This window comes from Noviherbaspirillum sp., from assembly GCF_036563305.1.
Classification (GTDB): Bacteria; Pseudomonadota; Gammaproteobacteria; order Burkholderiales; family Burkholderiaceae_D; genus Noviherbaspirillum.
Map to the genome: position 1 here is coordinate 111,951 of NZ_DATCMQ010000012.1, position 95,265 is coordinate 207,215.

The following is a 95,265-nucleotide window of genomic DNA, read 5'->3' on the forward strand; positions in this document are numbered from 1 at the left end:
CAGCGGAAACGGCATGTGCTGGCGAACAGGCACCTGGTCGCCGTCGGATGCCGTGACAGGCTGCGATGGCGCGCTACTGCCTCCGGTGGCGAACCCGATTGCCCCGCCAATCGTGGCCTCGAACCCGCCGGCGCTGGCGCCTGCGCCGGGGCAGGTTGCGCGCTGCGACTTCTCTGCGACGCTTGGCGGTGATGCATCCTTCGCCTTCGGTCGCGCTGCGCTTACGCCGGCAGCGCGGCAACAGCTGGACCGGGAGGTTGTTGCCCGCGTCAGCGAATGCAGCCAGGTCGAGAGCATCTTGATTACCGGGCACGCGGACAGGCTCGGCTCACAGCAAGCCAACCAGAAACTGTCGGAACAACGCGCCGGTGCGGTGGCGACTTACCTCAAGGGCAAAGGAATCGGCCCGCAGATCGATTTGCTCGGCGCAGGAAAATCGCAGCCCGTCAAAGCCTGCAGCGACAAGTTACCGCGCGCGCAGTTGCAGCGCTGCCTCGCGCCGAACCGCCGGGTCGTGATCGAAGTTCGAGGGCTAAAGAATTAACGGACAGGATTGTGCGCAAGAACAGCTTTTCTGTAAAAACACCAGTATTTTGTGACCGCACGTTGCAGAAAAACGACGAAGTATTAAAAACGCACGACGATTGATTCAGCAGTAATGGATGTAGCACAAGCGTATGGCAAAATGTAGTTAATCAAAAGATCATTGCAGGAGAACAACCTGCGGGAAAAATGATCTAATAAAATTGAAGTCATCTGTTGCGCAGTTTATCTGCGGATATCTCAACCAAGAGGAAAAATATGAATAAATTAGCAAAACTCGTCTTTGCTGCGTCCGCAGTTGCGTCGTTCTCGGCCTTTGCTCAGCAGGACATCCAGGCCCGGACGCCCAACAGCGCATACCTGCAGGATGCACGCGGCGTGATCGCCCGTGATCCGTTCGGCCTGTGCTGGCGTACCGGTACGTGGACCCCGGCTGATGCAGTCGGCGGCTGCGATGGCGAGATCGCCAAGCCTGTAGCCGCTCCGGTTGCTGCACCGGCACCGGCTCCGGCACCGGCACCGGCGCCGGCTCCGGCACCGACTTCAGAGAAAGTCACCTTCGCTGCTGACACCTTCTTCGACTTCGACAAGGCTGTCCTGAAGGCAGACGGCAAGGCAAAGCTGGACGACCTGGCATCCAAGCTGCAAGGCATGAACCTCGAAGTCGTGATCGCCGTTGGCCACACCGACTCGATCGGCGCCGACAGCTACAACCAGCGCCTCTCCGTGCGCCGTGCTGAAGCCGTCAAGGCCTACCTGGTGTCCAAGGGCGTTGAAGCCAACCGCGTCTACACCGAAGGCAAGGGCGAAAAGCAGCCGGTCGCCGACAACAAGACCGCCGCTGGCCGCGCGAAGAACCGTCGCGTCGAGATCGAAGTTGTGGGCACCCGCAACCGCTAATCGACCCGCACTGCACGAAAACCCCGCTTCGGCGGGGTTTTTTATTGGCTGGCCGGGATAGGCGGTCCGACGCGGCGCGCGTATTCACGTTATCATCACGACCATGAACGCCGATCCGATTGAACTGCAAAAATTCAGTGATCTCGCCCACCGCTGGTGGGATCCCACCTCCGAATTCCGTCCCCTGCATGAGATCAACCCGCTCCGCCTTGAGTGGATCAACGCGCGTGCACCCCTCGCCGGCAAGACCGTGGTAGATATCGGCTGCGGCGGCGGCATCCTTGCCGAATCGATGGCGAAGAAAGGCGCAAATGTCACCGGTATCGACCTTTCCGAGAAAGCGCTTAAGGTGGCTGACCTGCACAGCCTGGAGTCGGGCGTGCAGGTGCGATATGAACTGATTGCAGCGGAAGAACTGGCGGCCCGGGAGCCCGGGCGTTATGACATTGTGACCTGCATGGAGATGCTGGAGCATGTCCCTGATCCCGCGGCAGTGGTCGCGGCCTGCGCAAGGCTGGTGAAGCCGGGCGGCCACGTCTTCTTCTCGACCATCAACCGTAATCCCAAGGCTTACCTGTTTGCGGTCATCGGTGCGGAATACGTGCTTCGCCTGCTGCCGCGCGGTACACACGACTACACCAAGTTCATCACGCCATCGGAGCTCGCAGGATTTGCCCGCAATGCAGGACTGGAGGTTCGGGGGCTGAAGGGCATGACCTACAATCCGCTCACCAAGATCTATTCGCTGAACCAGGATACCGACGTCAACTACCTTGTCGCCTGTACCCGCCAGCGCTAATGGCTTTTGCCCCCTTGCAGCAAACCGTGATTCCATACCTGTGACCAGCTCCCTGCCCTTCCCTCGCGCCGTCCTCTTCGATCTCGACGGCACGCTCGCCGATACCGCCCCGGATCTGGGCGGCGCCATCAACCGCGTGCGCGCAGAGCGCGGCCTGCAGGAGACGCCATATGAACTGCTACGCCCGGTTGCCTCTGCCGGCGCCCGCGGACTGATCGGTGCAGCGTTTGGCCTGCGGCCGGACGACCAGGGGTATGAGGCCCTGCGGATCGAATTCCTCGCAGCCTATGAAGCGAACATCGCCGTGCAAACGCGATTGTTCGACGGGGTCGAGACGCTGCTCGCAGCGCTTGCCGAAAAGGGTATTGCCTGGGGTATCGTCACCAACAAGGCCGCCCGCCTGACCGACCGCCTGACCCCGCTGATCGGTCTTGGACACGCCGCCTGTACGATCTCCGGGGATACGACGCCCCACGCGAAGCCGCACCCGGCCCCGCTGCTGGAAGCCGCTCGCCGGATTCAGGTGCGGCCCGAAGATTGCTGGTACGTCGGTGACGATCTGCGTGATATCCAGGCCGGAAAGGCAGCGGGAATGGCGACCGTCGCTGCAGCGTGGGGCTATTGCGGTAACGTGGAGCCCTCGACATGGAACGCGGATGTCATTGCGCCAACGCCGGAATCCCTGCTTGAAATCATTCCGTCTTCCCCTTGAAACCGGACGCCGCCGCCCCATCTGGTGCGGTACAATGACATCTGTTTTGGGGACGACCTGGTTTCGACAGGGGTTGCAAAGCAGCGCAGGGCATACCGAGGACTGGCTACCTCGTTAATCCAACCGGAAATGCTTAAATGCAAACGATGAATCTTACGCTCTCGCAGCGTAAACCACTAGAAACCTAAGAACTTTCTAGCTCTACACCATCTCTTCCCTGGGGTGGGCTGGCAACAGCAGTAGAGTCATATACAGGGAATCGCGTTACGCCGGGTCACTTGGTGTAGCGTTAAACTTAGGTGACTCGCCTAGACGAAGCGTGTGCGTCCGCGTCGGCTGGGTTAAAACCAATAGGCAGCACTAAGTATGTAGAACTGTCTGTAGAGTGCTTCTGGACGCGGGTTCGATTCCCGCCGTCTCCACCATCAACACGCAAAACCGCTGACCCGTCAGCGGTTTTGTCGTTTTTGCGCTCGCCGCTGATCCGGCTTGCGTCCCGGCCCGGTACGCCGGGGAGGTTGGCCCAGGAAATATGTCCTCCGGAAGCTCGACCGATACGCACTTTCGAATCGCAATTCCTTGGCGCCTCTACCTGGGCAGCCAGCGCAGCCCTTCCACGGTGCCGGCTGCCGGGCGGTACTCGCAACCAATCCAGCCAACATAGCCAAGCTCGTCAAGCAGGCGGAAGAGGTAGGGATAGTTGAGCTCGCCTACATCCGGCTCATGACGGTCCGGCACGCCGGCGATCTGGATATGGCCAATATGGGGAAGGTACTGGCGTAGTTTCACTGCGATGTCCCCTTCCATGATCTGCGCATGGTAGAAGTCCATCTGCACCCGCAGGTTCGCCGCGCCGACCTCTTCCCGGATCCGGTGGGCCTCGGCCTGCCGGGTCAGAAAATACCCGGGCATGTCGCGGTTGTTGATCGGTTCGATCAGCAGGTTTATACCGAGTTGGGCGCATTCGGCGGCTGCGTACTTCAGATTCTCGATGAAGGTGCGTCGATATGCCTCCGTATCCGCCCCTGCGGGCACGATTCCCGCCATTGCGTGGAGGTATGGCGTGCCGAATTTCTTCGCGTACTGCAATGCCCTCGCCGTGGCCTCCCGGAACTCCTCTTCGCGTCCCGGCAGCGACGCGATCCCCCGCTCTCCTGCTTCCCAATCGCCCGGCGGCAAGTTGAAGAGGACGTTGTGCAGCTTGTATGTGCGTAGCCGCTCGGCGATGTCCTCGGGCGCGTACTGATACGGGAAGAGAAATTCGACCGCTTCAAAGCCCGATTTTCGCGCGGCTTCAAAACGGTCAATGAACGGCAGTTCATTGAACAGCATGGTCAGATTGGCGGCAAATTTGGGCATGGCGGTCCTGTGTGGCAGAAGGCTTGCGTTGGCATGGCGGCGGAATGCTTGCCAGTCTAAGTCAATACACGTTGATGTGCTCTGCAGTAAAGACCGGAAAAGAATGCGGTGGCCCGCCCGTGCAGTGCAGACGACATTGTCGGAAAAGACGGGAACGCCTCCAGGCCACCGGTCAATGCATGAAGGCGACGTCGTCCCCCTGCTGCGCAAGATCGCCTCTGCCCGAGTTTGCGCGCTCTCAACGGCCTTCGCCGCACCTTGCGGCCAAATACGAGGTAGGCAATTTATCAAGAAAAGGACGCGCCGTGACGGAAAGCGGGATCATGAAAATGATCAGGATGAGCGAGGTGAACATCGAGACATCCTGGTCCAGCGTTACACGGGAGCTGGCAAAGCGGCTTGCCGCCATCGGGGATCGCCTGACGGACGAGGAACTCGCTGCGGTGATCGACCTCGCTGCCCTGTCCTACCAGAAGGCCCGGGCCGAGTACCAGGCCAGCGTCGCCTACGACCTTCTCCTGCTGAGGATTCAGGGGAAGACGCCAAAGAAGGAATGAGTGTTTCAGGGCCAGGGCATCGGGGTCACGTCCCGGTACTGTCCGTCCTCGGGACTGCTACCGTCGTCCGGGCGACGCGTCTCGCCTGCCGCCAGTTTCGGCCCCAGGATGTCAGAGAGCTCCTGGCGCGACCGGTCGAAATCCGACGGCAACAGCGGAAACTCCTTGTTCGGCCAATTCGTCAACGCCCATTTCGTGTATTCCTCGAATCGCTGCGCGAGTTGCGCGGCAAAGTGGTCGCATTCTTCCTTGCTTGCCATTCTTTGCTCCAAAGTATGCCCCATGCGGTTTAGATGGACGGGGCTTCCCTTGGTTCGGACGCTGCCGCACCCCGCGAACTCCGGCAACCGCCATTCGTCATACGGCTATCACGCATTTGCCCTCGGCCGTCGAGGGACGAAAGGAGCATGGCATGACGCAACACGGAAACGCTTCGCAGGGAGATGCCCGCAGCACATCGCCGGGCGCAATCCCCATCGCAGCCATGGACGATCCGACTGCCGGCGGCCGGATGCTGCAGAGCGGAACGCACCTGGCGCGCATTCTTGCCGTCCGCCAGCCAGACGGCATCTTCGAGGCGCAGGTCTACGTGCGCCTTGCGCGTGAACCGCAGCGCGCGGAGACCTACATCCCGGCAGGGAATTTTGCTACCGAGGCGGAGGCATGGGAAGCCGCCGAGCAACGGGCAAAGCGGGCATTCGACGAACACGAGTTCTGATTGTCGGCGCAGGAAGTTATCGTTCTTCCATCCCCTACAATGCCGGTTGTTCTGGCCCACGTACTCCCTGACCCGGCATGGCAAAACTTCGTTCCCTCCTCAGTCCGCCCCGCGCGCTCCTGGTACTGCCCCTTGCCTGCGCATTGAGCGCGTGCGTTTCCGAGAGCGTGCAGCAGGAGGAAGTGAAGCGAACGGCACTGCTGAAGGGCAAGGGGGTCACCCTGTTTGCCGCCGGCGATATTGCGGACTGCCGCAGGGTGCCGGCGGCGGAGAGCGGCGCCGCGAAAACCGCCGCGCTCGTCGAGGCCCGGCTTGCCGCCGATCCCGCCGCCTTCGTCCTGACGCTCGGCGATCACACCTATCCTGTCGGCCTGCTCCAGGAATTCATCGATTGTTATGAACCGACATGGGGACGGTTCAAGTCCCGTACCTATCCGGTGCCCGGCAACCATGAGTACTACACGCCCCACGCCGTCGGCTACTACACCTACTTCGGCGCCCGCGCCGGGGAAGCCCGGCGCGGTTACTACAGCTTCCGCGCCGGAAGCTGGCACCTTATTGCACTGAACAGCTACCTGAAACCGGACGACCATGCGCAGCAGCTGGCATGGCTGAAGGCCGAACTGAAGACATCAGGCGCGCGCTGCACCCTGGCGTTCTGGCACCACCCCGTCTTCAGTTCGGGCGGGCACGGCAACAACAGCCGCATGCGGGATGCCTGGGACATCCTCCATGCGGCGGGGGCGGACGTGATCCTGGCGTCGCATGATCACGACTATGAACGCTTTGCGCCGCAGGACGGTTCGGGACAGCGCGACGACGCGCGCGGCATCCGTCAGTTCGTCGTCGGCACCGGCGGTGCCAAGCTCACGCCGTTCCGCTTCCGCAACTGGAATACCGAGCGCAGCGACAACCTGTCGCATGGCGTGCTGAAGCTGGCGTTGAAGGATGCCGGCTACGAATGGGAATTCCTGCCGGTCGACAAGGATGGCTTCACCGATGCCGGCAGCACGCTTTGTCACTGAAGGAAAATCTGCTGACGAACGTCATGCGTGCCCGCATGGGCGCATGCTAAGGTCAGCATGGAACCATGCCCGGCACGCTGGACGCCGGGCCACCAGGAATACCATGATGGCATCCCCCTCCGAGAACGTGCGGCTGTTCCTTGCGCTCTGGCCGGACGACACGACGCGCAATGCGCTGATGCAGCTGCAGGCACCGCTCCGCGGCAGGCTGGTGCCGTACCGGAACCTGCACCTGACGCTGGCTTTCCTTGGCTTGCAGCCAGTCGAGACCGTAAACGCCTGCAAGGACATCCTGATGCACCTCGGCTCCCCGGCGCCCGTGCTGAGGCTCGACAAGGTCGGGTACTTCGCCCGCAACCGGATTGCATGGGCCGGCGCACATGCGGCGCCGCCCGAACTGATGACGCTTTACGAGGAGCTTTCCGCATCCCTGACACACCACGGCATCGGCGGCGACCGACAGTCCTTCAAGCCGCATGTGACCTTGGCCCGCGATGCATCAATGCCGGTCGACATGACCTTCACGCCGATCGTGTGGCGCGCATCGCACGTGACGCTGGTGCAGTCGAAGACCGGCCCGGGCGGATCGGCATATGAAGTGATCGCGTCGCGCTCGCTCGATGAGAAGATTTGGATCCCGGATGAAGGCGGCCAGGACGCCGACCTGCGCGATTGAGTCCGCCTAGGCGGCCTCCTCCTTCGCCGCACCCTCGGCGGCGAGATTCTGCAGCACGCGGGCCGCAGCCGCCAGCCCAAAGCTTGCCGTGACCACCATGGAAGAACCGAACCCGGCGCAATTCAGGCCGCTGACGCCGGCCCCCACCGCACAATGCCCGGCCGCTTCCGGAAAGCGCAAGGGCTCGGTGGAGAAGACCGCGTCGATGCCGAAACGGCACTTCTCCCCGCGCGGGAATCCGTATTGCGAGCGCAGGCGCTTGCGCACCTTTGCCAGCAGGGGCTCCTGCTCGGTGCGGGCCAAGTCGCGGATTTCGATCCGGGTGGGATCCGTCTGCCCGCCGGCGCCGCCGATCGTCACCAGCCTGATCCCGTGATCGCGGCAATAGGCGATCAGGGCCGCCTTCGCCTTGACGCTGTCGATCGCGTCGATCACGTAGTCATAGCGGCCGGCGCCAATCGTCTGGTCCAGGTTGTCAGGCGAAATGAAATCCTCGATCTCCGTGACCAGGCAGTACGGGTTGATCTGTCGGATGCGCTCGGCCATTGCGCTGACCTTCGGCTTGCCCAGGGTGTCGCTCAGCGCATGAATCTGGCGATTCACGTTGGACTCGGCCACGTTGTCCAGATCGATCATGGTAATGCGCGCAATGGCGCTGCGCGCGAGCGCCTCGACGATCCACGAACCGACGCCGCCGACGCCGACGACACAGACGTGGGCAGCCTGGAAGCGCGCCAGTCCGGTCGCGCCGTAGAGGCGCGCCACGCCGCCGAAACGCCGTTCAAAGTCAATGTCGAATCCGACATCATGGTCGTCTTGACCAGGTCGGCCGGGGAAGTTCAGGATCGCGTTCATCCCGCCATTTTAACGGAGAGCAAGGACAAAGTTTTCCTCTAGAATCGTTTTGTAGGGCGATGGCGACGCTCTGACTGGGCAAGCCGCCGCACTCTTTTGAATTCATGCAACTTCTGCAGCTCATCCTCATTGCCCTGACCGCGCACACGGCCCTCGCCGGCGCCCGCGTCACTACTTCGCTGTACGCGCTGTCCTTGCACGCGTCGGAATTCACGGTCGGCATCCTGATCGCGCTGTTTGCGCTTTTCCCGATGCTGCTCGCGGTGAAGGCCGGGCGCCTGGTTGACCGGGCCGGTATCCGCGGACCGATGCTGGGGGGCGCGATTGCCGTTGCTGCGGGCTGCGCGCTGCCCGGCCTGGTGCCCGGGCTGTCAATGCTGCATGTGGCGGCACTGCTGGTCGGGACCGGATTCATGGTGATCCAGGTTGCAGCCCAGCACACGGTCGGCGCGATCAGCAGCGATGACCGGCGCGTGGCCAACTTCAGCTGGCTGGCGCTCGGCTTTTCGATTTCCGGTTTCTGCGGCCCCGTCATCGCCGGCTTCGTCATCGACCACGCCCGGTTCGCCAGCGCTTACCTTGTATTCGCTGTAGCCGGTGCCTGCGCGTTCATGCTGTGCGCGACGGCCGGCATCCGGGTCGGCAATGGTGCGCGCGGCAGCGGACCGACCTCGAAACAGCATGTCTTCCAGCTGCTTCGCGACCCGGAGCTGATGCGGGTCTACATTGTCGGCACGCTGCTGTCCTCCGCCTGGGAGTTGTTCACTTTCGTAATGCCGATCCATGGCACGCGCATCGGCTTTTCCGCCTCGACCATCGGCCTGATCCTCGGCTGCTTTTCCGTTGCGACGTTCGTCGTGCGCCTGGCAATGCCCTGGTTGTCGCGTCGCCATGGAGAATGGCGCATTCTTGCCGTTGCGCTGGCGATGGCCGCCGTCGCCTATGCGTTGATCCCGCTGATGCGGCAAGCCGCTACGCTTGCCGTAGTTGCGGCGGGACTCGGGCTGGCAGTGGGCGCCAGCCAACCCAACATGCTGGCCCTGCTGCACCGGCACGCGCCCGAAGGACGCGGCGCAGAAGCGGTTGGCCTGCGGGTCATGATCGGCAACGCGTGCCAGGTCTTCCTGCCGCTGGCATTCGGCGGCGCGGGCGCCGCCCTCGGCCTCGCCCCGGTGTTCTGGGGAATGAGCGCGCTCATCGGCGCCGGCGTCCCGCTCGCGCGCGCCCGGGAGCGCGCGACCCAGGGTACTGGCTGACCGCGGCTTGTCCTTGCTTGATCCAGGACAAGGTGTTCGTGCCGGTGGCCGGCGTATGTTCTATACTCGGGAAGGCGCCATGGCAGTACATCGACGCCGGACAAGACCAACACCAGACAAGGTACTCGAAGCAGGAATCAAGATGTCGATCGCGGATATACGCAAGGAATACAGCCGGGCCAGCCTGTCCGAGGAGGACGTTCATCCGGACCCGGTCGAACAGTTTGCGAAATGGTTCGGCGAGGCGGTCGCCGCACAGGTGCCCGAGGTCAATGCAATGAGCCTGTCGACGGTGAGCGCCGAAGGGCGTCCGTCGTCACGGATCGTGCTGGTCAAGGAATTCGACCAGCGCGGTTTTACCTTTTTCACGAATTACGACAGCCGGAAGGGCCAGGAATTGCGCGACCGGCCCCATGCCGCCCTGCTGTTCTTCTGGATCGAACTGGAACGCCAGGTGCGCATCGAGGGACGGGTGGCGCCGATCCCGGCGGCCGAAAGCGACACGTATTTCGACAGCCGCCCCCTCAACAGCAGGCTCGGTGCAATCGCATCCGACCAGAGCAGGCCCGCGGCAAGCCGTGATGCCCTCGAGGCACGTTTCGCCGAAGTCGCGAAGCAGCAGGGAGAACAGCCGAGCCGGCCCGCGCATTGGGGCGGCTACCGCCTGGAGCCGGACTATATCGAATTCTGGCAGGGACGACCGTCCCGTTTCCACGACCGGATCGCATACCAGCGGCAGCCCGACGGCAGCTGGACAAGACAAAGACTGCAACCGTAGTTCGTTTCTGCGTCACGCCGACATCGCATTACCGATCAATCCGTTTCATTTTGCGGAGGGTCTTATCGTGTTCTGGGAAAGGAAGCTGGGAAGCTGGGTCGACTCGATTCGCGGGCAATCGGCGCTGCCGCTGCGGCTCGAACTCTGGAATGGACAACGATATGACTTCGGCCAGCAGGCGAAGCCCGAAGTCACGATCAAGGTGCCGCATGTCTCGGCGCTCAGCTATTTGCTGACGCCCTCCCTGTCCAACCTCGGCCAGGCCTATGTCGAGGGCAAGATCGAGGTCGAGGGCAGGCTGAAGGAAATCATCCACGTCGGCAGCCAGCTGGCGGAACGTACCCTGAAACCCGAGGGGAGGTTCGCACGCATCGCCCGCAACGTCCGCCATACCCGCAAGCGCGACGAGGAGGCGATCCGCTATCACTACGACGTGTCCAACGCGTTCTACCAGGCCTGGCTGGACGAGAACATGGTCTACTCCTGCGCCTACTTCGAGAACGGGACCGAGGACCTGGGTGCCGCGCAACTCAGGAAGATCGACCACATCCTGACCAAGATCCGCCTTCAGCCGGGCCAGACGCTGCTCGATATCGGCTGCGGCTGGGGAGCCCTCGTGCTGCGCGCGGCGGAGAAGTTTGGGGCCCGCTGCACCGGCGTGACGCTGTCGGAAAACCAGCACGCGCTGGCGTGCGAACGGGTGCAGCGCGCCGGGCTGGCCGACCGGGTCGAGATCCGGCTCGAAGACTACCGGGACGTCAAGGGACGCTACGACCGCATCACCAGCGTCGGCATGTTCGAGCACGTGGGCGCAAAGCACCTGGTCGAGTACTTCCGCAAGATGCATGACCTGCTGGCGGACGGCGGCGTGGCGATGAACCACGGTATCACCAGCACCGATCCGAATGACGGCGAGACGCCATATGGCGGCGGCGAGTTCATCGGCCGCTACGTGTTCCCGCACGGCGAGCTGGAACATATCGGCACCGTGCTCAAGGCGATGCAGGAAGGCGGGCTGGAAGCGTATGACGTGGAGAACCTGCGCCGCCACTACGCGCGCACCTGCGGCATCTGGGCGGACAACTTCGAGGAGCGCGCGGACCGGATCAGGACACTGGTGGATGCCAGGCGCTTCCGCATCTGGCGGGTGTACCTCGCAGGCTGCGCCTATGCTTTCAATCACGACTGGGTGTCACTGTACCAGGTGGTCTGCGCCCGGGCAGGCGCCGACGCCTCGTCCCTGCCCTGGTCGCGCCGCTACATGTACGCCCAGCAGCCGGATCAGGTCCCCGCGCCGGCAGTATTGAGGCGGTCCGCGTAGACCTTGCGGAATTTTGCGACCTTCGGTGCGACCACGAACGCGCAGTACCCCTGGAAGGGATGCTGCCGGAAGTAGTTCTGGTGGTACTCCTCCGCCTTGTAGTACGGCTGCTCCGGCGAAACCTCGGTGACGATCGGAGCATCCCAGACGCTCGCCATGCAGGCGATCACCTGCTTCGCCGTCTCCTGCTGCTCGGGTGAATGCGTATAGATCACCGACCGGTACTGGGTACCAACGTCGTTGCCCTGCCGGTTCGGCGTCGTCGGATCGTGGATCGTGAAGAAAATCTCCAGGATCTCGCGATAGCTGATCACCTCCGTGTCGAACCGCAGCCGCACCACTTCGGCATGGCCGGTACTGCCTTCACAGACCTGTTCATAGCTCGGGTTGGGGACCGTTCCGCCGGTATAGCCCGATTCCACGCTCACCACGCCGCGCAGTTCCTGGTATACCGCCTCGGTGCACCAGAAACATCCGCCGCCCAGGGTTGCCGTTTCGATTGTCATGATCCACTCCATCCATGTTCGTGTATGACTTTAGCGTAAAGCATCACCCATGCCTATTGCCACCGGTTGCGTCTTCACAATCGCGTGTCCGGGGAACAGGAGCTTCCGCAAGGATGATGGCAAAGGCGCAGCGCCGCCGGCTGCGTGCTTTTTAGGCATAATGAACAAAATTTCGTGGGTTGCAGATGTCCAAACATTCCTCAAGCGCGGATCCGCCGGAGTTCGACGCGCGCCATTTCCGCAATGCGCTCTCGCAGTTCGCCACCGGTGTCACCGTCATCACCACGCGTCTCGCCGATGGAAGCTTCCTCGGCCTAACCGCCAGTTCATTCAATTCGGTCTCCCTCGATCCGCCGCTGGTCCTCTGGAGCCTGGCGCAGGGCGCGAGCAGCCTGCCGGTATTCACCGGCAATTCGCACTACGTGATCAATGTGCTCGGCGGGGACCAGGCGGCACTCGCCGAGCGGTTCGCGATGCGCATAGAGAATCGTTTCGAAGGGGTGGACTTCGTCCTTTCGCACACCGGCCTGCCCATCCTGAGAGGCGTGTCGGCCTGGTTCGAATGCCACAACCGCAGCCGTTATCCTGAGGGCGACCACGTGATATTCGTCGGCGAAGTGGAGCGCTGCGATGTCTCGCCGCGTCCCGCACTGGTGTTCCACGGCGGCAAATTCATGGCGACCGGTCTCTCCGGCGCCGAGCGAAGCTAGACGGGCGGGGGCAGCAGCCGGGCAAGGACGCCCGTGGAATCGTGGGCGGCGCGCCGCAACCGGTCGTTGACGCCCTGCCATCCTTCGTCGCTCGGCGGCGTTTCCACGAGGATGATATCGGCCCTGGCGGCGTCCATTTCCCGTAGCGCGGCATAAAGTCCGTGCGCGTAGCCGTTCGGGTCTGCCGGCAGCACCGCTTGCGCCACCGTCGGACCGGCATCCACCGTCCTGCGGATGAGCGCGCTGCGCCTTCCGCCGTCGGCAAGCTGCCGCAGCAGGCCGGGCAGCACAGGCGCCGCCGCCAGCGCCACCGGGGTCGCCGGTGCATAGTGCGACTCAAGGGTGCCCGAAGCGCGCGGCGCAGCGGCGTCCGGTGCGGATGGTGCAATGCCGATGACGCGGGCCAGGTCGGCAGCGCCGATACCGCCAGGACGCAGCAGCACCGGACCATGCGTATCGAGGCGGGACAGGTCGAGGATGGTCGACTCGATGCCGACTTCACTTTGGCCGCCGTCGAGCACATGCCGCACCGGTGAGCCGGGCCAGGTGCCGAATTCGTCCAGCACATGCTGCGCGGTGGTGGGGCTGACATGGCCGAACCGGTTCGCAGAGGGCGCCGCAAGGCCACCCTTTCCTTGCCTGAACTCCCGCAACAATGTCTGTGCGACCGGATGGGACGGGCAGCGCAACCCTATGGTGTCCTGCCCTCCCGACACCGCTGCCGGAACATGCGGCGCGCGCGTGAGTATCAACGTCAGCGGGCCAGGCCAGAACGAATCGATCAGGGCCCGAGCTTCAGGCGGCACCGCGGGCACCCAGTAGCCGGGGTCGGCTTCGGGGGCGAGGTGAACGATCACCGGGTGATTCTGTGGCCGGCCCTTGGCGGCATAGATGCGGGCCACCGCCGCGGGGTTCTCCGCGTCCGCCCCGAGGCCGTACACGGTCTCGGTCGGGAAGGCCACCAGTTCACCCTGCTCGAGGGCGCGTGCGGCGGCCTGTATGGCGGTATCGTTGATCGCGGAAGGCATGCCGGTACGGTCGCGTCAGGACGGGATGCCGAGCACGGCGCAGGCGCGCTGCATGCGGGCCTGCGCTTCGGCGAGCGTTGGCGCGACGAACGTCACGTGACCCATCTTGCGCCCCCGCCGCGGCGCATCCTTGCCGTACAAATGCAGGTTGGCGCCCGGCAGTGCCAGCACCTGGTCCCATGCCGGCTCGCGCGGCTGGTCGCTGCCGGCCGCGAACCAAATGTCGCCGAGGATGTTGAGCATGACCGCCGGCGAATGCTGGTGCACATCGCCCAGCGGCAGGCGGGCCATTGCCCTGGCCTGCTGGGCGAACTGGCTCGTGACGCAGGCGTCGATCGTGTAGTGGCCGCTGTTGTGCGGCCGTGGCGCCATCTCGTTGACGACGACGGCACCGTCCTCCAGCACGAAGAACTCGATGCAGAGCACGCCGACGTAGCCGAGCCTGGCGGCGATCGCGAGCGCGGCGGATTGCGCGCGCACGGCGGACTCCGGCGCCACGTTGGGTCCCGGTACCGTGGTGGTGAAGAGGATGCCGTCGCGATGCACGTTCTCGGCGATCGGATAGACCACGGCCCGGCCGTCGGCGCCGCGCGCGGTCAGTACCGAGACTTCGTAGGCCAGCGGAAGCATCTTCTCGAGTACGCAGACGACGCCATTCATGCCTGCCCAGGCTGTTCTCGCCTCTTCGCGGTCGCGCACCCTGACCTGCCCCTTGCCGTCGTAGCCGAGGCGGGCGGTCTTCAGGATGCCGGGGAACAGCGTGTCCGGCAGCGCTTCGATGTCCGCCGCCGCGGCAATCACCCCATACGGGGCCGGCATGACGCCGGATTCGGCCGCACACTCGGTGAAAAAGCGCTTCTCCTCCACGCGGTCCTGGGCCACGGAGACGCAGGCCGCCGCGGGCGAGACGAAGCTGCGCGTCGCAAGCAGTGCGAGGCTGGGCGCGGGCACGTTCTCGAATTCGGTGGTGACGGCAGCACAGCGTTCAGCCAGCGCCGCGAGGGCCTGCTGGTCGTCGTAGTGGGCGCGAATGAGCAGGTCCGCCGCGTGCCCCGCCGGACAGTCCTCGGCCGGTTCAAGAACAGCCACCTTGAATCCCATCTTCTGGGCCGCGTGGACGAACATGCGTCCCAGCTGGCCGCCGCCCATCACGCCCAGCCAGGTGGCGGGCGACGCCGCCGGCAGCAGGGGCGCGTCGTTACCGGTCACGTCGCTCATGACGGCAGCTTCATGTCGAACGCCGCCTGCGTCTGCCTGGCGCGGAACGCCTCGAGGCGTGCGGCAAGCTGATCGTCGGTGGTGGCAAGGATGGCGACGGCGGTCAGTGCGGCGTTGGCGGCGCCCGCCTCGCCGATGGCAAAGGTCGAGACCGGCACACCCTTCGGCATCTGCACGATGGACAGCAGCGAGTCTTCTCCGCGCAGATACTTGGACGGCACCGGTACGCCAAGCACCGGCACGATGGTCTTGGCGGCGACCATGCCCGGCAGGTGGGCCGCGCCGCCGGCGCCGGCGATGATCGCGCGCAGGCCGCGCTCGCGCGCGGTCCGGGCATAGTCGAACATCTGGTCCGGCATCCGGTGCGCGGAAATCACGCGGGCTTCGTGCGGCACGCCGAATTCCTTCAGCATGGCCACCGCGTGCTGCATCACCTCCCAGTCCGAGGAGGAACCCATGATGACGCCAACCAGGGGCGTTTCCGTCAACGCTGCGCTCATGTCAGTCCTTCAGGGTCTCGCCGGTCAGGCGCTGCAGCGCCTCGCGGTACTTGGCGCCGGTCTTCTCGATCACATCCGCCGGCAGCGGCGGCGCCGGAGGCGTCTTCTTCCAGTCGCGCAGCGTTTCCAGGTAGTCGCGCACGAACTGCTTGTCGAAGGACGGCGGCGACATGCCGGGCGCGTAGGAATCCGCCGGCCAGAAGCGCGAGGAGTCGGCGGTCAGCACTTCGTCCATCAGGTGCAGCGTGCCGTTGTCATCCAGGCCGAACTCGAACTTGGTGTCGGCGATGATGATGCCGCGCGTCGCGGCGTAGTCGGCGGCGGCCTGGTAAAGGCGGATGCTGATGTCGCGCATCTGGGCAGCGAGTTCCTTGCCGATCCGGTTCTCCATCTCCGCGAAGCTGATGTTCTCGTCATGCTCGCCGAGGTCGGCCTTGGCCGCAGGGGTGAAGAGCGGGGCGGCCAGCTTGTCGGCCTGGCGCAGGCCAGGCGGCAGGGCAATGCCGCACACGGCCCCGGACTCCTGGTAATCCTTCCAGCCGGAGCCGATGATGTAACCACGCACCACGGCCTCCACCAGGATGGGCTTGAGGCGCTTGGCGACAACGGCGCGACCGCGCACCTGGTCAGCCTCCTCCGGCCGCACCACGCTTTCCGGGGCGATGCCGGTAAGGTGGTTGGGCACGATCCCGCCCAGCTTGGCGAACCAGAAGTCCGACATCTGGTTGAGCACCTTGCCCTTGCCGGGGATAGGCTCGTTCATCACGACGTCGAAGGCGGACAGGCGGTCGGTGGTCACGATCAGGATCTTGTCGTCGCCGACCCCGTAGTTGTCGCGCACCTTGCCGCGCCCGAGCAGCGGCAGCGACTGGATGCTGGATTGGTAGAGGCTGTTCATAGGGTTTCCAAAAAAGCTAAAACCGGCGGGTGTCACCACACCGCCGGCCAATGGCTCAACGCCAGTTTTTGATGCGCGTAATTTTACTGCACGATCTGCGCGAGTTCGCCTTTCTTGTATTTTTCCGCCATCTTTTCGAGCGGGATCGCCTTGATCCTGTCGGCCTGGCCTTCGCAGCCGAAGGCGATGAAGCGCGACTTGACGACTTTCTTGGCGGCCTCGCGGGCCGGCTTCAGGTATTCGCGCGGGTCGAACTTGGACGGGTTTTCGACGAAGAAGCGGCGGATCGCGCCGGTCATCGCCAGGCGGATGTCGGTGTCGATGTTGATCTTGCGGACACCGTGCTTGATGCCTTCCTGGATTTCCTCGACCGGCACGCCGTAGGTTTCCTTCATGTCGCCGCCGAATTCGCGGATCTCGGCCAGCAGCTCCTGCGGCACGGAGGACGAGCCGTGCATCACCAGGTGGGTGTTGGGGATGCGCTGGTGAATTTCCTTGATGCGCTCGATCGCGAGAATGTCGCCGGTCGGCTTGCGCGAGAACTTGTAGGCGCCGTGGGAGGTGCCAATGGCGATGGCCAGCGCGTCGCACTGGGTCAGCTTGACGAAATCGGCGGCCTGGTTGACGTCGGTCAGCAGCTGCTCGCGGGTCATCGTGCCTTCCGCGCCGTGGCCGTCCTCCTTGTCGCCCTTCATGGTCTCGAGCGAACCGAGGACACCGAGCTCCGCCTCGACGGTGACGCCGATCGCATGGGAGAACTCGACCACCTTGCGCGAGACCTCGACGTTGTATTCATAGCTGGCCACCGACTTGCCGTCTTCCATCAGCGAGCCGTCCATCATCACGGAAGTGAAACCGGACTTGATCGCGGCCATGCAGACCGCCGGCGACTGGCCGTGGTCCTGGTGCATTACGACTGGAATGTGCGGATAGGCTTCGACCGCGGCTTCGATCAGGTGGCGCAGGAAAGCTTCACCGGCGTATTTGCGTGCGCCGGCGGAAGCCTGCATGATCACCGGCGAGCCGGTTTCGCTGGCGGCTTCCATGATCGCGGTGACCTGTTCCAGGTTATTCACGTTGAATGCGGGCAGACCGTAACCGTTTTCGGCGGCATGGTCGAGCAGTTGACGCATGGATACGAGAGGCATGATGTTCTCCAAACAATAAAATTAGTACTCGCCGATCTTCATGATCTTCAGGGCGTTGGTGCCGCCGACCTGCCCCATTGGTTCGCCCCAGGTGACGACAATCATGTCACCTTTCTGGACGACGCCTTTAGCGAGGAGCAAATCCTGCGCGCCTTTCAGCACCGCCTCGCGATCCGTCGAATGCGCCAGCTCGAAGCTGGTGACATTGCGGTAGAGCGCCGCCTTGCGCTGGGTGCCGAGTATCGGCGTGAGGGCAAAGATCGGGATGTCGATGTTGTGCCGGCTCATCCACAGCGCGGTGGAGCCGGACTCGGTCAGTGCGCAGATCGCCTTCACCCGCAGGTGATAGGCGGTGAACAGCGCGCCATAGGCGATCGACTGGTCGATGCGGGTGAAGGTGGCATTCAGGAAGTCCGCGTCCAGCTTGACCACGTCGGATTTCTCGGCTTCCATGCAGACCGCGGCCATGGTCTCGACGGTCTCGACGGGGTATTTGCCGGAGGCGGTCTCGGCGGACGCCATCACGGCATCCGTGCCATCCAGCACGGCGTTGGCGACGTCGGAGACTTCCGCGCGGGTCGGCACGGCGTTGACGATCATCGACTCCATCATCTGGGTCGCCGTGATGGTCAGCTTGTTGGACGCGCGCGCCATGCGGATCATGCGCTTCTGCAGCGCCGGCACGGCGGCGTTGCCCACTTCGACCGCGAGGTCGCCGCGGGCGACCATGATGCCATCGGAAGCGTCGAGGATCTCCTGCAGCAGCGGAATTGCCTCCGCGCGCTCGATCTTGGCGATCATCTGCGGCTTGTGGCGGGTGGACTCGCCGGCAATGGTGGCAAGCTGCCTGGCCATCATCATGTCGGTCGCGTTCTTCGGGAAAGACACCGCGATGTAGTCGGCCTTGAAACTCATGGCCGTCTTGATGTCTTCCATGTCCTTGGCGGTCAATGCAGGCGCGGACAGTCCGCCGCCGAGGCGGTTGATACCCTTGTTGTTCGACAGCTCGCCGCCGATGCGGACGGTGGTATGAATGGCATTGCCGACCACCTTGTCGACCACCAGCACGATCAGGCCGTCATTGAGCAGCAGCACGTCGGACTGCCGGATGTCGCGCGGCAGTTCCTTGTAGTCGAGGCCGACATGGGCCTGGTTGCCGAGCTCGCAGTCCGCATCGAGCACGAACTTGCTGCCGTTCTCGAGGAAGATCTTGCCGCTCTCGAACTTGCCGATGCGGATCTTCGGCCCCTGCAGATCGGCCATGATTGCGATCTCGCGTCCGCATTCGGCCGCTACCTTGCGCACCAGGTCGGCGCGTTCGATATGATCCTGCGCCTTCCCGTGCGAGAAATTGAAGCGGACGACGTTCACCCCGGCCTGCAACATGCGTTTCAGGACGTCCGGATCGCTGGAGGCGGGACCGATGGTGGCGACGATTTTGGTAGCTCTGATCATGAATGGACCTGGTTGTCTGCTGCGAAGGGCGGATGGGGCAGGCCGGCTGCGCGCATCCGGCACGCGCACTACTTGGCGCGCTGCAGCAGGATGTCGACCGCCGGCAGGGTTTTCCCCTCGAGGAATTCGAGGAAGGCGCCGCCGCCGGTGGAGATGTAGCCGACCTTGTCCGCGATGTTGTACTTGGCAATGGCCGCCAGCGTATCACCGCCGCCGGCAATCGAGAATCCCTTCGACCCGGCGATCGCCATCGCCAGCGTCTTCGTGCCCTCGCCGAACTGGTCGAACTCGAACACGCCGACCGGCCCGTTCCAGACCACCGTGCCGGCCTGTGCGATCTGCTGCGCGAGCTGCGCGGCGGTCTTCGGCCCGATGTCGAGAATCATGTCGTCGTCCGCCACGTCCTTGACATCCTTGACGGTGGCTGCGGCAGAGGCGGCAAACTCCTTGGCGCATACGACGTCGACCGGGATCGGCACCGAGGCGCCGCGCCGGGCCATCATGTCGATGATAGCCTTGGCTTCGCCGACCAGGTCCGCCTCGGCCAGCGATTTGCCGATCTTCAGTCCGGCCGCCAGCATGAAGGTGTTGGCGATGCCGCCGCCCACGATCAGGTTGTCGACCTTGTCGGCCAGCGTCTTGAGGATGGTGAGCTTGGTCGACACCTTGGAGCCGGCGACGATGGCGGCCAGCGGACGAGCCGGGCTGCCCAGCGCCTTGCCGAGCGCATCGAGCTCGGCCGCCAGCAGCGGGCCGGCGCAGGCGACCGGGGCAAATTTGGCGATGCCGTGCGTAGTGGCCTCGGCGCGGTGCGCGGTGCCGAAGGCGTCGTTCACGTAGACGTCGCACAGGCGCGCCATCTTCTGCGCCAGTTCGTCGCTGTTCTTCTTTTCACCCTTGTTGACGCGGCAGTTCTCGAGCAGCACCACTTCGCCCGGCGCGACGTCGACGCCATCCACCCAATCCTGCTTGAGCGCCACCGGCTTGCCGAGCAGTTCGGACAGGCGGGCCGCGATCGGCGCGAGCGAGTCCTCCGGCTTGAATTCTCCTTCCACCGGACGGCCGAGATGCGAGGTCACCATGACTGCGGCGCCGGCCTGCAGGGCATCGCGGATCGCGGGGACGGAAGCACGTATGCGGGTATCTTCGGTGATGTTGCCGGCATCGTCCTGCGGCACGTTGAGATCTGCGCGGATGAACACGCGCTTGCCCTGGAGTTCGTTGCGTGCGATGAGCGCGCTCAATCGGTTGAATTGCATGGCTGCCAGACAAGAATTGAAAGAATGGAAAAGCCGGTATTTTAACGCAGCGCCCTCCCCTCCACGCCGTTTTCAGGCTGATATTTCACAAGAGAACCGTTTGTCCGCGGCCAACATTACCGCATCGGTTACATACTGATCCGCAGCAGCGTGTACAGCGCCATGCCGGCGATGATGGTGCCGAGCAGATGCCGCGTCGCCAGGAAGAAGGCGGTGGCGCCCAGCCCGGCCATCAGCTTGGGATTCATCACACTGAGATGGAGTCCGCCGTCGACGAGCACCAGATCGGGCGCGACAATCGCGGCAAGCGCGGCTGCCGGCGCATAGCGCAGCGCATGCTGCACCCGCGGCGGCATTTTCACTGCATGGCCGAGCAGGAAGATCGTGCAGCGGGTGACGAGCGTGGCTGCGGTAAGCAGCAGTATCGTGAGCCAGGTATCCACGGCGCCCATCACTGTTCCTTCTTCTTGTCGAGCCATGCGTCGGCCAGCATCGCGCCGATCATGCCGACGATGACGGCCAGCAGCAGCCCGAGCCGGTACGGCAGTCCGACGGTGGCAACGGCGATCACGCTGGCGAGCACGACGCCGACGAACGCCGCCAGGTTGATGGTCAGCGGGATGGCGATCGCCAGCAGCGCGAGGGTGCCGGCGAAACCGATACCCCAGCTCTCCGGGATCTGGCCGGCGAGCAGGATGCCGACCACCGATCCACCCTGCCACGCGCACCAGTTGGGATAGCCGATGCCGTTGAAAAAGCCAACCTTGCCCGGCGTGTGCGGCGCGGTCTCGGCCGGAAAGCGCCGGGGGAACAGGCCCATCGTGATGTCGGCGTTGAAGTAGCCATGCCACACCCGCCGGTACCAGGGCAGGTGGGCAAAGTGCGGCGCGATGGCGGCGGCGAAGATCACGAAGCGCAGGTTGACCACCAGGGCGGTGACGAACACCACCCCGACCGGCGCACCCGCGGCCATCAGCGGCACCGCGGCCAGTTGCGCCGATCCGGCGAACACCAGGAAGGTCATGCCGAGGGCCTGCCAGAGCGTCAGTCCGCTCTTGACCATCGCCATGCCCGTGACCATGCCCCAGGCAAAGATGCCAGGCATGGTCGGCGCGCATGCCTTGAATCCTTCGCGGAAGGCGCTTCTCTCGATATCGTGGGAAGTGGGCTCGGTGATGCTTGCTTGCGAATTGCTCATCTTGGCGGTGTGATGGTCGCGCCGCCTGCAGTGCGGGGAGCCTGTCCGGTGACGGAGGAAGGGTCCGGGTGGCGCGTGCGGACCGCTGGAACAGGGGCCGGCAGTCCGCGAAAACAGCAAAGCCGCCATTCTACCGATGATTTTTTTTCCTCGTTCGGATCAGCTAGAATCTTCGTTTTGCATGACTCTGGAGAACGACATGTCCATGGCCGACCGTGACGGAAAGATCTGGAAAGACGGTGAACTGATCGAATGGCGCGACGCGACCATCCACGTGCTCACCCACACCCTGCACTACGGCATGGGCGTCTTCGAGGGCGTGCGCGCATACAAGACGGACGAAGGCACCGCGATCTTCCGCCTGCGCGAACATACGCAGCGGCTGTTCAACTCGGCCAAGATCTTCCAGCTGCAGATTCCCTTCGACATGGAGACCATCATGGAGGCGCAGTGCCAGGTGGTACGCGAGAACAAGCTGGAGTCCTGCTACCTGCGTCCTCTGGTCTGGATCGGGTCCGAGAAACTCGGCATCTCGGCCAAGGGCAACCAGATTCACGTCGCGATCGCGGCATGGCCGTGGGGTGCCTACCTCGGCGAGGACGGCCTCGCCAAGGGCATCCGCGTCAAGACCTCGTCGTTCACCCGGCATCATGTGAACGTGTCGCTGGTGCGGGCAAAGGCTTCCGGCTACTACATCAACTCCATCCTCGCCAACCAGGAAGCGCTCGCGGACGGCTACGACGAAGCGCTGCTGCTGGATACCGAAGGATATGTATCGGAGGGCTCCGGAGAAAACGTCTTCATTGTCAAGAACGGCAAGATCTATACGCCCGACCTCGCGTCCTGCCTCGACGGCATCACCCGCGACGCCGTGCTGACGATGGCGCGCGACCTCGGCATCGAGGTCATCGAGAAGCGCATCACCCGCGACGAGGTGTACTGCTGCGACGAGGCCTTCTTCACCGGCACGGCGGCGGAAGTGACGCCGATCCGGGAACTGGACAACCGGCAGATCGGCGAAGGCCGCCGCGGCCCGGTGACCGAGAAGCTGCAGAACCTGTTCTTCGATGTGGTGGCCGGCAAGGCACCGCAGTACAAGCACTGGCTGACCCTGGTTTAATCAATATCGGAACATCCCATGACCCAAGCACAACAACAGCAGCACATGAGTTACGTCGAACTGGACGGCAAGGACCTCCCGGCCTACTGCCCGAACCCGGCCATGCCGATCTGGTCTTCGCATCCGCGCGTCTACCTGCCGGTGGAAGCCAATGGCGAAGGCAAGTGCCCGTACTGCGGCACCGTCTACCGGGTCAAGCCCGGCACGCACGTCAAGGGCCACTGACCTCCGTCCCGGGCGCATCCGCTGCCCGGGTGCCCAGCCCGGTATGCGGCATTGCTCTATACTGGGCCTTCGACTTCATCCAACCAGCTGCCGCCTTTTTCCGCTGCGCCATGCCTCCCGGAAAAGGAGAACCAATCGCCATGCCACTGCCCACAATGCTCGAAACACCGGAACAGGCCGAGGCCGCATTCTATGAAGCGATCAGCCGTGCCGACGTGGAGGCGGTGATGGCCCTGTGGGCCGACGAGGAAGACATCGTCTGCATCCATCCGGGCGCGCCGCGCCTGGTCGGTCATGCCTCGATCCGCGCCGCCTGGGAATCGATCTTTGAACAGGGCGGCGTGCAGATCCGCCCGGTGCAAGTCCATGTCACGCAGAACACCATGACCGCCGTCCACAACATCATCGAAGAGGTCCATCGGACGGTTTCACGCCAGCAGGACATCCATATCCTGGCGACCAATGTCTACATGAAAACGTCCGCGGGCTGGCGCCTGGTGACGCACCATGCCTCGGTGGTGCCGGGCGAGGCGCCCGCCGACATCCCGGTATCCGCGCTGCTGCATTGAGGTCGACATGCACTACGCGGCCCCCTCCTGGCTGCCCGGCGGCCACCTCCAGACGATCTTCCCGGCGACCCTGATCCGCAAGCCGAGGCTCGACTTCCGGCGGGAACGCTGGAACAGCCCCGACGGCGACTTCATCGACGTCGACTTCGTCGACGGCCGGCCCGGCCAGCCCTTCCTGGTCCTGTTCCACGGACTCGAAGGGTCCTCCGCCAGCCATTACGCCCGGGCCCTGATGTCCCATATCGCCGCGCTCGGCTGGTCGGGCGCGGTCCCGCATTTCCGCGGCTGCTCTGGCGAACTCAATCACGCGCCGCGCTTCTACCATTCCGGCGATGCGGCCGAAGTCGACTGGATCGTCCGGCGGCTGGCGGCGGGACGCGAACGACCGTTCTACGCGGCAGGCGTCTCGCTCGGCGGCAATGCCCTGCTGCGCTGGCTCGGCGAGTCGGGACAGCAGGCCGGGATCGTCGATGCTGCCTGTGCCATCTCCGCGCCGCTCGACCTGGCCGGCGGCGGTGCGGCGCTCTCGCGCGGCTTCAACAAGATCTACACCCGGCTTTTCCTGCAGACGCTGAAGCCGAAATGCCTGCAAAAGCTGAAGCAGTTTCCGGGATTGTTCGATGCGGACCGGATGCTGAGGGCCCGCAACCTGTACGAGTTCGACAATGTGGTCACCGCGCCCCTCCACGGATACCGCGACACGGACGACTACTGGCACCGGGCCAGCGCGCGCCATGTGCTGAACGACATCGCGGTGCGGACCCTGGTGCTCAATGCGAAGAACGATCCGTTCCTGCCGGCGCACCACCTGCCCCAATCCGCCTCGTCACAGGTGACGCTCGACTACCCGGACCACGGCGGCCACGTGGGATTCGCCGCCGGCGGCATTCCCGGGCGCATCGACTGGCTGCCGTCGCGGATCGTGCGCTTCCTCACCGAAGGACATTGAACATGGACGACATCGTCAGGCAGGCAATGGCCAAATGGCCGAACGTGCCGCACTGCTACGGCTGGCTGGCGCTTGACGCGCGCGGCAACTGGCGGATGCGCGACGAGCGCGCCCAGGCGCTCAAGCTGCCAGGCGACCGCATCGGCAACGCCGCGCTGCTTGCCTTCATCAATCGCAACTACACGCGCGACGATCGGGGCCGCTGGTATTTCCAGAACGGTCCGCAACGGGTGTACGTGAACCTTGACGCGACGCCCTTCGTCGCCCGCACCGATCCGGCGCTCGGCTTCGTACTGCACACTGGGGAAGCGCTGCCTCCCGTGGACGAGGCGTGGCTTACCGAGCAGGGACAACTGTTGCTGAAGGCGGGAGAAGTGCTGGCGCTGGTCGACGACCGCGACATGGCGCAATGCCTGTCGCTATTGGTGATCGGCGGAAAACCGGTCGAGGACGAGCAGCTGCTGGCATGGATGGAGCAGGATGGTGGTGCAGGGCAGGCGTTGATGCTCGCCGCCGGCGGTCGACACCTGCCCGTCGGACGCATCCGCCGCGCAGAGCTGGCGGGACGTTTCGGTTTTGTCAGCGCACCGCAGGCGGACTGAGACAAGAGAAAGATTCGGGCGACGTGCGCGTGACACGTTCACCGCCCGCGTCCCCGCATGCGGTCCTGCACCGTCTAGCGGTCCTTCCCTTCCTTGACCTGCTCCAGCCAGCGCGCCTTGAATTCGCGTTCACGCGCATCGATCATTGCCTGGTCGTAGAAGCTGGCGTCAGGTGCACGGCGCGCGATGTTGAGCTGCTCGAGGGCGGCCGGCAGGCTGCCATTGAGCGCATACGATTCCGCCAGCGCCAGATGCTGCAGGGCCTGCTTGCCCTGCACCGCATAGGCCCGCGCAAGCTGGTCCTGCAGCTTCGGGTCCTCGCGGTAGAGCTGTGCCTGGTCGCGCAGGAAGTTGACGGCTTCATCCACGCGTCCCGATCCCACCAGGGCGTCCGCGTACTGCCTGGAGATGCTGCGGGACAGCGGGAATTTCGCGCGGGCGGCCTCCGCCTCCTTCAAGGCTTCCTCGTGTTCGTTGGCCGCCAGGCGGATATCAATGGCGAGACCGGCGAGCAGCGGCGTCTGTACCGGCGCCGAAGCGCCCTGCGCCGCCGCATACGCCTCCTGCAGCAATCCCTTTGCCTTTGCCGTCGCGCCCTGGCGCATCGCGACGAAGGCCAGGCCGTACTTTCCCGCCGCGATCTGCGTCCGGGTCTTCTGCTGCAACTGGCTGTCGAAGGCCGAGGCCGCTTCGCGCAGACCTTGTGCGGACAGGTCCTGCAGCACCCGCAGGCGAGCCCGCACCAGGTGGAAATCCAGCCCATCCGCTCGCTGCTTGTAGCGCTGTCCCCGCGTGCGCGCCTCGATGTCGGCCATCCGCTCCGTCGTCAGCGGGTGCGAGCGCAGGTAAGCCGGCGCGGTGTCATTGTAGGCCCGGCTCGCGTTCTGGACGCGGTTGAAGAAGGAGATCATCCCGCTCGTGTCGTAACCGGCGTTACGCAGGATCTCCAGTCCGATACGGTCCGCCTCGCGCTCGGCGTCACGGCTGAAGCCGAGCTGCCGCTGCAGCGCCACCCCCTGCCCACCCATGATCAGGGCGCCGGCGGCGTCCGGGCTGGAGCGGGCAGCCAGCGCCCCCAGCACCATCGCCGCCAGCGGAATCAGCGCGTCCTGACGCTGCCTGCCCAGCATGCGGGCAATATGGCGCTGCGACACGTGGCCGATTTCATGCGCGACCACCGAGGCCAGTTCCGATTCATTCTGCGCGGCCAGCACCAGTCCGGAATGGACACCGACGAAGCCGCCGGGCAGCGCGAAGGCGTTCAGCATGCTGTCGCGCACGGCAAAGAAGAAATAGTCGTAACCGGCTTCGCCGCGCGCCTCCGGCGCAGCCGCAAGAAGGGTGGCGCCGAAATTGTTCAGGTACTCCAGCACCGCCTCGTCGTCGAGATAGTCACGGTCGCGGCGGATGTCGCGCATGATCTGCTCACCGAGCTTGCGCTCCATGACCGGCGACAGCTCCTCGCGCTCGGTGTCGCCGAGGCTGGGAAGGTTCTGGGCCTGGACATGCGGGGCGATCGCCAGCACGGGCAGCGCCAGCGCCATGGCAGACAGGACGGTTGCAGCGATGCGCCGGCCGGCGCGCTGCCTCGAGGACCGGGATGGAGATTTCACGGTGCTATGATAACCGAGACCGAACATCATCAAGCGACACGGGGAATCTTTACGAATGAGCAACCAGGATCATGAATCGGCGGCCGCAGGGCTCACGCATTTCGATGCGGCGGGACAGGCGCACATGGTGGACGTGGGGGAGAAGAAGGAAACGCATCGGGTCGCCGTGGCGACGGGGCTGATCAGGATGCAGAAGGAAACGCTCGCCATCATCCAGGCCGGTACTGCCAAAAAAGGAGACGTGCTCGGGATCGCAAGGATCGCCGCGATCATGGCGGCGAAACGCACCAGCGACCTGATTCCGCTTTGTCATCCCCTTGCATTGACGAAGGTCGGGGTGGAGTTCGCCATCCTCGAAAGCAGTTGCGAAGTACGCTGCACGGCGCAGGTCGAGACCTATGGCAAGACCGGGGTCGAGATGGAAGCGCTTACCGCCGTACAGGTCGGGCTGCTGACCATTTATGACATGTGCAAGGCGGTGGATCGCGGGATGCTCATGACGGACATCGGACTTGTCAGCAAGCGTGGCGGCAAGTCAGGAGAATGGCAAGCGTAGCGATGCTAGAACAGCCCGGTCAGCCATATTCTTGGACGGAACATGCCCGGGAAGGCACGGGTGACCTCCTCATGATACCGCGCGAAATCCGCTACCTCGGGATACAGGCCGTTCCAGAACAGCACGGTAGCTGCCAACAAGATTAGCACGGCCAACATTCTTGCAATACCGCCCCTTAGTTCTTCGTTGCCGAGCAACGGCGTCGATCGCTGGCGGGAACGCACCCAGCCCAGCGCGCACCCGATATAGAAGGCAATCCAGAGCTGGCTGACGGGCATGACGATCAGGCCTGAAACCAGTCCGTCAATGAGGATGGCACCTCCGATCGTCAGCCACGCGCACGCCAGGTCCTGATTCAGCCTGTCTTTCGGAAGCAGGTTCCGAGACGCCCGCCACAGCCCTCGACATCCTGATGCCACGGCGACAAGAAGCGCCAGCAGCGCCGGCGCCCCCCACTCCGATGCGATCTGGAGCACCCAGTTGTGCGGGTGAGCGGCGTTCTTCAGGTGGACGGCATAGTGCGCGAAGTGCACCGGCCCCATCCCCAGCAACGGATGCTGGAGTATTGTGTCCCAGGCCAAACTCCAAAGCTCGAGTCGCCGCGAGGTGGGATCCGCCGCGGTGCGGCCAACGGTGGAAGACAAGAAGTCGAGCGGCTCAAATCCGATGGCGGTCGGCAGGTAGCGGAAGAAGACTACGTAAGCCACTAGTCCGGCGGTCGAAGTGGCAAGGAATAGCGCGCACCAACGCAGCGCAAAACGGCGCCTGAGAATGAGCGCAATCAGTAAACCGCCTGCGATGCCGACAAAGGTGCCGCGCGCCGATGTAAGAAATACGATGGACCACCACATCGTGGCCGTGCCGAACCAGAGCCAGAACTGTTTCCCATAGCGTTCGCTTCGGATCAGCAATAGACAGAGGATCGGCAGACTGACCGTCTGCATGTGGTTCATGAAGCGGAAATTGTCGAACCCATGAATAATGTCATTGTGCCGGGGCTGCACATCATTCAGTACGAAGGCAACGAAATTGATGGCCAGGTGATAGAGATAGAAAAGGCATCCAATGCCGCAAACGCAAAAAACCGCATTCAGGTATCGCTGTGACGCCGCCCGCACCTCAGAGGCAACGAGCAAGGCAAGAATAAGCAGGAGGAGGAATGTGGCGACCTCATGGAATGCGAGCCGCGGGGAGTAGGCAACGCTGCTCGACACGGCACCCAGCGAGAAAAAAATGACGAGCGCGACCAAAGCTGATCGCGAGGTCCACGCAACGGTGGCCGGCGCGGCGAGCAGTCGCCAGGCCGCAATGACAGACGCCAGGGTCAGGCAAACAGCTTCGCCGAATCGCTGACCGTCATGGTATCCGCCGCCGACAAAGGAAAAGGAGAAGTAAGGACTGGCGACCAGCACCAGTGCCACAAGCAATGCAAAGGGAACGCGGGCATGCGTCCGAAGGATTTGAGCAGGATGGAAGATGGAAGTCATTCTGCCGCTTGCAATGAATGGTTTTGACTTGCGGGACTTGCGGAGGCGAAAAAAAACGGGTGCATGAGCACCCGTTCTTCCGATGAGGCCGGAATGTTAGCTTGCGCTGCAACCGGTCGAACCGACGTACTTGCTGCCCGTTACGCCAGCACCGAACGTGGCGGCGCACGTCCATGCTCCGTCAGCAGCACGCGTCAGGGTGATCGAAGCCGTGCTAACGGAATTCGGACCGCCTTCGATGTTGCAGGACAGAGTGCCGCTGCCGTCGGCAAGCAGGCTTGCCGCGATCGGGTTGCAGTTCACGGTCGTTTGCTTCATGCCGATCAGTGCGAGGCCTGCTGCGTCGTTCGACACCAGCTTGCTGTCATTGGCTTGCATATCCATCGCCGTCTTGCCAGCAGCGATCTCAGCGTAAGCCGCGGAGAACTTGGCCTTGGCCGTGTAGTCCTGGTATGCCGGAATGGCGACCGCTGCCAAGATACCGATGATCGCGACAACGATCATCAGTTCGATCAGGGTAAAACCGCTTTGTGCGCGTTGCTTCATGACTTGCATCGATTTCATTCTCATCTCCCTAGTGAATGCAGGCAGCAGATCTGCCATGCTTTCCAATGTGCAAGCAGTATGCCAGCCAGAAAACGCAGGCTCCACCGGGTCAGCCAAGGAAAAAGCGACGCCTTTTGTTCATCAGCTGACAAAAATTGTCATTTCTTATTTGTTTCCAGCTGTTACTGACAATAAATGTCAGTTACGTTTCGCCGGCCAGGGATGCAAGAAACGCAACTCGTCGCCCCCAACGACAATGACGTCGCCATGATACAGACGGCGGTCGTTGATCTCGGGCGCGCACCGATCTGACGGCGGTTCAGCGCCGCCGTGCGCCGAGCGCAAGTACCAGTCCGCGCCGCGACGGACAATCATGAGCATCTGTCCCGCGGCACCCACGGTGGTTATTGTTTTTACAATAGGCGTGCGCAGTCCGGCGTTTGGTCCGGTCGACACCTCGAGTATCGGCACGTCGTCGGGCGCCAGCGCGGAAACCGCGGCCACAGCATGATAAACGAGACGGTGGGTTGCCAGTTCGACCACGTCGCCGTCCTGCAGGAAGTGCTTCTTGACGGGCTGGCCGTTGACCCTGGTGCCGTTGGTGCTGTCCAGGTCTTCCAGGACCACATCGGCACCGATGCGGACAATGGCGGCATGTTCGCCGCTGACCGCCGGATCGTCGATGCGGACGTCATTGTGCGACCGCCGCCCGATGCTGAGCCGCGGCTTGTCGAGCTGGACGTCACGAGGCGCTGCGCCGGATTGAAGGACCGTGATTTTCCCCATGGCCGAGAACCTCAGGACGAGCGGCGCATCTGGCGATAGAGCCTGCCAAGGAGGCTCTCATCGCCGGCTTCCGCCTCCGCGCTGCCAGCCCTGACGAGCAGAACCGAGACGTTGTCATGCCCTCCCCGGTCGTTTGCCGCCTGCACCAACATGCTCGCGGCCGTGTCCGGTGAACGCCCGTGGGCGACAAGCAGGTGCGCGATGTCGTCGTCGGCGAGCATGTCGGTCAGGCCATCGGAGCACAGCAGGTACAGGTCGTCCGGCTGGACGACATGCTCGGTCAGGTCGGCCAGCACCTGCTCGCCGACGCCGAGGGCGCGTGTGAGCAGGTGACGTTCAGGCGAATTCGCGGCGTCGCGGGCGTCGAGCAAGCCCAGTTCGATCTGTTCCTGGACCACGGAGTGATCAGCGGTCAGCCTGGCCAGGCCGCCATTCCGCAGGCGATACAGTCGGGAGTCCCCGACATGCGCCACGAGAATGCGGCCGCGCCGGAACAAGGCGGCAACCAGTGTCGTCCCCATGCCCCGGTAGTCTGGCCGGGACTGGGCTGCCTGGAAGACTTCGTGGTTCGCGGCCTGCACCGCTTCCGACAGCAGCGCATGCACCGGCCCGTCCAGTCCCGGCAGTTTCTCGTCGAGGAGGCCGACCACGACGGCGACCGCAATGCCGCTCGCAATCTCGCCGGCGTTGTATCCGCCCATGCCGTCGGCGAGCACCGCATAGCCGAACTCCGGGCTGAAGGCGAGCGCGTCTTCATTCTGCGCGCGGATCAGCCCGGGATCGGTCCTGGAGGCGAATTCGAGTCCGGATGTGCGTTCCATGCCGCCGATTATACGATCAGGGCAAGTGCCGCGGCGCGCGACGGCGCGGGCAAAAAAAACGGGGAGCAAACGCTCCCCGCTTCTGGCCGTTCAACAGCGACCGATTACAGCATTGCCTTGAGCAGGCGCGCCATCTCGGACGGGTTCTTGGTGACCTTGATACCGCAGGCTTCCATGATTTCCAGCTTGGCCTGCGCCGTATCGGCACCGCCGGAGATCAGTGCGCCGGCGTGACCCATGCGTTTGCCGGGCGGCGCGGTGACGCCGGCGATGAAGCCGACCACCGGTTTCTTCATGTTGTCCTTGATCCATTCTGCCGCGTTGGCCTCGTCCGGACCGCCGATCTCGCCGATCATGATGACGGCATCCGTATCCGGGTCATCGTTGAACATCTTCATGACGTCGATGTGCTTGAGACCGTTGATCGGGTCGCCGCCAATGCCGACTGCCGACGACTGGCCGAGACCGAGCGCGGTCAGCTGCGCCACGGCTTCATAGGTCAGGGTGCCGGAGCGCGACACGACACCGATGCGACCCTTGCGGTGGATATGGCCCGGCATGATACCGATCTTGATTTCGTCCGGGGTGATCAGGCCGGGGCAGTTCGGGCCGAGCAGCAGGGTCTTGCTTCCTGCCTTCTTCATGCGGTCCTTCACTTCCAGCATGTCGCGGACCGGGATGCCTTCGGTGATGCAGATGGCGAGGTCAAGATCCGCTTCGACCGCTTCCCAGATCGCCGCAGCGGCGCCCGCCGGCGGCACGTAGATCACGGAGACGGTCGCGCCGGTTGCCTGCTTGGCTTCCTTGACGTTGGCGTAGATGGGAATGCCTTCGAAGTCTTCGCCGGCCTTCTTCGGGTTCACGCCGGCGACGAAGCAGTTCTTGCCGTTGGCGTAGTCGCGGCAGGCACGGGTATGGAACTGGCCGGTCTTGCCGGTGATGCCCTGGGTGATGACTTTGGTGTCTTTATTGATCAGAATCGACATTGCTTTTCCCTCGATTATTTTCCGTTGGCCGCAGCGACGACCTTCTGCGCGGCTTCTTCCATCGTGTCGGCGGAGATGATCGGCAGGCCGGAGTCGGCCAGCATCTTCTTGCCCAGGTCTTCGTTGGTGCCCTTCATGCGGACCACGAGCGGCACGCCGAGCTGCACGGCCTTCGATGCAGCGATCACGCCTTCGGCGATGACGTCGCAGCGCATGATGCCGCCGAAGATGTTGACCAGGATGGCTTTCAGGTTGGGGTTCTTCAGCATCAGCTTGAAGGCCTCGGTCACCTTCTCGGTCGTGGCACCGCCGCCGACGTCGAGGAAGTTCGCCGGCTCGCCGCCGAACAGCTTGATGGTGTCCATGGTCGCCATCGCGAGGCCGGCGCCGTTGACCAGACAGCCGATATTGCCGTCGAGGGAAATGTAGGCGAGGTCGAACTTGGAGGCTTCGATCTCGGCCGGGTCTTCCTCGTCGAGGTCGCGCATCTCGACGATTTCAGGATGGCGGAACAGCGCGTTGGAATCGAAGTTGAACTTGGCGTCGAGGGCGATCACCTTGCCGTCGCCGGTCAGGATCAGCGGATTGATTTCAGCCAGGGAAGCGTCGGTTTCCCAGTATGCCTTGTACAGGCCCTGGAGTTGTTTGCGGGCGTCGGCGATGGAGCCGGAGGGCACGCCGATCTTCGCGGCGATGGCGTCGGCGTCGGCGTCAGTCAGGCCGGTGGCCGGATCGATCACTACCTTGTGGATCAGATCGGGGTGCTTCTCGGCGACTTCCTCGATATCCATGCCGCCTTCGCTCGATGCCATCAGCACCACGCGCTGGGACAGACGGTCGGTGACCATCGACACGTAGAGCTCCTTCTTGATGTCGGCGCCTTCCTCGATCAGCAGGCGGTTGACCTTCTGGCCTTCCGGGCCGGTCTGGTGGGTCACCAGCTGCATGCCCATGATGGCGTGCGCATATTCCTTGACCTGGTCGAGCGACTTGGCGACCTTGACGCCGCCGCCCTTGCCGCGGCCGCCGGCGTGGATCTGTGCCTTGACGACCCAGACCGGACCGCCCAGGGTCTCGGCTGCCTTGACCGCCTCTTCGACGGAAAAGCACGGGATACCGCGCGGAACCGTCACCCCGAACTTGCGGAGGATCTCTTTGCCCTGATACTCATGGATTTTCATGCGAGCTTCCCTTCAGACGCTTATTGAAAAAAACAAACTTGTTTAACACTCGGTGGATTCCCGCGACGCGGCCGGCACGACCGACCAGCGCGGGTAATATCGGGCGACAGCCGGGCCGTCGGTGCGCAACGCGTGGCATCGGTCAAGCTGGAACGGCTTCTGCCCCTGTCCGTCGGCATCGGGACCGTCGCGCGTATCCAGCACTTCGCCGGCAAACGCCTGGATGGCGGCTGTCGGCAGCACCTGGGCGAGCTCGGTCAGGTGCGTACAACCCTGGATGCCCGCCAGCCTCGTCCGCACGCCGTCACGAAAACCGCGCAGCAGGTTGAGGCCGATCAGCTTGCGATAGGCCGCGCCGTTGGTGTCGCAATAGCCCGGGTAGGGGACAGCATCCGAGACCGCCTCGGCGTCAACCACATTGAGTTCGGTGTCGATCGTCAGGCGCAGCCAGAGATCGTGGATCGGGGCGCCTGCGGGACGGGTGCCAGAGGCGAGCCGGTTGTCGCGGGTCTTGATGTCGGTGATATGCGCGTCAATGTCCCACAGCCCATCGTCGCGTGCGAACGCTTGGACTTCGATGGCGCGTGTGTGCTTTAGCGCACGGCGGGATGACGGCGGAGATAGGGGCATATACACCAATGCCTGTGAAGCGGCCAGAATGAATGCCGCAATTGCGTGTCGTCGCCGCAGCTTCTACGGCAACAGCCGCTCATGCGGCGCTGCAAAAACCACGGAAGTGTAGCACATGTCGCAAGACCCGAACCAAGTTGCACGTGTCCACTTTTCCAAGGAAAGTCGGGTGGCCTGGAGCCGTAATCAAAGGACGGATGCTGACGGAACGAGGCCCGCAAGAGGGACGTGAGGCTGCACGCGCCCCCCGCAACCTGGACAAGGAAGCAGTCAGGAAGGAGGAAGCGGATACAGTAGGAAGCCATGCGAAATGATGGCTGTTTTGGGGGGACGGCTCTGTCTCTATTCTTCCGTGTCAGGTCCACTGCGCAGTGCGGCGCGGATGGCAGCCTGGGAAAAACCGCGCTGTTGCAGGAAACGCATTTGCCGGGCTCGCTCTGTTGCATCCGCCGGCGGCACGCCAAACTTCCGCCGCCAGACTTCAGCCGCACGTGCAGCTTCGCTGCCGGCCAAGTCCGACTTGATCTCACTGAGCGCGTCGGCGTCAATGCCGTGCATCTGCAACTCGGAGAGGATGCGCTGGTTACCGAACCGGGAAGCCCGACGGTGCACCAGCGATTCGGAGAAGCGGGTCTCCGACAGGAATTTGGCGGCCTCGAGTGCATCAAGCAGCGCCTCGACATCGTCACCTTCCTGGGCGTGGCGGCTAAGCTTGCGCGCCAGCTCCATGCGACTGTGCTCGCGAGCGGACAGATACTTCAGAGCCCGCGCTTTCAGACTCATTTGCAGTTTTGCCATGGTGGTCCGGCAGCGCGGGCTCCCTCACGTGAAGTAAACGTTGAAGCTGGATCTACCCGTATCGGTCGATTATTCGGCTTCTGCCACGGCGGGGGGAAGCTCCGGCACACCGAGGGAAGCGCGCACCTTGTTTTCGATCTCGCGGGCAAGCTCCGGATGCTCTTTCAGGTAGTTGCGCGCATTGTCCTTGCCCTGGCCGATGCGCTCCCCGTTATAGCTGTACCAGGCGCCGGACTTCTCGACGATCTTTGCCTCCGAACCCAGGTCGAGGATTTCGCCTTCGCGGGAGGTGCCTTCCCCGTAGAGAATATCGAAATGCGCTTCGCGGAACGGCGGCGCGACCTTGTTCTTCACGACCTTCACCTTGGTCTCGTTGCCGATCACTTCGTCACCGGATTTGATAGACCCGGTACGGCGAATATCGAGACGCACTGACGCATAGAACTTCAGTGCATTGCCGCCGGTCGTCGTTTCCGGATTGCCGAACATGACACCGATCTTCATACGGATCTGGTTAATGAAAATCACCAACGTATTGGTGCGGTTGATGCTGCCGGTAAGCTTGCGCAGCGCCTGGGACATCAGGCGGGCTTGCAGGCCGGGCAGCGAATCGCCCATATCACCTTCGATTTCGGCGCGCGGCGTCAGTGCGGCAACCGAGTCCACGACCACGAGGTCGACGCTGCCGGAACGTACCAGCGCGTCGCAGATTTCCAGTGCCTGCTCGCCGGTATCCGGCTGGGAAATCAGGAGGTCTGACAGGTTGACGCCGAGTTTCTGGGCGTAGACGACGTCAAGTGCATGCTCGGCGTCGATAAAGGCGCAGGTGCCGCCGATCTTCTGCATTTCGGCGATTGCCTGCAGGGTCAGGGTGGTTTTGCCGGAGGATTCCGGGCCGTAGATTTCGACGACGCGGCCACGGGGCAGTCCGCCGACGCCGAGCGCAATATCCAGGCCGAGCGAACCGGTCGACACAACTTGCACTTCTTCAGCAACTGCGCCGTCGACCATGCGCATCACCGCGCCCTTGCCAAACTGCTTTTCGATTTGTGCCAATGCCGCAGCGAGCGCCTTGCTCTTTTCAGGATTCTGCGCGGATTTCTTGTCGTCCATGAGGTTTCTTTCGACGGTTGGATGGATGAATCGGATACCGATTGCCCTGCATTCAGGGGATGCTTCTCACGTCACAAGCAGTACTGTATAAAAAAACAGTGGCGGGCGCAAGTGGGATTTTCGCGTCGGGCGGGATTTTGATTCCCTGCGAGGACGTGCCCGGCGCTTGCCTTGCCGGTATAAAAAAAAGGCAATAGACTAGGTCCCCTTCCCCCGACCTGTTCGACCATGCGGATCCTGCTTGCTGAAGACGATAGTGTACTAGCCGACGGACTGACGCGCTCCCTGCGGCAGTCGGGGTATGCCACCGACTGCGTCAAGAACGGACTCGAGGCGGACAGCGCCCTTTCGACCCAGGACTTCGACCTGCTGATCCTGGATCTCGGCCTGCCGAAAATGCCCGGCCTGGAGGTACTGCGACGGCTGCGGGCCCGCAACTCCAGGCTGCCGGTGCTGATCCTGACCGCGAGCGATTCGGTGGAGGAACGCGTCAAGGGGCTCGACCTCGGAGCCGACGACTACATGGCCAAACCGTTCGCCCTGTCCGAACTGGAAGCGCGGGTGCGCGCCCTCACCCGGCGCGGGGTCGGTGGCGGGCCGACGGTGATCCGCCACGGGCCACTGTCGTACGACCAGGTCGGCCGCATTGCCTACATCAGCGAGCAGATGCTCGACCTGTCTGCGCGCGAACTCGGACTGCTTGAAGTGCTCCTGCAGCGCACCGGACGGCTGGTCTCCAAGGAACAGCTGGTTGACCACCTGTGCGAATGGGGCGAAGAAGTCAGCAACAACGCCATCGAGGTGTACGTGCATCGCCTGCGCAAGAAGATCGAAGCCAGCGGCGTGCGCATCGCGACGGTCCGCGGCCTCGGCTACTGTCTCGAGAAATTCCCCGACAGCGCCGTGCCGGGTGCGTCCTAGCGCGCACCCTGCCGCATGCACCCTGTCCAATGCCGGCATACCGGTCTCCCGACATGAACGATTCCCGCGATTTCGATGCCCGCGCCGGCATCGGCGATGACGCCGATGGCGAGCCGGACGAGTACGCGGAGCGCTTTGCGACCAAACCGGAAGAGCAGATACAACGATCGCTGTTCGGGGAGATCCTGGACTGGATGCTGGTCCCCCTGCTGCTGCTGTGGCCGATGAGCATTGCGATCACCTACCTGGTGGCGAAGTCCATCGCCAACCATCCCTTTGACCGGGCGCTCGATGACAACGTGATCGTCCTGGCCCAGCAGGTGCGCGAGGTCAACGGCAAGGTGGTGTCGCAACTGTCCGGTTCAGGGCGCGACATCCTGCGCGCGGATGACATCGACAACGTCTATTTCCAGGTGGTCGGTCCGCAAGGCGAACTGATCGACGGCGATCGCGACCTGCCGGCGCCGCCGCCGGCAGAAGACAAGGTGCTGGCCGGTTCGGTACAGTTTCGCAACGATACGATGCGCGGCGCAGATATCCGCATTGCCTACACCTATGTGGACCTGCGGCGCAATCGTGGCGCGCGCGGCGCGGCGCGGGAGCCGTACACGGTGCTGGTCCAGGTCGGCGAGACGCTGGACAAGCGCGCGCACCTGGCCAACGACATCATCAAGGGCGTGATCCTGCCGCAATTCATCATCCTGCCCATTGCGCTCGCGCTGGTCTGGTTCGCCCTGTCGCGCGGCCTGTCGCCGCTTGCCGAGCTGCAGCAGCGGATACGTGCGCGCCGTCCCGACGATCTCAGCCCGATCGACTCGGGCCAGGTGCCGGAGGAAATCTCGCCGCTGGTGCGTTCGCTCAACGACATGCTCGAGCGCCTCTCCCAGAGCATCGAGATGCAGAAGCGCTTCATCGCCGATGCCGCGCACCAGATGAAGACGCCCCTGGCGGGAATGCGGATGCAGTCGGAGCTGGCGCTGCGCCAGACCAATGAAGAGGAAATCCACCGCTCGCTCGAACAGCTCTCCAAAAGCTCCCAGACCGCCACCCGGCTCGTCAATCAGCTCCTCGCGCTGGCGCGCGCGGAAAACCAGACCCCGGCAACCAAGCCCTTCGTCCCGGTGGAGCTTTCCGAGCTGGCGCGCAATGCCGTACACGACTGGGTGCAGGCGTCGTTTGCCAATCGCATCGACCTCGGTTTCGAGCAGCCGGGGTATCCAATCATGGTCAGCGGCAATCCGGTGATGTTGCGCGAGATGCTGAGCAACCTGATCGACAACGCATTGCGCTACACGCCTGCGGAGGGCAGCGTCACGGTGCGGGTGCGCGCCAATGCGCCGGACGGGCTCGCGATCCTGGAGGTGGAGGACACCGGGCCCGGCATTCCGATGGCGGAACGCGGGCACGTCTTCGAGCGCTTCTACCGCATCCTGGGCAGCCACGCCGAAGGCAGCGGGCTCGGCCTGTCCATCGTGCGCGAGATCGCGCAACAGCATGACGCCACCATCGACATCTTCAGCAATCCGCACAGCCACGATCCAAAGCTGCCGGGCTGCCTGTTCCGGGTCACGCTGCGGATGGAGCAGCGCCCGGAATTCATCGAGGACATCGGCTGATGAACAAGCAGTCCCCGCTTACCCGGGCCGAGTACTGGCGGCGCGCGCGCCGCCTTACCGCCACCCTCGTGACGCTCTGGTTCATGCTCACGTTCGGCACCATGTTCTTTGCGCGGGAACTGTCCACGCTGACCCTGTTCGGCTGGCCCTTCTCGTTCTACATGGCCGGCCAGGGGCTCACGCTTTGCTATCTCGTCATCGTCGCCGTGTACATCAAGCGCATGCAGAGCCTCGACAAAAAACTGAAAAAAGAGCCGGCCAATGGCAGATAAGATATTTCGTCGCAAGCTGGTCACCTACTATGGCTGGTACACCGCCGGCTTCGGGGTCTTTCTGGCGGCGCTCGCGATCCTCGAGAAGGAAGGCATACCGCGCGCGTGGATCGGGTACATGTTCATGTTCTCGACCATCGTCCTCTACGCCGGCATCGGCGTGCTGAGCCGGACTTCCGACGTCTCCGAATACTACGTTGCCGGCCGCCGGGTGCCGGCATTGTTCAACGGTGCGGCGACCGCGGCGGACTGGATGTCGGCCGCCAGCTTCATCAGCCTGGCCGGCGGCCTGTACGTGATGGGCTTCGACGGTCTGGCTTACATCATCGGCTGGACCGGCGGCTACTGCCTGGTGGCGCTGCTCATCGCCCCCTACCTGAACAAGTTCGGCCAGTACACGATTCCCGATTTCCTCGCCGCCCGCTATGCCGGTCGCTATGGCGGCAATGTCGTACGCGTGCTGGGGGTTGCGGCGACCGTCCTCGTGTCTTTCACCTACGTGGTCGCGCAGATCTATGGCGTCGGCCTGATCACCTCGCGCTTTACCGGCGTGGATTTTTCAGTCGGCATCTTCCTCGGGCTGGCCAGCATCCTGGTCTGTTCCTTCCTCGGCGGCATGCGCGCCATCACCTGGACCCAGGTGGCGCAGTACATCATCATCATCATCGCCTACATGATCCCGGTGACGTGGCTGTCGGTAAAGCATACCAACATCCCGGTGCCGCAGCTTGCCTACGGCACCGCCCTGTCGAAACTGAGCGAGCGCGAGAAGGAGCTGAACAATGATCTGATGGAACAGCAGGTGCGCGCGATCTTCCGGCAGCGGGCGGACGAGTACGAAGCGAAGCTGCAGGCGCTGCCGAAATCCTGGGATGAGGGCCTGACCGAGATGCAGCGCGAGGTGGACGACCTCAAGCGGAGCAACGCAACCCTGATCGAGATCAAGGCGGCGAGCCGGGCGCTGGCGGCCTACCCGAAGGATGTCGCCGAGGCGCGGCGCAAGTGGGCGGAAGCGCGCAACTACAATCTCGCGCGGTCCGAGCCGGTGGTTGCGCACGAGGCCCCCTTCCCGGGCAAGACCCAGGAGGCATCGGATGCCAAGCGCAACAACTTTCTTGCGCTGGTGCTGTGCCTGATGATGGGCACCGCCGCGCTGCCGCACATCCTAGTCCGCTTCTATACGACACCCTCGGTGCGGGAAGCCCGGCGCTCGGTATTCTGGTCGCTGTTCTTCATCATGCTGCTGTACATCACGGTGCCGGCGCTGGCGGTACTCGTGAAATACGACATCTACACCTCGCTGGTCGGCACGTCGTTCTCAAAGCTGCCGTCCTGGGTGTCCTACTGGGCCAGCATCGACAAGCTCAACCCGCTGGTCGCCATCACCGACCTGAACAAGGACGGTATCGTGCAGCTCGCCGAGATCGTGATGGACGGCGACATCGTGGTGCTGGCAACGCCGGAGATCGCCGGCCTGCCCTACGTGATCTCCGGCCTGGTCGCGGCGGGCGGCCTGGCAGCAGCGCTGTCCACCGCCGACGGCCTGCTGCTCACGATCTCGAATGCGCTGTCGCACGACATCTACTACAAGACGGTCGACCCGAGCGCCTCGACCCAGAAGCGGGTGACAATCTCCAAGCTGCTGCTGCTGGTGGTGGCGCTGGTCGCCGCATACGCCGCATCCCTGAAACCGGGCGACATCCTGTCCATGGTCGGCGCGGCATTCTCGCTGGCCTCGTCCACCCTGTTCCCCGCCCTCGTTCTGGGCGTTTTCTGGAAACGGGCGAACCAGCAAGGTGCAATCGCCGGAATGCTTGTCGGCTTCGCCGTCTGCATCTACTACATGATGTGCACCTATCCGGCGCTCGGCGGATCGCCGCTCAACCAGTGGCTGGACATTGCCCCCATTTCGGCAGGCGTATTCGGGGTGCCAGCGGGCTTCCTCGCAATCGCCGTGGTCAGCCTGATGACCGCAGCGCCGGGCCGCCATACCGCCGCACTGGTCGATCACATACGGAGTCCGTGACAGATCAATGCTGACTGGCACGTTTCTTGTTACAAGATGGTGCACGGAGTCCGGCGCCTGCCGGGACCGAAGAACGATATCAAATCATGTCCAACTTCTTTGACGAGATGTATGCCGACGGCGACGGCGTGGTTCGCCCGCACTACCGGGAATTCGAAGCATGGCTGGCGGAACAGCCGCCCGAGCTGATCGCGCGCAAGCGGACGGAATCCGACCTGATCTTCCGTCGTGTAGGAATTACGTTCGCAGTCTATGGCAACGATGCCGGCACCGAGCGCCTGATCCCCTTCGACATCATTCCCCGCATCCTGCCGGCGCAGGAATGGGCGCAACTGGAAGCGGGACTGGTGCAGCGCGTCAAGGCACTGAACATGTTCATTCATGACATCTATCATGAGCAGAACATCGTCAAGGCGGGCGTGATACCGGCCGAGCAGATTTTCCGCAACGCGCAGTACCGGCCCGAGATGCAGGGTATCTCGGTCGCGTCGGACATCTATGCCCACATTGCCGGGGTCGACATCGTCCGGGCGGGAGAAGGCGAGTTCTACGTACTGGAAGACAACCTGCGGGTACCCTCCGGCGTGTCATACATGCTCGAGGACCGCAAGATGATGATGCGGCTGTTCCCGGAACTGTTCGCCCGGTACAAGGTGGCGCCGGTCGCCCACTATCCCGACATGTTGCTGGACAACCTGCGTTCGGTCGCGCCGGTCGGCGTGGACGACCCGACCGTCGTCGTGATGACCCCGGGCATGTACAACTCTGCCTATTTCGAACATGCGTTCCTCGCGCAGCAGATGGGCGTCGAACTGGTGGAGGGCCAGGATCTCTTTGTGAGTGACAACGCGGTCTTCATGCGCACCACGCGCGGCCCCAAGCGGGTGGACGTGATCTACCGCCGCATCGACGACGACTTCCTCGATCCGCTGGCATTCCGGCCGGACTCGTCGCTCGGCGTCCCGGGCCTGCTCTCGGTTTACCGGGCCGGCCGGGTGACGCTGGCCAACGCCATCGGCACCGGTGTCGCCGACGACAAGTCGATCTATCCGCACGTGCCGAACATGATCGAGTTCTACCTCTCGGAGCGTCCGATCCTGAATAATGTGCCCACCTACCAGTGCCGGCGCAAGGAAGACCTCGACTACACGCTGGCCAACCTGCCGCAGCTGGTGGTCAAGGAGGTGCACGGGGCCGGCGGCTACGGCATGCTGGTCGGCCCGGCGGCGACCGCCGCCGAAATCGCGTCCTTCCGCCAGCGCTTGCTAGCGCGGCCGGAAGGCTACATCGCGCAGCCGACGCTGGCGCTGTCGGCCTGCCCGACGTATGTCGAGTCGGGCATCGCGCCGCGGCACATCGACCTGCGTCCTTTCGTGCTGTCCGGGAAGACCATTTCCATGGTCAAGGGCGGATTGACGCGTGTCGCGCTCAAGGAAGGTTCGTTGGTCGTGAACTCCTCGCAGGGCGGCGGCACCAAGGACACCTGGGTACTGGAGAAATGACATGCTGAGCCGTACTGCCGATCACTTGTTCTGGATGGCGCGCTATACCGAGCGCGCGGAAAATACCGCCCGCATGCTGGACGTCAACGTGCAGACCGCGTTGCTGCCACAGTCGGCCCACGCCGCGGAGCAAGGCTGGCGCGCCATGCTGGGCATTTCGGAACTGCTGGAAGCGTTCGACCAGAAGTACGGCCTGATGACGGCCCGGGACGTGCTGGACTTCATGGTGCGCGATCCCCACAACCCGTCCTCGATCGCCTCCTGCCTGACCCAGGCGCGCGAAAACGCGCGGGCGGTGCGCGGCGCGCTCACGACGGAGGTCTGGGAAACCCAGAACCTGACCTGGCTCGACATGCAGGCCAAGTTGAAGGGCAACCTGCTGGAGCGCGATCCCAGCCAGTTCTTCGAATGGGTCAAGTACCGGTCGCACCTGTCGCGCGGCGTCACCATCGGCACCATGCTCAAGGACGAGGCCTTCCATTTCATCCGGCTCGGCACCTTCCTCGAGCGGGCCGACAACACCGCCCGCATCCTCGACGTAAAATTCCACGGCGCAAACGGCAACGAGGGGGCCGAGATCTACCCGGACGACGACGTGCAGCTCGATTTTTATTACTGGGCAGCGATTCTGCGCTCGGTGTCGGCGTTCGAAATCTATCGCAAGGTTTACCGCGACGTGATCACGCCGGAACGGGTCGCCGAGCTCCTGATCCTGCGATCGGACATGCCGCGCTCGCTGCTCGCCTGCATCGAGGAGGTGGTCGGCAACCTGCAGCAGGTGCGCAATGACGTGTCCGCCGACACCGAGCGTTTCGCCGGGCGCCTGCACGCGGAGCTGAAGTTTGCGAACATCGACGAGATTCTGCGGGACGGTCTGCACGATTACCTGACACAATTCCTGGAACGCATCTACGAACTCGGGAACCGGGTCAGTCGCGATTTCCTGGTCCCGCTGGCGGCATAGGCAAAGGCATCCCATGCGAATGACCATCACACACTCGACCGTGTACCGCTACACCGCACCGCTGACCTACACGATCCAGCAGCTGCGCCTGACGCCGCGCACCGAACCGTACCAGCGCGTCCTGTCCTGGCAGATCGTTTCACCCGGCCAGCGGCATGCCGTGCGTGACGCCTATTGCAATGACAGTCACATGATGACGCTCACTGGCTTGCACCAGGAGGTCCGCATCGTCGCTTCCGGCGTGGTCGAGGTGAATCCGCCGGACGACGGCCGCATCGCGGATCCCGGCCATCTTTCGCCACTTGTCTTCACGGTGCCGACCCGCCTCACCGAGCCTGACGACGCGGTGGCGGAGTTCGCGCGGCGTCACCTTCAGCCCGGGGCCGGCACCAGGCAGTTTCTTGCGCTGGCCGAGGCCCTGTCCGGCACCGTTGCCTACCAGTCGGGCGCAACTGCCGTGACGACCACCGCGGCCGATGCCCTGCGTCTCGGCCAGGGCGTCTGCCAGGACCATGCGCACCTGTTCCTGGCCTGCTGCCACGTCCTCGGCATGCCTGCCCGATATGTTTCCGGCTACATCGATTCCGGCGACACGCCGCATGCGGCCAGCCATGCCTGGGTTGACGCGTGGGTCGAGGAACCCGGCTTCAGCGGATGGGTCAGCATTGATGTCACCCACTCCCGCCTTGCCGACGACAGCCTGTGCCGCCTCGCGGTCGGTCGGGACTATGATTCGGCGGCGCCGATCCGCGGCGTACGGCGGGGCGGCGGGCAGGAATCGCTTGAAGTGAACGTTGATGTGACGCGGTGAACACACCGATCCTTCTTTCTCTTAAGAATCTGCGGCATCGGGTAGAATCGGCCTTTTATCCCCCTGTATCGCGAACATGACTTACTGTGTCGCCATGCGCGTCGACAGCGGCCTGGTGTTCCTGTCGGACTCCCGCACCAATGCCGGCGTGGACCAGGTGAGCACCTTCCGGAAAATGACGGTCTTCGAGAATCCCGGGGACCGCATGATGGTGCTGATGACAGCCGGCAACCTGGCGATCTCGCAGTCGGTCCGGCAGATCATCAGCGAGCGGGCCGGCGAAGACGGCCGCAGCATCTGGACCGTGCAGTCCATGTACGAGGCCGCCCAGATCGTGGGCGATGCCGTCCGCGCAGTGTACGAGCGCGATGCCAAGGCCTTGCGCGAGTTCGGCATCGATTTCAACGTCAGCATCATCTTTGGCGGCCAGATCGGCGGCGAGCGTTGCCGGCTGTTCCAGGTGTACGCGGCCGGCAATTTCATCGAATCGCACAACGAGAACATCTACTTCCAGATCGGCGAAGCCAAGTACGGCAAGCCAATCATCGACCGGGTCCTGACCTCCGCCACGCCGCTCAACGAAGCGGCAAAATGCGCGCTGGTGTCGATGGATTCAACCTTGCGCTCCAACATCTCCTGCGGATTCCCGCTCGACCTGCTCATCTATGAAACCGACAAGCTGGCGGTGAGCCGTTTTGTCAACATCGACGAGAAGAACCAGTATTTCCAGATGATCCGGAATACCTGGGGACAGCAGCTGAAGCGCATCTTCGAAGGCATTGCCGATCCGGTCTGGAACGCCGCTCCCGACGTCGAGGCCAGCGCCCAGGCCGTCTCCTCCGGCCGCGCCCAGCCTTTGCGGGTTGCGCCGCCGTCCGGCGTCGCCGCCCCGCAGGCCCAACCCGCACCGCTGCAGACACTGGCACAGCAGCACCCCGACCGCCAGCAGCACTAAAGAAAAACGGCTGCACATCGCAGCCGTTTTCCGAAGCGTGCGGCCCTGCCGCCCTGCGCGTCAGGGGTCAGAGGACGATCGTCTGGGCCTCGCCCGCCTGGCGTTCGCGGATCTCGCCGATGCGGCTGACGGTTTCGCCGGCAGCCTGCAGCTGCGCGACGGCGGCGTCGGCATGCTCCTTCGCGACGATCACCACCATGCCGATGCCGCAGTTGAACACGCGGTGCATCTCCGCGTCGGCAACGCCGCCGTGCTGCTGCAGCCAGGTGAACAGCGGCGGCATCCGCCATGCATCCCGGTGCAGTACCGCGGTCAGCTTGTCGCCGAGCACCCGCGGCACGTTCTCGACCAGTCCACCGCCGGTGATGTGGGCCATGCCCTTCACCTCCATCGCGTTCATCAGGGCCAGCAGCGGCTTGACATAGATATGGGTCGGTTCCATCAGGACGTCGGCCAGGCGGCGGCCGTGAAAATCGGCGTTCAGGTCAGGCCGCGCGACTGAAAGGATCTTGCGAACCAGCGAATAGCCGTTCGAGTGCGCGCCGGACGATGCGAGGCCAAGCACCGCGTCGCCCGGGACGATCTTGCTGCCGTCAATGATCTTCGACTTCTCCACGGCGCCGACTGCGAAGCCGGCCAGGTCGTACTCGCCATCGGGATACATGCCCGGCATCTCCGCCGTCTCGCCGCCGATCAGCGCGCATCCCGCCTGCTCGCAGCCGGCCGCAATCCCCTTGATCACGTCGGTGGCGGAAGCCACGTCGAGCTTGCCGCAGGCAAAATAATCGAGGAAGAACAGCGGCTCCGCGCCCTGCACCAGAATGTCGTTGACGCTCATCGCCACCAGGTCGATGCCGACCGTGTCATGCCGGTTCAGGTCGAATGCCAGTTTCAGCTTGGTGCCCACGCCGTCCGTGCCCGACACCAGAACCGGCTCCTTGTATTTTTTGCCAATCTCGAACAGGGCGCCGAAACCGCCGATGCCCCCCATGACGCCTTCGCGCATCGTGCGCTTGGCAAAGGGCTTGATCGCTTCGACCAGGGCGTCCCCGGCATCGATGTCGACACCGGCGTCACGGTAGGAAAGGGAAACGTTGGATGAGGAACTCATGATAAGAAATAGGGGCAGAGGCGGTAAAATAGGCGTTTGGAGCCAAAATCCGGCGGCCAAACCGCTATTTTAACAAACCGATCCGTTCCGCTTCCCGGCACATGCCATTTTCTTTTTCAAGCAAGCAAACCCAGGCCGCCGGCCGGCCGGGAACCTCCCGTGGCGAGCAGGCACGGTCGGAGCGCCGTCTTTCCGGTCACTCATGAGGCAACTTGTGCTCGACCTGGGCGCGGCCAAGCCGCGGACCCTGGCAAATTTCATCGTCGGACAGAACCGGGAGCTGCTGCAGCTGCTGCAAGCCTACCAGCCGCCGCCCCGTGCGCCACGCGAACCCTTCATCTACCTCTGGGGGGAAGGCGGCGCGGGCAAGTCCCATCTGCTCCACGCGCTGGCCGGCGAGCGCAGCCGATATGTGCCTGCCGGGTGCGGCGAGGATGCGTATCGCTACCGGGATGACACGCACCTTTACCTGGTGGACGACTGCCAGCGGCTGGCCCCCGCCGAACAGGTTGCCGTCTTCGCGCTGTTCAACCAGATCCGCGAGAACGGCGGCTGCATGATCAGCGCCGGCGACAGCGCACCGGCCGGACTCGCATTGCGGGAGGACTTGCGCACGCGCCTTGGATGGGGCCTGGTCTACCAGGTCCACGGCCTGAGCGACGACGAGAAGATCGCTGCGCTGACGCAGGCCGCGGAGGCGCGCGGAATCAGCCTCTCGCCCGGCGTGTTACCCTATCTGATCACCCATTTTCGCCGCGACATGCCCTCGCTGACCGCGATGCTGGACGCGCTCGACAAGTATTCGCTGGAGACGCAGCGGCCGATCACGCTGCCACTGCTGCGCAGCCTGCTGCAACTCGAAGGTGAACCGAAACCGCAATGAACCTGGCCCTATTCGACCTCGACCATACCCTGATACCGCTGGACTCCGACTATGAGTGGGGGCAGTTCCTGGTCCGCATCGGCGCGGTCGACGCGGAAGACTTCGCCCGCCGCAACGCCGCCTTCTATGCGCAATACGAGGCGGGCACCCTCGACCCGGTGGAATACCTGGAATTCGCCCTCGGCACGCTGGCCCGCTTCCCGCGCGCCCAACTGGATGCCTGGCATGCGCAGTTCATGGAGGAAGTGATCACGCCGGCACTGCGCCCCGCCGCGCTCGACCTGGTCAGGCGCCACCAGGACACCGACGACCTGGTGGCGATCATCACCGCCACCAATCGCTTCGTCACCGCGCCCATCGCAAAGGCGCTCGGCGTGGACCACCTGATCGCCGCCGAACCCGAACTCGACGAGCGGGGCGAGATTACCGGCAAGCTGCGCGGCCTGCCGACTTCCGGCGCGGGCAAGGTGGTCCATGCCGGCGCCTGGCTGAAGGCGCACGGCAAGACGTTGGGCGATTTCCAGCGCAGCACCTTCTACAGCGACTCCCAGAACGACATTCCGCTGCTCTCCGCGGTCACGCATCCCGTTGCAACCAACCCGAACGCCCTGCTCAAGGCGCACGCGCAAGCCCACGGCTGGCCCATCCTGAACCTGTTCGAATGATCAAGAAATTCATCAAGCGCATCTTCGGCGGCAAAGAAGCCGAAACCATCCCCGTCGGACCAGTCACGCTCGGTCCGCAAGAACATCGCATCAACCCGCAACTGGTGTCGCCGAACGCGGTGCGCGTGACGCAGACGCTGCAGGATGCGGGATTCAAGGCCTTCGTCGTCGGCGGCGCGGTGCGCGACCTGCTGCTCGGCGTAAAGCCCAAGGATTTCGACGTCGCCACCAATGCCACGCCCGAGCAGGTGAAACGCCTGTTCCGCCGCGCCTTCATCATCGGCCGCCGCTTCCAGATCGTGCACGTCGTGTTCGGCCAGGAGATCATCGAAGTGACCACCTTTCGCGGCGCCTCGGCCGAGAGCGCCCCCAAGGATGAGCACGGCCGTGTCCTGCGCGACAACACCTTCGGCGAGCAGCACGAGGATGCGGTACGCCGCGACTTCACCATCAACGCGATGTACTACGATCCTGCCTCGCAAGTGGTGCTCGACTACCACGACGGCATCGCCGACATCCGCAACAAGACCTTGCGCGTCATCGGCGTGCCGGAAGCACGCTACCGTGAAGACCCGGTCCGCCTGTTGCGCGTGGTGCGCTTCGCGGCAAAGCTCGGCTTCAGCATCGACCCGGCCACGCGCGAACCGATCCAGGTCATGGCGCCCCTGATCAACAACGTGCCGGCCGCCCGCGTATTCGACGAGATGCTCAAGCTGCTGATGAGCGGCCATGCACTGGCCTGCCTGCAGCAGTTGCGCAAGGAGGGACTGCACCACGGCCTGCTGCCCCTGCTCGACGTCGTGCTGGAGCAACCGCTGGGCGAGAAGTTCGTCACGCTGGCGCTTGCCGGCACCGATCAGCGCGTGCGCGAAGGCAAGGGCGTGTCGCCCGGCTTCCTGTTCGCCGCCCTGCTCTGGCACCAGGTACTGGAAAAATGGCATGCGTACCAGGCTGCGGGCGAATTCCCGATCCCCGCCCTGCACCTGGCCGCCGACGACGTGCTCAATACGCAGACCGAGAAGCTTGCCCTGCAGCGCAAGATCACCACCGACATGCGCGACATCTGGGCCATGCAGCCGCGCTTCGAACGCCGCAGCGGCAAATCCCCGTACAAGCTGATCGAGCATCCACGGATGCGCGCCGGCTACGACTTCCTGATGCTGCGCTGCGCCTCGGGAGAACTGGACCAGGAACTGGGTGACTGGTGGACCGATTTCATCGCCGCCGATGGCCCGGAACGCGAAGTGCTGCTGGCGCGCAAACCCAAGGGCGACGGCGATGCCGCGCCGGCGAAGAAGCGCCGGCGCCGTGCCGGCCGCAACAAGCGCAAGGGGCCGGCCGAGGAAGGCGCGCCGACCGAGAACCCGACATGACCGGCGCGCGGGTGACATGCCATATCGGCGTCGGCGCGAACCTGGGCAACCCAGCGGTAACGGTGAAGCAGGCTGTCGAACGTCTCGCCATCCTGCCCGATACCACCCTGTCTGCCAGCTCCAGCCTGTTCCGCACCGCGCCCGTCGATGCCGGCGGCGGTGACTACGTCAATGCGGTGGCAAGGATCGAGACCGGCCTTGCGCCCGCCGCCCTGCTCGCATCGCTGCAGCAGATCGAACGGGATTTCGGGCGTGAACGCAGCTTCCGCAACGCGCCCCGCACGCTCGATCTCGACATCCTGCTGTACGGCGGGCAGAAGCTGGCGGACGCCGACCTCACCGTGCCGCATCCGCGCATGCACGAGCGGGCCTTCGTGCTGATTCCGCTGCTGCAACTGGATCCGTTCATCGACATTCCCGGGCGCGGCCCGGCCCATGCCTTCGCCCCCGGCGTCGCCGGCCAGGCCATCCACAAGTTGTAATCCATGCAGATACCCGTCATTGCGCAGACCGTCGGCCTGCTGGTCATGTCGAACGTATTCATGACCATCGCCTGGTACGGCCACCTGAAGAACCTCGCCTCGAAGCCCTGGTGGATCGCCGCGTTCATCAGCTGGAGCATCGCGCTCTTCGAATACCTGCTGCAGGTGCCCGCCAACCGCATCGGCTACACCCAGCTCAGCCTGGCCCAGCTGAAGATCCTGCAGGAGGCGATCACGCTGACGGTCTTCGTTCCGTTTGCCATGCTGTACATGGACCAGCCGTTCAAGCTGGATTACGTCTGGGCCGCCCTGTGCCTCGTGGGCGCCGTCTACTTCATCTTCCGCGCATGAACCTGCACCGTTTCCGTTACGTCGTGGTGGAAGGGCCGATCGGGGCGGGCAAGACCACCCTCGCCCGGCGGCTGTCGGAGAGCCTGCAGGCCAGTCCGCTGTTCGAGCTTCCGCAGGAGAATCCCTTCCTCGAAAAGTTCTACCGGGACCCATCGCGCTACGCACTGCAGACCCAGATGTTCTTCCTGTTCCAGCGCATGGGACAGTTGCGCGACATGGCGCAGACGGACATGTTCAACACCCGCGTCGTGTCGGATTTCCTGATGGAGAAGGATCCGATCTTCGCCCGGGTCACGCTGGGAGACGAGGAATTCAAGTTGTACCAGCAGTTGTACGACCACCTGCGCCCGCAGGCGCCGGCACCGGATCTCGTGATCTACCTGCAGGCGCAGCCGGAGACGCTGGTGGACCGCGTCCGGAAGCGCGGCATCGCGATGGAAGCCGGCATCTCGGAGCAGTACCTCTACCGGCTGTCTGAAAGTTACAGCCGTTTCTTTTATCATTACGACGCCGCGCCGCTGCTGACGGTGAATACCGAACACCTGAATCCGGTCGACCGCGACGAGGATTTCCAACTGCTGCTCAAGCACATCGAGAACATGCGCGGCAAGCGGGAATATTTCAATCTGGGGGAATGAACATGGCGGGATATTTGCAGGATGCCGAGTCGCCGGTCCGCAGCAAGGCGGTGACCGTGCCCGCGCTGCAGGCAATGCGCACGAACGGCGAGAAGATCGCGATGCTGACCGCCTACGACTCCAGTTTCGCCGCATTGATGGATCGCTGCGGCGTGGACGTCCTGCTGGTCGGCGACTCCCTCGGCAATGTCTGCCAGGGTCATAGCTCGACGCTGCCCGTCACCCTGGCCGACATCGCCTATCACACCGCCTGCGTGGCGCGGGGCAACCAGACCGCCCTGCTGGTGGCGGACATGCCCTTCGGCACCTACGCGACGCCGGAGTCAGCCTTCGACAACGGCGTGAAGCTGATGCAGGCCGGGGCGCAAATGGTCAAGATCGAGGGCGGGGCATGGCTGGCCGACACGGTCCGCTTCCTCACCGAGCGCGCGGTCCCGGTGTGCGCTCACCTCGGCCTGACGCCGCAGTCGGTGCACCAGCTGGGCGGTTTCAAGGTCCAGGGCAAGACCACCGAAGCGGCAGACCGCCTCAAGGCCGATGCACTGGCGCTGCAGGCCGCCGGCGCGGCCATCCTGGTCCTGGAAGCCATCCCCAGTGCGCTCGGCAAGGAAGTCACCGACTTGCTCGCCATCCCGACCATCGGCATCGGCGCCGGCCCCGACTGCTCCGGCCAGGTGCTGGTCATGCACGACATGCTCGGCGTTTTCCCCGGCAGGAAGGCGCGTTTCGTGAAGAACTTCATGGAAGGCCAGACGAGCATCGAAGCCGCAGTGCGCGCCTACATCGGGGCGGTGAAGGACAAGTCCTTCCCGGCGGCGGAACACTGCTTCTGATCTCGCGGGCAGGAAGAAAAAAGGGGCGCATCGGCGCCCCTTTTCATTCGTAGGCGGCGAGGCTTAGCGGCAGCTTCTCGGCCAGTTCCTGCTGACTGCCGACGGTGAGGCCGAGATCCCGCAGGTGCCCGTCCTTCAAACCGTAGATCCAGCTATGAATCGTCAGCGATTGTCCCCGCTCCCAGGCATCCTGCACGATCGTCGTCTGGCACACATTCCCCACCTGTTCCAGCACATTGAGTTCGCACAGCCGATCCTGCCTTTCGGCGGTCGGCAAGGCCTCGCCGAGGTAGCGTTCATGCTTCTGGTGGACGTCCTGCACATGGCGCAGCCAGTTGTCGGCGAGGCCGACACGGCGCCGGGCCATCGCCGCATGGACGCCCGAGCAGCCGTAGTGACCGCAGACGATGACATGCTTGACGCCCAGGACATCAATGGCGAACTGCAGCACGGACAGGCAGTTCAGGTCGGTATGCACCACGACGTTGGCGATATTCCGGTGGACGAACAGCTCGCCTGGCTGCAGACCGACAATCTCGTTTGCCGGCACGCGGCTGTCGGCGCATCCTATCCACAGGTATTCGGGTGACTGCTGTCCCGCGAGGCGCTTGAAGAAGTCGGCGTCCTGCGAGACCCGGGCTTCTGCCCAGTTGCGGTTTTTCAAAAACAGGTGTTCCAGTTCGCGGCTATCGTTGCTGGCGTTGTTCATTCTCGGGGATTTGCTGTGAGGTCGTCACGCCCCGGCGCAGCCGTCGGCCACGCGCGGGGAGCGGCGCCGGCGGGTGCCGGGCAACCCGGATTATACCGTTGCCAAGAACGCCGCTCCACGTGCGGCAGCAGGTTCAGGAGTTGTTCCTGGCCCGCGCGTCTTCCACGGGTTCGCCTAGCATGGCCGGCTTGAGCTTGCTGTCGACCGGCTTCTCGCCCAGCCAGATCTTCAGGATGGCATTGTAGAACGCCGCGTCGGGAAGGACATCGGCCACCCTCTTGCCATTCAGGTGGATCACGGTGCCGGAGCCCGGTACCCAGTCCGTTGTCAGGACATCGCCCTTCTTCAGCTCCGGAATGGAAGCGAAGATTTCCCCGAACTTCTGCAACTGGGCGACCAGCTTCACGGTATCCGCGCGGTCGCTGTTCTGGGTGATGCCGCTCATGAAGCCACGCCCGAACTCCTCGTTGCTGACGTCGCGCAGCATCACGATGGTCACTCTCTTCGCGCCCGGCGCGGACAGTACGGCCGGCACCGTGGTCTTCTTTTCCGCCAGGTAGAGTCCCGCGACATACACCTTGAAAATCGCCTTGTAGCGGATGCCTGCGCCATTCAGCCTGAGCTCCTGGTTGGCAACGCGCACGCTGTCGTCGAGCTTGACGCCGGCCACTTCGGCTGCCTGCGCGTGGCCGCAAACCAGGGCGAAAGCAGCAGCAATCCCGGCGATGCGGCGGTATCCAGGAACGGTCGTTCTCATGCCCATGTCTCCTCCCGATGTTGTTATTGGAATAGTAAAAACGAGCGTTGAATTATCGACAAAAAAGCTAGAGCGACAAGTCTAAACGCGATGCCGCGTCGCAATAAAAAAGCCGCCGGCTGACGACCGGCGGCTTTCATGTCCAGGCGAATCCGCTTACTCGAAGAATTCCTTCACCTTGTCGCGCCATGACTTGCTCTGTGGGCTGTGCTTGGAGCCACCGGCGGTGGTGAGCTGTTCGAATTCCTGCAGCAGCTCCTTCTGCCGCTCGGTCAGCTTGACCGGCGTCTCGACGAGTACGTGGCAGAACAGGTCCCCGGCATAACCGGAGCGCACGCCCTTGATCCCCTTGCCACGCAGGCGGAAGGTCTTGCCGGACTGTGTCCCTTCCGGCAGCGTGAAGGACGCCTTGCCGTTCAGGGTCGGCACTTCGACTTCACCGCCAAGGGCGGCCTTGGCGAAGGACACCGGGATTTCACAGTGCAGGTCGTCGCCATCGCGCTGGAATACCGGATGCGGCTTGATCCGGATCTCGACATAAAGGTCGCCGGGGGGACCGCCATTCATGCCGGGTTCGCCATTGCCGGAGGAGCGGATGCGCATGCCGTCGTCGATGCCGGCCGGGATCTTCACTTCCAGCGTCTTGTTGCGCTTGAGGCGACCCGCACCGCTGCAGGTCGAGCACGGGGTCGGAATGATCTTCCCTGTCCCGTGGCATTTCGGGCAGGTCTGCTGGATGCTGAAGAAACCCTGCTGCATGCGCACCTGGCCCTGGCCCGCGCAAGTCGGGCAGGTGGTCGGCGATGTCCCCGGCTTCGCGCCCGAGCCATGGCAGGTATCGCACTCGTCCCAGGACGGGACGCGGATCGTGGTGTCGTATCCGTGCGCTGCCTGTTCCAGCGAGATCTCGAGGTTGTAGCGCAAGTCGGCGCCGCGGTACACCTGCGGGCCGCCGCTGCGGCCGCGGCCGCCCTGGCCGAAGATGTCGCCGAAGATATCGCCGAAGGCGTCGCCAAAGCCGCCGAATCCGGGGCCGCCGGCGCCCGCGCCCATGTTCGGGTCCACCCCGGCATGGCCGTAGCGGTCGTAGGCGTCACGCTTGCCCGGATCGGACAGCATCTCGTAAGCCTCCTTGGCTTCCTTGAAGCTCTCCTCGGCCGCCTTGCTGTCCGGATTGCGGTCCGGATGGTATTTCATCGCGAGCTTACGGTACGCCTTCTTGATCTCTTCATCGGAGGCGTTCTTCGCTACACCCAGCACTTCGTAGTAATCACGCTTTGCCATATTGTCGGCACCTTCTGTTGACACGAAAACGCCGAGCCGAGGATCGCAATACGATCGCTACGACTCGGCGGTGCATCGCGGCCGCGCCGCGATGTTGGATTTACTTGTCTTTGACTTCCTTGAAGTCGGCGTCGACCACGTCCTCTTCCGCCGGCTTCGACTCGCCGCCCGCGGCCCCGGCCGCACCGGCGGCGCCTGCCTGCTGCGCCTGGGCGTCGGCGTACATCTTCTCGCCGAGCTTTTGCGCGGAGGTCGACAGCGCGGCCACCTTGGCGTCGATCTCGTCCTTGTCGTTGCCCTTGAGGGCTTCTTCGAGGTCCTTGATCGCCGCTTCGATCTTCTCCTTCTCGCCGCCGTCGAGCTTGTCGCCGTACTCGCCGAGCGCCTTGCGGGACGAGTGTACCAGCGCGTCGCCCTGGTTGCGGGCGTCGGCCAGCTCCTTCAGCTTCTTGTCCTCATCCGCGTACAGCTCGGCGTCCTTCACCATCTTCTGGATTTCCTCCTCGGAGAGACCGGAGTTGGCCTTGATGGTGATCTTGTTCTCCTTGCCGGAGGCCTTGTCCTTGGCACTCACATGCAGGATGCCGTTGGCATCGATGTCGAACGTGACCTCGATCTGCGGTACGCCGCGCGGGGACGGCGGAATGCCCTCGAGGTTGAACTCGCCCAGCAGCTTGTTGCCGGAAGCCATCTCACGCTCGCCCTGATAGACCTTGATGGTGACTGCCGGCTGGTTGTCGTCGGCGGTCGAGAACACCTGGCTGAACTTGGTCGGAATCGTGGTGTTCTTCTGGATCATCTTGGTCATCACGCCGCCGAGCGTCTCGATACCGAGCGACAGCGGGGTCACGTCCAGCAGCAGCAGGTCCTTGCGCTCGCCGGACAGCACCGAGCCCTGGATCGCGGCACCAACGGCCACTGCCTCGTCGGGATTGACGTCCTTGCGCGGCTCCTTGCCGAAGAATTCCTTGACCTTGTCCTGCACCTTAGGCATGCGGGTCATGCCGCCGACCAGGATCACGTCCTGGATGTCGGAAACCTTGACACCTGCGTCCTTGATCGCGGTGCGGCACGGCTCGATGGTGCGCTCGATCAGTTCCTCAACCAGCGATTCCAGCTTGGCGCGGGTGATCTTCATGGTCAGGTGCACCGGGGCGCCGTTGGCCATGGCGATGTAGGGCTCGTTGATCTCGGTCTGCTGCGACGACGACAGTTCGATCTTCGCGCGCTCGGCGGATGCCTTGATCCGCTGCAGCGCAATGGCGTCCTTCGACAGGTCGAGGCCGTTGACCTTCTTGAACTCGTCGATGATGTAGTCGATCATGCGCTGGTCGAAGTCCTCGCCGCCGAGGAAGGTGTCGCCGTTGGTCGACAGCACTTCGAACTGCATTTCGCCGTCGACGTCCGCGATCTCGATGATCGAAATGTCGAAGGTGCCGCCGCCGAGGTCGTACACGGCGATCTTGCGGTCGCCCTTGCCGCTCTTGTCGAGGCCGAAAGCGAGTGCCGCAGCGGTCGGCTCGTTGATGATGCGCTTGACGTCGAGACCGGCGATGCGGCCGGCGTCCTTGGTTGCCTGGCGCTGCGCGTCGTTGAAGTAGGCCGGCACGGTGATCACGGCCTCGGTCACTTCCTCGCCCAGGTAATCCTCGGCGGTCTTCTTCATCTTGCGCAGCACTTCCGCGGACACCTGCGGCGGCGCCAGCTTCTTGTCGCGCACACCGACCCAGGCGTCGCCGTTGTCGGCCTTCGCGATCTGGTACGGCATCAGGTTGATGTCCTTCTGAACTTCCTTCTCGCCGAACTTGCGGCCAATCAGCCGCTTGACCGCGTACAGGGTGTTCTTCGGATTGGTCACGGCCTGGCGCTTGGCCGGCGCGCCGACGAGGATCTCGCCGTCTTCCTGGTAGGCGATGACGGAAGGCGTGGTACGCGAGCCCTCGGAGTTTTCAATCACCTTCGGCTGGCCACCCTCCATGATGGCGACGCAGGAATTGGTCGTGCCGAGGTCGATACCAATAATCTTGCCCATGATTTCGTTCCTTTAAAAAAGCTGGATTTTTAATGTGTTGTATATGTAGAACAGCGCGCCCGTTTCAAGCGCCCTGCCCGCGTTTTTTACTGAGCTACCGTCACCAGGGCGGGCCGCAGCAGGCGATCGGCGATCATGTAGCCTTTTTGCAAGACCGTCACGATCGTGTTGGCTTCCTGTTCTGCGGGGACCATGGAGATGGCCTGATGCTTCATCGGGTCGAGCTTCTCGCCGGGAAGCGGATTGATCTCGGCCAAGCGGTTGCGCTCGAATGCCGCCGACAACTGCTTGAGGGTCATCTCGACGCCTTCCTTGAGCGAGTCGACCGAGGGGGTCTCGACCTTGAGCGCCATTTCCAGGCTGTCCTTCACCGGCACAAGGGCTTCAGCGAAGCTCTCGATCGCGAACTTGTGTGCCTTGGCGATATCCTCCTGGGCACGGCGGCGGATGTTCTCGGCATCCGCCTTGGCACGCAGGAATGCATCGTGCATCTCGGCGGCCTTTGCCTCGGCGGCGGCCAGCTTCTCGTTCGCAACATCGCCGCCGGCATGAGCGCCGGGTGCTTCCGCGGACGGCTGCTGCTCAGTGGCCAGGGTTTCCTGGGGCTGGGTCATCTGTTCAGCCTGCTCTTGCATTTTCTCTTGATCTTGCATCACAAAAAGTCTCCAGCAATCAATGACTTAGCGGTTACTGCGCCTGTAAGTGGGGCTAAGCCGTAGTTTTTCAAGGGGAATTTTCGGCACTTGCCGTTGCCTGCCAAAAAGTGTCTCGTCTTGTTACATTTTCTCGTCCGCGCATCCCTGTCAATCGCGCCCACGCGTACTACCATGATAGTAATTGCACAACAGGACCGGCCCTCGCGCCTGGATCCGGAACATCATGAAACTGCCTTTGATTTCCCTGTCGGTGGTGGCGTACTCGCTGCTTGCAGCCGCCACCATCTGTTACGCAGAACTGGTAGCGCTGTATTAGAAAATCAAGTCGGCGTCGCCGTACTATCGACTGCTTATTTGTCGGCGCCCAACTGCAGCGCCCGCTGGCGGGCGTTTTCCGCCTCACGTTGCGCGTCTTCCCGGGAATGGGGAGTGGAAAGGGTTGGCCAACCCACGAGATGCTGCTCGGCGATTTCCGCGAGCGCGCCGATCCAGTCCGCCGACTCGTTGAGACAGGGGATGTAGTGGAATTCCTTGCCACCGGCGGCAAGGAAGTCGTGTCGCGCCTCGATCCCGATCTCCTCCAATGTTTCGAGGCAGTCGCCAATAAAGCCAGGACACATGACGTCGACGCGCGAAACCCCGTCCCTGGCCAGTTGCTGCAGGGTCGGCGCCGTATACGGTTGCAGCCATTCCGCCTTGCCGAAGCGGGACTGGAAGGTCACGAGGCACTGGTCGGCCGACAGTCGCAGCTGCTCAGCCAGGAGGCGCGCCGTCTTGTGGCATTCGCAGTGGTACGGGTCGCCAAGCGTCAGGGTCCGGCGCGGCACGCCGTGAAAACTGAGCACCAGCCGGTCAGGACGCCCATGCTGTTCCCAATGCCCAAGGACCGACTGCTTCAGTGCGTGGATATAACCGTCATCGTCGTGATAATGCTTGACCATCCGCAGTTCAGGCACATTGCGGACCCGCGCAAAATGCGCAAAGACCGCATCGAACACCGAGGCGGTCGTCGTGCCCGAGTACTGGGGATAGGCCGGCAGGACCAGGATGCGGTCGCAGCCCTTGGCGCGAAGCCGGTCCAGCACCTCGGGTACGGAAGGTTTGCCGTATCGCATCGCATGAACGACCTCAATGCCGTGGCCGCGCTTCCCGAGCGCGTCCTGCAGCAACGCAGCCTGCCTTTCGGTGTGCACCTTCAGCGGCGACCCTTCCTTGCTCCAGATCGACGCATATTTGGCCGCGGAACGGCTCGACCGGAACGGCAGGACCAGTCCGTGCAGGATCGGCCACCAGGCGAGCTTCGGAATTTCCACGACCCTTGGATCGGAAAGGAATTGCTTCAAGTAAGGCCGGACGGCGGCAGCCGTCGGCGCCTCGGGCGTGCCAAGGTTGACCAGCACCACCGCGGTGCCGGGGATCGTGCCATGGGTATACGGCGCTTCTTGTCTGGGTGCCATCAGGCTTCTTGTCGAGTGGATCAGGAGGCGAGCAGTTCGCGCGCGTGTTTGCGGGTAGTGGCCGTGATCTCGATTCCGCCGAGCATCCGTGCGATCTCTTCGACGCGCGCCTTGGTGTCGAGCGCATCGATGCTGGAAACGGTCTTGCCGCCGTCGCTGCGCTTGCTCACCTGGAAATGCTGGTTGGCCTGGCTTGCCACCTGCGGCAGGTGCGTGACGCACAGCACCTGGCTGGCCTGGCCGAGACGCTTCAGCAGACGTCCGACCACTTCCGCGACGCCGCCGCCGATTCCGCTGTCTACCTCATCGAAGATCAGAGTCGGCGTCGCCGTCGAGCTCGACGTGATGACGGAAATCGCCAGGGAGATCCGCGCGAGCTCGCCGCCGGACGCCACCTTTGCCAGCGGCCGCGGCGATGTGCCCGCATGAGCGGCAACCAGGAATTCGACCTGCTCGACACCGTAGCTGGCCGGCTCGCAGGGATGCAGGGCCACCTCGAAACGGCCGCCCGACATGCTCAGTTCCTGCATCGCGTCCGTGACCGCCGTACCCAGCGCCTTCGCGGCTGCCGCGCGCGCCTTCGACAGCTTGCCCGCCGCGGCAAGATAGGCCGCTTTCAGCTTCTGCTCCTGCCCGCGCAACGCGTCGAGATCGGTGGCGTCGGCCAGCTGCCGCAGCTGCGCAGACAGGCTTTCGTACTCCAGGTGCAGGTCTTCGGGGGCGACATGGAACTTGCGTGCGGTGGAATGGATCGCGTCCATGCGCGCTTCCACCTCGTGCAGCCGATCGGGATCCAGCTCGACACGGCCAAGGTAGTCGTTGAGCGAGTAGACCGCCTCCTGCAGCTGGATGCGGGCCGGCTCGAGCGCCTCGACCACCGGCTTCAGCGCAGCGTCGATGTCGGCCAGCTTGCCCAGCTTGAGGGTCATCGCCGTGAGTTGCGAAAGCATCGGGCCGGCGTCGGACTCGGACAGGGCGTCCAGCGCTTCCTGAGCACCTTCGATCAGGCTGGCCGCGTGGGCAAGCCGGCTGTGTTCGTTGCTGACTTCGCCCCACTCGCCCGGCTTGACGGCCAGCTTCTCCAGCTCGCCCACCTGCCACTCGAGCCGCTCGCGCTCGAGCAGCACGTTCTTGGCGTTCGCCTCGAATTCGTCCAGTTGCCGCGCCAGGGCGCGCCATGCCTTGTAAGCCGCGGCCACCGCCCGCGCTTCTTCCTGCAAGCCGGCCTGGCTGTCCAGCAGCACGCGCTGCGCGTCGGTCTTGAGCAGCGACTGATGCGCATGCTGCCCGTGGATGTCGACCAGCATTTCACCCAGCTCCCGCAACTGCGAGGCGGTGGCGCTGATGCCGTTGATGTAGGCCCGGGAGCGGCCGGCATTGTCGATCACCCGCCGCAGCAGCACCCCGCCGTCGTCGTTGACAAAAGCATGTTCCTCCAGCCAGGCGTCGGCCGCGGCGCCGGCGGCGAACTCGGCGGTGATGTCGGTGCGCTGCGCCCCTTCCCGCACCACGCTGGCGTCGCCGCGGCCGCCGAGCGCAAGGGCCAGGGCATCGATCAGGATCGACTTGCCGGCGCCGGTTTCGCCGGTGAAGACAGTAAAGCCCGGAGCGAACTCGAGTTCGATGGCATCGACGATGACGAAGTCGCGGATGGAAAGGGTGCGAAGCATGTTGGCGATCTAGTCCTGGGCAACGGCAAGCCGGCTATTTTAACTGCCCGGCGACCGACGGATATTCGTGCCAGTGCAACTTCTCGCGCAACGTGTCGTAGTAGCTCCAGCCCTGAGGATGGAGAAAGGTGATCGCGTGCGCGGAGCGGCGCACGAAAATCCTGTCGTGGTGGCGCAGGCTGGCGAGCGATTGCATGTCGAAATTGACGCTGATGTCCCGTCCGCCCATGATCTCGATCACGATGGTGCTGGCATCCGGCACCACGATCGGCCGGTTGGAAAGCGCATGCGGCGCAATCGGTACGAGCACGATGCCGGACAGGCTGGGATGGAGCAACGGACCGCCGGCCGACAATGCATAGGCGGTCGAGCCGGTGGGCGTCGACACGATCAGGCCGTCGGAACGCTGGTTGTACATGAAGTGTCCATCGACTTCGACCTTCAGTTCCGCCATGCCGGTCGTCGGCCCGCGGGACACCACCACATCGTTGAAGGCCAGCGCATGGAATATCTGCTGCCCCTCCCGCATGACCGTGCCTTCCAGTAGCGAACGCTGTTCGGACTCGCGTTTTCCCGCAAGCATATCGGCCAGGACGGGAATCATTCCTTCCTGGGAAATATCGGTCATGAAGCCGAGGCGGCCCTGGTTGATACCGATCAGCGGTATCCGGTAAGGGGCGAGCTGGCGGGCGATGCCGAGCATCGTACCGTCGCCGCCGACGACGATCGCGACATCGGCATGGGCGCCGATCTCCGCCGGGGTCATGGCCGTGGCTCCCGGAAGGGAAACATTGCGGGCGGTTTCGGCTTCCAGCGCAACGCGATACCCGGCCCCCGCCAGGAAGGCAGCTATTTCGGAAAGCGAATCCTGGATACCGGCGGCCATGTACTTGCCGACAATGGCGACCGTCTTGAACTGCGTGGCATCGGGAAGTGGCTGGGAAGGCAACATGGCGGAGATTAGAACATAATTTGGACATCCGTTACAGAACACCCATTGAAGCGCCCACGCGCATCCGCATATGAAAATCAAGGCAGTCCTGTTCGACCTCGACGATACCCTGTGGCCGATCCTGCCGGTCATCAAGCGCGCCGAAAGCCTGATGTACGACTGGCTGTGCCAGCACGCACCGCGCGTCGCGGCCCGGGTGTCGATTGACGCCATGCGGGAGCGGCGGCAGCAGTTGATGCACAGCGACCCGGTGTACCAGCTCGACCTTCGCGCCCTGCGCCACGCGGTGCTGACCGAGGCCTTCGCCGACGCCGGCGAAGATCCGGCGCTGGCGGGAAAGGCGATGGAAGTCTTTTCGCGGGCCCGGAACGAGGTGGAGCCGTATCACGATGTGCGTCCGGCACTGGAGCGCCTCGGCCGTCGCCATCTGCTGGGGACGATCTCGAATGGCGTTGCCGATCTCGACGCGATCGGCCTGGCACATTTCTTTGAAGTGTCGATCGCGGCATGGCAGTTCGGGCGCGCCAAACCGGATCCGGCCATCTTCCTTGCCGCCTGCAACAGCCTGAAGGTGGCGCCGGCAGAAGCCATCTACGTGGGGGACGACCCCATGCTCGATGTCCGGGGCGCGCAGCAGGCAGGACTGCGTGCGGCGTGGATACGGCGGCCCGGACGAGGCACGGTCGAGGCGCCGCCGGAAGGACTGCAGGCCGACCTGGTGTGCAATACCCTGGATGAACTGGATCAATGGCTTGCAGCGGAAAGGTAGGAAACTGACAACGCTCAAGCGGACGTCGCAACCTCTGTGCAACAGGAGGTGGCGGCCATGGAAAGGCCTCGCTAGAATACCGACATGCAACTCGATACCCGCGCCCAGACATTGCTGAAGGCACTTGTCGAAAGATACATCGCCGACGGTCAGCCGGTGGGGTCTCGCGCACTGTCGAAAATCTCGGGACTCGACCTGTCGCCCGCCACCATCCGCAACATCATGGCGGATCTGGAGGAAATGGGTTTCGTCGCCAGCCCGCATACCTCTGCCGGACGCGTGCCGACGCCGCGCGGCTACCGCCTCTTCGTCGACACCCTGCTGACCGTGCAGCCGATTGACGAAAGCGCGTTGGAATCCCGCCTGCAGTTGCAAAGCAAGACCCCCCAGAAAATCATCGCCAACGCCGCCCAGGTGCTGTCCTCGCTATCGCAATTCGCCGGCGTGGTGATGACGCCCAAGCATGACCTGACGTTCCAGCAGGTTGAATTCCTGCGGCTGTCCGAGAAACGCATCCTGCTGGTGATCGTGTCGCCAAGCGGCGACGTGCAGAACCGGTTGCTGCTGACGGATGCCGACTACTCCCCGTCACAGCTGGTCCAGGCCGCCAACTACATCAATCAGCATTATTCCGGCCAGAGCTTCGACCAGGTCCGCAACCGATTGCAGGGCGAGTTGCGCCAGCTGCGCGACGACATGACCGCCCTGATGCAGGCGGCGGTCGAGGCCGGCAGCGACGCGATGGCCGAGGATGACGGCGTCGTGATCTCCGGCGAACGCAACCTCCTCAGCGTCACCGATCTTGCATCAAACATGACGTCGCTGCGCAAGCTGTTCGATCTGTTCGAGCAGAAGACCGGACTGATGCAGTTGCTGGACGTGTCGAGCAAGGCGACCGGCGTGCAGATCTTCATCGGCGGGGAATCCCACCTGATGCCGGTAGAGGAAATGAGCCTGGTGACCGCGCCCTATGGCGCCAATGGCAAGGTGGTCGGCACGTTGGGCGTGATTGGCCCGACGCGCATGGCCTACGAACGGGTAATCCCGATCGTCGACATCACCGCCAAGCTGCTGTCGAACGCATTCAGTCACTCCTGAGGAGCGCGCGCCGGCGGTCAGCGGTTGCGATGCGGACAGTCGGTTTTCGTGCAGTGCCCGTAAAGGGCAAGCGCATGTTCGGCAATCGAAAAGCCACGGTCTGCGGCAATGGTCTGCTGGCGCTTCTCGATTTCCTCGTCGAAGAATTCCTCCACCCTGCCGCAATCCAGGCAGACCAGATGGTCATGGTGCGACCCCTGGTTCAGCTCGAACACGGCCTTGCCGGTTTCGAAATGATTGCGATGCAACAGCCCTGCCTGCTCGAACTGGGTCAGCACCCGGTACACCGTCGCCAGGCCCACGTCCAGGTTCTCGGTAAGCAGGATCTTGTAGACGTCCTCGGCGCTGAGATGCCGCACGGGGCTGTTCTGGAATATGTCGAGGATCTTCAGTCGCGGCAGGGTAGCCTTGAGGCCGCTGGCCTTCAGATCGGAGGAATTGCTGGGCATGTTGTTGGTCGGAACGCGGTTATCTGCTTTATCATATAGCGTTTTGCCCCAATTGCTCAACGAATTGAGAATTCAACATGCAAATGCCGTTCGTCCGCTCTGATCGCAAGACCGCCGCCGGCGTGGTCCTGCTTGCCGTTGCCGCCGCCCTCGCCGGGTGCGCATCGAAGAACCCGCTGATCGACGAACCGGCTCCGGCTGCAAAGGCACCGTCTGCGCCGGCACCGGCGACGGCCGCGCCCGTCGCCGCCACCGCCACCGCCACCGCCACCGCCACCGATTCTGCGCCTGCCGCGCCCGCAACCGCCAGCCGCGCGGAACCGCCCGCAAGCAGCAACAACGGCAACAATGGCGTGGTGACGACCGGACCGACCGGCATCCAGCGCTTCCTCGGTTTCCTGTCTCCCTACAAGATCGACATCCAGCAGGGCAACTTCGTATCGCGCGAAATGATCGCGCAGTTGAAGGAAGGCATACAGCGGCCGGGAGGGGTGACACCCGAGCAGGTACGTTTTGCCCTCGGGACGCCGCTGGTCACCGACATCTTCCACGACGAGCGCTGGGACTACGTCTTCCGCCTGAAGAAGCGGAACGGCGAGGTGATCTCCAGCCGGGTCACGGTCCACTTCAAGGACAATCGCCTGGCCGCCATCGACGGCGGCGACTCGCTGCCGACCGAGCAGGAATACCTTTCATACATCGCCGACAGAAAATAAGGGCGGAATCTCCATGACGACAATGAATATCGCGGTGGCCGGCGCGTCCGGTCGCATGGGCCGCATGCTGATCGAAACCATCGTTGCGGCGGAAGACGCCCGGCTGGCCGGGGCCCTTGACGTCGCCGCCGCGCCGGGGATCGGCAGCGATGCCGCCGCCTTCCTCGGCAAGCCCGCCGGCGTGGCGATCGAGAGCGACCTGGCCAAGGGCCTTGCGCACGCCGGCTTCCTGATCGACTTCACCCGGCCGGAAGGCACGTTGCAGCACCTGGAATACTGCGCGGCGCACGGGATCAAGATGATCATCGGCACCACCGGCTTCGATGAGGCGGGCAAGGCCGCGATCGCCGCGGCCGCAAAGAGGACCGCCATCGTCTTCGCGCCGAACATGAGCGTCGGCGTCAATGTCACGCTGAAGCTGCTCGAGATGGCGGCAAAGCGCTTTTCACAGGGCTATGACATCGAGATCATCGAAGCGCATCACCGGCACAAGGTCGATGCGCCGTCCGGCACCGCACTGAAGATGGGCGAAGTAATCGCCGACGCCCTCGGACGCGACCTGAAGGACTGCGCCGTCTATGCGCGCGAAGGCGTGACCGGGGAACGCGATCCGTCGTCGATCGGCTTCGCCACCATCCGCGGCGGGGACATCGTCGGCGACCACACGGTACTTTTCGCCGGCATCGGCGAGCGCATCGAGATCAGCCACAAGTCTTCCAGCCGTCTCAGTTATGCCCATGGCAGCCTGCGCGCCGCCCGCTTCCTCGCGGACAAGCCGCATGGCCTGTTCGACATGCAGGACGTGCTGAACCTGCGCTAGCAGCATGCCGCGCCAGCCGGGGCGGGCCGACAACGCCCGCCACGAGGCCGCAGGCCGCGCTTCCCCTTCTGTCCGGCGGCCCTGCCCCCTCTCTTTCGTCCGCTCCGGCCTCAAACGGCGCGTCAACCTTTGACCGGTGGTACCGGCCCTGCATTGCGTTTACACTCTGGATCGATCCATCACCTGACGACGCCATGAACGACACCACCGGATTCGCGCATTACTGGGCCCAGGGAGACGCGGTAAGCCACGCCGTGGCCTACCTGCTGCTGCTGATGTCGGTCGCAAGCTGGTACTACATCTTCTCCAAGTCCTGGAGTTCCTGGCGCATCCGCCGCAGCGCGGGCGCGCTGGAACGCTTCTGGAAGGCGCCCACGCTGCAGGACGCCGTCGCCATCATGCGCGACGCCGACCGCGAGCAGGTATATGCGCCGCTCGCCGCGCAGGGCGTGGAGGCCGCGAACATGCGGCGGCAGGCGGGGTCCCTTGATGCGACCAGCGATCCCGGCGAGCTGATCACGCGCACATTGCGGCAGGAGATCAATCGGGTGTCGGCCCGGTTGGAAAGTGGCCTGACGCTGCTGGCCTCGGTCGGGTCCACGGCCCCGTTCGTCGGCCTGTTCGGCACGGTCTGGGGGATCTATCATGCGCTGGGCGCGGTCTCCTCCAGCGGCACGATCCAGATCGACAAGGTCGCCGGACCGGTCGGCGAAGCGCTGGTCATGACCGCGCTCGGGCTGGTGGTCGCGATTCCGGCGGTGCTTGCCTATAACGCCTTCACCCGTGTGAACCGGCTTACACTGGCCGAACTGGACGGTTTCGCGCACGACCTGCATGCATACCTGACCACCGGCGCCCGCGTCGGCAAATAGGGAAACACAATGGCATTCGGCGGATTCAACGACAACCGGCAACCGGCTCCCATGGCGGAGATCAATGTCACGCCCATGGTCGACGTGATGCTGGTGCTGCTGGTCATCTTCATCATCGCGGCACCCTTGTTCACCCATGCGGTAAAACTGGAACTGCCGGCCGCGCAGGCCGCGCCCGCGCCCCAGCAGCCGGATGCGATTGCGTTGTCGGTCGACGCCGCCGGCCAGCCCTACTGGAACAATGAGGCGGTGGCAATGGACATGCTCGGGGCGCGCCTGGCGGAAGCGGCGAAGAGGGAGCCGCAGCCCGAACTGCTGCTGCGCGCGGACCGTGACACCCGCTATGAGACGATCGCGCAGGTGATGGCCGCCGCGCAACGCAGCGGCATGACGAAGATCGGTTTCGTCACCGAGAGCCGGGAGAAATAGGGATGGCGCATGCATTCCTCGACGGCGGGCGCATCGACGGCTGGGCCGCATTCCACGACGCATGCCGGACCGCGTTCGGCTTCCCCGATTACTACGGCCGCAACATGGACGCGTGGGTCGACTGCATGAGCGGCCTGCGCGACGATGACGACATGACAAGTTTTGTGCTCGCGGCCGACGAGATGCTCGAGATCGAGGTGGGCGCCGCCGACACGCTGCGCCGGCGCGCCCCGCACATTCTCCAGGCCTTGCAGGACTGCGTGGACGAAGTCAACACCCTTTGCGCCGAACACGGCGAAAAACCCGCTTTGCTGCTCGTTCTGCGCTGATCTTGCACTGAAATTCGCAGTTGCCCGGAGCGCAACGACGCGATTTGAACCAGTATAATCACGGGTTCAATTCCACTTTCAGCAAGCCCCGTCATGCAAGAGAAATACATTCCCGGCGAAGTCGAAAAGGCGGCGCAAGACCATTGGCAGGCGATCGACGCCTACCGCACCGTCGAGCACGCGAAGGACCGGAACGGCAAGGACAAGCCGAAGTTCTACGCCTGCTCGATGCTTCCCTACCCGTCGGGCAAGCTGCACATGGGCCATGTGCGCAACTACACCATCAACGACGTGATGTACCGCTACCTGCGGATGAACGGCTACAACGTGCTGATGCCGATGGGGTGGGATGCGTTCGGCATGCCGGCGGAGAACGCGGCGATGGCCAACGGCGTGCCGCCGGCGCAGTGGACCTACTCGAACATCGAGTACATGAAGAAGCAGATGCAGGCGATGGGCCTGGCGATCGACTGGTCGCGCGAGATGACCGCCTGCAAGCCGGACTACTACAAGTGGAACCAGTGGATGTTCCTGAAGATGCTCGAGAAGGGCGTCATCTACAAGAAGACCGGTACCGTGAACTGGGATCCGGTCGACCAGACCGTGCTGGCCAACGAGCAGGTCATCGACGGGCGCGGCTGGCGCTCGGGCGCGCTGATCGAGAAGCGCGAGATCCCGATGTACTACGCCCGCATCACCGCCTACGCCGAAGAGCTGCTGGAGCACGTCGAAAGCAGGCTCCCGGGCTGGCCCGAGCGCGTGCGCATCATGCAGGCGAACTGGATCGGCAAGTCGACCGGCGTGCGCTTCGCATTCACCCACCAGATCAAGGGCGCCGACGGCGGACCGATCAGCGACGGCAAGCTCTGGGTCTTCACCACGCGGGCCGACACGATCATGGGCGTGACGTTCTGCGCGGTCGCGCCCGAACATGCGCTCGCCACCCACGCCGCGCAGTCGAACCCCGCCCTTGCCGACTTCATCGCGGAATGCAAGAAGGGCAGCGTGATCGAGGCCGACATGGCGACGATGGAAAAGAAGGGCATGCCCACCGGCCTGTTCGTCACCCATCCGCTGACCGGCGAGCAGGTCGAGGTCTGGGTCGGCAACTACGTGCTGATCACCTACGGTGACGGCGCCGTCATGGGCGTGCCCGCGCACGACGAACGCGACTTCGCGTTCGCGCTGAAATACGATTTGCCGATCAAGCAGGTGGTGGCGGTCGAGGGCAAGACCTACTCGACGCAGGCCTGGCAGGAGTGGTATGCGGACAAGGAGAATGGCCGCAGCATCAATTCCGGCAAGTACGACGGACTGGACTACCAGGCGGCGGTCGATGCGGTTGCCGCGGACCTCGAGGCCAAGGGCATCGGCGAAAAGAAGGTGACCTACCGGCTGCGCGACTGGGGCATCTCGCGCCAGCGCTACTGGGGCACGCCGATCCCGATGATTCACTGCGGCACCTGCGGCGACGTGCCGGTGCCGGAGAAAGACCTGCCGGTGGTGCTGCCGGAAGACTGCGTGCCGGACGGCAGCGGCAACCCGCTCAACAAGCACGAGAAATTCCTGCACGTCGACTGCCCGCAATGCGGCAGGCCGGCGCGGCGCGAGACGGACACGATGGACACCTTCGTCGATTCGTCCTGGTACTACATGCGCTACTGCTCGCCTGGCAGTAACGAGGCGATGGTCGATGCGCGCAACGACTACTGGATGCCGATGGACCAGTACATCGGCGGCATCGAGCATGCGGTGCTGCACCTGCTGTACGCACGCTTCTGGACCAAGGTCATGCGCGATTTCGGCCTGCTGAAGTTCGACGAGCCCTTCGTCAACCTGCTCACCCAGGGCATGGTGCTCAACGAGACCTACTACCGTGAGGACGCATCGGGCAAGAAGACCTGGTTCAACCCGGCCGACGTCGAACTCAGCTTCGACGACAAGGGCCGTCCGGTCTCCGCGATGCTCAAGGCGGACGGCCGGCCGGTAGAGATCGGCGGTACCGAGAAGATGTCGAAATCGAAGAACAACGGCATCGATCCGCAGGCACAGATCGACCAGTACGGCGCCGATACCGCACGCCTTTTCACGATGTTCGCGTCACCGCCGGAACAGACGCTGGAGTGGTCGGGCGCCGGCGTCGAAGGGGCGAACCGCTTCCTGCGCCGCGTCTGGGCGTTCGGCGCCACGCAGGCGGAACGCATCGCTACAGCGGGCCAGCTGCCGGCGGAACTGCCGGAGCCGCACAAGACATTGCGGCGCGAGATCCACAAGATCCTGCAGCAGGCCGAACACGACTTCAAGCGCATCCAGTACAACACCGTGGTGTCTGCCTGCATGAAGATGCTGAACACCCTGGAAGCGGCAAAACTGGAAGACGGGCCCGCGACGGATGCGGTGATCGCCGAGGGCTTCTCGATCTTCCTGCGGGTGCTGAATCCGGTGGCGCCGCACATCACCCATGTGCTGTGGCGGCAGCTCGGCTACGCGCAGCGCTTCGGCGACATCCTCGACGCGGCCTGGCCGCAGGTCGATGCGGCCGCGCTGGAACAGGCCGAGATCGAGCTGATGGTGCAGGTCAACGGCAAGCTGCGCGGCAGCGTGAAGGTGGCCAAGGCTGCCGACAAGGCGGCCATTGAAGCGGCCGCGCTGGCGAACGAGAACGTGAAGAAATTTGTCGAGGGCACGCCGAAGAAGGTGATCGTGGTGCCTGGCAAGCTCGTCAACATCGTGGCCTGAGCAGGAGTTGCCCATGAAACGCCGTCGCTTCCTGCTGTCGTTCAGCGCCCTCACCCTCTCCGCCTGCGGCTTCCAGCTGCGGGGCACCGGCGGACGCGGCGTGCTGCCGTTCAAGTCGGTTCATCTCGGCGCCGGCACCACTGGCAGCCTGGGAGTGGAACTGCGGCGCTACATCCGCGCCAACGACGTCGAGCTTGCGCCCGACCCCAAAAGCGCGGAGGTGACGCTGGAAATCCTGTCGGAACGGCGCGATCGCGCGACCCTGTCGCTGAACTCCCAGGGCCGCGTGCGCGACTATTCGATCTACTACACGGTGCGCTTCAGGATGATCGACGCCAAGGGCGCCGAGGTGCTGGCGCCGGCGGACATGACGCTCAAGCGCGACATCACCTTCAACGAGTCGCAGGTGATCGCGAAGGAGAAGGAGGAAGAAATGCTCTACCGCGACATGCAGTCCGACGTCGTGCAGCAGATCCTGCGCCGGATGGCGGCGCTGAAACCGGCCTGACGGAACATTCATGCAACTGCGGCTGGATGCGCTGGATGCGCAATTGTCGAAGACGCTGTCGCCGCTGTACGTGATCAGCAGCGATGAGCACCTGCTTGCACTGGAGGCCGCTGACAAGATCCGCAAGGCCGCGCGCGCGCAAGGCTTCACCGAGCGTGAAGTGCTCGTCGTCGACCGCAGCTTCAAGTGGGGCGAGCTGCTCGCCGCCAACCAGTCGCAGTCGCTGTTCGGCGACCGCAAGCTGATCGAACTGCGCATCCCGACCGGCAAGCCGGGCAAGGATGGCGGCCAGGCGCTGCAGGACTACGCCGCCGCGCTCAACCCCGACAACCTGACCCTGGTCACGCTGCCCAGGCTCGACTGGCAGACCGCCAAGAGCGCCTGGGTGGCGGCGCTGCAGCGCGCCGCGGTCTACATCGACATTCCGCTGGTGGAGCGGGCGCACCTGCCTAACTGGATCGGCGCCCGGCTCGCGGCCCAGAAGCAGCGCGCCGACCGCCAGAGCATCGACTTCATTGCGGATCGCGTGGAAGGCAACCTGCTGGCCGCGCACCAGGAGATACAGAAGCTGGCGCTGCTTTATCCCGAGGGCAACCTCGATTTCGAACAGGTCCAGGACGCGGTGCTGAACGTCGCGCGCTACGATGTCTTCAAGCTGAACGAAGCGATGCTGGCAGGCGATTGCGCGCGACTGGTCCGCATGATCGAGGGGCTGAAGGGCGAAGGGGAAGCGCTGCCGCTGGTGCTGTGGGCGATGGCGGAGGAGATCCGCACCCTGCTCAAGCTGAAGGCCGGCGCGGCGCAGGGCAAGCCGGTCGGCGTGCTGTTGAAGGAGTACCGGATCTGGGGCCCGCGCGAGAAACTGATGGAGCCGGCGCTGCGCCGGCTGAGGCTGCCGCTGCTGGAGGCGGCACTGCAGGAAGCGGCGCAAATCGATAAGATGGTCAAGGGCCTGCGGGCGAAGGCGTTCGCGGGCGATGCCTGGGACGCCTTGCTGCAGCTTGGCCTGAAAGTCGCACGGGCCTGATACGAACGGAGATAACGGGGCGGAAGCATGGATATCAAGCACTACATGACGGAAGTCGGGCAGCGGGCGCGTGCCGCGTCGCGGGCGATGGCCAAGGCCGATACCAATGCCAGGAACCAGGCGCTCGCGCGCATCGCAGCGGCGATCCGGCGCGAAACCGATGCCTTGCGCGCCGCCAACCGGCGCGACCTCGACGCGGCCCGGGCGAACGGGCTGGCCGAGGCGATGCTGGACCGGCTGACGCTGTCCGACAAGGCGATCGCCACGATGGCCGAGGGCCTCGAGCAGATCGCGTCGTTGCCCGATCCTATCGGCGAGATCTCCAACATGAAATACCGGCCGACCGGCATACAGGTCGGACAGATGCGGGTACCGCTCGGCGTCATCGGCATCATCTATGAAGCCCGGCCGAACGTCACGGTCGATGCCGCCGGCCTCTGCATCAAGAGCGGCAATGCGACCATCCTGCGCGGCGGCTCGGAAGCCATCCACTGCAACCAGGCGCTTGCCGCCCTGGTGAAGGAAGGCCTGGCGGGCGCCGGCCTGCCGCAGGACGCGGTCCAGATCATCGAGACCACCGACCGGGCGGCGGTCGGCGAGCTGATCACCATGCCGCAGTTCGTGGACGTGATCGTGCCGCGCGGCGGCAAGGGGCTCATCGAGCGCCTGATGAAGGAATCCAAGGTGCCGATGATCAAGCACCTGGACGGCATCTGCCATGTGTACATCGACGACAAGGCCGACATCGACAAGGCGCTGAAGATCGCCTTCAACGCCAAGTGCCATCGCTACGGCACCTGCAACACGATGGAAACCCTGCTGGTGGCGCGCGCCATCGCGCCCGACGTCCTGCCGAAACTGGCCGAGCTGTACGGCAGCAAGGAAGTGGAACTGCGCGCCGATCCGGCGGCCATGAAAATACTGTCGGGCTATCCGCGCCTGGCCGCGGCGAGCGAAGAGGACTGGCGCACCGAATACCTCGCCCCCGTCCTCGCGATAAGGATCGTCGAGGACGCGGGCGAGGCGATCGAGCATATCAACACCTACTCCTCCCAGCATACCGACGCGATTGTCACCGAGGATTACACCCGCGCCATGCGTTTCCTGCGCGAGGTCGATTCCGCGTCGGTGATGGTGAACGCTTCCACGCGTTTCGCCGATGGTTTCGAGTACGGCCTCGGCGCGGAGATCGGCATCTCCAACGACAAGCTGCATGCGCGCGGACCGGTCGGGCTGGAAGGCCTGACGTCGCTGAAATACGTGGTGTTCGGCCACGGCGAAGTCCGGCAATAGGCGCGGCGCTCATGGGATACCTCTGGGTCAAGGCGCTGCACCTGTTCTTCGTCGCCTCCTGGTTCGCCGGCCTGTTCTACCTGCCGCGCATCTTCGTCAACCTGGCCATGGAGACCGAGCCGGCGGCGCATGCCCGCCTGCTGCTGATGGCGCGCAAGCTCTACCGTTTCATGGGCATGCTGGCGTTGCCGGCGCTGGTGCTTGGCCTTTGGTTGTGGCTGGGCTACGGCGTCGGCAAGGGGCCGGGCAACGGCTGGCTGCATGCCAAGCTGGCGCTGGTGGTGCTCCTGATCGGCTACCACCATGCCTGCGGCGCGCTGCTGAAGAAGTTCGAACGCGGGGCAAACACGCGCGGCCACACCTGGTTCCGCTGGTTCAATGAAGTCCCGGCCCTGGTGCTGCTGGCCATCGTCATCCTGGTCATCGTCAAGCCGTTCTGATAGCTGGAGAATCGCATGGGCAAGCTCTGCCAGTATTTCTTTTCCCCGCAGTCGCCGTGGACCTATCTCGGCCACGCCCGCCTGGGCGCGATCGCGCGGCAGCACGGTGCCCGGATCGAGATGAAACCCTGTGACCTCGGCAAGGTATTCGATGTGTCCGGCGGCGTGCCGCTGGCCAAGCGGCCGCCGCAGCGCCAGGCCTACCGCCTGGTCGAACTCCGGCGCTGGAGCGAATTCCTCGACATTCCGCTGACGCTGCAGCCGAAGTATTTTCCGGTGGCGGGAGAACCGGCCGCCCGCCTGATTATCGCGGCAGAGGCCGCATACGGGCATGACGCCGCCTTCGAACTGGCAGGCGCGGTGATGCGCGCGCTGTGGGCGGAAGAGCGCAATATCGCGGACGCGGCGACGCTCGCGGCGATCGCCGGCAACCAGGGACTGGACGGCCAGCGCCTGCTCGACGAGGCGGGCTCGCCGGCCGCCGGTACGACATACGAACGCAATACCACCGAGGCGGTTGCCGCCAACGTGTTCGGTTCGCCCTGGTATGTGCTCGACGGCGAGCCGTACTGGGGGCAGGACCGACTGGATTTCCTGGAGCGCGCGCTGTCGCGTTAGCAGGACACGAAGGACAACACCGGCCTGGCCGGTCAATCAACGGATAAAGGGTTCCCCATGGCATATTCCTATTTCTGCCCCTGCCCTCGCGGGCTCGAAGCCGCACTCGCGGAGGAGATCGGCGAGATCGCGCAGCACAGCCGCACGCTCAAGGTGCACAACCAGGTGCCGGGCGGCGTGCACTGTTCCGGGACGCTGGAGGACAGTTACCGGCTCAACCTGCACTCGCGCATCGCCTCGCGCATCCTGCTGCGCATTGCGCAGGGTGGCTACACGAACGAGAACGCCATCTACGACCTCACGCTGGCGCAGCCCTGGGAGGAATGGTTCGACGTGGACCGGACGATCCGCATCGACCTGAACGCCATCAAGTCGCCGCTGAAGAGCCTGGAGTTCACGACGCTGAAGATCAAGGACGCGGTGTGCGACCGCTTCCGCGACCTCTACGGCAAGCGGCCCTCCGTCAACACCCGCACGCCCGACATCCGGATCGCCGGCTTCCTCGACGCCCACAACTACACGATCTACCTGGATACCTCCGGCGAGGCGCTGTTCAAGCGCGGCTGGCGCCAGGAGACCGGCGACGCGCCGCTGCGCGAGAACCTGGCGGCGGGCCTGCTGCGGGCGGCGGGATGGAAGCCCGGCACCGTCCTGTTCGACCCGATGTGCGGTTCGGGCACCATCCTGATCGAGGCGGCGCAGATCCTGGCCGGCATACCGCCCGGCGCGAACCGCGCTTTCGCCTTCGAGAAATTCCAGGATTTCGACGCCGCCGCATGGCGCGCCATCAAGGGCGAGGTCAGGCCGCGCCCGCTGCCCGCCGAGCCGACGCTGTTCGGCAGCGACATCTCCGGCGACATGATCGTCATGACGCGGAACAACCTGAAGAATGCCGGGATTCCATTCGACATCCCGCTGAAGCAGGTCGATGCCCAGGAAGTCCGTCCGCCCTCGCCGGTACCCGGCATCATTCTCGCCAATCCGCCCTACGGCGAACGCATCGGGGTCCGCGGCGACCGCTCGCAGGCGCCGGACGAGCTGGCCACCGCTTTCTACAGCGCCTTCAGCAGCACGCTCAAGCAGCGCTTCGCCGGCTGGCAGGTATTCCTGTTCACCGCCGACCTCGGGCTGCCGAAAATGCTGCGCCTGAAGGAATCGCGCAAGACCCCGTTCTTCAACGGAGCACTCGAATGCCGGCTGTTCCGCTTCGACATGGTCGCCGGTTTCAACCGGCGCGAGGAAGCGAAGCCGAAGCCGCAATGACGCCGCCCGGATCGCTGGCGGCCCTGCCCAACCTCGGGCCGGCGTCTGCCCGCATGCTGGCGGCTGCCGGCATACGCGATGCCGCGGCGCTGGCGGACTGCGGCGCGGTCGACGCATGGATCGCGGTCAGGCGCAGCGGCCTGCCCGCCAGCCTGAACCTGCTATGGGCGCTCGAAGGCGCGCTGTCCGGCCGGGACTGGCGCCTGGTGGCCCGCGAGGACAGGCTGCGCCTGCTGACCGAGCTGGAGGCGCGCGGCGTCGTGCCCTGAAGCCCCGGCAGTCTGCCCGTGAGCAAAACCGCAAGGCTTGCGCTATTCTCTTTGCTTTCCACCCGGCCCGCGGGCCAGGAAACATACACAGGAGACGAGCATGGCCAGCAGCATCCCCGCACTGAATGACGCATCCCTGCTCCGCAACCAGGCCTATGTCAACGGCGCCTGGATCGGCGGGGAATCCAGCTTCCCGGTCCGCAATCCGGCTGACGGCGGCAGCATCGGCAGCGTGCCGAACATGGGCGCGGTCGAGGCGCAGCAGGCGATCGATGCGGCGCAGGCAGCCTTTCCCGCCTGGGCGGCGAAGACCGGCAAGGAGCGTGCCGCGATCATGCGCAAATGGTTCGACCTGATGATCCAACATACCGGCGACCTTGCGACCCTGATGACGGCCGAACAGGGCAAGCCGCTGGCGGAGGCCAAGGGCGAGGTCGCCTACGGCGCGAGCTTCATCGAATGGTTTGCGGAAGAAGCCAAGCGCGTCTCCGGCGACGTCATGTCCACTACCTGGTCCGACAAGCGCATGGTAGTGCTGCGCCAGCCGATCGGCGTCTGCGCGGCGATCACGCCGTGGAACTTCCCGATCGCGATGATCACCCGCAAGGTTGCGCCGGCCATGGCCGCCGGCTGCACGATCGTCATCAAGCCGGCCGAGCAGACGCCGCTGTCGGCGCTGGCGCTGGCCGAGCTCGCCGAGCGCGCGGGTGTGCCGCCGGGTGTCATCAACATCATCACCGCCGACGCCGAACGTTCGGTCGAAGTCGGCAAGGTGCTGTGCGACAGCACGGTGGTACGCCACCTGTCGTTTACCGGTTCCACCCCGGTCGGCCGCATCCTGATGCGCCAGAGCGCGCCGACGATCAAGAAACTGGCGCTGGAGCTCGGCGGGCACGCACCCTTCATCGTGTTCGACGATGCCGACCTCGACGCCGCAGTGGAAGGCGCCCTGATCTCGAAATACCGCAATGCCGGCCAGACCTGCGTCTGCACCAACCGCATCTACGCCCACGACTCGATCTACGACGCTTTCGTCGAACGCCTGGCCGAGGGCGCGCGCAAGATCAAGGTCGGCAATGGCTTCGAGGCGGGCGTCGCCCAGGGACCGCTGATCGACGAGCAGGCGGTGGCGAAGGTGGCAGAGCACGTCTCCGACGCGGTGGCCAAGGGCGCGAAGGTGCTTGCCGGTGGCAAGGCGCATGCGCTCGGCGGCCGCTTCTACGAGCCGACCGTACTCGCCAACACCACGCCCGACATGCTGGTGATGCGTGAGGAGACCTTCGGGCCGGTGGCGGCGGTCACCCGCTTCCATACCGAGGAGGAAGCGATCGCCGCGGCGAACGACACCGACTTCGGCCTCGCCAGCTATTTCTATTCGCGCGACATCGGCCGGGTCTGGCGTGTGGCTGAAAAACTGGAATACGGCATGGTCGGCATCAACACCGGCATCATCTCCAATGAAGTCGCCCCGTTCGGCGGCGTCAAGCAGTCGGGCCTCGGCCGCGAAGGCTCCAAGTACGGCATCGATGAATACCTGGAAATGAAGTACCTCTGCATGGGCGGCATCTGAGCTGAGGCGGCGGCCGCGACCGCTGTCGCGCCGCAGGCAACCGCGTTCGCGATACGCCGCCTGAGGCCGGCGGCGTATCGCGGCGACGTACATGCATGAAAAAGATTTATTTCTTGACAGCAAGAAAATGCTATATTCGCTGGAGGGAGATATGTCTTGTCTGAGCTTGACCCACGTTCGCTGATCGTTGTCGCCGGCCTGCTTGGCCTGCTTTGCTCGGCCATACTCTTCATTCTGCGCCGCAGTTTCCCCCCGACCGTCGGCGGCCTCGTCTACTGGAGCCGCGGCGTGTTCTGCCTGGTGCTCTCGAGCGCCCTGTTCGGCATGACCGGGCGCCTTCCCGTTTTTCTGTGCGTCGTGGTGGCGAACGTGGTCCTGGTCGCCGGCATATTGCAGCTGTATGCCGGCTTTCGCGATTTCGCGCGACTGCCGCTCAGCCGCATGCTGTTCGTCGCCGTGACGGCGGGGGCCACCATCCATGTGCTGTGGTTCACCTACGTCGACAGCCACTATCCAGCGCGCGCATTCGGCGTCACCGCCGTCAACGCCACGCTGTTCCTCGCCTCCGCCCTGCTGGTGCGCAGGACGGGCGGAAGCGGTCTGTCCGGCCGTTTCACTTGCATGGTGCTGGGTGGGATCGGCGCAGTCTCGGCCCTGCGGGCGGCAATGCTGGCGCTCCAGTTCGACACCCCGCCCGACCTGCTCGATCCGACCGCGACGCAGCGCCTCTACCTGGCCGCGATGGCCTTCGCGGTGCTCGCGATCACGCTGGGCGCCATGATGATGGCCAATGACCGCCTGCGCGCGGCGCTGGAGTTCATCGCCTCGCACGACCAGCTGACGGATGCCTATACCCGCCGCGCCTTCCTCGAGCTGCTGCACAAGGAACTGGCGCGCAGCGCCCGCAGCCTGCGTCCGCTGGCGCTGCTCATGTGCGACCTCGACAACTTCAAGTCGATCAACGACCGTCACGGGCACACCATGGGCGACCGGGTGATCGTCGACTTCGTGCGGCGTACCCGCACGCTCCTGCGCAACATGGATTCCATCGGCCGCTACGGCGGCGAGGAGTTCATCATCCTGCTGCCGGAAACCACCACGAAGCAGGCCCAGCAGATCGCCGAACGCCTCTGCGCCGAAATCGCCACCGCGTCGCCCGACGGCCTGCCACGCTATACGGTGAGCATCGGCGTCGCCGCCTGCGCCGACGGCGAACCCGGCGTGGACGAGTTGCTGATGCGCGCCGACCGCGCGCTGTACCGGGCGAAAGAAGACGGCAGGAACCGGGTGGAAATGGCGATGGCATAACGCGCCCCGCGCGGCCCTGCGCATCGACCTTGCCGGGCATCCGTCGTATAATTCCCTCCTGTCCGCGGGTGTAGCTCAATGGTAGAGCAGAAGCTTCCCAAGCTTACGACGAGGGTTCGATTCCCTTCACCCGCTCCAGTGCCGGGCACCTGTCGGTGCCTTTTTTATTTGCTGCAGTAGCAACTCATCCCATGTCCGACCACACTCCCGAGCAAGCTGCCGGCAGGCAGATGCTGTATGACCCGACAGAGCGCCGCATCCGCAGCTTCGTGACGCGCGCCGGCAGGCTGTCGACTGCGCAGGCGCGGGCGATCGAGGAGCTGGGCCCATCCTTTTGCATCCCCTACGCCAGGCAGCAGGTCGATCTGCACGCCGCATTCGGGCGCCGTGCGCCGCTCGTGCTGGAGATCGGCTTTGGCATGGGCGATACGACGGCGGCCATCGCCGCCGGGATGCCGGACAAGGACTTCGTCGGGGTGGAAGTGCATACGCCGGGCGTCGGCAGCCTGCTGAAGCTGATCGGCGAGCGGCAGCTGAAGAACCTGCGCATCATCCAGCATGACGCAGTGGAAGTGGTCACCCACATGCTGGCACCGGAATCGCTGGGCGGCGTGCATGTCTTCTTCCCGGATCCCTGGCACAAGGCACGCCACAACAAGCGGCGGCTGATCCAGCCCGCCTTTGTCCAGCTGCTGGCCTCCCGGATTGCCGCCGGAGGCTACCTGCACTGCGCGACCGACTGGCAGGAATACGCGGAACAGATGCTCGAGGTGCTTGGCGGGGAAGCCGCGCTCCGCAACACGGCGGACGGTTACGCGCCGCGCCCGGACTACCGGCCGGTGACGAAGTTCGAGAACCGCGGGCTGAAGCTCGGCCACGGCGTCTGGGATCTGGTGTTCGAGAAACGCTGACCGCGCCGCCGCCGGGGCATCAGGCGAATTCGGCGATCAGCGCGACGATCTCTTCACCGTAGGTTTCGAGCTTCTTCTCCCCTACCCCGGAGATGTTGCGCAAATCATCGAGGGATGACGGCCGTGCCTTGGCGATTTCGCGCATCGTCGCATCGTGGAAGATGACGTAGGCAGGGACGTTGTGCTTGCGCGCGGTCTCGAAGCGCCACCAGCGAAGCTTCTCGAATACCGCCTGTTCTGCCTGCGACAGCTCGCTCTCCACATATCCCTTGGCGCGCCCGGCCTCGCGCCGCTTCTTCGCCGGTTTCTGATACTGCCTGAGCAGGATCTTCTGCTCGCCGCGCAGCACGGGCCTCGCCGCATCGGTCAGCTTCAGCGAGCCATAGGCGTCGTGGTCCACCACCAGCAGCCCGAGCGCGATCGCCTGTCGCAGGATGGCGCGCCATTCCTGCTCCCCGGTGTCGGCGCCGATGCCGAAGGTGGACAGCTTGTCATGCCGCCACTGCCGGATCTTGTCGGACTCGGTGCCACGCAGCACGTCGATCACATGGCCGGCGCCGAAGCGCTGCTCGGTGCGGTACACGGTGGACAGCAGCTTTTGCATCTGCACGCTGCCGTCGTAGGACACCGGCGGCGCCAGGCAGATATCGCAGTTTCCGCACGGGCCGGAAGCCTGGCCGAAATAGTCGAGCAGGCGCACCCGCCGGCAATGCAGCGTCTCGCACAGGCCGAGCATCGCGTCCAGCTTGGCGCCCTGCACCCGCTTGAAATTCTCGTCCGCCTCCGACTCCTCGATCATGCGCCGCTGCTGCACGACATCCTGCAGGCCGTATGCCATCCAGGCATCGGCCGGCAGGCCGTCCCGTCCGCCGCGCCCGGTCTCCTGGTAATAGCCCTCGATGCTCTTGGGCAGGTCGAGATGGGCGACGAAACGCACATCCGGCTTGTCGATGCCCATGCCGAAGGCAATGGTCGCGACCATCACGATGCCGTCCTCGCGCAGGAATCGCGCCTGGTTGGCGGTCCGTTTCGCGATGTCCATGCCCGCATGGTAGGGCAAGGCGTTGACGCCGTGGGCGCAAAGGAATTCCGCCGTCTCCTCGACCTTCTTGCGGGACAGGCAATACACGACGCCGGCATCGCCCGCATGCTCCTCCTGGATGAAGTCGAGCACCTGCTTGCGGCCGTTGTTCTTCTCGACGATCTGGTAGCGGATGTTGGGGCGGTCGAACGAGGACACGAACTGGCGCGCATCGTCGAGCTGCAGCCGGTGCGCGATTTCCGCCCGCGTCTGCGGGTCGGCGGTCGCCGTCAGCGCAATGCGCGGCACCTGCGGAAAACGCTCGTGCAGGATCGACAGGCGGATGTATTCCGGGCGGAAGTCGTGTCCCCACTGACTCACGCAGTGGGCTTCGTCGATTGCAAACAGCGCCAGCCGCGAAGCGTCGAGCAGGTCGAGGCAGCGCTGCGTCATCAGGCGTTCCGGCGCAACATAAATCAGGTCGAGCTCGCCGTTGCGCACTGCGCGTTCGGTGCGCATCGCTTCGTCGAAGGTTTGGGTGGAATTGAGGAAGGCGGCGCGCACGCCGACTTCGGCCAGCGCGTCCACCTGATCCTGCATCAGGGCAATCAGCGGCGACACCACCACGCCGACGCCTTCGCGGAGCAGCGCGGGAATCTGGTAGCACAAGGACTTGCCGCCGCCGGTAGGCATCAGGACGAGGGCGTCGCCGCCGCTCGCCACGTGATGAACGATGTCGGCCTGCTGGCCGCGGAACGAGGGATAACCGAATACCGTCTGGAGTACGTGCAGCGCCCTGTCTTCACTATCTGTCTGTGGAGGCATCCCGCTATTCTAATGCACCCAGTCGACCCAGCCGCCCCAGGCAGTCGCAAGGACGATGATGCCGAACACGATGCGGTACCAGGCGAAGATGGTGAAATCGTGGGTGCTGATGTAGCGCAGCAGCCAGCGCACGCACAGGAAGGCCGAAACGAAGGCGGAAGCGGCGCCGATGCCGAACATCGGCAGGTCGGCCGCCGACAGCAGCGCCCTTTCCTTGTAGACGGAATAGATGCCTGCGCCGAACAGCGTCGGGATGGCCAGGAAGAACGAGAATTCGGTGGCCGCCTTGCGCGACAGCCCAAGCATCATGCCGCCGATGATCGTGGCGCCGGAGCGGCTGGTGCCGGGGATCAGGGCGAACGCCTGCGCCAGTCCGACCTTGAGCGCGTCCAGCGGCGTCATGTCGTCCACCGACTCGATCCGCGCGCGTCCCTGGCGGTTGCGGTTGGCGCGCTCCACCCACAGGATGACGAAGCCGCCGAGGATGAAGGCCGTCGCCACCGGCACCGGCGCAAACAGCAGCGCGGTGATGGTCTTGTTGAACAGCAGGCCGAGGATGGCGGCCGGCAGGAATCCGATCACGACGTTCATTGCGAAGCGCTGCGCCTTGCGGTCGCTGCCCAGCCCGCCGAGCACCGCCGCGATGCGCGCGCGGTACTCCCAGACGACGGCCAGCATCGCCCCGCCCTGGATGGCGATCTCGAAGACCTTGACCTTGGCGCCGGTGAAATCGAGCAGGCTGGCAGTGAGGATCAGGTGCCCGGTGGAGGATATCGGCAGGAATTCCGTCAGGCCTTCGACGATGCCCATGATGAGGGCCTTGAGCGCGAGCGTCAGATCCATGTAGTCGAAATGTTATGCAAGATTTGGTCAATAAAAAACCCGCCTGCAGACGGGTTTGCGCATGGGCCGGCGCGACTAGCGCACGGGCTCGAAGCTTACCACGAGGCCACTGCTGCGCGTCGTGATTTTAGTCGGCGTGTAGCTGGCGCCGGCAAAGCGCAGCTCCTCCGGACGGAAGGTATACAGCGGAAAATCCTCAAGCATCTGCTCCGCCAGCAGGCGGCCGATGCGCGTCACCTGGTTCGCATACAGCGGGTCGAGTCCGTCGACGTCGAAGGACTCCACGCGCGGGTCGGCCAGCACTACCGCGTTGCGGGACGGATCGATCTGCAACTGGCCGGATATCGCCAGCTTGCCGTTCCAGCTACGCTGCAGAAAGGGCGGCGCGATTGCCGTATCCATGCTGGTGAGGATGCGGTTGGATGCGGGTTGCAGCGACACCTGCGGATTGGTTACGCGGATGTCGAGCAGTTCCAGGAAACGGTTGTTGAAAGGAAAACGCTGCGCCAGGGATTCCTGGATGCGCGCCAGCGGCACCTCGACTTCGCGCGGGCCGAGCAGGGTCGCGCAGGCGGCCAGCATCAGCGCAAGCACCGCCGGCAGCAGGAAAGCGACGCGCGGTCCGCCGCTCCGGAGCGTATTCGGGGGAGTCGATTTCATCGGGTCAGACTGTCGCACAAGCGCCGCATTCCGGCTTTGCCCCAGATCATGCGCGGGGGCACTGTCAGCCGGGGGCGGTGGCCCGCTCCAGTCGCGTGAGCCAAGCCACGGCATGGTCGCGCGAACCGCCGCACATATCGGATGACGGCTGCAGGCCGCCGCAGAAGGATGGCCGCTCGGGACGGCCGAACACCGCGCAGGACATGTCCGGCAGGAGCTGGGCGCAGGGGACCCCGGCCGGCTTTCCGTGCGGCATGCCGGGCAAGGGCGAGGTGATCGACGGGGCGATGCAGCATGCACCGCATCGGGAACGGCATTCCATAGGCTTTCCTTGAAGGCGGCCATTCTACTCGCCTTGCGCTTGACGCCGGCACCCCCCGCCCTTATATTACTGACCCGTAAGTAAGTTATTTCATGCCTCCCCTGATGATCAAATGCCCCCTCAAGAAACCGCGCTGGGAACGCCGCAAGGACGCCCGGCCGCAGGAACTGCTGGCGGCCGCACTCGACCTGTTCGTTGAGCGCGGCTATGCGGCCACGCGTCTGGATGACGTGGCGGCGCGGGCCGGTGTCTCCAAGGGCACGCTTTATCTGTATTTCGAGAACAAGGAAGAACTGTTCAAGGCGGTGGTCAGGGAAAACCTGATTCCCGCACTCGGCGAGGCGGAAGGCATGGTCGGCAACTACGAAGGCGCCAGCAAGGACCTGTTCCGCGACATCGTGATGGGCTGGTGGGAGCGGCTCGGCAGCACCCGGGTGTCCGGGATCAGCAAGCTGATGATCGCCGAATCGAACAATTTTCCGGAAGTCGCCCAGTTCTACCGCGACGAGGTGATTTCCCGCGCCGACGCAATGGTCGCCAGCCTGCTCGAACGCGGCATCCGCCGCGGCGAGTTCCGGCCGGTCGACGTCCGCCAGGCGACGAGCGTACTGTGCGCGCCGATGATGATGCTGATGCTGTCGCAGCATGCCAACTGCCAGGTGCACGCGGTCACGCCGGCCGAATATCTCGAAAGCTTCATCGATCTCTTCCTGCACGGCGTGCTTGCCGGCCCCGACAAATGAACCGTCCTCTCCTGCGCAAGCGACGCTCCTTCTGGATCTTCGTGTTGGCCTGCCTGCTCGCCGCCGGCGTGACAGCCGCGATCCTGAAGCGGCCCGCGCGTCTCCAGTCGGCACAAGTCCCGCCGCAGGGGCAGGTCACGCCGGTGCTCGAATTCCTCGCTGGCGACCTGGTGGAGGCGCGGCCCGGTGAGCTGCGCCGCCTGCTGCCCCTGTCCGGCTCGCTGCGGGCGTTGCAGCAGGCTGGCCTGAAGGCGCGGGTGCCGGGCGAAGTGCGCGAGGTGCTGGTGCGCGAGGGCGAGACGGTGCAGCCCGGCCAGGTGCTGGTGCGCATGGATGCGGCCGATTACCAGGCGCGGCTGGAGCAGGCCAGGGGCGCGCTGCTGGCGGCACGCGGCCAGCTCGAGATCGCCGCCAAGGCGCGGGAAAACAACCGGGCGCTACTGGAGAAGGGATTCATCTCCAAGAATGCCTTCGACAACGCCGACAGCCAGTTCCGTATCGCGCAAGCCAACGTGGACAGCGCCCGCGCCGCGCTCGACGTCGCGCAGAAGGCGCTGGGAGACACGGTGGTGAAGGCCCCGTTCGCGGGCATCGTCAGCAGCCGCAGCGTGCAGCCGGGCGAGAAGGTGTCGGCCGACAACCGCCTGCTCGACGTGGTCGACCTGGCGCGACTGGAAATGGAAGCGGCAGTACCGGCCGCGGACATCCTGCATGTGACTCCCGGCCAGGAAGTGCGGCTGCGGGTGGAAGGACTGGCGCAGCCGCTGACGGGCAAGGTCGCCCGCATCAACCCGGCGACCCAGCCCGGTTCGCGCTCGATCCTGGTCTATGTGCAGGTCGACAACCCGGACCGGGTGCTGCGCGCCGGCATGTTCGCCGAAGCGCACCTGACCCTGGCGCGCAAGGAGGGCGTGCTGGTGCTGCCGCAATCGGCAGTCCAGACGGATGGCGGCGCGAATTATGTCTACGCGATCGAGAACGGCAGGCTGGCGCGCAAGCCGGTCAAGACGGGCATGGCCGGAAGCGACGGCGCGCGCGACGCCGTCGAGATCGTCGACGGCCTGGCGCCGGGCGCGAAGGTGGTCCGGGTCAACCTCGGCACCCTGCGCCCCGGCACCGAGGTGAAGCTGGCGCCGGCGTCGGCGCCGTGAGACGCGGCCAGGACGCATGACACGAGACGCGGGGCGGCAGATCCCCGCATGAACCGGCGCCCGGCGCCAAGGAAAATACCCCATGTGGTTTACCCGGATCAGCATCGGCAACCCGGTACTCGCGACCATGATGATGCTCGCGTTCGTGGTGCTCGGCCTGTTCTCCTACCAGCGGCTGCGCGTCGACCAGTTTCCCGACGTGACCTTCCCCATCGTGGTCGTGCAGACCGACTATCCTGGCGCGTCCCCCGAGTCGGTCGAGTCCGACATCACGCGCAAGGTCGAGGAGACGGTCAATACCGTCAACGGCATCAAGAATCTCTACTCCCGGTCCTACGAGGGCTCGTCGGTGGTGATTATCGAGTTCGACCTCACCATCGACCCGGCGCGCGCGGCGCAGGACGTGCGCGAGAAGGTGGCGCTGGTGAAGGCAGCCTTCCGCGACGAGGTGAAGGAACCGCGCGTAATGCGCTTCGACCCCGCCGACCGTCCCATCCTCGCGATCGCCGTCACCAGCGACGCCGGGAAGCAGCCGCGCGACATGCGCGAGCTGACCACGATTGCCGACCAGGTGGTGAAGAAGCGCCTGGAGAACGTGCGCGGCGTCGGCTCGGTGTCGCTGGTCGGCGGCGTGCGCCGCGAGATCCAGGTGTACGTGAAACCGGGTGAACTGGAAGCGCTCGGCATCGGCATCGACCAGGTGATCGCCGCCCTGCGCAGCGAGAACCAGGAGCTGCCGACCGGCGCGATCCGCTCCGGCAGCGACGAGAAGGTGGTGCAGATCCGCGGCAAGGTGGTCAATCCGCAGGACTTCGGCCGCATCATCGTGGCGCGCCGCGGCGGACAGCCGGTCACGCTGGCGCAGGTGGCGACGATCGTCGACGGGCAGGAAGAGCAGGAAAACCTTGCGCTGTACAACGGGCAGCGCACGCTTGCGCTGTCGGTGCTCAAGGCGCAGGACCAGAACACCATCGACGTGGCCGACGGCATCAAGGCCGCGCTGCAGGAATTGCAGCCGCGGCTGGACGCGCTCTATCCCGGCGTCAAGACCGAGGTGATACAGGACAGCTCGCGCCAGATCCGCACCGGCGTCGACAATGTGCGGCAGACCGTGATCGAAGGCGCGATCCTCACCATCCTGATCGTGTTTCTGTTCCTGAACTCCTGGCGCTCGACGGTGATCACCGGCCTGACGCTCCCGGTGGCCATCATCGGCACCTTCCTGTTCATGTACATCTTCGGCTTTACGATCAACATGATCACGCTGATGGCGCTGTCGCTGTGCGTCGGCCTGCTGATCGACGATGCGATCGTGGTGCGCGAGAACATCGTCCGCCATGCGGGAATGCGGATCAACGGACGATACAAGGATCACAGGACGGCAGCGCTGGAAGGCACGGCGGAAATCGGCCTGGCAGTGCTGGCGACCACCTTTTCGATCGTCGCCGTGTTCCTGCCGGTGGGTTTCATGGGCGGCATCATCGGCCGCTTCTTCCACCAGTTCGGCGTGACGGTGGTGGCGGCCGTGCTGATCTCGATGTTCGTCTCGTTCACGCTGGACCCGATGCTGTCCTCTGTCTGGCCCGATCCCGACGCGCATGGCGGACACGGCAAATCCAAACCCCTTTACGACCGCACCATTGGCCGCGTGCTGGCGCAGTTCGAGCGCATGGTGCAGTGGATGTCGCGCGCCTACCAGTCGCTGCTGGCCTGGTCGCTGAACCATCGCAAGGCGACGCTGGCGCTGGCAGCGGCCAGCTTCTTCGGCGGGCTGGCCATTCCCGCCGGCGGCCTGATCGGTTCCGAGTTCGTGCCGCAGGCCGACTACTCGGAAACCGGCATCACCTACTACACCCCGGTCGGCTCCTCGCTGGAACTGACCGAGTCCAAGGTGCGCCAGGTCGAGGCCATCCTGCGCGAATTCCCCGAGGTGCGCGACCTGTACAGCACGGTCAACACCGGCTCGGCGCAGGGAAGGAATTATGCAACCACGTTCGTGCGGCTGGTGCCGCGCAAGGAAAGGGAACGCAGCACCGGACAGCTCAGCGGGCCGCTGCGCAATCGCCTGCAGCAGGTCGCCGGCATCACCATTACCCACATCGGCTCGCTCGACGGGGTCGGCGGCGACAACAAGCAACTGCGACTGAGCCTGCAGGGCAGCGACCTGAAGGAACTGGCGCGCCTGACCGACGAGGCGATGCGCCGCATCCGCACCATTCCCGGCGTGGTCGACCTCGACTCGAGCCTGAAGGCGGAAAAGCCGACGATCGCGATCGCGCCGAAGCGCGACATCGGCGCCGACCTCGGCATCGGCGTCGGTCAGATCGGCAATGCGCTGCGCCCGCTGCTGGCCGGTGACGAAACCACCACCTGGCGCGGCCCGGACGACGAGAACTACAACGTCAAAGTGCGGCTGGCGCCGTCCGACCGCAACGACGCGGAAGACCTGTCGCGGCTGATGCTGGCCAGTTCCCAGACCAACAGCGACGGCACGCCGCGGATGGTGGCGCTGCGTCAGGTGGCGAGCATCACGCCGTCCACCGGCGCCAATCAGATCAACCGGCGCGACCTCAGCCGGGAGGTCGAACTGTCGGCCAACGTGGTCGGCCGGTCCGCCGGCGAGGTCAGCGCCGACGTGCGCCGCGCGCTGGACGGCATGCACTGGCAGCCGGGCTACCGCTACCAGCTGGGCGGCTCGACCAAGAACATGCAGGAATCCTTCGGCTACGCCCTGTCGGCGCTGGCATTGGCGATCATCTTCATCTACATGATCCTGGCGTCGCAATTCGCCAGCTTCCTGCAGCCGGTGGCCATCATGTCGGCACTGCCGCTGACGCTGATCGGCGTGTTCCTGGCGCTGATGTTCTTCCGCTCGACGCTGAACATGTTCTCCATCATCGGCTTCATCATGCTGATGGGCCTGGTCACCAAGAATGCGATCCTGCTGGTCGACTTCGCCAACCAGGCGCGCAAGGCCGGCGCGGAGCGCGCCGCGGCGCTGCTGGAAGCCGCCCATGTGCGCCTGCGTCCCATCCTCATGACCACGCTGGCGATGGTGTTCGGCATGCTGCCGCTGGCCTTCGGCATGAGCGAAGGCTCCGAACAGCGGGCGCCGATGGGACAGGCGGTCATCGGCGGGATTATCACTTCGTCATTGCTGACGCTGGTGGTGGTGCCGGTCATCTATACCTACCTCGACGACTTCGCCGCCTGGGCGCGGCGCAGGCGTCGTCCGGCCGACACGTCCGCCTTGCGCGGCGGGCCCGCCGAGCCGGTGCCGCAGAGTAAAAACCAGGAACTGCTTTGATAAAATAGCGTGTTTGTTCACCCACTTCGCCGAGTCTCCAAAATGAATATCGAAAAAGCCCGTTTCAACATGATCGAGCAGCAGATCCGCCCGTGGGACGTGCTGGCGCCTGACGTGCTCGACCTGCTGCTGGTGGTCAAGCGCGAAGACTACGTGCCGCCGGCCCACCGCAGCCTGGCCTTCATGGACACCGAGATCCCGTTGTCTGCGACCGAGGCCATGTTCTCGCCCAAGCTGGAAGCGCGCATCCTGCAGGAGCTGGGCGTGAAGAAGCATGAATCGGTGCTCGAGATCGGCGCGGGCTCCGGCTACCAGGCGGCCTTGCTGGCGCACAAGGCGCGCCATGTGACGACGGTGGAGATCGATCCGGCGCTGGCGGAGATGGCGCGTGCGAATCTGACGGCCAACGGCATCGGCAATGTCGAAGTGGTGCAGGGCAATGGCGCCGACGGCTGGCCGGCCGGGCGTGCCGAGGCGCTCTACGATGTGATCGTGATCTCCGGCGCCTTGCATGCGCTGCCCGAGATCTTCCTGAAACAACTCAAGCCCGGCGGCCGCCTGTTCGCGATCCTCGGCGAGGCGCCCGTGATGTCGGCGCAGGTGACGACGCGGCGCGCCGATGGCGGCTACGACACGAAGAAGGTATTCGAGACCAACGTCAAGCCGCTGCGCGGCATTGCGCAGCCCTCGCATTTCAGCTTCTGAGGACACCCGTCATGGACCACATCACCGCCCCCGAACTGGCCGCATGGCTGGCGGACGATTCCCGCCCCGCCCCGCTCCTGCTGGACGTACGCGAACCCTGGGAGTTCGCCACCTGCCATATCGCGGGTGCGGTGCCGATGCCGATGAACTCGGTGCCGGAGCGGATGCAGGAGCTGGACGACGACGCGCCGGTCGTGTGCATCTGCCACCATGGGGCGCGCAGCATGTCGGTGGCCGCCTTCCTTGAACGCAACGGCTTCACCCGGGTGACGAACCTGACCGGGGGCGTCCATGCATGGGCGCTGCAGGTCGACGGCAGCATGCCGACCTACTGACAACACCAACAACACGACGTCCCTGGGAGGAATCCAATGCGCAAGTCCCTTATCGCCACGCTGCTCGCTGGCGCCCTGCTGTCGCTGAATGCGCATGCGCTCGACTTGCTGCAGGTGTACCAGGAGGCGCAGGTCAGCGACGCCGTGTTCGCCGCCGCCCGCGCAACGCTGGCAGCCGGGCAGGAGCGGGAAACGCAGGGACGGGCCGGCCTGCTGCCGGTGGTCGGGATCGGCGGCAGCTACAACCGTACCGATCTCGATGCCGAAGTCGCAGGCGTCGGCCTGCCCGGGCGCGACTTCAGTTCGCGCGGCTACACGATCTCGCTGTCGCAGCCGCTGTTCCGCCTCGCCAACTGGGAACAGTACCAGCAGGGCAAGCTGTCGGCTGCCGCCAGCGAGGCGCAGTTCGCGCAGGCACGCCAGGACCTGATCGTGCGCGTCGCGCAGGCGTATTTCGACGTGCTCGCATCCCAGGACGCGCTGGCGTCGGTGCAGGCGCAGAAGACCGCGATTACCGAGCAGCTGGCGTCCGCCAAGCGCAACTTCGAGGTCGGCACCGCGACCATCACCGACACCCACGAGGCGCAGGCGCGCTACGACCTGGTGCTGGCGCAGGAATTCGCCGGACAGAACGATCTCGAGATCAAGCGCAGCGCGCTGCAGCAGATCATCGGCAAGCCGGCCGGCGCGCTGGCCTCGCTGCGCCCCGGCCTGAAGCTCAACCCGCCGGAACCGGCGGTCATCGAGAGCTGGGTGCAGAGCGCGGAGCAGCAGAACTTCGGCGTCATCGGCCAGCAGCTCTCGCTTGAAATCGCGCGCCGCGATATCAAGCGCAACCGCGCCGGCCACTACCCGACCGTGGACCTGGTCGCAAGCCGCAACCATACCAACCAGACGGGCAGCCTGACCACGCCGACCGGCAGCGTCACCGACAGCAACAGCATCGGCGTACAGTGGAACATTCCGCTCTTCTCCGGCTATGCGGTGACCAGCCGGGTGCGCGAATCGATCGCGCTCGAGCAGCGGACCCGCGCCGACCTGGAGAATGCCCGCCGCGTAGCCGCGCAGGGTGCGCGGCAGGCCTTCCTCGGCGTCAACTCGGGGCTGGCGCAGGTGCGCGCACTGGAAGCAGCGGAAGTCTCGAGCCAATCGGCGCTGGAGTCGAACCGCCTCGGCTACCAGGTCGGGGTGCGCATCAACATCGACGTGCTCAACGCGCAGCAGCAGCTGTATTCCACCCGGCGCGACCTCGCACGGGCGCGCTACGACACCATCGTCAACGGCTTGCGCCTGAAGGCGGCGGCGGGCGTGCTGAAGGAAGATGACCTGATGCAGGTGAACGCGCTGCTCCAGCAGTAGGCGCGGCAAGCGGCGCGAAGCTGGAGCATGCGGTGACGGATGGCGGACATGGCCCGCCATTTTCATTTCTGCGGCGGCAGCAGCGCGTGGCGGCTTTTCAGGAAACCGGCAAGCTGCTCCGGCGGGCGCGGCTCGGCAAGATGGAAGCCCTGCATCACGTCGCAGCCCGCATTGCGCAGGAAATCGAGCTGCTGCGCGGTCTCGACGCCCTCGGCGGTCACCGACAGGCCGAGACTGTGCGCCATCGCGATGATGGCCACGCAGATCGCCTCGTCGTCGCCGTCTCCGGGAATGTCGCGTACGAAGGTGCGGTCGATCTTCACCTGGTCGATGGGGAAGCGCTTGAGGTAGGCCATCGACGAATAGCCGGTCCCAAAGTCGTCGATCGCCAGCCGTATGCCTTCCGACTGCAGCCTGTGCAGCAGGTCGACGTTGACATGCACGTTGTCCATCAGGACGGTCTCGGTGATCTCCAGCTCCAGCTGTCCGGGTTCGATCCCGGCTTCGCGCACCGCCTGGACGATATCGCGCACCAGGTAGGGATCGCGCGTCTGCCGGGCGGACAGGTTGACCGCCATGTTGACCATGCCCAGGCCCGCGTTACGCCACGCCGCCACCTGCTGGCAGGCCTGCCGCAACACCCAGCGCCCGATCGGCACGATCAGGCCGCTGTCCTCCGCCACCGGGATGAATTCGGCGGGACTGACCGGACCGAGTTCAGGATGGTGCCAGCGCAGCAGCGCCTCGACGCCGACCAGGCGGCCGTCGCGCAGGCTGACCTTCGGCTGGTAGTGCAGCGTCAGCTCGCCCCGGTCCAGCGCCTTGCGCAGGTTGGTCTCCAGGGACAGCCGCTTCTGCACCCGGTAGTCCAGCTCGGGATGGAAGCTTTCATACCCATTCTTGCCCTTGCCCTTGGCCTGGTACATCGCAGTGTCGGCATTGCGGATCAGGGTTTCCGCGTCCCGCGCGTCGTCCGGATAAATGCTCAGGCCGGCGCTGGCGGTGATGTAGATCTCGTGCACATCGACGTCGAACGGCGCCGCCAGCGCCGCCAGGAGCTTTTCCGCCACGTCCTCGGTGCGCACCGTGGTCGGCGACTCGAGGATCACCGCGAACTCGTCGCCGCCGATGCGGCACAGCACGTCGCCGCTGCGCAGGCAGTCCAGCAGGCGTTGCGCGACCAGCTTGAGCAGCAGGTCGCCATGGTGGTGACCAAGCGTGTCGTTGACCATCTTGAAGTTGTCGAGGTCGAGCAGCAGCAGGCCGGCGCGGCCGCCGAAGCGGTCGATCTTTTCCAGCACTGTCGATAGCTGGTCATTGAATGCATGGCGGTTCGGCAGGCCAGTGACGGAATCGACATGGGCCAGCCAGGCAAGGTGGGCCTCGGTCCTCTTGACCAGATTGCGCATGCGGCTCACCAGCAGGAAGGCCACCGCCAGCGAGCCGAGCGCCACCGCCAGCGTCAGGGCGCCGTAGGCAAGCAGGCGGGAGTACAGCTGTTCAAGGCTGGCGCGGATCGCGACCACGCCGATCGGTTGGCCGTCCGCCTCGATCGCGCGGGCGAGTTCCAGGTGCGTGGCGCTGAAATGGTGTCCTTTGCGCAGCAGCGACGCCGCCAGCGGCGGTCCTTCCGGCGCGCCGTTGCGGCGAAACGCCGCCAGCGTGCTGCCATCGGCGTCGAAGATCGCCGCCGCCTCGACCGCCGGCGCCGCAAACAGCGCCGAGAGGGTTTCGTTGCTGGCGCGGACATCGTGGAAAAGCAGCGCGGCCACGCTGTTTTCGCTCACGATCCGCGCCTGCACCTCTACGTCCTCCAGCATGGCATCGCGCAGCGACAGAAACTGAAAGGCGATCAGCAGGACGCTGGCGACCAGCAGCGCGGCGCCGGCGGTCACCAGGTTGGCGAGGTCGAGCCAGCGTCCAAGCCGTATGCGGCGCGCGTCGCGAAGGGGATTGGCCACGCTCATTGCACCGCCCGCGCCACGCGCAGCAGTTTCGAACTCAGCACGAGGCCGGCCTGGCGCGCTGCGCTCAGATCGACGTCGAACACCACCCTCTTCCCGTCCATCGCGAGGGTGATCATGGCGCCGTCGCGTCCGATCCCGTCGTCGTCGGTCACGGTGAGCACGCTCGCGGAGCCGAGCGTCTTGCGTATCTGCATCCAGCGGTCGCGGTCAATGCCGTCAAGCACCAGCAGGTGGCAGGGGCGCAGGCTGTCGGCGCCGGCCGCTGCGCGCAGGGCGACCTTGCGGCCCCGCACCACCCTGTCGGCGAGAACGGATAGCGGCTGGCGCATCGGGCTCGCAGGGTTGACGCAGACGTTCAGGGTGCCGCCCTCGTACAGGGTGTGGGCGGGCCATTCCGTAAACAATGCGAAGTTGTAGACGAAGGCGACCTTCAGCTCGTACTCCGGCACGGGTTGCGCCGATGCGGCGCCGGGTGGCAGCATGAAGGCGGCCGCCGCGAGGCAACGCGCGACGAAATGGGCGCGGGCGTCGAATGGGGTGCGCACTAGAATTCGTACTCCATCCTGATGCCGAGGCTGCGTCCGTCCTGGCGCAGCACGTCCTGCAGATGCTCCTCACCGCCCGGATCCGCGTACCGGGTGTCGAACAGGTTGTAGAGGCTGGCCGACAGGGAGAGCCCGGGCGCCAGCCGCACGGCGGACAGCGTCAGGTTGGTCAGCAAATACCCCCCGGTGCTGCCGGCCAGCGTGTTGCGGCGACCGGTATAGCGCAATTCGAGGCCACCCAGCCACGGCCGGCCGGGTATCGGCGCGGACAGGTTCAGCTTCGCCAGGTGGCGCGGCGAATTCGGCGGCGTGCGGCCGGTCGCGCGGTCCCGCGTGTCCTGCCAGCTGTAGCTCGCCCGCAGCTTGCCGCCGCCGGTCCACACCTGTTCCAGCTCAAGCTCGATGCCACGCGCATCCGCCCGCTCCAGGTTGGCGTAGACGAGCATGCCGTCGACGGGATCGACGACTTGCGTGATCAGGCCCGAGACCTCGTTGCGGAATACCGAGAGCAGCACCCGGCTATTGGTATTGAGGTACTGCTCGATGCTCGCTTCGGTACTGCGGATGCGTTCCGCCTCCAGCGCCGGGTTCGCCTTCTGCCCGCCGTCGCCGGCCACGTTGTAGTAGCTTTCGTAGGCATTCGGCGCCCGGAAGGCGCGGCCGTGGATCAGCTTCATCGTGGTGGCCTGCGCCGGGCGGTGGATGAGCGCGACGCGCGGACTGGTTTCGTTCCCGGTCGTATCGTTGCGGTCCATCCGCACCCCCGCGTTCAGCAGGAGGTTGTCGCGCAGCGTGATCTCGTCCTGCGCATACAATCCGGCACGGTAGCCCTGCCGGTGGTCGTCCAGGCGAACCGCATACGGTGCCGTGTCGACATTGGCCTGGTCGCGGCGGTAATCGCGCTGGTACTCGGCCCCGACCACCACCTTGTGGCCATCGAATGCGGCGCTGACCAGCTTGGACTCGGCGCCCCACCAGCGCGAACGCGAGCGGTCGCGGTTGACGCCCAGCGGCGCCGGCGTGTAAGCGTAGTCGCCCTGGTAGTCATGGCGTCCCCAGTAGACACGGGCGGTCAGGTCGGCATCGGCGGAAAGACGGTCGCGGTAGCCGACGTCGAAAGCGCTGTGCACGTCGACCGTACGCGAACGCGGGTCGTTGAACGTCTGCTCGTACGATGCGGTGGGCACGCCCTTGCCCCGTTCCGCATGCGCCAGCGACATGCTGAACGGACCGGTGCTGCCCTTGAGCAGGACCTGGTGTCCGCGGTCATGGTCAAGGCCGCGGGCGACGCCGTCGCTGTCGGGCGATGCGAATTGCGGGTAGTACAGGTCCCGACCGCGCTCGCGGAAGCCGGTGACGGACAGCAGCAGTTCATTTCCGCCCGATCCGCGCATGCCGTAGCTCGCCCGCGCCTTGCGCCTGCCGAAGCTGCCGCCTTCCAGCGCAACCGACGGCCCGGCCATGCTGCCGCCGTTCTTCGTGATGACATTGATGACGCCGAAAAAGGCATTGGCGCCGTAGACGGAAGAGCCGGGGCCGGGCACGAATTCGACCCGCTCGATCAGGTCGACGTCGATGCCGAAATCGCTGCCGATGGAGGCCTGGTCGTACACGCCGTCATTGTTCCGGTTGCCGTCGACCAGCAGCAGGAAGCGCGTGTTGTAGTCGCCCGGACGCAGGAAGCCGCGGGCGCCGAGATAGCTGTAGTTGCGGTCGTAGCTGGTATGCAGACCGCGCATGCTGCCAAGGATATCGGCGAGGGTGCGCCAGCCGAACGCCTTGATGTCGGCCGCCGTTACCACCGAGACGTTCGAAGGCGCTTCGCTGAGCTTCTGTGCAAAGCGCGAGGCGGTGGTCACCTCCATCTCGAGCAGCTGCTCGATCGGCAGGTCAGCCAGCGTGGCGCCCGCCTGCGCGGCTACGTTGCCGGCGCATGCAACCGCACCTGCAGCCGCAACGGAAAGGCGTACTGCACGCCGCAGCCCGGCGCTGCGCGAAAACCTGATCATCCCCAGTCCCATCTTGCTGCGCCGCCGTCGCCGTTCGCGCGGTCGGACTCCACGGGACGCCCTCGTTGGCGAACACTGGGAGCACGGCGGCATGAATATGCCGCCATTCTAGCCCGGCAAAGGACCAAAAAGTGATCATTGGCAACATTTTTGCGAGACTGCAACGGCGATGCGCGCCGAACAAGACTAGCGGATCAATGCGCGCAGCAACGCCATCGTCCGCAGCGTCGCACCGCGGTGCTGCTGCGCGAACGCGGCAGCGCGGCTGCCCATCGCCTGCCGTTCCGGATTCGCTTGCAGCAGGCGTCGCGCCTGGGCGACGGCGTCCTCGGCATCGGTGACCCGCAGCGCGGCGCCCGCAGCAATCGCGTCGTCGCTGGCAGCCGCGAAATTGAAGGTATGCGGACCGAGCAGCACCGGTTTGCCAACCGCGCACGCCTCGATCAGGTTCTGGCCACCGAGCGGCAGCAGGCTGCCGCCGATCAAGGCCAGGTCGCAGGCGGCGTAGTAAGCGAACATCTCGCCCATCGTGTCGCCGAGCAGCACCTGTACATCAGGCGCCAACGATGTATCACCCAGCGTGGAGCGGCGCTGCAGACGCAAACCGCGCGCGGCAACCTCCTGCGCGACCTGGTCGAACCGCTGTGGATGGCGCGGCACGAGCAGCACCAGGGTATCGCCCCAGGCATCGCGCAGCAGCGCATCCAGCAGCATGGCCTCCTCGCCTTCCCGGGTGCTGGCGCAAAGCCAGACCGGGCGCCTGCCGATACGCTCCCGCAGCGCGGCGCCGGCTGCCAGCATTGCCGGCGGCGGCGTCACGTCGAACTTGACGCTGCCGGTAACATGCACGTGCGGCGTGCCGAAGCGGCGCAGGCGTTCGGCATCGGCTTCGGTCTGCGCAGCGACGCAGGACATTGACCGCGCCGCCTCACGCATCAGCGCCGGCAGCCGCTGCGCCTTGGCCAGCGACCGTGCCGACAGGCGGGCGTTGACCAGGGCCACCGGCACCGCGGCCCGGGCGCATTGCGCCATCACGTTCGGCCAGACCTCCGTCTCCATCAGGATGGCGATGCGTGGCCGGAAATGGCGCAGGAAGCGGGCGACCATGAAGCCGGTGTCGTAAGGCAGGTAGCACTGGACCACGCGCTGCCCGTGCCTGCCGAACACGGCAGCCCCGGTGGCCCGCCCGGTAGGCGTCATGTGGCTAAGAAGGATGGTGCAGTCCGGCCACTCGGCCAGCAGCGCATCGACCAGCGGCTCCGCCGCGCGCGTCTCGCCGACCGACACGGCGTGCACCCAGATCACCCGTCCGGCGATGCGATCGCGATAGAAGCCGAGCCGCTCGCCCAGGTGCCGGCGATAGCCTGGTTCGCGGCGCCCGCGCCACCACAGGCGCGCCAGGACCAGCGGCAGGGCCAGCCACCAGGCAAGGGAATACAGGAGTCGCGCCATCGTCGCCTCAGAACGGCATGGCAAGGCCTGGGCAGACCTTGTCCAGCGCATTGCGGAAGGCCTGTTGTATCCGCGCCAGCGCCTGTTCGGTCTCGCCCTCGAAGCGCATCACCACCACCGGCGTGGTATTCGACGAGCGGGCCAGGCCGAAGCCGTCCGCATACTCGACCCGCAGGCCGTCGATCGTCACGATCTGTTCCGCGCCCGGAAAGCTGGCCTCCTTCTGCAGTTTGGCGATCAGCGCCACGTTCTCGCCCTCCTCCAGCTTCAGG

The 95,265-nt window shown here is 64.6% G+C and carries 98 protein-coding genes, 1 tRNA gene, 1 other RNA gene and 1 pseudogene (1 of these 101 cut by a window edge); 59 read left to right on the forward strand and 42 right to left on the reverse strand.

Annotated elements, in window-relative coordinates; all coding sequences use genetic code 11:
• From VIM12_RS09965 to ssrA, 5 genes are all read left to right on the forward strand, one after another.
• A protein-coding gene (locus tag VIM12_RS09965; RefSeq protein ID WP_331941469.1) for an OmpA family protein crosses the window boundary here: on the forward strand, positions 1–544 show its 3' portion. 134 nt of this gene lie to the left of the window's left edge; the window shows 544 of its 678 coding nt (coding positions 135–678); its start codon lies off the left edge, out of view; its stop codon occupies positions 542–544.
• Positions 545–801: 257 nt separating this feature from the next.
• A complete protein-coding gene (ompA, locus tag VIM12_RS09970) occupies positions 802–1,443 on the forward strand; it encodes an outer membrane protein OmpA (RefSeq protein WP_331941566.1) in 642 nt (213 codons plus the stop codon).
• Positions 1,444–1,546: 103 nt separating this feature from the next.
• A complete protein-coding gene (ubiG, locus tag VIM12_RS09975; RefSeq protein WP_331941470.1) occupies positions 1,547–2,242 on the forward strand; it encodes a bifunctional 2-polyprenyl-6-hydroxyphenol methylase/3-demethylubiquinol 3-O-methyltransferase UbiG in 696 nt (231 codons plus the stop codon).
• A gap of 40 nt (positions 2,243–2,282) precedes the next feature.
• Positions 2,283–2,954, forward strand: coding sequence for an HAD family hydrolase (locus tag VIM12_RS09980; protein ID WP_414691776.1), 672 nt, complete (start codon positions 2,283–2,285; stop codon positions 2,952–2,954).
• Positions 2,955–3,002: 48 nt separating this feature from the next.
• Positions 3,003–3,379: a transfer-messenger RNA gene (gene ssrA / locus VIM12_RS09985) on the forward strand.
• A gap of 163 nt (positions 3,380–3,542) precedes the next feature.
• Here the strand turns inward: ssrA and otnI are convergent.
• Positions 3,543–4,313, reverse strand: a complete 771-nt coding sequence (gene otnI / locus VIM12_RS09990; RefSeq protein ID WP_331941471.1) for a 2-oxo-tetronate isomerase — start codon at positions 4,311–4,313, stop codon at positions 3,543–3,545.
• Between the two features lie 323 nt (positions 4,314–4,636).
• On the opposite strand from otnI, the gene VIM12_RS09995 reads away from it, so the two are divergent.
• Positions 4,637–4,870, forward strand: a complete 234-nt coding sequence (locus VIM12_RS09995) for a hypothetical protein (RefSeq protein ID WP_331941472.1) — start codon at positions 4,637–4,639, stop codon at positions 4,868–4,870.
• A 5-nt stretch (positions 4,871–4,875) separates the two neighbouring features.
• On the opposite strand, the gene VIM12_RS10000 is transcribed toward VIM12_RS09995, so the two are convergent.
• On the reverse strand, positions 4,876–5,130 hold the full coding sequence (locus VIM12_RS10000; protein ID WP_331941473.1) for a hypothetical protein: 255 nt from the start codon (positions 5,128–5,130) through the stop codon (positions 4,876–4,878).
• 152 nt (positions 5,131–5,282) lie between these two features.
• On the opposite strand from VIM12_RS10000, the gene VIM12_RS10005 reads away from it, so the two are divergent.
• The 3 genes from VIM12_RS10005 (at position 5,283) to thpR (ending at position 7,289) form a co-directional block, all read left to right on the forward strand.
• Positions 5,283–5,588 carry a hypothetical protein gene (locus VIM12_RS10005; RefSeq protein WP_331941474.1) on the forward strand — a complete coding sequence of 102 codons (306 nt, stop codon included), beginning with the start codon at positions 5,283–5,285 and terminating at the stop codon, positions 5,586–5,588.
• A gap of 77 nt (positions 5,589–5,665) precedes the next feature.
• Entirely contained in the window at positions 5,666–6,613 is a 948-nt protein-coding gene (locus VIM12_RS10010) for a metallophosphoesterase family protein (protein WP_331941475.1), read from the forward strand.
• Between the two features lie 103 nt (positions 6,614–6,716).
• On the forward strand, positions 6,717–7,289 hold the full coding sequence (gene thpR, locus VIM12_RS10015) for an RNA 2',3'-cyclic phosphodiesterase (protein WP_331941476.1): 573 nt from the start codon (positions 6,717–6,719) through the stop codon (positions 7,287–7,289).
• Between the two features lie 6 nt (positions 7,290–7,295).
• Here thpR and tcdA read toward each other — a convergent pair whose 3' ends face one another.
• The gene (gene tcdA / locus VIM12_RS10020) at positions 7,296–8,144 is read right to left on the reverse strand and encodes a tRNA cyclic N6-threonylcarbamoyladenosine(37) synthase TcdA (RefSeq protein WP_331941477.1); all 849 of its coding nucleotides are present in this window, start codon (positions 8,142–8,144) and stop codon (positions 7,296–7,298) included.
• A gap of 104 nt (positions 8,145–8,248) precedes the next feature.
• Between tcdA and VIM12_RS10025 the strand changes: the two genes are divergently transcribed.
• The 3 genes from VIM12_RS10025 to VIM12_RS10035 all read left to right on the forward strand — a co-directional run bounded on the left by VIM12_RS10025 (position 8,249) and on the right by VIM12_RS10035 (position 11,499).
• The gene (locus VIM12_RS10025) at positions 8,249–9,400 is read left to right on the forward strand and encodes an MFS transporter (RefSeq protein WP_331941478.1); all 1,152 of its coding nucleotides are present in this window, start codon (positions 8,249–8,251) and stop codon (positions 9,398–9,400) included.
• Positions 9,401–9,542: 142 nt separating this feature from the next.
• A complete protein-coding gene (gene pdxH / locus VIM12_RS10030) occupies positions 9,543–10,178 on the forward strand; it encodes a pyridoxamine 5'-phosphate oxidase (RefSeq protein WP_331941479.1) in 636 nt (211 codons plus the stop codon).
• 67 nt (positions 10,179–10,245) lie between these two features.
• On the forward strand, positions 10,246–11,499 hold the full coding sequence (locus VIM12_RS10035; protein ID WP_331941480.1) for a cyclopropane-fatty-acyl-phospholipid synthase family protein: 1,254 nt from the start codon (positions 10,246–10,248) through the stop codon (positions 11,497–11,499).
• On the opposite strand, the gene msrA is transcribed toward VIM12_RS10035, so the two are convergent.
• A complete protein-coding gene (gene msrA / locus VIM12_RS10040) occupies positions 11,460–12,005 on the reverse strand; it encodes a peptide-methionine (S)-S-oxide reductase MsrA (protein ID WP_331941481.1) in 546 nt (181 codons plus the stop codon). The two genes, VIM12_RS10035 and msrA, sit on opposite strands and share 40 nt — an antisense overlap.
• A 185-nt stretch (positions 12,006–12,190) precedes the next feature.
• Between msrA and VIM12_RS10045 the strand changes: the two genes are divergently transcribed.
• Entirely contained in the window at positions 12,191–12,715 is a 525-nt protein-coding gene (locus VIM12_RS10045) for a flavin reductase family protein (protein ID WP_331941482.1), read from the forward strand.
• Here VIM12_RS10045 and VIM12_RS10050 read toward each other — a convergent pair.
• The 9 genes from VIM12_RS10050 to VIM12_RS10090 all read right to left on the reverse strand — a co-directional run bounded on the left by VIM12_RS10050 (position 12,712) and on the right by VIM12_RS10090 (position 21,419).
• Positions 12,712–13,743, reverse strand: coding sequence for an L-threonylcarbamoyladenylate synthase (locus tag VIM12_RS10050; RefSeq protein ID WP_331941483.1), 1,032 nt, complete (start codon positions 13,741–13,743; stop codon positions 12,712–12,714). The two genes, VIM12_RS10045 and VIM12_RS10050, sit on opposite strands and share 4 nt — an antisense overlap.
• Positions 13,744–13,758: 15 nt before the next feature.
• The gene (locus VIM12_RS10055; RefSeq protein ID WP_331941484.1) at positions 13,759–14,961 is read right to left on the reverse strand and encodes a 5-(carboxyamino)imidazole ribonucleotide synthase; all 1,203 of its coding nucleotides are present in this window, start codon (positions 14,959–14,961) and stop codon (positions 13,759–13,761) included.
• Positions 14,958–15,461 carry a 5-(carboxyamino)imidazole ribonucleotide mutase gene (gene purE / locus VIM12_RS10060; RefSeq protein WP_331941485.1) on the reverse strand — a complete coding sequence of 168 codons (504 nt, stop codon included), beginning with the start codon at positions 15,459–15,461 and terminating at the stop codon, positions 14,958–14,960. The genes VIM12_RS10055 and purE overlap by 4 nt, the downstream gene beginning before the upstream one ends.
• Before the next feature lies 1 nt (position 15,462).
• Positions 15,463–16,359 carry a phosphoribosylaminoimidazolesuccinocarboxamide synthase gene (locus tag VIM12_RS10065; RefSeq protein WP_331941486.1) on the reverse strand — a complete coding sequence of 299 codons (897 nt, stop codon included), beginning with the start codon at positions 16,357–16,359 and terminating at the stop codon, positions 15,463–15,465.
• A gap of 83 nt (positions 16,360–16,442) precedes the next feature.
• Entirely contained in the window at positions 16,443–17,507 is a 1,065-nt protein-coding gene (gene fba / locus VIM12_RS10070; protein ID WP_331941487.1) for a class II fructose-bisphosphate aldolase, read from the reverse strand.
• A 21-nt stretch (positions 17,508–17,528) separates the two neighbouring features.
• Positions 17,529–18,962, reverse strand: coding sequence for a pyruvate kinase (gene pyk, locus VIM12_RS10075; protein WP_331941488.1), 1,434 nt, complete (start codon positions 18,960–18,962; stop codon positions 17,529–17,531).
• Between the two features lie 68 nt (positions 18,963–19,030).
• The gene (locus VIM12_RS10080; RefSeq protein WP_331941489.1) at positions 19,031–20,221 is read right to left on the reverse strand and encodes a phosphoglycerate kinase; all 1,191 of its coding nucleotides are present in this window, start codon (positions 20,219–20,221) and stop codon (positions 19,031–19,033) included.
• A 128-nt stretch (positions 20,222–20,349) separates the two neighbouring features.
• On the reverse strand, positions 20,350–20,673 hold the full coding sequence (locus tag VIM12_RS10085) for an AzlD domain-containing protein (RefSeq protein WP_331941568.1): 324 nt from the start codon (positions 20,671–20,673) through the stop codon (positions 20,350–20,352).
• Positions 20,673–21,419, reverse strand: coding sequence for an AzlC family ABC transporter permease (locus VIM12_RS10090; RefSeq protein ID WP_331941490.1), 747 nt, complete (start codon positions 21,417–21,419; stop codon positions 20,673–20,675). Before VIM12_RS10090 ends, VIM12_RS10085 begins: the two co-directional genes overlap by 1 nt.
• A 199-nt stretch (positions 21,420–21,618) precedes the next feature.
• On the opposite strand from VIM12_RS10090, the gene VIM12_RS10095 reads away from it, so the two are divergent.
• From VIM12_RS10095 to VIM12_RS10115, 5 genes are all read left to right on the forward strand, one after another.
• Positions 21,619–22,539 carry a branched-chain amino acid transaminase gene (locus VIM12_RS10095; RefSeq protein WP_331941491.1) on the forward strand — a complete coding sequence of 307 codons (921 nt, stop codon included), beginning with the start codon at positions 21,619–21,621 and terminating at the stop codon, positions 22,537–22,539.
• An 18-nt stretch (positions 22,540–22,557) separates the two neighbouring features.
• Entirely contained in the window at positions 22,558–22,764 is a 207-nt protein-coding gene (locus VIM12_RS10100) for a zinc-finger domain-containing protein (RefSeq protein ID WP_331941492.1), read from the forward strand.
• 140 nt (positions 22,765–22,904) lie between these two features.
• Positions 22,905–23,333 (forward strand): nuclear transport factor 2 family protein, encoded by a 429-nt coding sequence (locus VIM12_RS10105; protein ID WP_331941493.1) that lies wholly within the window; start codon positions 22,905–22,907, stop codon positions 23,331–23,333.
• 7 nt (positions 23,334–23,340) lie between these two features.
• Positions 23,341–24,282: a YheT family hydrolase gene (locus tag VIM12_RS10110; RefSeq protein ID WP_331941494.1), complete on the forward strand. Its 942-nt coding sequence runs from the start codon at positions 23,341–23,343 to the stop codon at positions 24,280–24,282.
• A 2-nt stretch (positions 24,283–24,284) separates the two neighbouring features.
• Positions 24,285–24,884, forward strand: coding sequence for a DUF2946 family protein (locus tag VIM12_RS10115; RefSeq protein ID WP_331941495.1), 600 nt, complete (start codon positions 24,285–24,287; stop codon positions 24,882–24,884).
• Between the two features lie 74 nt (positions 24,885–24,958).
• Here VIM12_RS10115 and VIM12_RS10120 read toward each other — a convergent pair whose 3' ends face one another.
• Complete coding sequence (locus tag VIM12_RS10120; RefSeq protein ID WP_331941569.1) at positions 24,959–26,428, reverse strand: M48 family metallopeptidase; 1,470 nt, start codon at positions 26,426–26,428, stop codon at positions 24,959–24,961.
• Between the two features lie 124 nt (positions 26,429–26,552).
• Here VIM12_RS10120 and moaC point away from each other — a divergent pair, with 124 nt between their 5' ends.
• Complete coding sequence (moaC, locus tag VIM12_RS10125; protein WP_331941496.1) at positions 26,553–27,053, forward strand: cyclic pyranopterin monophosphate synthase MoaC; 501 nt, start codon at positions 26,553–26,555, stop codon at positions 27,051–27,053.
• A gap of 5 nt (positions 27,054–27,058) precedes the next feature.
• On the opposite strand, the gene VIM12_RS10130 is transcribed toward moaC, so the two are convergent.
• The 9 genes from VIM12_RS10130 to recA form a co-directional block, all read right to left on the reverse strand.
• Positions 27,059–28,540, reverse strand: a complete 1,482-nt coding sequence (locus tag VIM12_RS10130) for an O-antigen ligase family protein (RefSeq protein WP_331941497.1) — start codon at positions 28,538–28,540, stop codon at positions 27,059–27,061.
• A gap of 96 nt (positions 28,541–28,636) precedes the next feature.
• A complete protein-coding gene (locus VIM12_RS10135) occupies positions 28,637–29,104 on the reverse strand; it encodes a pilin (protein ID WP_331941498.1) in 468 nt (155 codons plus the stop codon).
• A gap of 180 nt (positions 29,105–29,284) precedes the next feature.
• Positions 29,285–29,872 (reverse strand): FHA domain-containing protein, encoded by a 588-nt coding sequence (locus tag VIM12_RS10140; protein WP_331941499.1) that lies wholly within the window; start codon positions 29,870–29,872, stop codon positions 29,285–29,287.
• Positions 29,873–29,883: 11 nt separating this feature from the next.
• On the reverse strand, positions 29,884–30,693 hold the full coding sequence (locus VIM12_RS10145) for a Stp1/IreP family PP2C-type Ser/Thr phosphatase (RefSeq protein ID WP_331941500.1): 810 nt from the start codon (positions 30,691–30,693) through the stop codon (positions 29,884–29,886).
• 104 nt (positions 30,694–30,797) lie between these two features.
• Positions 30,798–31,679: a succinate--CoA ligase subunit alpha gene (gene sucD, locus VIM12_RS10150; protein WP_331941501.1), complete on the reverse strand. Its 882-nt coding sequence runs from the start codon at positions 31,677–31,679 to the stop codon at positions 30,798–30,800.
• A 14-nt stretch (positions 31,680–31,693) separates the two neighbouring features.
• The gene (gene sucC, locus VIM12_RS10155) at positions 31,694–32,860 is read right to left on the reverse strand and encodes an ADP-forming succinate--CoA ligase subunit beta (RefSeq protein WP_331941502.1); all 1,167 of its coding nucleotides are present in this window, start codon (positions 32,858–32,860) and stop codon (positions 31,694–31,696) included.
• 42 nt (positions 32,861–32,902) lie between these two features.
• Positions 32,903–33,490, reverse strand: a complete 588-nt coding sequence (locus VIM12_RS10160; protein WP_331941503.1) for a DUF2889 domain-containing protein — start codon at positions 33,488–33,490, stop codon at positions 32,903–32,905.
• Positions 33,491–33,832: 342 nt separating this feature from the next.
• A complete protein-coding gene (gene recX / locus VIM12_RS10165) occupies positions 33,833–34,288 on the reverse strand; it encodes a recombination regulator RecX (RefSeq protein WP_331941504.1) in 456 nt (151 codons plus the stop codon).
• Positions 34,289–34,357: 69 nt separating this feature from the next.
• Positions 34,358–35,401, reverse strand: a complete 1,044-nt coding sequence (gene recA, locus VIM12_RS10170; RefSeq protein WP_331941505.1) for a recombinase RecA — start codon at positions 35,399–35,401, stop codon at positions 34,358–34,360.
• A 228-nt stretch (positions 35,402–35,629) separates the two neighbouring features.
• Between recA and VIM12_RS10175 the strand changes: the two genes are divergently transcribed.
• The 8 genes from VIM12_RS10175 to VIM12_RS10210 all read left to right on the forward strand — a co-directional run bounded on the left by VIM12_RS10175 (position 35,630) and on the right by VIM12_RS10210 (position 44,468).
• On the forward strand, positions 35,630–36,322 hold the full coding sequence (locus VIM12_RS10175) for a response regulator transcription factor (protein ID WP_331941507.1): 693 nt from the start codon (positions 35,630–35,632) through the stop codon (positions 36,320–36,322).
• 53 nt (positions 36,323–36,375) lie between these two features.
• Positions 36,376–37,938, forward strand: coding sequence for a sensor histidine kinase (locus VIM12_RS10180; RefSeq protein ID WP_331941508.1), 1,563 nt, complete (start codon positions 36,376–36,378; stop codon positions 37,936–37,938).
• A complete protein-coding gene (locus tag VIM12_RS10185; protein ID WP_331941509.1) occupies positions 37,938–38,210 on the forward strand; it encodes a DUF4212 domain-containing protein in 273 nt (90 codons plus the stop codon). The genes VIM12_RS10180 and VIM12_RS10185 overlap by 1 nt, the downstream gene beginning before the upstream one ends.
• Positions 38,200–40,236, forward strand: coding sequence for a sodium:solute symporter family protein (locus VIM12_RS10190; RefSeq protein WP_331941510.1), 2,037 nt, complete (start codon positions 38,200–38,202; stop codon positions 40,234–40,236). Before VIM12_RS10185 ends, VIM12_RS10190 begins: the two co-directional genes overlap by 11 nt.
• Positions 40,237–40,322: 86 nt before the next feature.
• Entirely contained in the window at positions 40,323–41,738 is a 1,416-nt protein-coding gene (locus VIM12_RS10195) for a circularly permuted type 2 ATP-grasp protein (protein ID WP_331941511.1), read from the forward strand.
• Position 41,739: 1 nt separating this feature from the next.
• On the forward strand, positions 41,740–42,702 hold the full coding sequence (locus tag VIM12_RS10200) for an alpha-E domain-containing protein (RefSeq protein ID WP_331941512.1): 963 nt from the start codon (positions 41,740–41,742) through the stop codon (positions 42,700–42,702).
• 13 nt (positions 42,703–42,715) lie between these two features.
• Positions 42,716–43,513 carry a transglutaminase family protein gene (locus VIM12_RS10205; RefSeq protein ID WP_331941513.1) on the forward strand — a complete coding sequence of 266 codons (798 nt, stop codon included), beginning with the start codon at positions 42,716–42,718 and terminating at the stop codon, positions 43,511–43,513.
• A 76-nt stretch (positions 43,514–43,589) separates the two neighbouring features.
• Positions 43,590–44,468 (forward strand): peptidase, encoded by an 879-nt coding sequence (locus tag VIM12_RS10210; protein ID WP_331941514.1) that lies wholly within the window; start codon positions 43,590–43,592, stop codon positions 44,466–44,468.
• A gap of 67 nt (positions 44,469–44,535) precedes the next feature.
• On the opposite strand, the gene purM is transcribed toward VIM12_RS10210, so the two are convergent.
• On the reverse strand, positions 44,536–45,579 hold the full coding sequence (gene purM, locus VIM12_RS10215) for a phosphoribosylformylglycinamidine cyclo-ligase (protein WP_331941515.1): 1,044 nt from the start codon (positions 45,577–45,579) through the stop codon (positions 44,536–44,538).
• 202 nt (positions 45,580–45,781) lie between these two features.
• On the opposite strand from purM, the gene hda reads away from it, so the two are divergent.
• From hda to panB, 7 genes are read left to right on the forward strand one after another with little or no spacing between them, the layout of a single operon-like run.
• Complete coding sequence (gene hda, locus VIM12_RS10220) at positions 45,782–46,462, forward strand: DnaA regulatory inactivator Hda (RefSeq protein ID WP_331941516.1); 681 nt, start codon at positions 45,782–45,784, stop codon at positions 46,460–46,462.
• Positions 46,459–47,127: an HAD family hydrolase gene (locus VIM12_RS10225; RefSeq protein ID WP_331941517.1), complete on the forward strand. Its 669-nt coding sequence runs from the start codon at positions 46,459–46,461 to the stop codon at positions 47,125–47,127. Before hda ends, VIM12_RS10225 begins: the two co-directional genes overlap by 4 nt.
• Positions 47,124–48,500 (forward strand): polynucleotide adenylyltransferase PcnB, encoded by a 1,377-nt coding sequence (gene pcnB / locus VIM12_RS10230; protein ID WP_331941518.1) that lies wholly within the window; start codon positions 47,124–47,126, stop codon positions 48,498–48,500. Before VIM12_RS10225 ends, pcnB begins: the two co-directional genes overlap by 4 nt.
• Entirely contained in the window at positions 48,497–48,982 is a 486-nt protein-coding gene (gene folK, locus VIM12_RS10235; RefSeq protein ID WP_331941519.1) for a 2-amino-4-hydroxy-6-hydroxymethyldihydropteridine diphosphokinase, read from the forward strand. Before pcnB ends, folK begins: the two co-directional genes overlap by 4 nt.
• 3 nt (positions 48,983–48,985) lie before the next feature.
• Positions 48,986–49,333, forward strand: coding sequence for a DMT family protein (locus VIM12_RS10240; protein ID WP_331941520.1), 348 nt, complete (start codon positions 48,986–48,988; stop codon positions 49,331–49,333).
• Positions 49,330–49,971, forward strand: coding sequence for a deoxynucleoside kinase (locus tag VIM12_RS10245; protein ID WP_331941521.1), 642 nt, complete (start codon positions 49,330–49,332; stop codon positions 49,969–49,971). Before VIM12_RS10240 ends, VIM12_RS10245 begins: the two co-directional genes overlap by 4 nt.
• A gap of 2 nt (positions 49,972–49,973) precedes the next feature.
• The gene (gene panB / locus VIM12_RS10250) at positions 49,974–50,804 is read left to right on the forward strand and encodes a 3-methyl-2-oxobutanoate hydroxymethyltransferase (protein WP_331941522.1); all 831 of its coding nucleotides are present in this window, start codon (positions 49,974–49,976) and stop codon (positions 50,802–50,804) included.
• Positions 50,805–50,847: 43 nt separating this feature from the next.
• On the opposite strand, the gene can is transcribed toward panB, so the two are convergent.
• From can to VIM12_RS10290, 8 genes are all read right to left on the reverse strand, one after another.
• Positions 50,848–51,513, reverse strand: coding sequence for a carbonate dehydratase (gene can, locus VIM12_RS10255; protein WP_331941523.1), 666 nt, complete (start codon positions 51,511–51,513; stop codon positions 50,848–50,850).
• A gap of 133 nt (positions 51,514–51,646) precedes the next feature.
• Entirely contained in the window at positions 51,647–52,270 is a 624-nt protein-coding gene (locus VIM12_RS10260) for a chalcone isomerase family protein (protein WP_331941524.1), read from the reverse strand.
• Between the two features lie 156 nt (positions 52,271–52,426).
• Positions 52,427–53,554, reverse strand: a complete 1,128-nt coding sequence (gene dnaJ, locus VIM12_RS10265; protein WP_331941525.1) for a molecular chaperone DnaJ — start codon at positions 53,552–53,554, stop codon at positions 52,427–52,429.
• 100 nt (positions 53,555–53,654) lie between these two features.
• On the reverse strand, positions 53,655–55,586 hold the full coding sequence (dnaK, locus tag VIM12_RS10270; protein WP_331941526.1) for a molecular chaperone DnaK: 1,932 nt from the start codon (positions 55,584–55,586) through the stop codon (positions 53,655–53,657).
• A gap of 86 nt (positions 55,587–55,672) precedes the next feature.
• Entirely contained in the window at positions 55,673–56,239 is a 567-nt protein-coding gene (grpE, locus tag VIM12_RS10275; RefSeq protein WP_331941570.1) for a nucleotide exchange factor GrpE, read from the reverse strand.
• A 353-nt stretch (positions 56,240–56,592) separates the two neighbouring features.
• Complete coding sequence (gene hemH, locus VIM12_RS10280) at positions 56,593–57,699, reverse strand: ferrochelatase (protein WP_331941527.1); 1,107 nt, start codon at positions 57,697–57,699, stop codon at positions 56,593–56,595.
• Positions 57,700–57,719: 20 nt separating this feature from the next.
• Positions 57,720–59,369: a DNA repair protein RecN gene (gene recN, locus VIM12_RS10285; protein WP_331941528.1), complete on the reverse strand. Its 1,650-nt coding sequence runs from the start codon at positions 59,367–59,369 to the stop codon at positions 57,720–57,722.
• A 34-nt stretch (positions 59,370–59,403) separates the two neighbouring features.
• On the reverse strand, positions 59,404–60,321 hold the full coding sequence (locus tag VIM12_RS10290) for an NAD kinase (RefSeq protein ID WP_331941529.1): 918 nt from the start codon (positions 60,319–60,321) through the stop codon (positions 59,404–59,406).
• Between the two features lie 70 nt (positions 60,322–60,391).
• On the opposite strand from VIM12_RS10290, the gene VIM12_RS10295 reads away from it, so the two are divergent.
• Together VIM12_RS10295 and hrcA are read left to right on the forward strand one after the other, a co-directional pair.
• On the forward strand, positions 60,392–61,090 hold the full coding sequence (locus tag VIM12_RS10295) for an HAD family hydrolase (protein WP_331941530.1): 699 nt from the start codon (positions 60,392–60,394) through the stop codon (positions 61,088–61,090).
• 84 nt (positions 61,091–61,174) lie between these two features.
• Entirely contained in the window at positions 61,175–62,188 is a 1,014-nt protein-coding gene (gene hrcA / locus VIM12_RS10300; protein WP_331941531.1) for a heat-inducible transcriptional repressor HrcA, read from the forward strand.
• A 17-nt stretch (positions 62,189–62,205) separates the two neighbouring features.
• Here hrcA and fur read toward each other — a convergent pair whose 3' ends face one another.
• Positions 62,206–62,637: a ferric iron uptake transcriptional regulator gene (gene fur, locus VIM12_RS10305; RefSeq protein ID WP_331941532.1), complete on the reverse strand. Its 432-nt coding sequence runs from the start codon at positions 62,635–62,637 to the stop codon at positions 62,206–62,208.
• A 77-nt stretch (positions 62,638–62,714) separates the two neighbouring features.
• Between fur and VIM12_RS10310 the strand changes: the two genes are divergently transcribed.
• The 17 genes from VIM12_RS10310 to trmB all read left to right on the forward strand — a co-directional run bounded on the left by VIM12_RS10310 (position 62,715) and on the right by trmB (position 77,749).
• Positions 62,715–63,353 (forward strand): outer membrane protein assembly factor BamE, encoded by a 639-nt coding sequence (locus VIM12_RS10310; protein ID WP_414691774.1) that lies wholly within the window; start codon positions 62,715–62,717, stop codon positions 63,351–63,353.
• Positions 63,354–63,366: 13 nt separating this feature from the next.
• Positions 63,367–64,173 carry a 4-hydroxy-tetrahydrodipicolinate reductase gene (dapB, locus tag VIM12_RS10315; RefSeq protein WP_331941533.1) on the forward strand — a complete coding sequence of 269 codons (807 nt, stop codon included), beginning with the start codon at positions 63,367–63,369 and terminating at the stop codon, positions 64,171–64,173.
• 194 nt (positions 64,174–64,367) lie between these two features.
• Entirely contained in the window at positions 64,368–65,045 is a 678-nt protein-coding gene (locus VIM12_RS10320; protein WP_331941534.1) for a MotA/TolQ/ExbB proton channel family protein, read from the forward strand.
• Positions 65,046–65,054: 9 nt separating this feature from the next.
• Complete coding sequence (locus VIM12_RS10325) at positions 65,055–65,474, forward strand: biopolymer transporter ExbD (RefSeq protein WP_331941535.1); 420 nt, start codon at positions 65,055–65,057, stop codon at positions 65,472–65,474.
• A 2-nt stretch (positions 65,475–65,476) separates the two neighbouring features.
• The gene (locus tag VIM12_RS10330) at positions 65,477–65,803 is read left to right on the forward strand and encodes a barstar family protein (RefSeq protein WP_331941536.1); all 327 of its coding nucleotides are present in this window, start codon (positions 65,477–65,479) and stop codon (positions 65,801–65,803) included.
• 93 nt (positions 65,804–65,896) lie between these two features.
• The gene (gene leuS / locus VIM12_RS10335) at positions 65,897–68,542 is read left to right on the forward strand and encodes a leucine--tRNA ligase (RefSeq protein ID WP_331941537.1); all 2,646 of its coding nucleotides are present in this window, start codon (positions 65,897–65,899) and stop codon (positions 68,540–68,542) included.
• A 13-nt stretch (positions 68,543–68,555) separates the two neighbouring features.
• Positions 68,556–69,050, forward strand: a complete 495-nt coding sequence (gene lptE, locus VIM12_RS10340; protein WP_331941538.1) for an LPS assembly lipoprotein LptE — start codon at positions 68,556–68,558, stop codon at positions 69,048–69,050.
• Between the two features lie 10 nt (positions 69,051–69,060).
• A complete protein-coding gene (gene holA, locus VIM12_RS10345) occupies positions 69,061–70,077 on the forward strand; it encodes a DNA polymerase III subunit delta (protein ID WP_331941539.1) in 1,017 nt (338 codons plus the stop codon).
• 27 nt (positions 70,078–70,104) lie between these two features.
• A complete protein-coding gene (locus VIM12_RS10350) occupies positions 70,105–71,370 on the forward strand; it encodes a glutamate-5-semialdehyde dehydrogenase (RefSeq protein ID WP_331941540.1) in 1,266 nt (421 codons plus the stop codon).
• A gap of 11 nt (positions 71,371–71,381) precedes the next feature.
• Entirely contained in the window at positions 71,382–71,810 is a 429-nt protein-coding gene (locus tag VIM12_RS10355) for a CopD family protein (RefSeq protein ID WP_331941541.1), read from the forward strand.
• Positions 71,811–71,825: 15 nt separating this feature from the next.
• Positions 71,826–72,428 carry a 2-hydroxychromene-2-carboxylate isomerase gene (locus VIM12_RS10360; protein WP_331941542.1) on the forward strand — a complete coding sequence of 201 codons (603 nt, stop codon included), beginning with the start codon at positions 71,826–71,828 and terminating at the stop codon, positions 72,426–72,428.
• A 57-nt stretch (positions 72,429–72,485) separates the two neighbouring features.
• A complete protein-coding gene (locus tag VIM12_RS10365) occupies positions 72,486–73,691 on the forward strand; it encodes a class I SAM-dependent RNA methyltransferase (protein ID WP_331941543.1) in 1,206 nt (401 codons plus the stop codon).
• Positions 73,688–73,960 carry a TfoX/Sxy family DNA transformation protein gene (locus VIM12_RS10370; RefSeq protein ID WP_331941544.1) on the forward strand — a complete coding sequence of 91 codons (273 nt, stop codon included), beginning with the start codon at positions 73,688–73,690 and terminating at the stop codon, positions 73,958–73,960. The genes VIM12_RS10365 and VIM12_RS10370 overlap by 4 nt, the downstream gene beginning before the upstream one ends.
• A 100-nt stretch (positions 73,961–74,060) precedes the next feature.
• Complete coding sequence (locus tag VIM12_RS10375) at positions 74,061–75,530, forward strand: NAD-dependent succinate-semialdehyde dehydrogenase (protein WP_331941545.1); 1,470 nt, start codon at positions 74,061–74,063, stop codon at positions 75,528–75,530.
• A gap of 156 nt (positions 75,531–75,686) precedes the next feature.
• Positions 75,687–76,838 (forward strand): GGDEF domain-containing protein, encoded by a 1,152-nt coding sequence (locus tag VIM12_RS10380; RefSeq protein ID WP_331941546.1) that lies wholly within the window; start codon positions 75,687–75,689, stop codon positions 76,836–76,838.
• A 64-nt stretch (positions 76,839–76,902) separates the two neighbouring features.
• A tRNA-Gly gene (locus VIM12_RS10385) sits at positions 76,903–76,976 on the forward strand.
• Between the two features lie 53 nt (positions 76,977–77,029).
• The gene (gene trmB / locus VIM12_RS10390) at positions 77,030–77,749 is read left to right on the forward strand and encodes a tRNA (guanosine(46)-N7)-methyltransferase TrmB (protein WP_331941547.1); all 720 of its coding nucleotides are present in this window, start codon (positions 77,030–77,032) and stop codon (positions 77,747–77,749) included.
• Positions 77,750–77,768: 19 nt separating this feature from the next.
• On the opposite strand, the gene recQ is transcribed toward trmB, so the two are convergent.
• The 4 genes from recQ to VIM12_RS10410 all read right to left on the reverse strand — a co-directional run bounded on the left by recQ (position 77,769) and on the right by VIM12_RS10410 (position 81,420).
• A complete protein-coding gene (recQ, locus tag VIM12_RS10395; RefSeq protein WP_331941548.1) occupies positions 77,769–79,595 on the reverse strand; it encodes a DNA helicase RecQ in 1,827 nt (608 codons plus the stop codon).
• Between the two features lie 9 nt (positions 79,596–79,604).
• Positions 79,605–80,438: an undecaprenyl-diphosphate phosphatase gene (locus VIM12_RS10400; RefSeq protein WP_331941549.1), complete on the reverse strand. Its 834-nt coding sequence runs from the start codon at positions 80,436–80,438 to the stop codon at positions 79,605–79,607.
• 75 nt (positions 80,439–80,513) lie between these two features.
• Positions 80,514–81,098: a DUF1439 domain-containing protein gene (locus VIM12_RS10405; RefSeq protein WP_331941550.1), complete on the reverse strand. Its 585-nt coding sequence runs from the start codon at positions 81,096–81,098 to the stop codon at positions 80,514–80,516.
• A 64-nt stretch (positions 81,099–81,162) separates the two neighbouring features.
• On the reverse strand, positions 81,163–81,420 hold the full coding sequence (locus VIM12_RS10410; RefSeq protein ID WP_331941551.1) for a YkgJ family cysteine cluster protein: 258 nt from the start codon (positions 81,418–81,420) through the stop codon (positions 81,163–81,165).
• Positions 81,421–81,527: 107 nt separating this feature from the next.
• Between VIM12_RS10410 and VIM12_RS10415 the strand changes: the two genes are divergently transcribed.
• The 6 genes from VIM12_RS10415 (at position 81,528) to VIM12_RS10440 (ending at position 89,020) form a co-directional block, all read left to right on the forward strand.
• Positions 81,528–82,163 carry a TetR/AcrR family transcriptional regulator gene (locus tag VIM12_RS10415; RefSeq protein WP_414691777.1) on the forward strand — a complete coding sequence of 212 codons (636 nt, stop codon included), beginning with the start codon at positions 81,528–81,530 and terminating at the stop codon, positions 82,161–82,163.
• Positions 82,160–83,314: an efflux RND transporter periplasmic adaptor subunit gene (locus VIM12_RS10420; RefSeq protein WP_331941553.1), complete on the forward strand. Its 1,155-nt coding sequence runs from the start codon at positions 82,160–82,162 to the stop codon at positions 83,312–83,314. The genes VIM12_RS10415 and VIM12_RS10420 overlap by 4 nt, the downstream gene beginning before the upstream one ends.
• A gap of 82 nt (positions 83,315–83,396) precedes the next feature.
• Positions 83,397–86,621, forward strand: a complete 3,225-nt coding sequence (locus VIM12_RS10425) for an efflux RND transporter permease subunit (RefSeq protein WP_331941554.1) — start codon at positions 83,397–83,399, stop codon at positions 86,619–86,621.
• Between the two features lie 42 nt (positions 86,622–86,663).
• Positions 86,664–87,326 (forward strand): protein-L-isoaspartate O-methyltransferase, encoded by a 663-nt coding sequence (locus tag VIM12_RS10430; protein ID WP_331941555.1) that lies wholly within the window; start codon positions 86,664–86,666, stop codon positions 87,324–87,326.
• 11 nt (positions 87,327–87,337) lie between these two features.
• Entirely contained in the window at positions 87,338–87,661 is a 324-nt protein-coding gene (locus tag VIM12_RS10435) for a rhodanese-like domain-containing protein (RefSeq protein WP_331941556.1), read from the forward strand.
• Between the two features lie 36 nt (positions 87,662–87,697).
• Positions 87,698–89,020 carry a TolC family outer membrane protein gene (locus VIM12_RS10440; protein ID WP_331941557.1) on the forward strand — a complete coding sequence of 441 codons (1,323 nt, stop codon included), beginning with the start codon at positions 87,698–87,700 and terminating at the stop codon, positions 89,018–89,020.
• A gap of 62 nt (positions 89,021–89,082) precedes the next feature.
• On the opposite strand, the gene VIM12_RS10445 is transcribed toward VIM12_RS10440, so the two are convergent.
• From VIM12_RS10445 to VIM12_RS10465, 5 genes and pseudogenes are all read right to left on the reverse strand, one after another.
• The gene (locus VIM12_RS10445; RefSeq protein WP_414691775.1) at positions 89,083–90,987 is read right to left on the reverse strand and encodes a putative bifunctional diguanylate cyclase/phosphodiesterase; all 1,905 of its coding nucleotides are present in this window, start codon (positions 90,985–90,987) and stop codon (positions 89,083–89,085) included.
• Positions 90,984–91,532, reverse strand: coding sequence for a YfiR family protein (locus VIM12_RS10450; RefSeq protein ID WP_331941559.1), 549 nt, complete (start codon positions 91,530–91,532; stop codon positions 90,984–90,986). Before VIM12_RS10450 ends, VIM12_RS10445 begins: the two co-directional genes overlap by 4 nt.
• The gene (locus VIM12_RS10455; protein ID WP_331941560.1) at positions 91,532–93,541 is read right to left on the reverse strand and encodes a TonB-dependent receptor; all 2,010 of its coding nucleotides are present in this window, start codon (positions 93,539–93,541) and stop codon (positions 91,532–91,534) included. Before VIM12_RS10455 ends, VIM12_RS10450 begins: the two co-directional genes overlap by 1 nt.
• Positions 93,542–93,727: 186 nt before the next feature.
• Positions 93,728–94,993 (reverse strand): lipid IV(A) 3-deoxy-D-manno-octulosonic acid transferase, encoded by a 1,266-nt coding sequence (waaA, locus tag VIM12_RS10460; RefSeq protein WP_331941561.1) that lies wholly within the window; start codon positions 94,991–94,993, stop codon positions 93,728–93,730.
• Positions 94,994–95,000: 7 nt separating this feature from the next.
• Positions 95,001–95,265: pseudogene (locus VIM12_RS10465) on the reverse strand (phosphomannomutase/phosphoglucomutase); the annotation flags it as partial.

Excerpts from the sequence above, each read along its gene's own strand:
- VIM12_RS10195 (WP_331941511.1), top strand. The coding sequence starts at position 40,323 with ATGTCCAACTTCTTTGACGAGATGTATGCCGACGGCGACGGCGTGGTT.
- VIM12_RS10045 (WP_331941482.1), top strand. The coding sequence starts at position 12,191 with ATGTCCAAACATTCCTCAAGCGCGGATCCGCCGGAGTTCGACGCGCGC.
- VIM12_RS10365 (WP_331941543.1), top strand. The coding sequence starts at position 72,486 with ATGGCATATTCCTATTTCTGCCCCTGCCCTCGCGGGCTCGAAGCCGCA.
- pdxH (WP_331941479.1), top strand. The coding sequence starts at position 9,543 with ATGTCGATCGCGGATATACGCAAGGAATACAGCCGGGCCAGCCTGTCC.
- tcdA (WP_331941477.1), bottom strand. The coding sequence starts at position 8,144 with ATGAACGCGATCCTGAACTTCCCCGGCCGACCTGGTCAAGACGACCAT.
- msrA (WP_331941481.1), bottom strand. The coding sequence starts at position 12,005 with ATGACAATCGAAACGGCAACCCTGGGCGGCGGATGTTTCTGGTGCACC.
- VIM12_RS10325 (WP_331941535.1), top strand. The coding sequence starts at position 65,055 with ATGGCATTCGGCGGATTCAACGACAACCGGCAACCGGCTCCCATGGCG.
- hemH (WP_331941527.1), bottom strand. The coding sequence starts at position 57,699 with ATGGCACCCAGACAAGAAGCGCCGTATACCCATGGCACGATCCCCGGC.
- VIM12_RS10100 (WP_331941492.1), top strand. The coding sequence starts at position 22,558 with ATGACCCAAGCACAACAACAGCAGCACATGAGTTACGTCGAACTGGAC.
- VIM12_RS10050 (WP_331941483.1), bottom strand. The coding sequence starts at position 13,743 with ATGCCTTCCGCGATCAACGATACCGCCATACAGGCCGCCGCACGCGCC.
- lptE (WP_331941538.1), top strand. The coding sequence starts at position 68,556 with ATGAAACGCCGTCGCTTCCTGCTGTCGTTCAGCGCCCTCACCCTCTCC.
- VIM12_RS10260 (WP_331941524.1), bottom strand. The coding sequence starts at position 52,270 with ATGAGAACGACCGTTCCTGGATACCGCCGCATCGCCGGGATTGCTGCT.
- VIM12_RS10160 (WP_331941503.1), bottom strand. The coding sequence starts at position 33,490 with ATGCCCCTATCTCCGCCGTCATCCCGCCGTGCGCTAAAGCACACACGC.
- VIM12_RS10120 (WP_331941569.1), bottom strand. The coding sequence starts at position 26,428 with ATGGCGCTGGCGCTGCCCGTGCTGGCGATCGCCCCGCATGTCCAGGCC.
- VIM12_RS10185 (WP_331941509.1), top strand. The coding sequence starts at position 37,938 with ATGAACAAGCAGTCCCCGCTTACCCGGGCCGAGTACTGGCGGCGCGCG.
- dnaK (WP_331941526.1), bottom strand. The coding sequence starts at position 55,586 with ATGGGCAAGATTATTGGTATCGACCTCGGCACGACCAATTCCTGCGTC.
- VIM12_RS10405 (WP_331941550.1), bottom strand. The coding sequence starts at position 81,098 with ATGAAATCGACTCCCCCGAATACGCTCCGGAGCGGCGGACCGCGCGTC.
- sucC (WP_331941502.1), bottom strand. The coding sequence starts at position 32,860 with ATGAAAATCCATGAGTATCAGGGCAAAGAGATCCTCCGCAAGTTCGGG.
- VIM12_RS10290 (WP_331941529.1), bottom strand. The coding sequence starts at position 60,321 with ATGTTGCCTTCCCAGCCACTTCCCGATGCCACGCAGTTCAAGACGGTC.
- VIM12_RS10180 (WP_331941508.1), top strand. The coding sequence starts at position 36,376 with ATGAACGATTCCCGCGATTTCGATGCCCGCGCCGGCATCGGCGATGAC.
- VIM12_RS10310 (WP_414691774.1), top strand. The coding sequence starts at position 62,715 with ATGCAAATGCCGTTCGTCCGCTCTGATCGCAAGACCGCCGCCGGCGTG.
- VIM12_RS10245 (WP_331941521.1), top strand. The coding sequence starts at position 49,330 with ATGAACCTGCACCGTTTCCGTTACGTCGTGGTGGAAGGGCCGATCGGG.
- can (WP_331941523.1), bottom strand. The coding sequence starts at position 51,513 with ATGAACAACGCCAGCAACGATAGCCGCGAACTGGAACACCTGTTTTTG.
- VIM12_RS10445 (WP_414691775.1), bottom strand. The coding sequence starts at position 90,987 with ATGAGCGTGGCCAATCCCCTTCGCGACGCGCGCCGCATACGGCTTGGA.
- VIM12_RS10005 (WP_331941474.1), top strand. The coding sequence starts at position 5,283 with ATGACGCAACACGGAAACGCTTCGCAGGGAGATGCCCGCAGCACATCG.
- VIM12_RS10175 (WP_331941507.1), top strand. The coding sequence starts at position 35,630 with ATGCGGATCCTGCTTGCTGAAGACGATAGTGTACTAGCCGACGGACTG.
- VIM12_RS10430 (WP_331941555.1), top strand. The coding sequence starts at position 86,664 with ATGAATATCGAAAAAGCCCGTTTCAACATGATCGAGCAGCAGATCCGC.
- otnI (WP_331941471.1), bottom strand. The coding sequence starts at position 4,313 with ATGCCCAAATTTGCCGCCAATCTGACCATGCTGTTCAATGAACTGCCG.
- VIM12_RS10095 (WP_331941491.1), top strand. The coding sequence starts at position 21,619 with ATGTCCATGGCCGACCGTGACGGAAAGATCTGGAAAGACGGTGAACTG.
- leuS (WP_331941537.1), top strand. The coding sequence starts at position 65,897 with ATGCAAGAGAAATACATTCCCGGCGAAGTCGAAAAGGCGGCGCAAGAC.
- trmB (WP_331941547.1), top strand. The coding sequence starts at position 77,030 with ATGTCCGACCACACTCCCGAGCAAGCTGCCGGCAGGCAGATGCTGTAT.
- VIM12_RS10225 (WP_331941517.1), top strand. The coding sequence starts at position 46,459 with ATGAACCTGGCCCTATTCGACCTCGACCATACCCTGATACCGCTGGAC.
- purM (WP_331941515.1), bottom strand. The coding sequence starts at position 45,579 with ATGAGTTCCTCATCCAACGTTTCCCTTTCCTACCGTGACGCCGGTGTC.
- VIM12_RS10240 (WP_331941520.1), top strand. The coding sequence starts at position 48,986 with ATGCAGATACCCGTCATTGCGCAGACCGTCGGCCTGCTGGTCATGTCG.
- sucD (WP_331941501.1), bottom strand. The coding sequence starts at position 31,679 with ATGTCGATTCTGATCAATAAAGACACCAAAGTCATCACCCAGGGCATC.
- grpE (WP_331941570.1), bottom strand. The coding sequence starts at position 56,239 with ATGCAAGATCAAGAGAAAATGCAAGAGCAGGCTGAACAGATGACCCAG.
- VIM12_RS10425 (WP_331941554.1), top strand. The coding sequence starts at position 83,397 with ATGTGGTTTACCCGGATCAGCATCGGCAACCCGGTACTCGCGACCATG.
- VIM12_RS10435 (WP_331941556.1), top strand. The coding sequence starts at position 87,338 with ATGGACCACATCACCGCCCCCGAACTGGCCGCATGGCTGGCGGACGAT.
- pyk (WP_331941488.1), bottom strand. The coding sequence starts at position 18,962 with ATGATCAGAGCTACCAAAATCGTCGCCACCATCGGTCCCGCCTCCAGC.
- VIM12_RS10210 (WP_331941514.1), top strand. The coding sequence starts at position 43,590 with ATGACTTACTGTGTCGCCATGCGCGTCGACAGCGGCCTGGTGTTCCTG.
- hrcA (WP_331941531.1), top strand. The coding sequence starts at position 61,175 with ATGCAACTCGATACCCGCGCCCAGACATTGCTGAAGGCACTTGTCGAA.
- recN (WP_331941528.1), bottom strand. The coding sequence starts at position 59,369 with ATGCTTCGCACCCTTTCCATCCGCGACTTCGTCATCGTCGATGCCATC.
- purE (WP_331941485.1), bottom strand. The coding sequence starts at position 15,461 with ATGAGCGCAGCGTTGACGGAAACGCCCCTGGTTGGCGTCATCATGGGT.
- VIM12_RS10145 (WP_331941500.1), bottom strand. The coding sequence starts at position 30,693 with ATGGAACGCACATCCGGACTCGAATTCGCCTCCAGGACCGATCCCGGG.
- VIM12_RS10190 (WP_331941510.1), top strand. The coding sequence starts at position 38,200 with ATGGCAGATAAGATATTTCGTCGCAAGCTGGTCACCTACTATGGCTGG.
- VIM12_RS10330 (WP_331941536.1), top strand. The coding sequence starts at position 65,477 with ATGGCGCATGCATTCCTCGACGGCGGGCGCATCGACGGCTGGGCCGCA.
- VIM12_RS10110 (WP_331941494.1), top strand. The coding sequence starts at position 23,341 with ATGCACTACGCGGCCCCCTCCTGGCTGCCCGGCGGCCACCTCCAGACG.
- VIM12_RS10065 (WP_331941486.1), bottom strand. The coding sequence starts at position 16,359 with ATGAACAGCCTCTACCAATCCAGCATCCAGTCGCTGCCGCTGCTCGGG.
- fba (WP_331941487.1), bottom strand. The coding sequence starts at position 17,507 with ATGCCTCTCGTATCCATGCGTCAACTGCTCGACCATGCCGCCGAAAAC.
- folK (WP_331941519.1), top strand. The coding sequence starts at position 48,497 with ATGACCGGCGCGCGGGTGACATGCCATATCGGCGTCGGCGCGAACCTG.
- dapB (WP_331941533.1), top strand. The coding sequence starts at position 63,367 with ATGACGACAATGAATATCGCGGTGGCCGGCGCGTCCGGTCGCATGGGC.
- pcnB (WP_331941518.1), top strand. The coding sequence starts at position 47,124 with ATGATCAAGAAATTCATCAAGCGCATCTTCGGCGGCAAAGAAGCCGAA.
- VIM12_RS10355 (WP_331941541.1), top strand. The coding sequence starts at position 71,382 with ATGGGATACCTCTGGGTCAAGGCGCTGCACCTGTTCTTCGTCGCCTCC.
- holA (WP_331941539.1), top strand. The coding sequence starts at position 69,061 with ATGCAACTGCGGCTGGATGCGCTGGATGCGCAATTGTCGAAGACGCTG.
- VIM12_RS10370 (WP_331941544.1), top strand. The coding sequence starts at position 73,688 with ATGACGCCGCCCGGATCGCTGGCGGCCCTGCCCAACCTCGGGCCGGCG.
- hda (WP_331941516.1), top strand. The coding sequence starts at position 45,782 with ATGAGGCAACTTGTGCTCGACCTGGGCGCGGCCAAGCCGCGGACCCTG.
- VIM12_RS10025 (WP_331941478.1), top strand. The coding sequence starts at position 8,249 with ATGCAACTTCTGCAGCTCATCCTCATTGCCCTGACCGCGCACACGGCC.
- VIM12_RS10420 (WP_331941553.1), top strand. The coding sequence starts at position 82,160 with ATGAACCGTCCTCTCCTGCGCAAGCGACGCTCCTTCTGGATCTTCGTG.
- VIM12_RS10105 (WP_331941493.1), top strand. The coding sequence starts at position 22,905 with ATGCCACTGCCCACAATGCTCGAAACACCGGAACAGGCCGAGGCCGCA.
- VIM12_RS10085 (WP_331941568.1), bottom strand. The coding sequence starts at position 20,673 with ATGGGCGCCGTGGATACCTGGCTCACGATACTGCTGCTTACCGCAGCC.
- thpR (WP_331941476.1), top strand. The coding sequence starts at position 6,717 with ATGATGGCATCCCCCTCCGAGAACGTGCGGCTGTTCCTTGCGCTCTGG.
- VIM12_RS10400 (WP_331941549.1), bottom strand. The coding sequence starts at position 80,438 with ATGGATCTGACGCTCGCGCTCAAGGCCCTCATCATGGGCATCGTCGAA.
- ompA (WP_331941566.1), top strand. The coding sequence starts at position 802 with ATGAATAAATTAGCAAAACTCGTCTTTGCTGCGTCCGCAGTTGCGTCG.
- VIM12_RS10410 (WP_331941551.1), bottom strand. The coding sequence starts at position 81,420 with ATGGAATGCCGTTCCCGATGCGGTGCATGCTGCATCGCCCCGTCGATC.
- VIM12_RS10135 (WP_331941498.1), bottom strand. The coding sequence starts at position 29,104 with ATGAAATCGATGCAAGTCATGAAGCAACGCGCACAAAGCGGTTTTACC.
- fur (WP_331941532.1), bottom strand. The coding sequence starts at position 62,637 with ATGCCCAGCAATTCCTCCGATCTGAAGGCCAGCGGCCTCAAGGCTACC.
- VIM12_RS09995 (WP_331941472.1), top strand. The coding sequence starts at position 4,637 with ATGAAAATGATCAGGATGAGCGAGGTGAACATCGAGACATCCTGGTCC.
- recX (WP_331941504.1), bottom strand. The coding sequence starts at position 34,288 with ATGGCAAAACTGCAAATGAGTCTGAAAGCGCGGGCTCTGAAGTATCTG.
- VIM12_RS10320 (WP_331941534.1), top strand. The coding sequence starts at position 64,368 with ATGAACGACACCACCGGATTCGCGCATTACTGGGCCCAGGGAGACGCG.
- VIM12_RS10010 (WP_331941475.1), top strand. The coding sequence starts at position 5,666 with ATGGCAAAACTTCGTTCCCTCCTCAGTCCGCCCCGCGCGCTCCTGGTA.
- VIM12_RS10140 (WP_331941499.1), bottom strand. The coding sequence starts at position 29,872 with ATGGGGAAAATCACGGTCCTTCAATCCGGCGCAGCGCCTCGTGACGTC.
- recA (WP_331941505.1), bottom strand. The coding sequence starts at position 35,401 with ATGGACGACAAGAAATCCGCGCAGAATCCTGAAAAGAGCAAGGCGCTC.
- VIM12_RS10375 (WP_331941545.1), top strand. The coding sequence starts at position 74,061 with ATGGCCAGCAGCATCCCCGCACTGAATGACGCATCCCTGCTCCGCAAC.
- VIM12_RS10055 (WP_331941484.1), bottom strand. The coding sequence starts at position 14,961 with ATGAGCGACGTGACCGGTAACGACGCGCCCCTGCTGCCGGCGGCGTCG.
- VIM12_RS10000 (WP_331941473.1), bottom strand. The coding sequence starts at position 5,130 with ATGGCAAGCAAGGAAGAATGCGACCACTTTGCCGCGCAACTCGCGCAG.
- VIM12_RS10440 (WP_331941557.1), top strand. The coding sequence starts at position 87,698 with ATGCGCAAGTCCCTTATCGCCACGCTGCTCGCTGGCGCCCTGCTGTCG.
- panB (WP_331941522.1), top strand. The coding sequence starts at position 49,974 with ATGGCGGGATATTTGCAGGATGCCGAGTCGCCGGTCCGCAGCAAGGCG.
- VIM12_RS10205 (WP_331941513.1), top strand. The coding sequence starts at position 42,716 with ATGCGAATGACCATCACACACTCGACCGTGTACCGCTACACCGCACCG.
- VIM12_RS10080 (WP_331941489.1), bottom strand. The coding sequence starts at position 20,221 with ATGCAATTCAACCGATTGAGCGCGCTCATCGCACGCAACGAACTCCAG.
- moaC (WP_331941496.1), top strand. The coding sequence starts at position 26,553 with ATGAGCAACCAGGATCATGAATCGGCGGCCGCAGGGCTCACGCATTTC.
- VIM12_RS10200 (WP_331941512.1), top strand. The coding sequence starts at position 41,740 with ATGCTGAGCCGTACTGCCGATCACTTGTTCTGGATGGCGCGCTATACC.
- VIM12_RS10295 (WP_331941530.1), top strand. The coding sequence starts at position 60,392 with ATGAAAATCAAGGCAGTCCTGTTCGACCTCGACGATACCCTGTGGCCG.
- recQ (WP_331941548.1), bottom strand. The coding sequence starts at position 79,595 with ATGCCTCCACAGACAGATAGTGAAGACAGGGCGCTGCACGTACTCCAG.
- VIM12_RS10130 (WP_331941497.1), bottom strand. The coding sequence starts at position 28,540 with ATGACTTCCATCTTCCATCCTGCTCAAATCCTTCGGACGCATGCCCGC.
- dnaJ (WP_331941525.1), bottom strand. The coding sequence starts at position 53,554 with ATGGCAAAGCGTGATTACTACGAAGTGCTGGGTGTAGCGAAGAACGCC.
- VIM12_RS10455 (WP_331941560.1), bottom strand. The coding sequence starts at position 93,541 with ATGATCAGGTTTTCGCGCAGCGCCGGGCTGCGGCGTGCAGTACGCCTT.
- waaA (WP_331941561.1), bottom strand. The coding sequence starts at position 94,993 with ATGGCGCGACTCCTGTATTCCCTTGCCTGGTGGCTGGCCCTGCCGCTG.
- VIM12_RS10360 (WP_331941542.1), top strand. The coding sequence starts at position 71,826 with ATGGGCAAGCTCTGCCAGTATTTCTTTTCCCCGCAGTCGCCGTGGACC.
- VIM12_RS10350 (WP_331941540.1), top strand. The coding sequence starts at position 70,105 with ATGGATATCAAGCACTACATGACGGAAGTCGGGCAGCGGGCGCGTGCC.
- VIM12_RS10090 (WP_331941490.1), bottom strand. The coding sequence starts at position 21,419 with ATGAGCAATTCGCAAGCAAGCATCACCGAGCCCACTTCCCACGATATC.
- VIM12_RS10115 (WP_331941495.1), top strand. The coding sequence starts at position 24,285 with ATGGACGACATCGTCAGGCAGGCAATGGCCAAATGGCCGAACGTGCCG.
- ubiG (WP_331941470.1), top strand. The coding sequence starts at position 1,547 with ATGAACGCCGATCCGATTGAACTGCAAAAATTCAGTGATCTCGCCCAC.